We start from the raw sequence: 114,529 nt of genomic DNA on the forward strand, positions 1-114,529 counted from the left end.
GTTACTCCTTACTAATGCAAGCACTTGTTTCGCTTCCGAATCAAGCACTCACACTCATCGACTGTATTTTTTTAAAGATCGTTTCGCTGCTTCTGCATCACTTCGTTTCCGTGTGTGCTGCAGCGAGAGGCCGAACTATACCGGCGACACTCAAACCGGTCAACCCCTTTGCAAAAACAAAACCAAACAAGTTAGTAAGTCATTGATTTTAAAAAGCACCCCATTGTTTCTTTTTTGCAGCTTCATCATAAAACCACAGATCAATGCCGTTTTAGTATTCGCCCATCCACATAAAAACCTGAACATTCGATCAAAACGACCTCATTTATATATAGTCAGCGTGCTGCTTTGGGGTCTGCAAGCGATGCATTTAACTGATCCACACTGATTTCATTCTTACCACCATTGGGCATCCCAAACATGGCAGCCATTTCCTGTGCCTGATCTTTCGTAAGTACTAATAACTCAATACGACGATTTGATGCGGACTTAGGATTTTGCACATCATAAGGCGCACGGTCTGCCATACCGGCAACTTGCAGGATATTCTCTGCGGGCATGCCACCTTCTAAAAGCCCCACTCTGGCGGCCATCGCGCGATTGCTGGATAAGCTCCAGTTAGAGAACGCTGCGTAATTAGCATTCTTGTATTGCATTGAATCTGTATGCCCGATCACCAGAAGCTGGTGATCAATACGGGAAAAGATGGCGCCCATTTTGAGCAGCAATCGCCGAAAGCGCTCGCCAGGCACCTGACTGCCACGCTCAAACATGCCCTGTTTATCGGTATCGTGCAGCATGATGCGCAGGCCATAGGGGGTAATAATAGTTTGGATATTCTCAGACAGCCCCGCTTCTTTAAATAACTGCAGAAAGGTTTGTGCTAATTCCTGCATATCACGCGGGGTGTCGTATTGTTTTTTAGGTGAGGCATTATCTGAGTATTGCAGAGAAGCTTGTGCGCCACCGCCCTGCCCCTGTGCAGATTGAATGGCCCCCGATTGATTAGTGCCGATGATAGGCTCACGCGGGATCAGACTGCCCCTGGGATTACCCTGATGATCTATCAGTTCACGATTACCATTACTGGCCAGAGAGCGCCCTGCACCGTTACGCAGTACGCGCTCGAGACTTTCCTTATCGCGGGCAGATAAAACCCATAGCACCAGAAACAAACACATCAAAGCCAATACGAAATCGGCAAAGGCCACTTTCCAGGCTCCACCGTGCGCCTCGGCGCTTTGCTTGCGCGAAACCCGGCGGATAATGGTTTCTTCGTGCTTATTATGCTTATTACTCAATTAAGCAGTTCCCTCTAGCGTATTGATCCACGTTTCAAGCTGAGAGAAGCTAGGCTTAATATTCAGCTGCACCAAACGACGCCCGGCATCAATCGCCAACAAAGGTGGCTTGCCTGATACATGGGTCACCAGCACCACTTTTACGCATTCCAGATTAGATAATTCTTCTTTTACTAATTGATGCATCATATTGCACAGCGGATCAAGCACGCCGTAGCACATAAAAATCCCGATAAATGTCCCCACCATAGCCGCCCCCACACGCTCGCTGATTTCTGCGACTTCTGCGCCCTCGCTAATGGTGTGCATGGTCATCACAATCCCAAGCACCGCAGCCAAAATACCAAAACCCGGCATGCCTTCGGAGATTTTATGCAGCGATTTGGAAGGCTGATTCAGCTCTTCGTGAATCGCTTCCAATTCCTGCTCCAATACGCCTTCCAATTCATGCGCATTGATTTTTCCCATCGCCATCAAACGGAAGTTGTCCACAATAAAGGCAAGTAGCTTGGGTTGCTCTAAGACCAGAGGGTAACGCTGAAAGAGTGCACTTTCTCTTGGCGATTCAACATGCTGATCAAGTGCTTTTAAACCCTGCCCAGCTGTAATCAGCAACTCATACATTAATAATAGTAATTGGCGCTGAAAATCCGGCCCCTGCTTTTTACCCATGACCACACGACGGATTTGCCCCAGCATTTCTGCCAGCACATGCTTAGGGTTGCCCAGCACCAGCGCACCCACACCTGCACCAATAATGATAAGCAGCTCAACCGGCTGCCAGATCAGATGGAAAGTCCCCCCGATCATAAAGAAGCCACCAAACACACACATCATGACGATGCCGATACCTAAGAACAGCTGCATGCTTCATTCCAACTTTATATTAAGCCCCACCCAGGGCGATTTTCATTTTCTTAATTGCCGATTTATTAATCTGGCAAACCCGTGCTTCTGTTAAATCCAGCACCAAAGCAATTTCTTTCAGATTCAGCTCAAACTCGTAATACATCTGGATAACACGCTGCTCTTTTTCATCTAAGCCAGATAAAGCCCGCGCTAAGCTAAGACGATTAATTACCCCGTTTTCCGGCGATTCTGCACCGCCTGCTTCGTGCACACCCTCACTCAGTAAATCATCAAAGCTCGCCAAAACCTCGGCGTTTTCGGCCATTTGATAATCACGGTATTCTTTAGCTGAGATATCCAAACCTGCGATGGCATCCGCCTCGCTTGGCTCCCTGCCTAGTTTTTTCCTTAAGGCGCGGATCTCATCCCGAATACGATGTGCGCTTTGCCGCACCGAACGTGGCCGCCAATCCAGGCGCCTGAGCTCATCCAAAATAGCGCCACGCATCCGCAGCATGGCAAAGCCCACAAACTGATCATCGGGCGTGCCATAGCGGCGCAATGAATCGAGCAGGGCCATCAGGCCAATCTGCTCCATATCTTCACGATCCAGCACAGCCCCCGCCTGCGTTGCCAGCTGCCTGAGTACACGATTGAGCAGCGGCATATATTCCGCCAGCTGAGCGGCTTCTTGCCTGCGGTCTAAAGCGCTATGAACATAAGCGTCAGCAAGATCCACGATTTACTCAACAATCAATTTGCTGACCATCACATCAGAAAAAGGCTTATCTGATGCAACGCCTTTATAGGCAGCAGAAAACTCTTTATTTAAGAGCGCGTGATAATCCTCGATGGTCATTTTATTGGCCATATTCAGATTAAGATGAGACAAGACCTTAACTGCGGTGCTCTTTAAAAAAGGCAGATGATTTTTAATCTCGGCTTCTTTTTCCTTGCTGGTTCTAAACACCAGATCCACCGCAATATAATGGGTAGATAAAGAGCTGCCATCGTCATTACGCAACATGACAATAATCTTATCCACCGAGGCGAATTTATATTCAACCGGCTCGGCCCTGGCTACCTTAGGCGCACTGTCTTGCTTAAAGTAATAAGCCGCCCCGCCGCCCACTCCGGCAGCAATCAATAAACCTAAAACAATAAAAATAATATTCTTAGACATGTGATTTCCAGATCGGTTAAATGCGCGCCAGAATGGAGCCAAACTCGCTCGCTTCTTCGTCTAATTCCGCCAAAGCCTGACCGACCTCATCCGCTTCCTGCTGATGCTTTTTATTGGGCGAGCCATTGGCAGACGGATCTCTCACCTCCACCGCCACGCTGCTGTATTCCTTCTGGCTTAAATCAGCACGCATCTGCTCAGTAATTGCATGCAGCTGCCTGGTAACATCGCTATTACTGGCGTGCAATTGCACCGATAAAGCACCCGCCTCGTGCTTAATGCTGATTTCTAATGCGCCAAGCATAGGCGGGGATAATTTAATCACCGCACGCTCAATGCCATGCCCAAGCTGCACATCGAGGCGATCTTTCAGTGCGGTTTCTAAATGACGGGACCAGCTGGCGGGCTGAGCAGGCTCCAGCTTAATCGGTGCCCACTCTGAAGGCTTAGCTTGCGGCACGCTGCTTGCTGCCAGCGTATTTAATTCAAACGGCCGGGCAGGCTGATCTGGCATATCACCCGCCAACAATACCGCGGCTTTTAGCAGGGGAGCCTCTGTATCTTCAGCAACTGCAGTCTGAAGTATCGCTGCAGCTGGCGGCGTAGATGCCTGGCCCTGCTGCACCAGAGTAAAGTCTGCAGCGGGCGCTTGTGGCTCAGGCATTTTAGGAATGATGGGCGCAAAAAAAGCAGGCATGCTCAAAAGAGCAGCATCCGTGCCCGCCACCGCGGGCTGCTCAGCAGACACCGGCTCATTCTCAGGCTCAGCCTTAACCACGCCCTCCGTATCAGGCGTGGCGCAGCCCTGCATTTCACCACTAAATAACATCGCCAACAGCGGGTCAGGCGGCAGGGCATTAAGAACGGGAAGATTCAAATCCGCAGGGGCGGTCAGCGTGCTTGCGAGCAGATTCATAGTGCCTGCGCCGCATAAGCAAGGCTGGCATCACGCTGCCCGGCAAACTGCGCCAATTTATCTGCCAGCTCCAGGGTTGCCAGACGGCAGGCTTCCTGCATCGTGGCATAAGCGCTGCGCACATTTTGCAAGGCTTGCTGCTCTTGCTGATTCCAGGCATGGCCCGCCAGCAAGGCGGCAAACTGTGCGTCCAGGATCAGCAGCTGATCCCAATCCTGCTCAGCCAAAGCACCCTGCATTTCGGCCATTTTGGCACTGATTGCTTTAAGCCTTGGCATCACGCACACCCAGCCAACCACCACGCAAGGTGCCTAATAATTGTTCCACTTCGGTAACGCCTGCCACATCCAGCTGGCTGCTGGCACTATAAAGCCGGTAGACACAAAAATCGTATAAACGCGCCAGATTGGTGACCACTTCACCGCCCTGATCAAAATCGAGGGCGCTGGATAAGCCATTTAAAATATCGATGCACTTATTAATACTCTCGCCCTTTTGCTCAAAACGCTTGTGCTGCATATGCGCTTTGGCGCGGGCGAGTTCTTCCAAAAGACCATCGAATAACACCAAAACTAATTGCACGGGTGAGGCATTAGAAGTCTGCGCTTCCAAATTCACCGAGTGATAACTGCTATATGCTTCGTAATCCATTACAACCTCATTTTACCTGCATGTATCCGGGCCAAGCCGCGCGAGCACGCCCGGAACTCAACTACTAAATAAACGACATGCTGTCGAACATGCTGGATGTTTCACTCATTTGCGCCTGCAGCTGCTTAAGCTGGGTAAATTGCTTTAATGCTCGCTGATAAGCCTGATCGTATTGCTGGGAAATCTTTTCCGCCTGAACGCTTAATTCGCTGCCCGCCTTAGAAACCGATTCCTTGCGCGCTTTTAATAAGCCATTGCTGGCATTCAGCCATTTGCCAAGGTAATCATTATTTTCTTTAATCAGATCGGTACCCGTACTGGCGTTAAAAATCTTCTCCAGCCCTGCCGGGTTTTCGATCAGCGCTTTATCGAGCTTAGTGCGATCAAGCGACAGATTGCCGTCGCGATCGGTTTTTACGCCAAAATCCATCAGGCGCACGCCGTCAAAACTTTGCCTTACCAGACTGTTTAACTTATCCCGCAGCGCGCGAATGCCCGAATCGGAGGCAAATGCACCGCCTGGGTCCCGCTTACCACCGTCATTTTTATCGTTTTTGGCATTAGCCAGCATGGCCGTTAACGATTTCTTTGCCGCATTAAAACCATCAATAAAAGTTTGTAAATTAGCAGCCGTATCGTTATTGCTGGTGCTCACAGTAAGCTTTAAAGCTGGGTCACCACTTTTCATAGCGCGGTTTAAATTCACCGTTACACCTTCGATGCCGGTAAAAGTATTGGATGCCTGCTTAATCGGCACGCCCGTGTTTTCTTCCCCCAAAAACACCAGGGCATCTTGCGCCCTGGATAAAACCTTGGGAGCTTCAAGCGCTAAAGCCGCTTCAACCCCTGCGCCCGTTCCGGTCACTTGCAGAGTATTGGCCTCACCTGTCTGGCTGGACGTCAGCACCAGTTGTGACTGGCCATTTGCTGTAAGCACCATGGCACTGACTTTGCCCGAGCTGTCTTTGGATTGATTAATACTGCGCGCAAGTTCAGTGAGCGATAACTTACCGTCGGCATCCTTATCTGCACTGGCTAAATCAATGGCAATCGTCGTTGCACCCACTTTGATATTGAGCTTGTCGCCTGCGGCCACAGTCATGCCATCGAGGCGGGAAAAAGCCTGCTGCTCTGCGGTGGCCACTTGCTTAACAAATAAAGAGTAACTTCCAGGCTGCGCCTTGGCCCCTGCCGTTACTGTAGCTACTCCTTCCTGACTTAAGGCCGTGGCATAGGCCAGCACTGATTTTTTACCACTTAAACCACCCAGCGTCGTTTTAAAGTCCTGCAGCGTTTTTTGCAGCTGCACCAAGGCATCAGAACGGGCTTTATTCTGTTTGGTACGCACATCATTACGGCTTTGCGCCTGCTGTACTGCATAGCTGGCAATCTGGCTGGCCAGCTGCTGAGGATTAATTTCTGCCATGGCGTTTTTTCCGTAAAAGAAAATTAGTGGATACTAATTAAACAAGGCGACCAAGGCCTTCGCATTTAAAAATGTAAATAATCACAAGGCATCGACAAATATGTGCACCCAGAGGTTCTGATTCAATCCTGGAATCGTTGCGCCGGTGTTTTTTCATCCCCTGAGACAAGCCGAGCGAGGAATAAGCGGGGCGGGGAAGTCGTCAATTCGTGTTTGAGCGAAGCGAGTTGAATTGACGCCGCCTCGATTATCCGCAGCGAGGGAACCCCGCGAAGCGGGGCGCAGACGCCGGGGTCGCCTTCTTTAGCTTCCTTTCTTGGCGACGCAAGAAAGGAAGGCCCATGCGGGGGCTCCCGCACCAAAACCACCGTGCCGAAGGCACTAAACTCAAAGCGCAACATCACCCCCACCCCTTCTGCGCAAATACGCCTGTGTCGCCGTTTCATCCGACTGCTTTTGCAAAGCCCGCTCACGCAGTGTTTGCAGTGCAATACGCTCTGCAGCCCCTAATTTATCTATCACTTCACGGCGCGAAACGGCGGCTAATAAATCTTTACGTGCCACGGCCAGATCGGCATCGCCCAAAGCTAAGTCTTGCTTTTGCAGTGAGATGAGCTGCAGCAGCGAGTGCTTAAACGCGCCCGCATTCATCGCTAAAGCAGGGTGCGGTGCGGCGCTGCTTCCCAAATGCTGACAGAGCGATTCCATGCGGCTGATATTCTTTTGATAGCGCTGCGTCAGCTGGTGCTTATCGCGCACTACGGTTTCATGCTTATCCACATCACTTTGGCGTAAACGTAACATCAGCTCTAAGCGCTGCACGGCTTGAGGCGTACTCATTGCAATAGCGCCTTTAAATCGTCAAGTGAATCAGCCAGCGGCGCGGCTTCATGCACGCCCTGCTGTAAATAGGCTTCGATGCGTGGAAATAAGCGCACGGCACGGTCGGTTTCGGCATCCATACCGGGTACATAAGCCCCCAGCGGGATTAAATCGCGCACTTCGCGATAACGCGATAGCAGCGCCTTAATCTGCCGTGACACGGCGTTATGCTCGCTACTGCTGATCTGGCTCATGCAGCGGCTGACCGATTGGGCAATATCAATAGCAGGAAAGTGCCCACGCTCGGCCAGCAGGCGTGACAATACGATATGGCCATCCAAAATTGCCCGCGCAGTATCCACCACCGGGTCTTGCTGATCGTCCCCTTCGGCCAGCACGGTATAAATTGCCGTCATGCTTCCCAAGGGGTTTTCTCCATTGCCCGCGCTTTCCGCCAAGCCGGGCAACAGCCCAAATACCGATGGCGGATAACCACGGGTGGCAGGTGGCTCACCCAGAGCCAGCGCCACTTCGCGCTGTGCCATAGCGTATCGGGTCAAGGAATCCACCAGCAGTAAAACACGGTGCCCCTGATCACGATAATGGGCTGCAATGCTGTGGCACAGCTCGGTGGCATTCAGACGCATCAGAGGTGATTCATCGGCCGGGGCCACCACCAGCACCGCTTTTGCCAGGCCTTCTGCTCCCAGCGAGTGTTCTACAAATTCACGCACTTCACGACCACGCTCGCCGATCAGGCCAACAACAACAATATCGGCCGAGGTATTACGGGTAATCATGCCCAGCAGCACACTTTTACCCACGCCACTACCAGCAAACAGACCAACGCGCTGCCCCTTACCTAAAGACAGCAGACCATTGATGGCGCGCACGCCGATATCCAGCGGCTCGGCCACCGGTTGTTTACGCAGGGGGTTAATTTTGGGCGGTGCGGCGGCCAGCGGTTTATCTCCGCCCAAGGGGCCAAGATCGTCCATAGGTTCGCCCAGGCCATTCACAATCCGGCCCAGCCACGATTCACCAATCATCAGCGAGCTGGCCTGCGGTGCGGCCTGCACTCTGGCGCCGGTTTGCAAACCGACCGGCTTTTTGAAAGGCATTAAATAAGAAACTTCGCGCCGAAAGCCCACCATCTGCGCCTGTATCCATTCGCCTGATGAAGTTTCAATCAGGCAGCGCTGGCCCGTTTCTAAAGGGCAGCCAATGCTTTCCAATAAAATGCCCGACACGCCAATCAGGCGTCCGGTCATGGTGGCAACGGGAACGTCGTTCAAATCCAAGCGGCGCAGCGCGTCACCAATCACACTCATTCCTCAGCCTTTGCTGCGTCGTCAGTCAGCAACTGCTCTTTCAGCTGATCCATGCACAGGTCCAAGCGCTGCATACAACCTGCATCGGCCTCCATTTCTGCGCTATGAATACGGCACTCGCCCGGGGCAAGATGAGGATCGGCCACCAGCTGCCAGCGCGCGACCCGCTCCGGTGCCAGCTCAATCACGCGCTGGCATTCTTCAGCATTTAAATGCACGGCAACTGCGGTATTTGTTTGCGACGTTGCTGCCAGCGTTTCATCGACCAGGGCCAGCAATTGCACCGGCTGTAAAGTCAGCTCGCAGCGAATCACCTGCCTTGCTACCCTGGCCACCAAATCAACCACTTCCTGTCGCAAGGCGAGCTGGTAATCATCACTTGCCCGCTGCACCTGTTGCAGCAGCTGCTCAATCAGGGCGGCTTTTTCATCAAAACGCGCTGCCGCTGCCAGCCTTGCCTCAGCTTCGCCCTGAGCCAGCCCCGCCGCGTGGCCTTCGGCAAAACCTGCCGCCTCTCCACTGATTAAGCCCTCGGCGTGGCCATCGCTATGGCCGCTGTCCCAGCCCTGCTGATAGGCCTCGGCAGACAAAGGTGCAGCTTCACCGGCATGGCTGGACTGCGCTTGTAAACGCTGCAAAGAAGGAAAACGATGAGGGCGAACCGATTTCACTCGACCACCGCCTCAGGGAAAAGTTGTAAATCAATTTCGCCCGTGCTGGCTAATTCACGCACGATAGTCATGATTTCCTTGCGTACTTCCTCAACACGGCTCAGCGGCACAGGGCCGGAGCGGCGCATCATATCTTCGAAACTTTGTGCCTGACGGCGTGGCATGGTCTGGGTAATGGCATTACGCACTTCCGGCTCTGCGCCTTTCAGTGCAATAGCCCACTGCTCCAGTGCTACATCTTCCACAATCCGCATCAGGGCGGTTTCGGTCTGGCGCGACAAGATAAAGAAGTCGTACATACGGCTTTCGATCTCTGCTACCAGATCGGCATCATGGGCGCGCAGCAGCTCGATCATTTGCTGCTTATTGCCCGAATAGCGGTTAATGATGTCGGCGGTTTGCTGCATACCCGCAACTTCGGTGCTTTGGGTGTGCAGATTATCCAGGCAGCGATTCACCAGGTCTTCCAGCTCAAGCAATAATTCCCGGTCCACTTCTTTCAGGCGGGCAATACCAACCAGCACATGATCTTGCGTCGCTACCGGCAGCGCTTCAACCACCTGGCCCGCTAAATGCGGCGGCAGAAAAGCCAGAAAGACGGCCTGCATGCGTACATGCTCGTGTGCAATTCTATCAGCCAGCCACTGCGGGGAAACCCATTGCAAGCGCGCCATCTTGGGGCGGATTTCATCACCATAAATGCTGTTGAGCACGCTATTGGCAATATCGCCGCCTAAGGCCAGATCCAGAGAGCGCTGCAAAAAAGAGCGCGAGGCGCCATGCACGCCGCTTTGCTCGCGGTATTCATCAAAAAATTTCTGAATCGATACCTTTACCGTGTCGACCTTAATGCCACTCATGCGCGACATCACCTGCGTAACAGCCAGCAATTCCTCACGCCCCAGGCAGCGCAGCACATTGGCAGCAGGCTCTTCGCCCATGCTCAATAAAACAATGGCCGCCTGCTCCACCGGAGTCAGCACGGCTTCAGCCTGATTACTGCTTGCGTCCATCTTTTTGTACCCATTGTTTAACGACTTCGGCAACGCGTTCCGGCTCTTTGGCAGCCAGCTCTTTCAAATGATCAACCAGCACATCCACCGAAGAGCCCGCCGGAGGAAGATCATAGTTCTCCAGCAAAGGCACCACTGGCATAGGCTTGCCCTGTTGGGCTACAGATTTGGAATAGCCACCCGCAACAGCGGGCTCTGCCGCGTTTTCAGGCGTGATATCCAGCTCGGCAGGCGGAGCAGCCAGGCCCAGCGGCGCGGCAGGTTTTCCTATCCATTCTTTAAGCAGCTTAAAAGCGGGCCGCACCAGGAATAAAAACGCCAGCAGCAATCCCAGCACATAAGCCAATGAACCGACCGCATCGTAAATGGTGCTGCGTTCCTGCCACCAGGGTGTGGCAACCGGGCGGGCATTAAACGGCAGGGCAGAAACCATTAACTGATCGCCCCGCTCGCTGTTAATGCCCAAACCATTGCGTAAAATATTTTCAATATTGGCAATTTGCGCGGGCGTCCAGCCGGCTTTCACCGAAGGGGCAGCTGCATGGCTCAAGACCACGGCCACATTTAAACGACGCAATGTGCCACGGGCTTTTTTTGTGCTGGTAATACTCTTGTCGTAAGCGTACTGACGAGTCATCGCATTTTTCTTAAAGCGACTGTCATCAGTTTCAGGCTTGGCTGGATCCGCATTAACAGGGCGGTTACTTAAGGAGCCGGGAATACCAATCGCACTTTTCTCGCTGGTTTGTTCATCACGGCTGGCCTCACTGGTTATTTTGGGCGCCTCACCGTATTGCTCGCGTGTCTCTTCTACCTGATCGTTATCCACATCGGCGGTGACGCTCACCTTGAAGTTATCCGCACCTAACACAGGATCAAGCAAATCACGGATGCTGCTCAGGGTTTGTTCACGGTAGCGGCTGGCGCTGTCGTTTTCATTACCAGCAAAACCGCTGGCAGCTGTATCGAGGCGCGCAGATAAAAGACTGCCCGCTTCATCCACCAAAGTGACTTTTTGCGGGCTGAGGCTGGATACACTGCCAGCCACCAGATTAACAATCGCGGCAATTTGTTCCTGATTTAATTTCTGGCCAGGCTTTAAAGCAACCATCACCGAAGCAGAGCTTTTATCAATTCCCGAATCAACAAAAGAAGAAGATCTGGCTATCGATAAATGTACCCGTGCGCTGGCTATCGGATCTAATGCCAAAATACTTTGCACTAATTCACCCTCAAGCCCGCGGCGAAATCGTACATCCTGCACAAACTGGCTGACGCCTAATGGGTCATTTTTATCGAGCAATTCAAGCCCGGCGGGTAATTTAGCAACCACACCTTTAGCTGCCAATAGCATACGCACGCGGCCTAAATCACTGTTTTCAACCAAAACCTGGCCACTTTGCGGATGCAGGCGATATTTAATATGCTCGCTGTCCAATACCGCCATCATATCTGCTGCGGCAATTTTTTCTGTATTACCAAATACCGGTTTGTAATTTGAATCGTCATGCCACAAATACAGAATAAGCAAGACGCTGATTGCAATGGCTAAGACTGTAATGGGCAATACCATTTTTACAAGCGACTCAGGATTACGCTCATTATTTTTTAGACGTAATGTTTCAAAGCCGGCTTTTAATTGTGCGTACATATTTTCCTGCTGCCTTTACAAAGGCATTTTCATCAGATCATCAACTGCACCCATGACCTTATTGCGCACTTGCATCATCATTGAGAACGATAAGCCCGCCTCCTGGCTCATCAGCATTGCGCCGACTAAATCGTTACTGGCACCGCTATCCACCTCGGCCATTTTGGCCGCCGCCATTTGATCTTTGGCATCAACGCCACGAATGGCATCGGCCATGATCGCCATAAAACCGCCATTATTCTGGCCATGAGCATCAGGCGAATGCAGGCTGTTTCCTGAGATGGAAGCCATCTCGCCCAACATTTTTGTTTGCTCAGTTTTTAAGGCCGAAGCAATTGCATTCACCATTTAAACACCCCGTGTTGGCCAAGAAATTACGCCATTATTTTTTACAAACCACTTACAGGGCGCGGATTCTAACAGCAGTACACAGGCGTAGTTAGCTGTGAATTTTTACCATGTAAAACAGATACATGAACATATCATAAAATTCTAATGTTGAAGTACAATACGCGCGATTTGCCAAATCCCCTCTCCTCTAGGTTCTTTCCCTGATCGGTATATAGCTGCGTGTCCATAGCAAAAACAAAACGTGTAATTCACGAAAAAAATGCAATTCAAGTGCTGGATCACAGCAGCTTAGGCCGCCCTTTGCACCTTTTAGCGGGATTAAACGAGCGGCTGAAAATTGAAACAGAGCAATTCCTGAAAAGCGAATTCAACCGCCCCTACCGGGCCACGCTGGGCGTGACTCAAATCAGCCAGTCTGCCCGTAAAGCCAATCCTGTGAGCTGGATAGATTTGGGTGTTGGCCAACTAGCAGTAGAAATGTCGCGTTCATTTTTGCTGCGTACGCTGGATTATCGCTATGGTGCAAAAGCCCAGCCTGCTGCAATCAGTGAAGAAGATTTAAAAGGTGAAGAAACCAGCACCGAACAACGATTAAAAACCAATCTTGCCAATAAAATAGCCCGGCTGTTTTTAGCGTTTTTAAATCAGGAGGCCAGCGGGTGCAGTGGTCTGAGATCTGAAGCCGCATGGCAAATTGAAATCGAAATAATCGATCAGATTGACCAGCTGAAAACCAATCTCTGTTTAGTGCTGGACCACGCCCTGTTTGATTTACTGCTGAAATTAGTTGCAAAACCACGTGCCAGCAACAAAAGCCAGACCGCTTTTTTTGATCAGTTAAAAATAAAATGCCATGCGCATCTGGCAGAGAAATCGCTGACTTTAGATGATGTATTAAACCTAAAAATTGGCGAGATTATGCCAATTAACTTACAAGCTAAAGCCAATGTCTATATTGGCAAAAGCAAATTGTTTACCGCCAGCGTTGCCGAAAATAACGGCGCTTTATGCCTTACATCATTTGAAGATGCAGAATAACTCCATGAATATGAATGACGATTTTGATTTAGAAAACGCACTGCAGGAAATGGAATCAAAAACAGAAACTGCTGCACCGGCCAAGCGGGATCTCAACCCATTTTTAAGAAAAATCCCCGTTACGCTGACTTTAGAAGTAGGCGCGAGCGATATTTCCCTGGCCGAGCTGTTAGCCATCGAATACGGATCGGTTTTAGAGCTGAATAAGCTTGCGGGTGAGCCACTGGATATCAAAGTCAATGGCACCACCATCGGCAAGGCCGAAGTGGTCATTACCGGCGAGAGCTACGGCCTGCGCGTGGTTGAATTAGATCACCTTGATTTACAAACTCTGGCCTCATGAAGTTCTTTTGGCGATTAAGTGCCCTGCTGCTGGCATCTGCCCCGGCATGGGCCGAAGACTCACTCAAGATCTTATCCAATAGCGCGACGGTGGGTGATTTAACGGTTAAAACTCAGGTTTTAATCATTATGACGTTGCTGGGACTGATTCCCACGCTGGTTTTAATGATGACCTGCTTTACCCGCTTTGTGATTGTGTTATCTCTGCTGCGCCAGGCACTGGGCCTGCAGCAGGGCATGCCCAACCGGATTACCACCGGTATGGCACTGATTTTAACGCTGCTGGTGATGCGCCCCGTGGGGGTGGAAGTCTGGCAAACCGCCATGCTGCCCTACGATCAGGACAAAATCACCCTGCTGGCCGCGCTGCAAATCGCCGAAAAACCAATGTCCAAATTTATGCTGGCGCAGACCAATAAATCGGCACTGGCGCAAATATCACGCCTTGCTGGCGAAGGCCCGGTGGCTAAACCCAGCGATCACGCTTTTACCGTAAAACTGGCGGCCTTTGTACTGAGCGAGCTGAAAACCGCCTTCCAGATCGGTTGCATGCTGTTTATCCCCTTTCTGGTGGTTGATCTGGTGGTCTCCAGCGTTTTAATGGCGATGGGGATGATGATGCTGTCACCGCTGGTGATTTCATTGCCACTTAAACTGCTGCTGTTTGTGCTGGTAGATGGCTGGTCGCTAACGGTAAATACCCTCGTCACCAGCATACAGGCCTACTGATGATCACCCCCGATACCGCGGTTGATCTGGTCAACCAAAGCCTTTATGTAGTGGTGAAACTGGTGATTTTACTGGTGTTGCCAGGGCTGATTGTGGGTGTGCTGGTGAGCCTGTTTCAGGCCGCTACGCAGATTAACGAGCAAACCCTCAGCTTTTTACCCCGCCTGCTCGTCACCCTCGCCGTCATCGCCCTAGCCGGGCATTGGATCGTTGGGCAGCTAATGACGTTTTGCATCGAAATTTTTAATAATGCAGCGATGTTGGTGGGGTAGACGGTTGTTATCTGGCAGGGGCGGATGAAAAATCCAAAACTCTTTTTAGTGCCTTCGGCACATTGATTTAGGTGCGGGCGTCCCGCTGGACCTTCCTTTCTTGCGCGGCCAAGAAAGGAAGCGAAAGAAGGCCGCCCCAAACAGCACGAAGGCCCCTCGCTGCGGACAATCGAGGCGGCGTCAATTCAACTCGCTTCGCTCAAACACGAATTGACGACACCCCCGCCCCGCTTGTTCCTCGCTTCGGCGTGCTTCAGGTGGATAAAAGCCCCATGCTCAGAGCGTAAAAATATACCGGCATTTTCGGCTTGCATAGCAATGCAATCAAACACCAAGGAGTTTACCTCCTTCCCAGCACAAGAGACCCATGGACGCCCTGATTAAGGAACTACTCGCAATCCTACCCCTGCTCTGGTGGCCTTTTTGCCGCTATATGGCGGGGTTTAGTTTTGCGCCCTTAATAGGCGAGGCCATGGTGCCGGTGCGGGCGCGGATTGGTTTATCGCTGGTGCTGAGCGTAATCACCCTGCCCATTATGCAAAAAACCCAAATCAGTATTGATCCCTTCTCAATGCACTGGATTCTTGCCACCTTTGAGCAGGTGATTATCGGGCTGATTTTTGGCATGGCGTTTCAGATGGTCATGACCATTCTGTCCATCCTGGGATTTTTGATTTCATCGCAAATGGGCCTGAGTATGGCGGTCATGAATGACCCCATGAGCGGCAGCTCGTCAGACGTGATTTCCACCCTGCTGTATTTATTAGGCGCACTGCTGTTTTTTGCCATGGATGGACACTTGGTGATTGTGCAGATTATCTATGGCAGCTTTAAGCTTTGGCCGGTCGCCGATGGCATTCATTTTGTATCGCTCAGGATGCTGGCGCAAAGCCTGAGCTGGGTATTTGCCGCCGCGCTGCTCCTGGCTATTCCCAGTATTTTCTCTACTTTTATTGTGCAGCTGGGCTTAGGCTTACTGAACCGCGTGGCACCGGCGCTTAATTTATTCTCGCTGGGCTTTCCGCTGATTACCCTGTTTGGCCTTTTTACCCTTGGCCTGATGAGCCGTTTTATTCCCGGCCATTACAGCCAGCTCAGCGAAAAGATTTTGCAAATGATTGAGCAAATGCTGCATGGGGGCGTGCATGGCTGAAGCGTCCAATGGCGATAAAACAGAAAAAGCCAGCCCGCAGAAATTAAAAAATGCCAGAAAAGAAGGCCAGATTGTCCGCTCGCGCGAAGTGGCTTCTGCCGTAGGTTTACTTGCCAGCTTAAAAGTATTTTCCTTGCTGGCACCAGGCTATTTAAACGATTTTAATGCGCTGTTTAATCTGGCTTTCAGCTCATTAGATCAGCCCGGCAGTATGGACGAGGTATGGTCTAATTTATTTAGTGGCAGCTTTTTATTGCTACTCAAAATGCTGCTGCCCTTAGCCATTATTCCGCTGATGATTATCATTGCCTCGCTTTATCCGGGCGGCTGGATATTCTCTGGCAAGCAGCTGATGCCTAAGTTCGAGCGTATGAATCCGCTCTCTCATTTTGGGCGGATCTTCTCTGCCCAGCATGCCAGCGAGCAAATCAAAGCCATTATTAAGGTACTGATTCTGGGCGTCGTTTTGTTTTATGTCAGCCGGGACAGCTTGCCAAAATTCTTCAGCCTGCAAGAGCTGACCCTCACCGAAGCGCTCACAGGCGCGGCGCAATTATTATTTGATGCGCTGTTTAGCTTTTGCTTTGTGTTTATCTTATTTGCCGCCATTGATTTGCCATTGCAGATTTTCTTGTTTATGCGTAAACAAAAAATGAGTAAGCAAGAGCAAAAAGACGAATATAAAACCAGCGAAGGCCGGCCAGAGATTAAACAACGTATCCGGCAGATTCAGCAGCAATTAGCCCAGCGCAGCATTCGCAAAGCCATCCCCAATGCCGATGTGATTATCGTCAACCCGCGCCATTATGCGGTGGCTTTAAAGTACGACGAAAACCGAGCCCAGGCACCTTTTATTGTGGCCAAGGGCATGGATGAAATGGCGATGTATATCCGCCAGCTAGCCGAAATCCACAAAATAGACATTGTGCCAATTCCGCCCTTAGCCCGTGCTATTTACAAAACCACCCAGGTGAATCAGCAAATTCCTGCGCCTTTATTTAAAGCTGTGGCGCAGGTGCTGACCTATGTATTGCAGCTAAAAGCTTTTCGCAGTGGCGGCCGCCGTGTTGCGCCCCAATTACCCGATGATTTGGGCATTTCGCCAGAATTAGCAGAGATTAAAGACCCCGCATGAAATCACTTGCACCTTATTTAAGCGCCTTAAAGCAATTCAAACTGGCCGCGCCGCTATTCTTGCTGGCCATGCTGGCGATGATTATTCTGCCGATTCCGCCGCTGGTATTGGATCTTTTATTCACCTTTAATATTGTGCTGGCCATTATTGTGATGCTGGTGGCGGTATCGGTGAAGCGGCCGCTGGATTTCTCTGCCTTCCCAAGCATTATTCTGGCCACCACCCTGCTGCGGCTGACGCTGAATGTGGCCTCCACCCGTGTGGTCTTACTGCACGGCCATCAGGGCACAGAAGCTGCAGGTAAAGTGATCGAGTCCTTTGGTAAGGTAGTGATCGGCGGTAATTTTGTGGTGGGGATGGTGGTGTTTGTCATCCTGATGATCATTAACTTTATTGTGGTCACCAAGGGGGCGGAGCGCATTGCCGAAGTCTCAGCCCGCTTTACCCTGGATGCCATGCCCGGCAAGCAGATGGCGATCGATGCCGATCTGAATGCGGGGCTGATTAATCAGGAACAGGCCCAGAAGCGCCGCCGCGATATTGCCGCAGAAGCCGATTTTTATGGCTCGATGGATGGTGCATCCAAGTTTGTGCGCGGAGACGCCATTGCCGGTATTTTAATTCTGCTGATCAATCTGATTGGCGGGGTGGCCATTGGCGCGGCCATGCACGATTTAAGCATGGGTGAGGCTTTCCGTCTTTATGCACTGATGACCATCGGTGATGGTCTGGTAGCCCAGATCCCCGCCCTGCTGCTGTCGGCCGCAGCCGCCATTGTCGTGACCCGAGTCAGCGATTCCGGCGATATGCAGGAGCAAATTGGCGAGCAGCTGCTGGCATCCCCAACGGTGCTGATGAGCGCTGCGGGTATTATGTTTTTGCTGGCAATTATCCCCGGCATGCCGGTGGTGCCTTTTCTGGCCTTTGCTGCCCTGCTGGCTTATTGCGGCTGGAAAATGCATCTGAATGCAGAAAAGAATCCCAAGCCTGCTCAGGATTTAAAAGCCATCGAATCGGCACTGCTCAGCAGCGATGAGGCCGAGCTGGATTGGCAAGCCCTGCCTTATGTCGATGTGTTATCTATATCGCTGGGTTATAAATTAGTCAGCCTGATGGATAAGGAGCAAGGCGCGCCGCTGAGTAAACGCATCCGTGGCGTGCGCCAGACGCTCAGCGAAAACATGGGTATTTTGCTGCCCCATATCGCCATGCGGGATGATCTGCGCATCAAGCCTTCGCAATACACCATTCGCCTCAATGGCAGCGTGGTGGCACAGGCCGAGGTGTTTAGCGATCACCTGATGGCTATTCCATCGCCTGAGGTGTATGGCAATCTGGACGGCATTCCCGGCGTTGATCCTGCCTACGGCATGCCAGTCACCTGGATTGCCAGCGGCGACAAAGCCAATGCGCTGGGGCTGGGTTATCAGGTGATCGACTGCCCAAGCGTAATTGCCACCCACTTAAATAAAGTCATCCGCAGCCATCTGGCCGAGTTGTTCCGCCACGACGATGTCAGCGCCTTATCGGAGCGACTTACCGTGCTGGCACCCAAGCTTGCCAGCGCACTGAATACCGCACTGAATGCCAACCAGCTGCTGCGCGTTTACCGCTATTTGCTGGAAGAAAACGTCTCGCTCAAAGACATCGTGCCAATCGCCACCACGCTGGTCGACGCCGCCGACAACGCCAAAGACCCCATCATGCTGGCCGCCGAAGTACGCTGTACCTTAAAGCGCCAAATCGCCCAAGCCATTCTGGGCAATAAGAGCGAAATCAAAGCCTTTAACCTCAGCGCCGAGCTGGAAAACATGCTGTTAGGATCGCTCAGCCAGGCCCAGCAAAATGGCAAGGTGACCTTAGACAGCTTCCCGATTGATCCAAATGTACTCAGCCAGCTGCAAAGCAATATGCCGCTGGTACGTGAGCAGCTCAAACAGCAAAGCGCCCCGCCAATTCTGCTGGTGATGCCACAAATCCGCCCCCTGCTGGCCCGCTACGGCCGCTTGTTTTCACCAGGGCTGCATGTGCTTTCTTATAACGAGATTCCGGATAATTATGATGTGAGTTTGGTTGGAACCATGGGGTGATGGCGTTTCTAATCCCAAGTATTGAAACACGGCAAGGGAATACAAGCTCGCCGGCCAAAGCCATCAATGCCTGTTTTAGGGCCTCCGGCACGTTGATTTTAGAATGGCAGCCGCTGCGGAAGTTTGAGGTACTTGCTCCCCCCTTTGAAAAAGGGGGGAGGCTGCAGCGCTGAAACGACGGCTAAAGTTGTGGAGTGATTGTGCTTTGAAAACATTTCAGACACAGTCAAATGTTTTGCCTTTTTCCGTGAAATGCCGCTTTCTCTGCGCTCTCTGTATTTCAAGAATAAGTTTTCTGCTCAAGCATCCATCGCTTCCAATAAAACCAGTACTTCAGCAGCAAATTTGAATAAGGGCAACGAAAGCTGGGCTGCACTCAAGGTGGCGGCTTTGCTGGCGGGCATGCTGCGAAGACGCTGTTGCCCAGAGACACTAAAACGAACTAAGCGCAAACCAAGCCGCATCGCCACGGCTTTGAAGTGATATTCCAAAGCACCCAGCTCATCGTTCCAAAGCTCATCGGCCCACAGGCTAAGCGCCAGATTCTTTGCGCTCTGACTGAGTACCAGCTTAATTGCTCCCCATTTTGGCAAGACAATCTCCAGCAGCAGCTCAAGCGGCGCAGGGTATGCAGTGCGGCTTTCAGGGGAGTCTTCCTCAGCCAACCACAACCTTAATACGGGGCCGCCCCACAACCATAGCGGGATATTGGCCGATTCGGCAGGAGCTTGCTGGCTGAGCAATTGCGGGCTGAATAAACTGCCTGCGGCAAATTGCCCGCCATCTTGCGCCGCACGCATTGCAAGGTAAGAAATCGTCCCAAGTAATTGCACCCGCCAGGCATTAGCCAGCTCGGCAATTTGAGGCTTATGCCTGGAAAATCTGGGGTTATCCCGTAAAACCAGTGCATCCAGCAAGCCTTCATTTGTTGATACTTGTGGCCTGGGCTTAGTTTCCAGTGCGAGTAATAAGCGGGGCTGATTTTCCAGAACACGCAATAAAAGCGGCTTGTTTAAAGGCCAGTCTGCAGCCAGCTCCGGCAGACAAATATTAAGCTCTACCCCGGCGGCACTGCGTAAATGCAGCTCGCCACAAGGCTGGCGGGCAATAATATCCAGCAAGAGCAATTCATTACTTTTAAACTGGCTGGCCAGGGTTTCCTGCACCCGTGGTGTAAGGCCTGTGCTGCACACTCTTCCCAGCATTTTTAAGTCCCAAGCTAAAAAAAAACCAGCCACAAAAGCAGCTGGTTTATTGATCCGGAGAAAAACCGGATTATTGCATCAGAGACATCACCATTTGGCTCATAGAACCGCTTTGCTTCAGCATCGAAGTACCGGCTTGCATCAGCATCTGGTTAGAAGTCATTTTTGCTTGCTCAGTAGCGTAGTCAGTATCCATGATACGACCCTTAGCCATCTTGGTGTTGCTGTCCATATTGCCCAGGTTGTTATAAACGTGGTCAAGACGGTTGGCATTGGCACCAAGATCTGAGCGAACTGTACCTACTGCTTTCAGTGCGGTATCCAACAAGGTGATTTGCGCGTTAGCCGTGGTCATTTCTGCACCAGCTGAACCATCGGTATAGCCTTTAGAAGCCGCTTTCAGCGCATCATCCAGCGCTTTCATATTGGTCTTCATATCGACAGACATCTTTTCTGCAGCGCTGGAGCCGATTTGGAAATCAATGGCAGCTGCACCTAATTTGCCTGTAACGCCTAATAATTTATCGCCACCAAACGAAGTGTTGGTCACGATATTGTTCATTTCTTTACCCAGAGCATCAAACTCTGCCTGCATCGCTGCTTTGTCGTCTGTTGATGCGGTCGCATTCGCGCCTTCAGTAGCAAGGTCTTTCATACGCAATAAGATATTGCTTACTTCACCCAAAGCGCCTTCAGCAGTTTGCAACATGCTGATACCGTTTTGGGTGTTCTTCATCGCAGCCTGCATACCACGGCTTTGCGCGTCCATACGTGTGGCAATTTGCAAGCCAGCAGCGTCGTCCATTGCAGAATTGATGCGCAAACCTGTACCCAGACGAGTCATGGATGTGGTCAGAGCTGATTGGCTGGTGCCCAGGTTACGTTGGGTAGAAAGGGCTGCGGCGTTTGTGTGCAGGCTCAACATGGGGAAGAACTCCAAATGACAAAGTAACGGCACCCGCCATTGGGCGCCTCTGCCTATCCAAGGCGGCAAGCCCGTGGAAATTCTTAAGTAGTATATTAGTAAATATTTACATACAAGCTGTAGAGGGCGGAGGAGAACCCAAATCTTGAACCACGGAGGGGATAGAGAACACGGAGTTTCATGGAGAAAAACAAAGACAGAGTAAAAACACTTGGTTTGGTTTGAAATAATTTCAATGCACAAGCATGCATTTATTATCACAGCTCGTAGCACGAGGCTAAAATTTCCCCTTGAAGCACGCCGAACGAGGAATAATCAGATCGGGGTTGCGGCAAAGGGGTAGCGGGCTTGCTCCCGCGCAGCCTTTGTCACCGAGCTGATTATCCGCAGTGAGGGGCTTTCGTGCTTCGTGGGGTCGCCTTCTTTTGGTTCTTTTCTTGGCGAAGTGTATAGACCATAGACATGGGTAACACTTGTGCGGGGACATAGGTAACACTTTGGCGGTGTTTTTAACCGCTTGGGATGCCTACTTACCATGCCTTGGATGCCCATCAATATCATGTCTATTCGCTCAGAATTTGTACTCCTTACACTACAAGATCATTGTAATTTTAAAGCGCTTTGCCAGCGTTTCGGCATCTCAACTAAAACAGGCTACAAGTGGCGGCAGCGCTATCTGGATAACCCCCAAGAGGGCTTTCAAGATCGATCGCGCCGCCCCAAATCATCACCGGCACTGACTACAGCAGAAATCGAAACCCTCGTTGTAGATCTGCGCCAGAAGCACCCTGTTTGGGGCGGACGCAAACTCCATCGAAGGCTGTTGGAGCTGGGGCATGTAGATGTTCCTGCGCCAAGCACCATCACCAATATTCTGCATCGCCATGGCGTAATATCCGCTCAGGCCCGTGAACAAGCCCAGCACTGGCAGCGTTTCGAACATGATCAGCCGAATGCTTTATGGCAAATCGACTTCAAAGGTAACTTCAATACTGCCCAGCAAATGTGCTTTCCCCTGACGTTATTGGACGACCATTCTCGCTTTAATCTCACCTTAACCGCTTGTGGCAAAACCACTGCAGCCATTGTCCAGACGCACTTAACAGATGTGTTCCTTCGCTATGGCTTGCCTGCTCGTATCAACGCTGACAACGGTTCCCCATGGGGAAGCTCCAGTGATGCCAGCCATGGCATCAGCCAGCTCTCCATCTGGTTAATCCGTTTGGGCATCCACGTTAGCCATAGCCGTCCGGGACATCCGCAAACCAATGGCAAAGACGAGCGCTTTCATCGCACACTCAAAGCCGAAGTCTTAAATGGGCAGGCATTCCGCGATTTAGCCCATGTTCAGCATGCATTTAATGACTGGCGCACGGTTTATAACGAGCAGCGCCCGCATGAAGCCTTAGGGTTGGCCACACCGATTACCCGCTATAAACCGAGCTTAATTGCCATGCCTTCTGCTTTACCTGAAATTGAATACGGCCCCAACGATCAAGTCATTCCTGTGGGCTGGGGTGGCGAAGTAAAATTACAAAATTATAAATTTAAAGTGTCTAGTGCCTTACATCGTTTACCTATCGCACTGCGTGCAGATAGCCTAAACGATGGGGTATTCGACCTCTATTTTTGCCATCAGCGCTTCGGGCAAATCGATTTGAATGCCTTGCGGTTAAACGACTAAAATGTGTTACCCATGTGTCCGCACGTATGTTACCTATGTCTCCGGTCTATACAGCGAAGCAAGAAAAGAACGCCCCCGCGGTGGCTACCGCTCCTAAATCAACGTGCCGAAGGCACTAAAAAGACCTTTTTGACTATGCTTAGCCCCTTGATTTAATTAGTAGCTTTATCTTGTAACCCAAGCTACAAATGCATCACCACTTATCTCAACGCCAGCAAAGACAACACCCGATAACGACTCATCCCCATCAAGGCCGGGGCAATGTCACTAAAGAATCGGTAATCACTGCTTTGATTAAAACGCGCATTAAAATCGCCCACAAAGCTTTGCGCCCATTGCGATTCATTCATGGTGGAGAGCTGCTCAATCGCCAGCTTCGCCTCGCCCATGGCGCTGCTGATAGCGGCACGGGTTTGCTCCAGCTGCTCAAGTGCAATCACTACTTTTTGCAAACTCTGCCGCACGCTGGCGTGGTCATCAACAGCCCAGCTGTTGGGCGAGATGGCGACGGCTTCGCTTTCAATTTTTAAACGATTAGCCTGGCCGGCAGGAAAACGAATTCCCCCTCCCCGAATCGCCAGCTTATTTTGCAGTGGCGCTAAGGCGTCTTCAGCTACCGAAAAAGTGAGTGCGCCGCTTTGATCGGCTTCGGTACGGATACCCGATGGCGCAAGGGCGCGGTTAAACTGGCGCAATACATTTTCACTGCTGACCTCAGAGCCTACCGCCACCGAGGCGGGGCCGGTGCCGCGCACGCCGGTATAAAAAGTCAGCATTTCTGCCTGGCCGCTGCTTAAGGATTCCAGCTCCAGGCCACGAATACGGAAGACTTCTTTTGCATCCTGAGCCAAATGAAACTTTAAACGGCCATCCACACTGCCACCGGTGCGCTGGCTGCGATCAGCCCAAAGAGCAGAAAACCCAGCCACTTTAGCACCCAGATCGCCCGCATCTACCCTGCGCTGCCCCAGCTCCTGGCTTAATTTCAGCTTTAGGCTGGTGAGCTGATCGCTAAGCTCATCGACGTAATCCAGCGCCCGCTGCCCGGCCGTCAGTTGCTCATTCAGCTGAGTGCTGTAACGCCACACGCCAAGGCGCTCGCCTTTTTGCTCACGCACAGGTGCCAGCGCGCCTGATGCTGCTGGCGCGGCAGCAGAAACCGGTCTGCTGTTAATCCCAAGGCTGCTGCCTGATTTAAGACTGCTATCCAGCCTGGGCAACGGTACTGCCATACCCATTTATCCTTTTAAATCACTTCAAAATGCCCAAACGCCCACAACAGTATATAAGTCATGCTTGCCAGGCTGGAGCGCAACGACTTCATCTCTGCGCGTCCTGCTTCATTTAAATCGCGTCAAATAAAGTCAGGCTGCTGATCTTGCCATATGCCTTTTGCGAAGCTTGTAAAGCCAGCTTATAGCTATCCATCGAAATCATCGCTTCACCATAATCGAGGCTGCCTAATAAGCGTGCCGATTGCTGATTCGATAAGCTGACATTGGCGTGATTGTCTTCCATCATCTGCATATTATTTTGCGCGCCGCCCAGATTGGCGATCTTGCTGCCCACACTTCTGAGTGCCACATCAATCCCGTTAATACCCTGCTCTACTGCCGGGCGATAGCCTGTGGCGGGTGGATTTTGCAGCGCAGTAATGGCCAGATCAAGCTGGTTTAATAACGCCGCCATTTCTGGCAATGCCACATTTGAAGCCTGTGTTACGCCATTGCCCACCACCACTAACTGCTGATCACTATTGCCCAGAGCGGTATAGCGGCTGCCCGCTGCGGCTGTGTTATCCAGGCCCAAAGTAGCCGTAGAGCTGGCTGTGCCAGAGAAATAATAATGCCCTTCCTGATCCCTGGTATTGCTCGTGAAATACAGGCTGTCCCTCAGGCTGACCAGGCTGGCAGCGATGTCTTTTACATCTTCTTTAGAGACCGTATCGTCCGCGCCAAGGAGCAGCACACGCGCCTGCATCAGATCCTGCGTCATACCATCCAGATAAGATTCGTTCATAGATAAGCGCGAGCGCAGCGCGCCGATATTGCTGGTGTACTGGGTGATTGCGGCTTCTTCACGCTCTAACCGCAGCAAACGCACGCTGGAAATCGGGTCTTCTGAAGGAAGTAAATAACGCTTACCCGATGACATTTTTTGCAGCAGCTCGGCCATATTGCCCGAAGCCGATTGCAAAGATTCATTCATGGTTGTTTGTAACTGGGTACTGGCGATACGCATAAAAACTCCGTCAATCAAATATTGCGCCGCCCAGATCTGAGGACATCACGCACAACTGCTTAGCAACTAAACACTTCCGTCATCCCCGGGTGTTTTTATCAGGAATCCAGCAACGGGACTCCCGCCTGTGCGGCAAAGACGCCTGGCAATAAATTAGCCAAAAGAGGCCAGGGTGCTGTCGAACAGCTGATTAGCAATTGCAATCACCTTCATATTGGCCTGATACATTTTCTGGTACTCAATGATATTCATCGCTTCTTCATCACGATTTACGCCGCTGGTGCTTTTCCAATCCTGCTCGGATTGATTGCGCACCACCTTGGCCGTGGCAAGGGATGATTGGTTCTGCTGGCTTTCAGAGGCCAGACGACCTAATAGCTGGGCATAGGCGTCGCTCAGCGTCACAGTGCCAAGGCCCGCCACCGTAAGCGCCTGGCTTTGAATATCAATCAACTTTTGTAAATTGCCGCTGCCGCCAGGCTTGCTGGCTTCACTGGCAAAGGCCAAATCTTCCGCCACAATGCCGGGGCGCAGTTTGAGCATGCCTTGTGGATTGTTCGCATCAAATACAAACAGCGGCTTGCCCGGTTGACCTGTTAAATCAAAACCGGCAGCAAGCTGGCCGTTAATCCGCCCGGCAACTTCACTTGCCAGGGTGCGGATGGCGTCTTCCATGGGTTTTAAGCTGTTTTTCTCATATTCATTTAAGCCACCCAACTGGCTGCCGATACTTGCGCCGTTCAGTGTGAATTTTTCCTGAGCAAAAGACAATTTAATCAGCTGGCTGCCATCAAGCTGCGCTTCGGTACTCATCACCGATGCACTATCACCCACCACCAGGGGCTGGCCTGCGCGTAAGGTCACCGAGATGGATCCATCGTTTTGATTGACCACGCGCACATCCACCAGGCCGCTAAGCTGATCAATTTTGCGATCACGCTCATCCAGTAAGCCAGATGGATTTACGCCGGTAGCGGTGGCCGCAACAATTTCTTTATTCAGGCGGGCAATCGATCCGCCCAGGGAATTTACCTGCGCCACCAAAGCCGTACGCTGCTCGTTAACCGAGGCATGCTGGGCGCTTAATACGCGGTTTAAATTATTAAAACGCTGTGCCATTGCGCCCGCTTCGGTAATCACGCTCTGGCGCAGCGCCAGTGAGCTGGGCTCTACGCTGGCCGCGCCCAAAGCGGCATAAAATTTATCCAGCCCGCCACTAATGCTGCTGCCAGATGCGCTCATCACCTGTTCCAGCTGGGTTAAGTAACCCTGTTTAGCCGCGCTTTCGCCCATATTGGCCGATGCCTGCCACATTTGCAGGCTGCGATACTGATCATTAAAACGGCGAATCGATTGGATATCCACGCCCGAGCCCGCGCTATGCGGGTCGCCCGCCGATGGGGCAATGGCGGATAAAATCACGCCCTGACGCGAATAGCCAGGAGTCATTACATTAGAAATATTTTGGCTGGCGGCATTGAGCGCGGCTTGTGCAGCCAGCGCTCCGGCCAGCGCATTTTGCATCATGCGCATCGGGGGGCTTATTCAGGAGTAAAAAAAGTGTGGCAAATGCGCCGGCAACACGCAGCGCACTCTGTTCTAAGGCGACACGATTGGCGTTTTTATTAAGCAGAATATTTACTAATATGGCCGCTTACAGGCCAAGCCAGGTCATTTATCCGGCAGCAGCTGCGTCATAATGGCATTGGCTACGCCAAATACCCGTTGTTTGGCCAGCTCTGCAGCCACGGCCTGATCGGCAAAATCGAGCATATCGCTATTGATGGTATTTTTAAAAATACTGTCTTCACTGCTCATTTCGCGCGTGGCTTTACGCATTTGCTTGAGCATATCCTGGATAAAAAAGCTTTCGAACTGCACCGCCGCCGTTTCTGCTTTTTTACGATAAGCCGCATTCTCAGAGACAGGCGCTTGCAGGGGATCAGCCCCTGCTTCAAGCTGAATCGCCGGGCTGGAAACAGGATTCATCAAATCACCACCAGCTCGCCATCCAGAGCCCCCGCCTGATCCAGCGCCTGCAAGATCGCCATAATGTCGTCCGGCGACGCACCCGTGCTGTTTATCGTATCGATAATTGTTTTTAAGCTCGCCCCCGGTGGCCAGCGGAACATCTGGCCCGAGCCTTCGCGCACGTCCACTTTAGAGCGGGGCACGGTGGTGGTAGTGCCATTGCTAAACGCACCCGGCTGGCTGACTGCGGGCGCCTCGGAAATCACAATTCTTAGTGAGCCATGCGAAACAGCAGCGGCTCTCACCGTCACGCCCTGGCTGATCACCACTGTACCGGTACGGGAATTAAACACCACACGCGGCACTTCGGCGGCGGCTGTAATATTTAAGGACTCCAGCCTGGCAACAAAAGCCACCCGCTCGCTTGGGTCGCTTGGGGCAATAATCTCGATATTGGTGGCATTCTTGGTGCTGGCGATTTTGCCAAAGCTGCGGTTTACTGCAGCGACAATTTGCGTGGCATTTTGAAAACTAGGCCGCTTTAAACTGAGCGTGACCGTTGGCCGGGTGTCAAAATCACTCTCAATCTCGCGCTCTACACTAGCCCCGTTCGGAATCCGCCCTGAAGTCGGCGTATTCACGGTGACACTGGAGCCACTGCTGCCCTGCGCCGACAAACCCGTAATCACCACATTGCCCTGCGCCAGGGCATACACCTCGCCATCGGCGGCCTTGAGAGGCGTAAGCAGCAATACCCCACCACGCAAGCTTTTAGCATCGCCGAGTGATGAAACGGTGATATCTACCGTCTGCCCCTTGTGATAACCCGAAGGCAGAACCGCATTCACCACCACAGCGGCCACATTCTTAACCTTGGTTTCACCCGTCTGCTTAATGCCAAACTGGCGCAGCAAATTAGCCACCGACTGCCCGGCAAACTTCACCTGCGAGTTATCCCCCGTGCCATTCAAGCCCACAACCACGCCGTAACCCATCAGCTGATTCTCGCGAATCCCTTCCACACTGACCAAAGTACGCAATTCCTGAGCAGAGGCCGTTTGCAGCAACAGGCAGAGCCAAAACAGATGTTTAAACTTCATAGATTCCACTTCAAAACAACGATGTACAGCCCTTAGGGCTGGGGTAACCAGCCATACTTTGGCATTAGAGGCAACAGGCGGAGGGTTACACCCGCCATAAAAAACCCAGCACAAGAATAAATAAAACCCACACTGCATGCATGGGGCTTTTTGCCCCCCTGAAAACACGCCGAGCGAGGAACAAGCTGGGTGGGGCAATCGTCAATTCGTGTTTGAGCGAAGCGAGTTGAATTGACGCCACCTCGATTGTCCGCAGCGAGGGGCATTCGTGTTTTAGGGGCGGCCTTCTTTTGGTTCTTTTCTTGGCCGTCAAGAAAAGAACGCCCCCGCGGGGGCACCCGCACCAAAATTAATGTGCCGAAGGCACTAAAACTACTTACAAAGGGAGGGTAAAACACGCCCTCCCCACAAACTCAAAACGGCATCCACGGGCTGTTAAATAATCGCGTCAGCCAGCCCGCTGTATTCACATCATTGAGCACACCCTTGCCCGAATAGCTGATTCTGGCATTGGCAACACGCGGTGACATCACGCGGTTGTCGCTGTCGATATCATCGCTGCGCACATAGCCCACCAGGCGGATCGATTCTTCACCCTGATTGAGCGAGAGTTGTTTTTCACCACGAATCAGCAACAAGCCATTAGGCAGCACTTTTTCGACCACCACGGTGATTGCACCACTCAACATATTTTGCTGGGTGCTGGATGAAGACCCAGCAAAATCGCGCTTGGCTTGCACCCCCACATTGGTGGCATAGCTGGATGCGCCCAGAATCGTTGGCTTAATATCGACGCCACTGCTTTTATCAAAATTGGTACCGGCCTTTTTGCTGGCCTGCGTGGTTTCCTGCAACACCACCGTCAGCACATCCCCAGCACGAAACGCACGGCTGTCGGCCAGCCAGGAACTGGCCGTTTCGGCCGTAAACACGCCACCCGATTTAGCCTTGGCAGCAGGCGGAATCATCACCGGCACAGGCGGGTCCTGCTCTGGCGCTTCGGCCATGGGGTTGCTTACGCATGCGCTCAGCAGGCAGAGCAGCAGCATCAAAAAGACAGGTTTCATCTTACCGACTGCGCCAGGTATTGCATCATATTGTCGGCAGCTGAAAGCACTTTGGTATTCATCTCGTAAGTGCGCTGGGCGGAGATCATATCGACCATTTCTTCCACTACTTGCACATTGGAGCCTTCCAGCGAGCCTTGCCTAAGCTTACCAAGCGAGTTTTCTCCTGGGTTGCCTAAAGTGGGTGCACCGCTGGCAGCGGTTTCCTGAAATAAATTGCTGCCCAAAGCCAGTAAACCCGTTGGGTTTACAAAATTTGCCAGGGTAATCTGGCCCACTTCCTGCGGCGCGGCACTGCCAGCCATGGAGACCGAAACAAGGCCATTTTCAGCAATCGTCACCGAGGCAGCGTCTTTAGGAATCGTGATTTCAGGAGTAAGTGGCACGCCCTGCGCGTTGACAATCCGGCCTTCAGAATTGAGCTGCAACTGGCCAGCGCGGGTATAGCCCGTTTCACCATTGGCCATTTCCACCTGCAAAAAGCCACTGCCCATAATGGCGACATCCAGCGGCTGGCTGGATGTCATCACCGAGCCGGTGGTAAATACTTTTTGCGTACCGGCCAAACGAGTACCGTTACCCAGCTGCACGCCAGATGGCGAGGCATTATTCTGATCAACTTTAGCGCCTGGCTGGCGCTCTACCTGATAAAACAGATCTTCAAACACCATACGATCGCGCTTAAAACCAACCGTGTTCACGTTGGCCAGATTATTAGCGATCGCATTCAACTTAGCGTCTTGCGCCTGAATACCGGTCTTGCTGATCCACATTGCTGGATTCATAAAATAGTCCTTATCAGGGTGTTTTATTAATTCAATTAATACGTCGTAGGGCGGGTGAAACCCGCGTATTTTTCAGCATTGCTCGCGGGTTTCGCCCCATATGCGCTAAGCAAAGTCAAAAGACTTTTTTATTTGTGCCTTCAGCACGTTAATTTTGGTGCGGGCGTCCCGCTGGACCTTCCTTTCTTGCGCGGCCAAGAAAGGAAGCGAAGCCGCAACCACAAATGCACGAAGGCCCCTCACAGCGGACAGTGGCGTTGTGTCAACTCGCTTCGCTCAAACACGAATTGACGACTACCCCGCCCCGCTTGTTCCTCGCTTCGGCGTGCTTCAGGGGGACTTAAGCCCCGTGCCGAGAGCGTGGGCATAGAGTTTTAACTCACATGGAGTTTCACCCGCCTTACAACTCCCCATCACTACCCACGAATCAAACGATTCCCCGCATCGGCCATATCGTCGGCAGATTTAAACATTTTCATTTGCACTTCAAAGCTGCGAGTCAGCGTCATGGTGGCGATCATTTCTTCGACTGCCGATACATTGCTGCGCTCTAAATGGCCACCCAGAACTTGCACAGCGTCGTCCACCGGCAGGGGCTGGCCAGAGCGGCTAACCACTAAACCTGCCTCATTTTTTGTCAGCTCACTGGCAGTGGGGCGAACCAGTTTCAGCTTGCCAGCTTCTTGCAAAGCGCCTGTTTCACCCTGTGGCAGCACAGAAATCGTACCGTCGTCGCTAATCGAAACCTGAGCAAAAACGGGCAGAGTAATAGCACCGCCCTCCCCCAAAACCGCACGACCATTGATTGTGAGCGCGCCCTGACTATCCACATTTAAATTGCCGCCGCGGGTATAGGCTTCACCACCTGCGTATTCCACCGCCAGATAGCCGTCGCCTTTTAGTGCCACATCTAAGGAGCGGCCTGTCGCCGTGACGATTCCGGCACGATTATCCACCGCGCTGGCTTGCAGCTGCGCCATATGGCGGGCGTCGTAACCAAAGCCCGGCACGGCTTGTGCGCTGGCCAGCTCGATATCCGCCCTGAACCCCGTTGTTTCAGCATTGGCCAGGTTATTGGCGTGGATTTGCTGTGCACGCAGGGTGCGGTCTGCGCCGCTCATTACCGTGTAGATCAATGCATCCATAGTGCTTACAGCGCCTGCATCAGGGCTTGAATGACTTGATTTTCGGTAGAAATCACCTTGGTATTGGCCTGGTAATTACGCTGAGCCGTCATCAGATTAACCAGCTCACCGGTCATATCCACATTAGATTGCTCCAGTGCGCCAGCGGTCAGCTTGCCGGTCATGCCGCTGCCAGGCGCGGAATACAGCGCCGTACCTGTGCCTGCTGTTTCTGCCCAGCTGGTATTAGAGATTTGCTGTAAGGCGCTTTCATTCGGGAAGGTAGCCAGCGCCAGGGTGCCGGCGCTTTGTTTCTGGCCATTACTGTATTTAGCCATCACTTCACCGTTTTCTTCGATCACCACACCGGTGAGCGCGCCGGAGGCATAGCCATTGGCGCTGTTTACTGTGTTGGTTACTTCACCAGCAAAGCGCGATGTACCTGCGTAATCAAGGTTAATCGAGAGCGGCGAAGCATTAGCAGGTGTACCCAAAGCCAGCGTGACAGGTGCTGTCGGGCTGCTTAATTTACCGTTGGCATCAAAACTCAGGGTATTGGTGGCGGCAATCGTTGTGCCATCAAAGGAGTAATGTGCCGTTACCCCTGCTGGCCCTTTGACAAAATACTGGGTCAGATTGTGCTTGGTGCCCAGCGAGTCATACACGGTGGAAACCATAGAGGCATTAAACGAGGTGGCGTCGTCTTTATTAAACGTTGCAGTCGCCGGGGTTGGCCAGTCGGCCGATAAATTGCCGGTAAATTGCAGCTTATCGGTGGCCTTGGCTGGCACTTGCCCTACTGGCACTTTAATATCGCCAATAGCGCCCATCGCTGCTCCGCCACCATTACCAACAGGCGCATAGCCCTGAGCACGGCGGCCAAAGCTATCCACCATATAGCCGTCTTTGTCTTTATCAAAAATCCCTACACGGGTATAGGCCATGCCGCCACTCGGGTCTTTGGTAACAAAAAACCCGTTGCCCTGAATAGCAGCGTCCAGCGCGCGGCCGGTAGTCAGTAAACCACCGCCCTTAGCGATATTTTGCGTATGCGATGAGGTTTCTACCCCAATCGCCTGCGAGCCTGCATAGGCCGATGAAAAATTAGCCCGGCCCGATTTAAAGCCGTAAGTGCTTGAATTAGCAATATTATTACTAATACTGCCCAATTGATTATTAACGGCATTAATGCCTGACAGCGCAATTTCAAAACTCATAATTCAATCCTTTTTACGCAGAATGGCCTTTTAGCTTTGAAATCGCCGCCACTGGAAAATCGCCCAAACCTGCAATAGTCACCATGGGCAAACCATTACTTAAATTAACGCTCTTAATCACACCAAATACTTCTACAGCCGCTTTTTCCTGGCTATCTGTTTCTACCGAAAGCGAATAGGAACCTGGCTGTAAACCCAGTTTTTTTGGGTCAAAATTAAACGCCACATCCCCAACCGGCTTACTGCCCAAATCGACCACAGTACGCTGCTGATCAGCCCCGGTAATCACTAAAGACACTTTTTTAGCCGGGCTTTCTAAAGAAAACTGCCCTGATACTGCGTCTTTACCCAAGGTAATTGCGCCGCCATTAACCGCCACAGCAGAGCCCACATGATTACCCAGAGTCAGCACCTGCAAATCGCGCATCATTTGCGAATTCGCTTTTAATTCGCCCAACATCTTTTTGGAGTTATCCATTTGATTAAGCTGAACTAACTGATTCACAAACTGGCTGGGATCGGATGGCTCCAGCGGGTTTTGGTTTTTGATTTGCGCGACGAGCAAAGTCATAAAGAAATTACCGTCACCTTGCCCGGCAGCCGGTTCAAGCGGGTTTACTTGCTGCTGCGGGTTGGTATTTTGCTGAGCGGGAGAAAAGGCAATCGACATGGCTTGTGCTTATATTTGCAAGGCGGCTTTGGCCTTGAAGAAAATAAAATGCGGGCTTAAGCCTCGCCCATTTTTAATAAATCCTGCTGCATCGCCTTTACCCGCGATAAGACTTCCACATTGGTTTGAAAGGCGCGCGAAGCCGACATCATGTCGGTCATTTCAGCTACAGGGCTTACATTGGGGTAAAAAACATTGCCTTCGCTATCGGCCAGCGGGTGGCTGGGCTCGTGGGCTTTACGCAGCGGCTCGGTGCTTTCAACGACATCCAGAACCTGCACTTTGCCACCACTGAGTGCAGAAAAAACCGGCTTTCTGGCGTGATAGGTGGTGGCTTCATTACCCGAAGCGGATTCTGCATTGGCCAGATTGCTGGCAATGGTATTCAGGCGGGTGGTTTGTGCCGTCATTGCCGATCCGGCAATTTGCGCAATATTTCTAAAAGACATGGTTTATCCCGAGATCGCCTTGGCCAGCCCTTTTATCTTCATATTGACGAAGGCAAGGCTGATTTGAAAATCAGATACGTTTTGCGAAAACTCGGCCTGCTCAACACCCAGTTCAACCGTGTTTCCATCGCGGCTGGGATGATTTGGCGCGCGATACAGCAACTCATCGCTATCTCCCAGGCCGCCCGGCTCCCCCGCTTCTGTCGCCAAAGCGCTGTCTAAACGCTCACGAAAACTGAAATCACGAGCCTGAAAGCCCGGTGTGTTTTCATTTGCAATATTTGCAGCCAATACCTGTGTGCGCTCTGCACGCAACCGTAAGGCTTCAGGATGCATATTCAAAGCCTTATCGAAATGAACACCCATTGATATTTTCCCTTTACTTTTTTCCTGCTCAGAATACTTATCCACCTTTCATACGTGTAAAAGGCGAGCGCGGATGGTAAATATTCCCTTGGAAACCGTACAGGGTATAATTACCCGCTAATATTCTACTATGCTGATATTTAAGTGAAAAATGCACGGACAAAATTCCAAACTGTCATATTTTATCTAATTTTTTCAAATACTTATGTATATTCATCTGAAGTGAGAAATACTCAGTTAGAAGAAAATGTAAAAAATTTCGCACAAAATTACTTTGAAATGGCCGCCAAAAAGCAATTTAACCGTGAGATTTTTCTGACAGTCTCTATTATCCCTCCACGGGATATCAGCTTAATCCCCCCTTGCGAATCAACACCAAATCTGAAGGCCTTTCAGGGTGAAGATTCTGCATTGCTAAAAATCAACGTAAGCTGCACAACAGGCAAAAAATGGAATGTACTCTATCTGGCAAGGGCCATGTACCGGCCTGAAGCATCAGCTCCTCTGCGTGTATACACCAGCAAAGCTGCCAAACAAATTGTAAGCCAGCCCCAGGCGACAGGGTATCTCGTCAAAAAAGGGGATGTATTGGAGTTAATTGCGCGGGCAGAGCAAATAGAGATTCGCAGCAGCGTAATCGCTGAGGAAAGCGGCCGCTTGGGTGAAGTGATTTGGGTGAGGAACAAACGCAGTGGCAAAAAATTACGTGCCATTGTGAACTCTGAGCAAGAAGTCTCACCGCTCTGATTAGGGCCTTAAAGATCTGACTGCATCCACCACTTTAAGCAGCTTCTCCGCATAAGCGGGATCAGTGGCATAGCCACCTTTAGCCAACGCGCTGGCAAAAGCTTCGGCGCTGTTGCCTGTGCCCAGCGCCGGACGAAAGCGCTTGCTCTCGCTAAAAAATGCGGTGTAATCCTGAAAGGCGCTGCGGTAATCGACATAAGCGCGAAAATGATCCATCTTTTTAACCGACGCGCCATTTTCAAATTCAGTCGTCAGCACCGTGGCATGCTCACCACGCCAGCCTGCTGCCGCTTTAATCCCAAATAAATTAAATGCATTCTGCCCATTGGCTTTTGTAACCGGCGCCTTACCCCAGCCCGACTCCAAAGCCGCATGAGCCAGCAAAATATCACTCGCCACGCCCAGCTTTGCCGAAGCTTCCCGGGCATAGGGCTGCATTTGCTCAATAAAAGCGTGTTTGTCTGCATCCATTGCCCCGGAAGGCAGCGAATGGGTGGCATTTCTAAGCGCAAAGCCTTCCGGACTGAGCGGCATAGCCAGGCTGCTGCCCTCCTCAATAAAGTGATTCACTTCAGAACGGGTTTGTGCAAAGAGCGCTGAAAATGCAGATCCATCACCCTGAGGGCGGGGAGAATCTGAGCGTGGTGAAGGTAAATAGCCAATTTGATCAAACTGGATCATAAATATCCTGCTCACCAAACAAGACTCTTTGCATGATTTCTTGCTGGGATAATATAAATTCGCCGTTGCGCTGATTTAATTGCTTGGCCTGGCGTAATAATGTGCCTAACTGCTGCCATTTGGATAAGCAGGCTTGTTGCAAAGCAGCGGGAAATAAAGCCATCAAGGCTTCACAATCGGCGGCTTTACTGGTTTGAATCATTTGGCTGCGGCGCTCGCGGCGCACTTCTATAACGGCAAGCTGCCCGCTTATTTGCTCTAATACATGACTTAATTGTGCGGTCTGCTGCTGCACAGAGGCAGAAAACTGCTCATCAAGCAGAACTATTAAATCCTGATAGGCTTTTATATCGCTTTGCAAATCAGTGGCAAATTGCCGGATCAGGGTATTCAAGCAAGCCCGCCATGATATTTTTGCATCAGCCCTGCTACTTTATCTGCATCAAAATTAATCTCGCCACGCAACAAGGCATTACGGATTTCCTGCACCTTGGCCATATCAATCTCCGGCCCGGCTTGCAGTGCTTGTTTTGCTGCACCAAGAACAGAAGTTGCATCTGTTGCTTTAGCTGCAGATGGCTTAGCCACCGGGCTTGCAGGAGAAGAAGTGATAATGGCTTCGCTTAGCTTAGAGTTAATACGCATAGTTATTTTAATACCTGATCAGCACTCAATAGATAAGCGACACAAACGAAGAAAATCTTAAATCGAAGCCACATACAAAAAAGCCGCTATTCGATTGAATAGCGGCTTTTTTAAATTTTTGGTTGCGGGGACAGGACTCGAACCTGTGACCTTCGGGTTATGAGCCCGACGAGCTGCCAACTGCTCCACCCCGCGACGGGTATTTGCTGCAAATGCATAACTGGTTGCGGGGATAGGACTCGAACCTATGACCTTCGGGTTATGAGCCCGACGAGCTGCCAACTGCTCCACCCCGCGACGGGTATTTGCCAGAGTGCTGCTGGTTGCGGGGACAGGACTCGAACCTGTGACCTTCGGGTTATGAGCCCGACGAGCTGCCAACTGCTCCACCCCGCGACGGGTGCGTTACTTCAAAAGTAACTCTGACAATGCATTTCTGGTTGCGGGGACAGGACTCGAACCTGTGACCTTCGGGTTATGAGCCCGACGAGCTGCCAACTGCTCCACCCCGCGACAGAGGGGCGAACTATACAAGAGCTTGTCAGCTGTGTCAATACATAAGGAATACTAAAAACTAAAGACTAATAAATAAAATCTATTGAGCCCTGTAACACACAAATCACAGGGCCCTGTTAATCAACGACTTACTCAACCAAATCCTTATAGGCATACCAAGTGGCATGTCCAAGAAGAGGGAAAATCACCACCAGCCCTACTACCGTGATAAAGCCGACAGCCGTCAGCAAAACAATCAAAGCAGCCCACTGAATCATCACAACCCGGTTTTCAGATGTGACCCGCAGGCTGGTCATCATTGCCGTAATGCTGTCGACTTCTCTGTCTGCCAGCATGGGGATAGAAACAGCGGTCAGACCAAATACCAAAAAAGCCAGCAGAAAACCAGCCAGAGTCCAAGCCAGTGTGAACGGTAAAAACTCACCCGTTAAAGAGCTGATATAGCTGACCAGGCTCACATCCTGTCCGCCGTAAAACACGGCAAATAAAATGGCCGAGAAGCGCTCCCAAGCAATAGCCACCATGGCCAGAGCCAGGCCAAGAAAGCCAAGCTGCCCCAAATTAGCCAGCAAATCGCGAATTGACTGCACAAAAGAAGTTGGCCTGCCCTCCTCACGCTCAGAGGTAAGCTCGTAAATGCCCGCCGCACCTAATGGGGCCAGCAATAAAAAGCCTGTAATCGAGGTAGTAAACAAATAAGGATGATTTACAGCAAGAGAGAGAACCAAAGCGCCAATAAGAGTAACAAGCACGCCGTACATCAGGCTTGGCCCAGGATGGGCCCATAAATCCTGCCAGCCTTTTTGCAACCAGACCACCGGGCTGTTTGCTGCAACTTCTCGGGTTTTAGGGAGCGTGAAATGCTGATCCAGCACGTCCATATGAATACTCATGGTCTTCCTCCTGGGATGGTACAGATCTATTGTCAGGAGGAGGTTCGTATCTTCGAACTTTGCTCCGTCCCTGTGGTGGCTAAAAAGCCGCTGATCACAACAACCTGTGATCAATCTGATTTTTAGTACACATACAAAAGGACATAGCAACGTCCAGACAGACGGCAAAAAATCAGGTACGTGTAAGAATTTAAATATCGAAGCTGACTTGCATATATCGAAACTCCTGCTAGCTTGTATTGATAAAGATTAAATTTGCGACCGTCCCTGTCAGTCAAGAGGAAGGCGCTACACCCCGGGAGGTGAGTAATGCGAATACTTGCATTGGCTTTAATGCTGCCTGCTGCCGCACAAGCAGGAAGCATGAACTTCCAGCCAGCTCAATCTGCAATCGCCCACGACATCACAAATCTGCACACCTTGCTTATGTGGGTCATTCTGGTGATTTTTGTGCTGGTGTTTGGAGTGATGTTTTACTCAATATTAAAACACCGTAAATCTCTGGGCCACGCAGCCAAACCCTTCCATGAAAACACCACGGTTGAGATTCTCTGGACCATTATTCCAGCCCTTATTCTGGTTGCGATGGCCTGGCCTGCTGCGCGGGTAGTCATAGCGCAAAAAGACACACGGGATTCAGAAATCACCATTAAAGCCACGGGCTATCAATGGTTCTGGGGTTACAAATACCTGGACCATGGCGTGGATTTTAAAAGCCGCCTCACCACAGACCGTAAGCAAATTGATGAATACCAAGGCAAAGGCAGTGCGAAAGGCGAGCATTACCTTTTAGAAGTAGACGAGCCGCTGGTAGTGCCTGTAGGCAAAAAAGTACGCATCCTGACCACCAGCAACGATGTGATCCACTCCTGGGCGATGCCTGCATTTGGCGTAAAACAAGACGCTATTCCCGGCTTTATTCGCGACACATGGTTTAAAGCAGAAAACACCGGCACCTTTCGTGGCCAATGCTCGGAGCTTTGCGGCAAAGACCATGGTTTTATGCCCATCGTTGTAAAAGTCGTTACCGATAAAGAATTTCAGGATTGGGTAGGCAAGAAACAAGCCGAAGCCAAAGCCGCTGCCGACGATCCTAATAAAAAATGGACCAAAGATGAGCTGATCGCGCGTGGCCGGACGGTTTATGAAGGCAATTGCGTGGCCTGTCATAAAGCAGACGGTAAAGGTGCAGGCCCTTACCCATCGCTGGCCGGATCCAAAATCGCCACTGGCCCGATTGCAGGTCACCTGGCCATTGTATTGGCTGGCAAAAACGCAATGCCTGCCTGGAATGCGCTTTCAAACACCGAAATTGCGGCAGTCATCACTTACGAGCGCAATAGTTTTGGCAACACCGCAGGCGATGCCTTATTCCCCGCCGACGTTAAAGCCGCCAGAAAGTGAGAATAAACCCATGACTACTGCACACGACGCGCTCCATACCCCAGCCCACGATCACGCCCATGAGGAGCATCATGTTTCCTTTGTGCAGCGCTGGTTTTATGCCACCAATCACAAAGACATCGGTACGCTTTATCTGTGGTTTGCCTTCAGCATGTTTATTACCGGCGGCATTATGGCGCTGTGTATCCGTGCCGAGCTTTTTCAGCCAGGACTGCAATTCTGGCAACCGGAGTTCTTTAATCAGCTGACCACCCTACATGGCGTGATTATGGTGTTCGGCGCGATTATGCCTGCCTTTACCGGCCTTGCTAACTGGATGCTGCCGCTGATGATAGGCGCGCCGGATATGGCATTTGCCCGGATGAATAACTGGAGTTTCTGGCTGCTGCCGCCTGCTGCCGCACTATTAATGATTTCATTCTTTGTGCCTGGCGGCGCAGCAGCGGGCGGCTGGACGCTTTATCCGCCTTTGTCGATTCAGGCTGGCATGGGGATGGATCTGGCGATTTTTGCCATCCACCTTTTAGGGCTGTCATCCATTATGGGGTCAATCAATATTGTCACCACGGTGCTGAATATGCGGGCACCGGGAATGACGATGCTGAAAATGCCGCTGTTTGGCTGGACCATGCTGATTACGGCCTATCTATTAATTGCCGTGGCTCCGGTGCTGGCGGGCGCAGTCACGATGCTGCTGACCGACCGCCACTTTGATACGCATTTTTTTAAAGCGATTGGCGGCGGCGACCCGGTATTGTTCCAGCATATTTTCTGGTTTTTTGGGCATCCGGAGGTTTACATCATGGCCCTGCCCGCCTTTGGTGTGGTCAGCCAGATCATCCCCACCTTTGCCCGCAAACCGCTGTTTGGCTATGTATCCATGGTTTACGCCACCTGCTCGATCGCCATTCTGTCGTTTATGGTATGGGGCCACCATATGTTTGCAGTGGGCATGCCGGCCAGCACCCAGCTGTTTTTTATGTTCCTCACCATGCTGATTGCCGTGCCAACGGGGGTCAAAGTCTTTAACTGGATTGCCACTATGTGGCAGGGCAGTATGACTTTTGAAACCCCGATGCTATTTTCAATCGGCTTTGTTTGCCTGTTTACCATTGGTGGTTTTTCAGGGCTGATTCTGGCGATTGCCCCGGTCGATACCCAGATGCAAGACACCTATTATGTAGTGGCGCATTTCCACTATGTGCTGGTGGCCGGTGCCTTATTTACCCTGTTTGCCGCCACCTATTACTGGCTGCCTAAATGGACCGGCAATATGTATCACGAGGGACGGGGGCAGTTTCATTTCTGGTGGTCGATGATCTGGTTCAATGTGACCTTCTTCCCCATGCACTTTTTGGGCCTTGCCGGTATGCCGCGCCGTATTCCGGATTACGCCCTGCAATTCACCGACTTTAATGCCATGGCTACGGTAGGCGCATTCTGCTTTGGCCTGGGGCAGATTTTCTTCTTATTTAATGTGATTCACACCATTCGCGGTGGCGTGGGCAAAGCCCCAGCCAAACCATGGGAAGGCGCTAACACACTAGAGTGGGAAGTGCCCTCACCAGCACCACACCACACATGGGAAACCCCGCCTTCTTTAGAAATTGTCGAAAAAGGCCTGAAAGCCCAAGGCCTGCTGGAGGATCATCATGAGTAAAAATCTGCGCACCGCACTGATCACAGCCAGCATCGCCGCCGCCTTTTTTGTGGGGATTATTATCCGGCGCTGGCTGATGGACGTGTAGAGCCAAATCTGAAATCTGCGGGCACACGCAGCGCCTTCAAAGAGAGCACACCGGGACAAACCAAGCTTGCACCTGCACACGAATAAACTGGGCAGATCATCCTCTCAGGGCTTGGTTTTCTCCGCATAACTCCGTGTTTCAAGATTTGGGTTTTACATAAGTTACCCGAGTATAAAAAGGCCGCAATGCAAAGCACTCTCCAGCAAGCCAATCGCAAACTCGCTATACGGATGCTGGTAATTGCCTGCCTGATGTTTGGCTTTGGCTATGCGATGGTGCCATTTTATGGCGCGCTTTGTAAGGCAATGGGGATAGACCGGGCGAACAGCGATTTTGCCAATGTAAATGCCGCAGTGATCCGGGTGGAATTTGATACCAATGTGGCAGATCAGCTGCCTGCCACGCTGATGGCGCTTGATCCGGTGATGGCAGCTAAGCCCGGTGGCTTAATCAAGGCCAGGTTTCGTTTAAGCAATTTATCAAATCAGCCGCTCAAAGTGCGCGCCATTCCCAGCTTTGCCCCTGCCAGGGCAGCGGGCTTGCTGCAAAAACTGGAATGCTTTTGCTTTGATGCGCTGACTTTAGCGCCTAATGAGCAGCGGGATGTCACCGTAGTGTTATTGGTCGCCAATGAATTACCCGCAGAGCTTGGTGCCGCCACGCTCTCTTACACGCTGCACCCGGAATTGAAATCATGATTGCAGCACTTAAAACGGTACTGGCCGCCTTTTTTGGCGTACGCAGCCGAAAAAATGCCGAGAACGCCAAGCTGAAACCTCAGCAGATCATTGCAGCGGGTTTGTTTTTAGCACTGTGCCTGGCGCTGGGCGTATTTCTATTGGTGCGGGTATTGATTGCCAATACTTAGGGTGGGCTACGGCAAGAAACCGCCTCACCCACCCTACAATTGATGGAGCTGAAAATGAATGTAGAAAACGGAATTCACGACGCACACTACTATGTGCCAGCCCCGTCGCGCTGGCCCATCGTCGGCTCTGTCGCCTTATTCTGCATGGGGTTGGGCGCTGCTTTTGCCATGAATAGTGTGCCAGCCGGAGGCTGGATTTTGCTGCTGGGCTTTGCCATCTTAATCTGGATGATTTTTGGCTGGTTTGGTGATGTGGTTAAAGAATCACAAAGCGGCAGCTATGGTCAGCAGGTCGATTACTCATTTCGCTGGGGAATGAGCTGGTTTATTTTCTCTGAAGTGATGTTTTTTGCCGCCTTCTTTGGCGCGCTCTTTTACACCCGCACCATTTCTGTGCCTGAGCTGGGGTTTTTTTCTGATACCAATACCCTGCTTTGGTCAGGGTTTCATGAAAGCTGGCCCGCCCTGACCGGCCCCACAGCCGCACCTTATACCCCTATGGCGGCGATTGGCCTGCCCGCCATCAATACCGCACTGCTCCTTACCTCGGGTGCAACCCTCACTTGGGCGCATTGGGGATTGATGGAAAACAAGCGGGGCCAGCTCAAACTTGGCCTGCTGCTTACCGTCCTGCTTGGCAGCTTATTTTTAACGCTGCAAGCCATCGAATACCACCACGGCTGGACCGAGCTGGGCCTGAAAATGAGCTCCGGCGCTTACGGCGCCACCTTCTACATGCTCACCGGCTTTCACGGCATGCACGTACTGGTTGGCACCATCATGCTCTCTACCATGCTGGTGCGCTCCACAAAAGGCCACTTCAGCCCCGAACACCACTTCGGCTTCGAAGCTGCCGCCTGGTACTGGCACTTTGTGGACGTGGTGTGGCTGATCTTATTTGTGTTTGTTTACTGGTTATAAGAAGCAGCAAACAAGCAAACCAAAATCTTGAACCACAGAGGGCACAGAGAACACGGAGTTGCACGGAGGAAAACAAGCTCAGAGTTAAATCGTTTGGGTTTGGAATCCCCCTTGAGCATTTAAATTTATATCGCTGATCGTAGCACGGGGCTTTTACCCTCCCCTGAGACCAGCCGATCGGGGAACAAGCGGCATGGGGAAGTCGTCAATTCGTGTTTGAGCGAAGCGAGTTGAATTGACGCGCCATGCCGATTGTCCGCAGAGAGGGAACCCCGCGCAGCGGGGCGCAGACGCCGGGGCGGCCTTCTTTGGCTTCGTTTCTTGGCCGTTCAAGAAAGGAAGGCCCCTGCGGTGGCAACCGCTCCAAAATCAACGTGCCGTAGGCACTTAAAAAAGATTTTGATTAGAACAAAAAAACGGCGGGTTGCACCCGCCCTACAAGAGCCGTAAAAAAAACACTCATGCATTGGGATGTATCCACCCCATCCCATAAGCAATCAATAACAAAACAAATAAAGCAATCGACAAGCCCACCCTCAGAGTCAGAGCACGTACCACCTGCGTGGATCGCCCGCCGCGAACCAGCTGTAAGAGTGCCCGCCCGAGGGCGATGATGATAACCAGGAGCAGGATGATGGCAACAATTTTCATGGAAAACCCTCCGTCTACTCCCATCTTAGCGCAACGTCGCCGATATGCGCTCATCTGTTTGGCAATCCTTATCCTGATTACTTTTTGCATGGGCCTGTGGCAGCTCAGCCGTGCAAACAATAAACAATTGTTGATTGAACAACAGGCAAAACAAGAAGTACTCGCACCTCTGCAATGGGCCAGGGGCTCTCCCCCCTTATTTCGCCCACTCAGACTAACCGGCCAATGGCTGCCACAAGCCCAGATTCTCCTCGATCACCGGATTGAAGCCGGGCAGATCGGCTATCACGTCATCACCCCTTTTCAGCTGAGTGATCACAGCATCGTACTGGTCAACCGTGGCTGGTGGCCGGATACCCAGCCCCCCCAAGCCGGTTACAGCCCCATCGTCAGCACTCAGGCATGGCCGCGTTATATCGAGCTGGCCCAAACCCTGCCAGCAGATCACATTTTTCAGAATATCAATCCGGAGCGCTTTGCTGCATGGAGCAAGCTGCCCCAGCCCATTGCCTATGCGCTGATGCAAGAAAGTAAAAATGGTTTGATTGTGCAACACAGCCAGCCCGCTATCCCGCCAGAACGGCACCTTGCCTATACCGCCACATGGTGGGGAATGTGCTTAGCAGGCATTTTTCTTTGGAGACGTTTTAAAAGGGAGACAGAACTATGAAAGGACGCACCGTACTCATCGCTTGCTTTATGTTATCCCTGCTGCCCGTATTAGCCGCACAAGCCGTTTGGCAGTGGTGGAGACCGGTTGGCGGCAATAGCTTTGGCGAGCTGCTCGCCACCCCCATCGCAGCACCCGGCCCCTGGCGGTTAGCCGCTGCCGATGCCGCGTGCAGCGAGGTGCACAGCAAGCTGCTTTTTGCTGCCGGGCAACTGCGGCTGGCTCAGGGCGAAGCCAGCCAGCGGATTGTGCGTGCCAGCTTTTGCCCCTCTGATAACGCCGATATCGCCTACCTGCCCAGCCACGCCCCCGATAGCGGCCTCTACCTGATCGACCCCCACGGCAATGCCGTACTGCGCTATTCCAAAGAGCAACTCTCTAACGACGACGGCAGACGCAAGGCACTGAAAGAAATTGGGCAGGTTTTGAAAAATAATAAAGCGATGGGTTGAAGCCATATGCGCTAACCAAAAGCCCCTGCGCTGCGGACTATCGGGTCGGCGGCAGGCGGGATTGGCTCGCTGCCTCGCTCCCTGGCCGAAACCCCGCCCGCTTGTTCCTCGCTCCGGCGTGTTTCAAGGGGATTTGAAAACCCTATGCGAAGAGCGTAGTTATTGCGTTTTTCGCTGTTTGCTAATGAAAAAACATTTGGTTAGCCCGTATGGGGCGATACCCGCCGTGCTTTGCCAATAAATATTACGAAAATGGCGGGTTTCACCCGCCCTACAGGAGCCACTCAATGAAACCACTGCTCTGCCTTACCCTGATCTGGACTTTCTGTCTGGTGATGCTCGGTGCTTATGTGCGGCTTTCTGATGCGGGTTTGGGCTGCCCGGACTGGCCGGGCTGCTACGGGCAACTTGGCGCACCGGATGAAGCACATGAGATTGCCCGGGCCAGTGCAAACTTTGGCCGAGATATGAGTGGCGAAATAGAGCCTGCCAAAGGCTGGAAAGAAATGATCCACCGCTATTTTGCCGGCGGATTAGGGATATTAGTCTTAGCGGTTTGCTGCTTGCTCTGGCAAAAGCGTCAGCAGCTCAGCCGTATCAGTATTCTTTTGCCACTGGCCGTGATTATTTTTCAGGCTCTGCTGGGAATGTGGACAGTTACCATGAAGCTGATGCCCGTCGTCGTCACGGCGCACTTGCTGGGCGGCATGACGCTGCTGGCGATGCTAACCTGGCTGAGCGCTCGCGCCACTTTAGCGCCTCAGCTGCCCGGCCAGCTGCGTCCGCTCCTGATCATCAGCCTGATCGCCATCGTGCTGCAAATTGCCCTGGGCGGCTGGGTATCGACTAATTATGCGGCGCTGGCCTGCAATGGTTTCCCTTTATGTCAGGGCAGCCTTGCCGCGCCTGCTGGTTTAAGCGAAGCCATGCAGCCGATACGCGAACTAGGGCAGACGGCCGGAGGTGATGCGCTGACGATTCATCACTTAGCCGCCATCCACTGGCTGCACCGCCTGGGTGCAGTGCTGCTGCTGGCCTGCCTGAGTGTGCTGATCTGGCAGCTGCGCAAAGCCAGCCCCAAGTGGGCAGGGCTGATTGCTGCGGCGCTGCTGCTGCAAATCTCGCTGGGCATCAGCAATGTCTGGCTGGATTTACCACTGCCTCTGGCTGTGGCGCATAACGGCGGAGCGGCGATTTTGCTGATGCTGGTGGTTGCTGCATTAGCACAGGTTTTACCCATTCATCAGCAAGCAACAAGCAGCGTCTTTAACACCGCTTCCCCTAAACACTCAGGAGCCTGACCATGCGTACTCTCGCCCTTACCCGCTCCCATGCCCAGCTGGCTGAGCTGCTGAAACTTGGCAAGCCACGCGTCATTGCCTTGATTGTGTTCTGTGCCGTGGTGGGCATGCTGCTGGCCACGCCACAGCTGCCATCCATCACCCTGCTGCTGGCTGCCACAGCAGGAATTGGGCTGGTAGCCAGTGGCGCTGCTGCTTTTAACTGCCTGATCGAAGTAGAGCGCGATGGAAATATGCGCCGTACCCAGCAGCGCCCGCTGGTCAAAGGCTCGCTAAAACACAGTGACGCCCTGCTCTATGCCCTGATCACCACCGCAGTGGGGCTGTGGCTGCTGGCTGTTTTTGTAAATATGCTGACGATGTGGCTGACGCTGGCCACATTCTTTGGCTATGCGGTGATTTACACCCGCTTACTGAAAGCCGCCACACCGCAAAATATCGTGATTGGCGGGGCATCCGGTGCCATGCCACCGATATTGGGCTGGGCCGCCGTCACCGGCAGCGTGCCGCCCGAAGCGATGATTTTATTTTTGATTATTTACACATGGACGCCGCCGCATTTCTGGGCGCTGGCGCTCTACCGCCGCGATGAATATGCAAAGGCAGGCCTGCCGATGTTGCCCATCACCCATGGGCTGGCCTTTACCAGATTATCTATTCTGCTCTACGCCGCCATCCTGGCCGCAGTCACCGCCCTGCCTGTGGCATTAGGCATGAGCAGCTGGCTGTATGGAATCAGCGTGGCCGTGCTGAATACAGGTTTTTTATCGCGGGCATTTAAATTGTGGCAGGAAGAGGATGAAGCGAAAGGTGATGTAATTGCGCGGGAATTATTCAGATATTCGATTAAATATCTGGCGTATTTATTTGCGGCTTTATTGCAGGATCATTGGCTGATGGTGTTGGTGGCGTAAGGCACTGCCCCAGGTAATGCCCCGCTTAAACTCAATACCGCAGGAGCGGCTTCAGCCAGGCCACTCCTGCAAAAAACGTCTGACCTTAAACCGTCCAGCTCACCAGACCACTGTAAGCCGTTGCCAGTACGATCAGACCAAAGGCAATCCGGTAATAGGCAAAGCCAACAAAGGTATGAGTAGAAACAAACTTAATCAGCGCACGAATGGCAATAAAGGCAAAGATAAATGAGGCAATAAAGCCCACAGCGAATACACCACTGTCGCCAATATCTAACTCATGGCGGTGTTTAAGCAGGCTGTAAATTGAAGCCGCACCCAGCGTTGGAATCCCTAAAAAGAAAGAGAACTCGGTTGCGGCCTTGCGGGAAATGCCGAGGAACATGCCGCCAATAATGGTAGCGCCAGAGCGGCTGGTGCCGGGAATCAGGGCTAAACACTGGCAAAGCCCCACTTTTAAGGCATCTTTCAGGCTTAAATCATCCACCGTTTCAATGACCGGGGTTTTATTAACCTGGCGTTTTTCCGCCCAAAGAATAATCAAACCACCCACAATAAACGCCATCGCCACCGGCACTGGCTGGAATAAATGCGCCTTAATTGCTTTGCTGAACAGCAGGCCCAAAATAGCCGCAGGAATAAACGCAATCACAACCGCCAGCAATAAATTACGCTCGCCACCTGGCTTAACCGCGCCGGTTAAGGTGCTCACCAGCTTGGCACGGTATTCCCACACAACCGCCAGCATAGCGCCCAGCTGAATAAAAATTTCATAAACGTCGCGCTTTTCCTTGCTCATAAAATTGAGCAAATCACCCGTTAAAATCAAATGACCCGTGCTGGAAATTGGCAAAAACTCTGTAATACCCTCAACCATGCCCATAATGAGCGACTTAAACAGCAATACGATATCCATTGATAATCTGCCAATAGCCTGAAAAGAGAAGCGCATTATATCTGCGCAATCTTATTCACTGATTAAGATCTGATGTTTATTGCAAGGATTTACATTGGAGCCTGTTGGCTTATTTTTTGCAGGGCATGTAAAACCAATCGTGCTCTATGTGTGCCCGGTGTCTGCAGACCTTTTAAAACACCAAATCAAACCGGCAAATGAGCACGTAACCGGCTGGGCAGCCATGCCAGCAGAGGCTCAAAATCAGTCGCATCCATCAGGTTTTTTAGCGTGAGGCCAAGCTCGGTATCGCCCTCAATGCTTAAACGGCGCTGGAAAAACAACGTGTCCGGATCTTCCAGGCGGCGGGCCAGCACCAGGTAATCGGCAAGGCTGGCGCTGAAAGTGACATCCGCCGCACCGGTCCCCCGCTTAAAACAGCCATTCTGAAAAGAAAGCGTCAGGCCACGGCCAATATCCAGCACTTCTAAACGAATATTGCGCCCCGCCAGCCATGCAAAGTCTTCCTCCGGCCAAAGCTTGCTTTTAACCAGATTTAAACTGCTGGCCAGAGCGATAGCCACTGGGGCTTCGGGAAGTTTTAATAAAACAAACTGACGTAAGTGCTTCATACACATTCCTTTATGCCCGCTTCACCATGCCAATAACCATTCACAAGCCCCTGTGGATAAGCTGTTGAAAAGTCGTGGATAGCGTCGGGATAAGTACATTTTTCAGCATAAGCAGCGACCAGCTCTGCCGTGCCGGTGGATTGCGGACTAATGCGCAGATAATCAATGCCCATCTGCGCCATTTGTGGCAATTCGCTGTAGAGCGACTGGCAGGCGGAAGACTGAGTCTGAATACCGTTCAGGCGCAAAAACCCCTGCCCTTCACGGGTAGCAACTAACTGCCCGTCGGCATGGTCCAGGCAGCGAAACTCACAGGCATCTTTGCTCAGGCCGTAATAACGCGCGGTAAAGCAGCGGGCCGAAAACGCCAGTGGTAAATGGCCGTGCACAAAGACTTCGGTTTCGATGGCGCTGGTTTTCTCGGCCAGAATAGCGGCGATATCGGCCTTGCTGCTTTCTAAAGAAGGTACCCAGCGCATCGCGCCCTGAGCCGCAAACCAATCCAAAGCCGCGCCGTTATAAATATTAAGATGCGGCCCGGCCACAAAGCGCATGCCCAAATCCCGCGCCACTTTCACCGCGCCTAAATCATTGGCCTCGATACAGCCCCCTGCCTCGGCCAGCCTTTTTAAGCTGGAAAGATCGCTGGCGGATTCCAACAACGCCTGCGATGAAATCACCACCTCTTTACCCGCAGCACGCAGCTGCTCCGCCACTTCCAGCCAATCCGCACTACGCAACTCGTGGCGGCGCGAGCAAACCACCTCGCCCAGATAAATCACATCCACCGGCCAGCTTGCCGCCCCGGCATAAAAATCCAGCACCTGCTGCTTAGGCCAGTAATAAAGAATGGGGCCAAGAGAGAGTTTCATTGTTCTTCCTGTATAAAGCGTCGGGGCTTACCCCATATGCGCTAACTGCCTTGATTTTAAAATTCAAATGAAGCAAAAACTAAGCTATGGCTGCGCTACCTGCATAGGGCTTTACCCCCCTGAAAACGCGCCGAGCGAGGAACAAGCGGGGCGGGGTTTCGGCGAGGATGTTTGAGTGAGCCTGCAAGCGAGTCCCGCACGGGGGACTCCCGCACCAAAATACCGTGCCGAAGGCACTTAAAAACGTTTCAAAACCCCATGGACAAAACCTGCCCTCATCGCCACGGCCTGCTATAAGCCCCCAGCGTTTGCTGATGCCCTTCGGACACTTTATCCAGCGTGGCTTGCCAGGCAGGTTTAACTGAGTAACGCGGGTCGGCACAGGCATCGATCGCCATGCGTAAAGTTTTAGTCACCTCGGCCACATAAGAAGGGCTACGCTGGCGGCCTTCTACCTTGATGGCAGCCACGCCGATGCGCATCAGCTCGGGCAAAATGGATAGCGTATTCAGGCTGGTCGGCTCTTCCATGGCGTAATAGGTATCGCCATCGACTTCAAAGCGGCCCTTGCACAGCGTGGGATAACCAGCAGGCTCGCCTGCCTCAAAACGATCGATCAGTACGCCATTTAAACGCGCATCCATACGCTCGCCCTGTTTATCCCAGCGTACAAACTGTGCAGGAGAACATACGCCGTGGGTATTGGGCGACTGGCCCGTTACATAGCTGGATAAAATGCAGCGCCCTTCCGCCATCACACAGAGGCTGCCAAAACCGAAGACCTCGATTTCTACCTGAGTATTTTTAATCACATACTCAACCTGCGGCAGAGTCAGCACGCGCGGCAATACGGCCCGGCGCACGCCAAAACATTCGTGGGCTAAATTAATCGCTTCAAAATTAGTCGCCGAGCCTTGCACCGATAAATGCAGATGCAAATGGGGATGGGTGCGATGGGCATAATCCAGCAGGCCAAGATCGGCCAGAATCACTGCATCCGCGCCCAGATCGGCCGCCTTATCCACCGAAGCACGCCAGTCGGCAATTCGCCCAGGCTGAGCGTAGGTATTAATCGCGATTAATATTTCACGGTTTTTAGCATGAGCGTAGCGCACGCCCTCGCTGAGCTGCGCATCACTAAAATTGAGGCCAGCAAAATTTCTGGCATTGGTGGCATTTTTAAAACCGAGGTAAACCGCGTCGGCGCCCTGGTCAACGGCGGTTTTTAAGGCAGGCAGGCTGCCCGCCGGGCAAACAAGTTGGGGCAGGGCCATAAGCACCCCCGAAGTATAAACAGAGGCAGCTTACAGGCAGGTGACAACATGCTTTTTAAGCTAAATCAAACTAAGCCCAGAATAGCGCACAGAAAAAAGCGTGCGTCTGCAAAAATGCAGCTACGCACGCCCCAAACACCCACACACAGAGAGTCTTTTCACAAAGCCCACACGCTTTGCGACGACTTTTTAATCATAGTGCACTGCAATATATTTTGCCTTAACCGAGATCAATTTTGCTGAAATAAGCAAAAAATTCTTAGAAAACAATGAAAAACACCGTTTACTGCGTTTTGTAGGCATTTGCTTCGCACTACGCACCAAGCATAGTGCCATAATTCCCAATTGGCAGACACTGGACTAAGGTTCATGCTGCACGCTATTCCCGCCGGGGCACAATCCCGGCAACGAAAACCAACAAACAAGGATGCTCAAAATGCAAATTGCAATGATTGGCCTCGGTAAAATGGGCAGTAATATGGCACGCCGTTTGGCTGCTGGCGGAGCCACCGTATTTGGCTTTGACGTAAGCGCCGAAACACGTAACCAACTTGCCGCAGACCACGCCAATATCCGCAGTTTTGACTCCGTAGCCAGCCTGATTGCAGAATTACCAAGCCCGCGCGTGGTATGGATGATGCTGCCAGCCGGTGAAATCAGCGAAACCATGTTTGGTGAGCTGACTGCACTCCTGGCACCAGGTGATTTAATTATTGATGGCGCAAACGCCATGTATAAAGACTCACAACGCCATGCAAAAGAACTGAACGCCAAAGGCTTTAAGTTTATGGATGCGGGCGTATCTGGCGGCGTATGGGGCTTAGCTAACGGCTACACCATCATGATTGGCGGCGAAAAAGACGCATTCGCGATGGCAGAGCCATTCGTTAAAATCCTGGCTCCGGCATCGGATCGCGGCTGGATTCACGCTGGCCCGGCAGGCAGCGGCCACTACGTGAAGATGGTTCACAACGGTATTGAATACGGCATGATGCAAGCTTTTGCCGAAGGCTTTGCCCTCTTGGAAGCCAAAAAAGAGCTGAATCTTGATCTGGCTGAAGTGGCTGAAACATGGCGTCATGGCTCGGTAATCCGTTCATGGCTGCTCGACTTAACTGCCGACACACTGAAAAACGATACCAAGCTCGATGATATCAAGCCATTTGTTCCAGATTCTGGCGAAGGCCGCTGGACCGTGCTGGAAGCGGTAGAGCTGGGCGTTCCTGCACCAGTGATTGCAGCGTCGTTATTCCAGCGCTACACCACTCAGGGTAAAGGCGATTACGTCGCTAAATTGCTTTCCATGATGCGCAATGCCTTTGGCGGCCATCATGTAGCCAAGAAGTAAGTGACTTACTCAAAAAAACCCGTCTTTTTTAAGACGGGTTTTTTTTATAGATCGAGCAGCATAAAAATTTCACAAGAATGATGGCCCGTTGCCCCCATGGGCTCTGCAATTTGCCTGAAGCCCATTTTTTTATAGAGCGCCAGTGCAGCAGGAAGGCAGGCTGTCGTTTCTAAATAGCACTGCCGGTATCCCGCGTTACGCGCAAAATCACAAGCCATGATCAGCAAACGCTTCCCCAGCCCCAGGCCCCGGCAATCATCCAATAAATACATCTTTTGCAATTCACACACCGATGCATCTGCCCCTGCCAGCGGCGCAATTCCTGCCCCGCCTGATAAAGCACCCGACTCTTTTTGAATCACCCAATAAGCCGCACCAGCCTCTTGATAACAAGAGTAAAGCTGATCCAGATGCGGATCTGCCACGCCATAGCCGCGCTCTTCACTCAGGCCATGTTCGGCAGAAACCTGCCTGATCACCGCAGCAACTGCAGCATTATCCGTTTCTGCCATCAGGCGAATTTGATAGGCCTTTTGCGAACGGGCTGCGTTTAAAGCCTGCCGGTATAAATCTAAGCCCGCCTGCAGGCGCTGCTGCTCAGCCGAATCCAGCTGCTGTAAAACACATTCAATTTCTTCATCGTATTCAGCATGCACAGCACGTAAAACGTCCCGCCCGGCCAGGGACAAAACAGCCTGCTTGCTGCGCTTATCGCTGGCATGAGCCTGCCATTGAATCAGCCCCTCTTCCGCTAATTTTTGCAGTGTGCGGCTGATATTGGATTTATCGATACGCAAACGCTCAGCCAACTGTAAATTGGTCTGCATGGCCTGCTCCAGCTCGATCAGAATATGCGCCTCAACCGGGCTGAGATCGACCTTGCCGCATTTTTTGGAAAACACGCCCAGCTCGCGGACAATATCCCGTGATACGGCTCTTAATGATCTGGCATTCATAGTGGCTCAAATATAGTTGCGATTTACAACTATATTTCATTCTTTCAAAAAACACCACAAGCAGCTGATATTTTGCATCTCGCTTACCCCAATATATTTAAACAGCATAGCCACGTAAATTCATCACTCATCTCTCAATCAATAAGACCTCCGCCCAATGCCTAATCCAATTCGCACCGCCATTGCTGCGCTATTTATTGCAGGCTCGGCATTCAGCCATGCCAATAATCTGGTTTTAGAAGCCGGTGCGATGGACAGATCGGCCGATCCTTGCAGCAATTTTTATCAATATGCCAATGGCAACTGGCTGGCGAATCATCCTGTGCCTGCGGATCGTGCCCGCTATGGGGCTTATGATGAAGTTTTTGAGCGCAATCTCACGGCGCTTAAAAATATTATTGAAACTGCAGCTAAATCAAACAGTGCCAATCCTTCCGTACAAAAAGTGGGCGCATTTTATTTAAGCGGGATGGATGAGGCGCGTTTAGAGGCAGAAGGCGCTAAACCACTGGCAGAGCAATTAGCCCGGATCAGCGCAATTAAAACGCAGGCAGACCTTATTCAGGTATTAGCACAGCTGCATAAAGAAGGCATTAATCCGCTGTTTGATTTTAATGTAAGCCAGGATGCAAAAAATTCACTGCGCTATATTATGGATTTATCTCAGGGCGGCTTAGGTTTGCCCGATAGAGATTACTATTTAAAAACCGACAGCAAGCACCAAAAACTACGCCGGCAATATAAGGCACATTTGGTGCAAATATTTGGCCTGCTAGGCGATAGCCCGCAGGCTGCAGAAAAAAATGCCATTCGTGTGATTCGTTTAGAAACAGGCCTTGCCCGTGCATCAATGACAAAAGTTGAGCAACGTAATCCTGAAGCCACTTACCATTTGCTTAATTTAAATGGCCTGCAAAAAATCAGCCCGCACTTTGCATGGCAAGCTTATTTTGAAGCGATTGGTGTCAGCAAGCCCTCTGATATCAATGTTTCACAGCCAAAATTTTTTAGCCATATCAGTCAGGCAATGGGCTCAGTACCATCAGATGATTTAAAAACCTATTTGCGCTGGCACTTGGCGCATGCGCAGGCCAAATATCTTTCTTCTGATTTTGTAAACGCCGATTTTGCTTTTTACAGCCAGACACTGACTGGCGCAAAAGAATTAAGGCCTCGCTGGAAGCGGGTATTAAAAAGCCTGGACCAAAATCTGGGCGAAGCACTGGGTGAGCTCTATGTTGCAGAATACTTTAGCCCCGCAGCCAAAACCGAAGCGCTGGAAATGTTGGCAAACATTAAGCTGGCCATGGCAGAGCGAATTAAAAATTCAGATTGGATGAGTGCAGTAACTAAAGAGCAGGCATTAAAAAAACTGGATAAGGTTGTGGTCAAAATTGGCTACCCGGATATCTGGCGCGATTACAGCAGCCTGCAAATTACCAAAGAATCGTATGCGGCTAATATCCGCCGTGGCCATGAGTTTGAATTTAAACGGCAGCTGGCTAAACTGGGCAAAGAAATTGACAGAAATGAATGGGGAATGACGCCTTCTACAGTGAATGCCTATTACAACCCAGGCATGAATGAAATGGTTTTCCCTGCAGGTATATTGCAAGCGCCGCTATTTCACGTTAATGCCGACAGCGCCAGTAATTATGGCAATACCGGCGCCACTATCGGCCACGAACTCATTCATGCTTTTGACGATGAAGGCAGCCAGTTTGATGGTGATGGCAACTTAAAAAGCTGGTGGACTAAGGAAGACAGAAAGAACTTTACCCGGCGAGTTACACGAATAGAAAAACAATTTGATGAATTTAATCCGCTTGATAAGCTGCATATCAATGGCAAGCTCACTGCGGGTGAAAATATTGCCGATCTGGGCGGATTAACAATTGCCTTTCAGGCCTTAAAGAAATCTTTGGTCAGCAAGCCACAGGCAGAGAAAATAGATGGCCTTAGCCAGGAGCAACGCTTCTTTATTGCCAATGCACAAAGCTTCAGAAGTAATACCCGGCCTGAAGAATTACGCCTGCAAATACTCACCGACCCGCACGCGCCAGAAAAATACCGGGTGATTGCGCCAATTGCCAATATGCCAGCATTTGCAGCGGCTTTTTCATGCGATAAATCAGCATTAAGAAGTGAAGATAAGCGGGTAAATATTTGGTAGATTAAGATTAATTTCAGGATGGGCATAAAATGTGCCCATCCTGAGAAGATCCTCTAAGCTTTTAAGTTTTGCGCTACAAATCCATTCAGGCTGTTTAATTCACTTTTATTTAAAGATGGCAATTGCGCAATAATATGTGCCAGTACAGAGTGATCATTCAGGCCAAATTCTGAAGATTGAATCAGCACCGTGCCCTGCCCACTGAAATCAATCTGCTTTTCTTCTCCTGATAAAGTAATGCTTGTCATGGCACCTACCGCCGACAACACATTAGTTACATGCTCGTAATCATAGCGATATGAAGGGCTGGGGCAATCTGCCCAGCCTAAAATGGCCTGCTCATCCACGCGGCATGGCAAATCTAAAAAATGTACCGGGCCATTGCTTGAGGCAATTAATTTACCATTGCCCATTAAGGTCAGAAAACCCGGCATGGTGGATTCCTGGCAAATAATATTTTTGCTGAAGCCCAGCAAATGGCTGGCTTTAATGGTCATATTGGCGTCTTCAAGATCATAGCAAGCGATATCATTGCCATTATCTCCAAGAATCAATTGCCCCTGTCCTTTGGCAACAACAAAATGATTAATATAAAGCGGGGAATTAAATGATTGCTTAACCAGGATATCCAGCAGGCTTGAGCCCAGCGCATTAAATTGCAGCTGTCCATAAAATGCAATCATTTTACCCTTACGGATAAATATCTCATCAGCCACATCCACCACAAAGGCAAAGCGGTTCAGATTATCGTTTTTGGGTAAATTACCGGGATTATAAATAGTCATTATCTTTCACTCGCCTGAATATAAACCGTGCCCTGCCCCATAAACTTCACCTGATAGGATTCGCCCGAAGCCTGTCCGACAAAAGTTTTCCAATTTAAATCGGTCACAATGGCAGAAGTCAGATTTCCTTTGTGGCCGATATAGGCATTAGGATCAACAAACACCGGCTGCTCGGCTGTCACTGGCAGGGCAATCGCATTACCATCCGATAAAATCGCCATTTCACCCGTGCCTTGCAAGGTGGTGGTAAACAAACCCTGCCCGCTCACCGCGCCACGCACCATGCTCTGCACGCCGCCCTGATTACCCAAAAACATAGTGCCCACAGTAAGCCGTGCATCGTAGGCGAGCAGTATTTCGCTCTCTACATACACCATCTCATTATTGAGCTGAATAATGCTGACAAATAATCCATTGTGCCCGTAATAAACTTTTCCCGATCCTTTTGCCACCATCACGGCATTGCTTTCACTCGTTACCGTGCGCATCGCCAGGTCTTGCACTCCGCCACCGGCCAGAAAAGAGCGGGCGAAATTCAGCTTGCCCTGATAAGCAATCATTGAGCCTTTTTTGGCAAAAACTTCTTCATTATTCAGGGTGATTTCAATCAGTTTTTCATTGATTTGCGTGTAAGAAGGCATGGCTTAATCCTTAAATGGCAGGCTAGTTTTAACGCTCAGCAGGCTGGATATACACCACGCCCTGGCCGGTAAACTTAAATTGATAAGATTCACCCGATGCCTCGCCCACCATCGTCCGCCAGTTCACATCAAACACAAACTCTTGAGAGATATTGCCCTTGTAACCAATAAAGGCATCCGGATCTACAAACAAGGGGTAATTGGGCCCTACTTCCAGCGTAATCAGATTGCCACGCGAAATCACTGCGATATTGCCGCTGCCTTCTACCGTGGTGGTAAATAAGCCCTGGCCCGATGCTGCCCCGCGCAGGCCAGCAAATGTGGTATTGGTTTTAAGGCCCATGTCGTAAGCCAGCAGGCTGCTGCTTTCAATAAAGAGCTTTTCATTTGCCAAAGGAATCACGGCAATTTCGGCCGCATTGTGGGCAAAAAACACTTTGCCCGTGCCACTGGTTTGCATCAGCGACATGCCTTCGTTGCTCACCTTGCGCTTAAGTGCACCAAACAAACCTTCACCGCCCAGAATGGCTTTTTCAAACTTAACCGAGCCGGTGTAAGCCACCATTGCACCGGCAATCGCCAGTACTTTTTCATTCTGCAAATCCACCTCTAGCAGGCGATCCGAATTGATTCTGAAACTACTCACAACGCCTCTCCTCATGATGCATGATGACTGGCAGATGGATACCAGCGGCTATTTATCTGACATAATACTGGATAAAATCAGTGTATTTAGCAAGGATAATGCGGGCAGATAAACAGAATATATTTTGTGTTTCTTACATAAACACCCATGCATAACCAGGCTTACAGTGTTCTCTAATTATTTGAGGCAAAAAAAAACCTGCCTTAGCAGGTTTCAGTACAATCATCATTAATTTAAACCGAACTCCACTTCGTTCAGCCCCAGCTCATGGCAAATAGCAATCACCATTTTCTTTTCGCTTGCATCAAAATCACCATCGGCAATACCAATAGCACAGCAAACACGAACCATTAATTTTCCTGCATCTGTATTGCTTTTAATTTTAGCGATTGTTTTAAGCGCTTCTGCCTTGCCAATTTCATAATCAAAATCAAATTTCAGCGCTACTTTATTAAATGAATCGATCACATCAGCCTGATCAAATGCTTTTAATTCATCTGAATTATTAATATAGCCAAGCATTTTTCGTTTCTCATCTGCGCTAATCGTACCGTCACTACTTGCAACTAAAGCACAGCCCGCAATAACTGCATTTAAAAAATCTTTATTTTTAAATTTAGTTACTTCATTCGCCAGCATCGTGCTTGCATCCTGACCCATCTTTTTGATCGAATCTAATAAAGCCATGGTCTGTCTCCTGCTGTGTTTAAGTAAACGATGAGGATCTAAAATTGATGATACTCATGTTTAGGTCTGCGGCAGAAGAAATAGTTCATTTATCCCCAATAATGGTACAAATGATTGGGGGATAAATATTTATCCTGGATTTTTAATCAATTAAATACAGTTGCAGTGCAACAAATACATTGGCATTCTATTTATTGATTTTCTTGTTCTGCGCGCGCAGCCGCAGCGCGTAATTTATCTTTTTTACTCATGCGCACGCCTTTTACCCCACCTGTATTTACTACCGCAGGCAGGCTGGTCAGCCTGGCTTCAAAACCAGCCAGCACTTCGCGGTTCAGGCGGATATTCAGGCGATTTTCAATCAGACGAAAATGCGCTTCAGTAGCTGCACTGATCAGGCTGATTGCCGTGCCACTCGCGCCATTACGGCCGGTGCGGCCAATGCGGTGGGTGTAATCCACCGGCGAGCGTGGTAAATCGTAGTTCACCACAAACGGCAGGCCATCGATATCGATACCACGCCCAGCCAGATCGGTCGCCACCACCACTTGCAGGCGGCCCGATTTAAATTCGGCCAGCACCTGATTACGCCGACCCTGGCTAAATTCACCATGAAAAGGCGCAGCATTAATCCCTTTGGCGTACAGCGCATTGGCCAGCTGCTCGCTGGCCTGCTTGCTGGCCACAAACGCCAGTACCCGCTGGTCTTCATTACTTTGAATCAAATGCGCCAGCACATCCGTACGGCGCCCGGCATCCACAAAAATCGCCCGCTGCAGGATATCCGGCTGCGTGGTTTCGGTAGCGGCAATCATCACCCGCGTTGGATTATTTAAGATGCCCGTCGCCAGCGCGTTCACATCGTCTGGAAATGTCGCAGAGAAAAACAGGCTTTGGCGCTTAGCCGGCAGCAGCGCCAGGATGCGGTTAATTTCGGCAGCAAAGCCCATATCCAGCAAGCGATCGGCTTCGTCCAGCACCAAGGTATTAAAAAACTCCGGCCGGACCGCGTTCTTATCGATTAAATCCAGCAAACGGCCAGGTGTTGCCACCAGCACATCAGCACCACCGCGCAGCTGCATCATCTGCGGGTTAATCGCCACGCCACCAAATACCGTCGCCAGCCTGATGGGCTTCGTCATATTGTTCTTGCCCAAAGCCGCCAGCAAGCCCTTGATCTCTTCCCCAACCTGCACTGCCAGCTCACGCGTTGGCACCAAAATCAGCGCCTTGCTGCTGCCCTTCGTCATCAGATGCAGCAGTGGCAAAACATAGGCAGCCGTTTTACCCGACCCCGTCTGCGCCTGAGCCAGAACATCCCCTCCCCAAAGCACAGCAGGGATCACCTCCGCCTGTACAGGCGTCGGGGAAAGATAGGATTTTTTGCTGGCAGCAAGTGAAACGGCGGGTGACAGACCCAGAGCGGAAAAGGACATAGCGGGCCTTAGATAATATTTCTGACGGGAGCGAAGTATAAGCGAGAAGGAGGGTGCTGTCCCTGAGGATAGAACAAGATGCATAGCTGGATGGGCATGTTGGCCAAACGGCCATGCACATGCCGCTTTCAAGCAGGGCACTTTGCTGCTCATCAGCCCGAATGACGCTGGATATTCATAGCAGTAGCCACCAGCCTCAGCTAAAACTTAAAGAACGAACAAGACCGGAGCTTTCAGGGTGAAAATGGAATATTTACTGGCAATGCTTCTGACAAGCTGGCTGCTGCCTGCCACCGCAGCGGATCTAAAACTATGCCACCAGGATGTTGATGTTTATCCGTGGACATACGGTAAGAACCAAGGTTTAGATCGCTATGTTATCCAAACCGTCGCCAGCCGGCTGAAAATCACCATTGAATATCGCGCTCGTCCCTGGAAGCGCTGCCAGTATGAAGTCCGTAATGGCACTAGCGACGGCATGTTTCCAGCTTCGTTTACTCCCGAACGGCAACAATACGCGGTGTATCCTAGCCTCGCCACTGGAGAGCCAGACCCAAACTACCGCCTATCCCGTGATGAGTACCGCATTTACCGGCGCATGGGCTCAAGCCTCAACACGCAAAATCTCCGCTCAAACCTTAGCAGTTTGATCGGTATCCAAGCCGGCTTTAGCATCTATGCGGAGCTACATAATGCAGGTTATGCATTGGAAGACAGCTCAAAAGATGTGGGTGATCTGATGCGCAAACTAGATACGGGACTTGTTGATAGTGTCATCACAGTGCAAGGCCAAGCTCAATACGCTCTGAAAAATTTGCCTGACTTGGCTAGCCGCATCGAAGTCGATCCCGTTCCCTACAAAGTGATCAATCTGTATCTCCCCTTCAACAAAGCTTACTGCCAGAAACAAGCAGAACGCTGTCAGGCTATCTGGCAGGAAATCCGCAATGTAAGGGAAACAGCGGAATACCAGAATATGCTGAAGGCTCATGGCTTCTGAGCTGAAGACATGGGGATCTATGATTCGGTACTTCAAAAACAATACGCCGCCATTAAGGCGGCGTATATCCAAGCGTCAGGCCATCTTTTTTATTAAATCTGAATCTCTTCCACACGGTGGCAGGCCACCAAACGCCCTTCTACTGGCCGTAGTTGCGGTACTTCCTGGCGGCATTGGCCGGTAGCAAAGGGGCAGCGGGTGTTGAAGGCGCAGCCTGTTGGCGGGTTGAGAGGGGATGGCAGCTCGCCCAGCAGCTTCACTTTTGCACCACGATCTTCGGCACGGATAGCTGGCGTGGCCGACATCAGTGCGCGGGTATAGGGGTGCAGCGGGCGATCAAAGAGAACGTCTTTGCTGCCGTGCTCTACCGCACGGCCAAAATACATCACCATTACATCATCGGCTACGTGCTCTACCACGGACAGATTGTGGCTGATGAATACGTAAGCGATGCCCAGCTCGTCCTGCAGATCCATAAACAGATTCAGAATCTGCGCTTGGATCGATACATCCAGTGCCGAAGTCGGCTCGTCTGCCACCACCACGCTTGGGTTCAGCATCATGGCGCGCGCTACGGCAATACGCTGGCGCTGACCGCCGGAAAACATGTGCGGATAGCGGTGATAATGCTCAGGCCGCAGGCCAACACGCGCCATCATGGCGCGGACTTTTTCTTCGCGCTCTGCTGCGCTTAAAGACGTATTCAGCAGCAGAGGCTCAGCCAGCATGGTGCCGATCTGCTTGCGCGGATTGAGCGATGCATAGGGGTTTTGAAACACCATTTGCACCTTGGGGCGCAGTGCTTTGAGATCTGCTGCGCTTGCGCCCACCGTATCGATACCGGCAATCTGCAGCTGGCCGCTGGTCAGCTCTTCAATCAAGGTCAGCTGCCGCGCCAAAGTCGATTTACCACAGCCCGATTCGCCCACCACCGCCAGTGTTTTTTTGGCCTCCAGGCTAAAGCTGACGCCATTTAAGGCTTTCACTGTGGCGCTTGGTTTCATAAAGCCGCATGAAACATGATAGTGGCGGGTAATTTCGCTGGCGACCAGAATTGGCTTGTTGCTCATAATTGGGGTCTCCCAGCCGTATCAAGCGGTGTAATACAACGCACCGAGCTTGTGCCGGTAGTGATCAGTGCCGGACGATTTGTTTTACAGGATTCTTGTACATAGGGGCAGCGTGGGGAAAGCAAACATCCTACCGGCCTGTCGTACTGGCCAGGCACCACGCCAGGTAAAGTGGCCAGACGATGCGCGCCCTTACTGTGCTCTGGAATCGAGCTCAGCAATGCCTGGGTATATGGGTGGCGCGGGATATCAAAAATATCAGGTACCGGGCTGGTTTCAGCCACTTGCCCTGCATACATCACCACCACACGCTGCGCCACTTCGGCTATCACGGCCAGATCGTGGGTAATCAGGATCAGCGCCATATCATGCTGTTTTTGCAGGCTGACCAGCAGCTCCATAATCTGCGCCTGCACGGTAACATCCAGCGCAGTGGTTGGCTCGTCGGCGATCAGTAAGCGTGGCTTGCAGGCAATGGCCATGGCAATCATCACCCGCTGGCTCATCCCGCCGGATAATTGATGCGGATAGGCATCCAGACGTGATTTGGCGTCAGGAATCTCAACCATTTCCAGCAGCGCAATCGCCCGTGCTTTTGCCGCAGCACCACGCAGGCCTTCATGCTCGCGCAACGTTTCCATCAGCTGATAGCCCACGGTATAGGCCGGGTTCAGGCTGGAGAGTGCGTCCTGGAAAATCATAGCGATATCTTTGCCGATAATCTTACGCTTCTCGCCATCTTTCATATTCAGCAGGTCTTTGCCTTCAAAAGACAATTCATCTGCAGTAACGCGGCCAGGGGCGTCGATCAGGCCCATCAGGGCCAGCATGGTCACGCTTTTACCCGAGCCCGATTCGCCCACAATCCCAACGATCTCGCCACGGTTAATCGAAAAATCGACGCTTTCTACCGCCCGAAATGGCTTATCAACCGAACCAAACGCTACGGAGAGGTTTTTTATATCTAATAAACTCATCGTTTTCTCTTTATTAGAATCATTACATAAGCCAGCTGCCTGCAATCCCAGGCAAACCCAAATCTTGAACCACAGAGGACACTGATAACACGGAGAAAACCAAGGGAGGCTTTCTCCGTGTTCACGGTTTTGTCCTTCTCCGTGTCCTCTGTTTATGGTTTTTTTAAGCCAGCTTTTTCAGTTTTGGATCCAGCGCGTCGCGCAGGCCGTCGCCCATCAGGTTGAGTGCCAGTACGGTGATCAGAATCGTTACCCCCGGCATGGTCACTACCCACCATGCGCGCTCGATATAGTCGCGGGCGGAAGCCAGCATGGTGCCCCATTCAGGCAAAGGTGGCTGAGCGCCAAGGCCCAGAAAGCCCAGTGCCGCAGCGTCCAGAATGGCGGCAGAAAAACCCATTGTGGCTTGTACAATCAAGGGGGCCATGCAATTAGGCAGCACGGTGTTAAACATCAGACGCAGCTGGCCTGCACCGGATAATCTGGAGGCAATCACATAGTCTTTAGATAATTCACCCATGGCGGACGCCCGTGCAAGGCGCACATAAGAGGGCAGGCTCACCACGGCAATCGCCAGAATGGTATTGAGTAAGCCCGGCCCCAGCACCGCAACAATGGCTACAGCCAGCAGCAATGAAGGCAGCGCCATCATCACATCCATCGCCCGCATAATCGAAGTGCCGATAAAGTTGGGATAAAAAGCAGCGATCATACCCAGCACAATACCTGGCAGCAGCGACATCAGTACCGAGATCAGGCCAATCATCAGGCTTAAGCGTGCGCCATGCAGGAGGCGGCTTAAGATATCCCGGCCGACTTCATCGGTGCCCAAAATAAACTGCATCGATCCGCCAGTTTGCCAGGAAGGAGGCGCCAGGAAAAACTCGCGAAACTGCTCGGTTGGCGAATGCGGAGCCAGCCACGGGGCAAACAGTGCAGCAAGCACCAGCAGCAAAAAGAAAATAAATGAAGCCAGAGCCCCGCGGTTGGCGCTAAAACTTTGCCAGAATTCTTTAAGGGGGGATGGATAGCTGTAAAGCGGCTCAGCAGCGGCCAGGGTTGTAGCGTTTGTCATACTTACCTCGCGTGGCGAATACGTGGATTGATAACGCCGTACAGCACATCAACCAGCAGGTTCACAATAATAATCAGTGTGGCGATCAATAAAATACCGCCCTGCACCACCGGATAATCACGCCGTGAAATCGAATCAATCAGCCATTTACCAATGCCTGGCCATGAAAAAATACTCTCGGTCAGCACAGCACCGGCCAGCATGGTACCCACTTGCAAACCAATCACTGTCACCACGGTCATCAAAGCATTACGCAGTGCATGCACCAGCACGATGCGGGTTTTAGACAAGCCCTTGGCGCGGGCGGTACGGATATATTCTTCACGCAGCACTTCCAGCATGGATGAGCGCGTCATCCGTGCAATCACCGCCATCGGGATGGTGCCCAGCACAATGGTCGGTAAAATCAGGTGCATAAAGGCCGATTTAAACGCGCCTGCTTCACCAGAAATCAGCGTATCAATCAGCATCAGCCCTGTAACACGGGTGATGTCGAATTCCAGATCAATGCGGCCAGAAACCGGTGTCCAGCCCAGCTGCACTGAAAACAGCATAATCAGCTGCAAACCCAGCCAGAAAACCGGCATGGAATACCCGGTAAGGGCTGCGCCCATCACGGTGTGGTCAATCCAGCTGCCACGGCGGATTGCAGCAATCATGCCGATAATCAATCCAAATACCGAAGCCAGCAACATGGCACAGATCGAAAGCTCTAATGTGGCTGGAAACAAGGCCCAGAAGTCTTTAATCACCGGCTCATGCGAGACCAGTGACTGCCCCAAATCACCTTGCAAAACCTTCAGCAGATAATTCCAGTACTGCATATAAAGCGGCTGATCCAGCCCCAGACGAACGAGCGCCTGGCGATAAAATTCAGGGTCTAAACGGCGCTCACCCACCATCACCAGTACCGGGTCGCCCGGAATCATATGGATCAGGGCGAACGCTAAAACAGTGATGCCTAAGAATGTAGGAATCGTGACGCTTAAGCGGCGCAAAATAAAACTAAACATGGATATTTCCCCATACGGCTACTGCCGTTTGCATATCAACACCGCACAGAGCAAGAAACACACCCTGCAAATGCAATTTTCATAAGTTCACTACAAAACGCTTACGCAAAAACGGCCGCCCGAATCGCAGCGGCCGCTCTTCTCAGACCAGGAAAATTACTTCAGGCTCACACCCACAAAAGAGTTCAGACCAAACGGGCTGATCTTGTAGCCCAGAACTTCTTTACGCATCGGCTGATACACAGTCGAATGAGCAATCGTTGTCCATGGCAGCTCACGCTTAAAGATATCCTGTGCTTTTTCGTACAGCTTGGTGCGCTCGCCCTGATTATTTAATGAACGTGCTTTTACAACCAGGCCATCAAACTCTTTATCGCACCACTTAGCGTAGTTATTCCCTTCAACAGAGCCGCAAGCCAGATTCACGCCCAGCCAGTTATCAGGATCGCCATTGTCGCCTGTCCAGCCCACCAGCATGGCGTCGTGCTCACCTGCTTTACCACGCTTCAGGTACTCGCCCCACTCGTAAGTGGTGATCTTGCCCTTGATACCGATTTTTTCCCAATCAGACTGAATCATTTCAGCCATCAGTTTTGCATTCGGGTTGTATGGGCGTTGTACTGGCATCGCCCAAAGCGTGATCTCCGTACCTTCGGCAATCCCGGCTTTTTTCAGCAGAGCCTTAGCTTTAACCGGATCGTATGTTTGATCTTTCAGCTTTTTATTGTAAGACCACTGAGTAGGTGGCATTGGGTTAGTGGCAGACTGGCCGGCTCCCTGGTAAACCGCTTCGATAATGGCTTTTTTGTTAATTGCCATATCCAGAGCCTGGCGTACATCCCGCTTATCTAGTGGCTTATGTTGTACGTTGTAAGCCAGGTAGCCCAGATTGAAACCAGCTTGCGATGGCACAGTCAGCTCGGCATTTGCACTCATCGCTTTCAAATCAGCCGGGCGTGGGTAAACCATCACATGGCATTCACCCTTTTGCAGTTTCTGGTAACGCACAGAAGCATCAGGCGTAATTGCAAAAATCAGCTTGCTCAGTTTTACATCGCCTTTCTTCCAATATTGCTCATTGGCATCAAAGCGGATATTGCTGTCTTTTTGATAGCTTTTGAAAATAAACGGGCCAGTACCAATTGGCATGGTATTCAATTGCGAAGTCTTGCCGCTCTTTAGCAGGCTGTCAGCGTATTCAGCCGAATAGATCGAAGCAAAAGACATGGCGATATTTTGCAGGAACGCTGCATCAACCGTTTTAAGCTTTAAACGGATGGTATAAGCATCTACTTTTTCGATACCCACGATATTGGTATCAAGGCCCATATCGGCAACATATGGGAAATCAGATGGTGCAGCCTTATTAAATGGCAGGTTTTTATCTGTCATACGCTGAAAAGTGAATGCCACATCATCGGCATTAAAATCACGCGTTGGCTTAAAGAATGGAGTGGTGTGGAATTTAACGCCTTTACGCAGATTAAATGTATAGGTCAGGCCATCGGCTGACACTTCCCATTTTTCTGCAAGGCCAGGCTCAATCTGGGTAGAGCCTTGTTTGAATTGAACCAAACGATTAAAGACAGTTTCGGCAGAAGCATCGAAATCAGTACCAGCGGTATAGCGTACCGGATCAAAACCGGCAGGGCTGCCTTCAGAGCAGAAAATCAGAGTTTTGCCTGCGGCCATCGCCGTACCAGCATTCAGTGCACACGCCGTAGCGAGAATATATCCGAGCTGTTTTAATCGCATTAGTGATTCCCCACCTTACTAAGTTAATAGAGAAAACTCATAAGAGCCTTAAAAGTGCTGTGTATCAGTAAACCTCACGTTAGGGCCTAGTCCTACTAGAGATATCCCCAACACTTTGCTGATCTGCTTCTTTATTTTTGCGCCCACTCCGGCCGCCATGACAGCATATGCCTTAGCAAAAAAACGATATAAATCATACATCAAAGCAATTAAACCCTAGCCTCGCCCTCAGCAAGCGGTTTCACATACACCATAAGCTCAGGAGAAATAATTATTTAGCATAAAATGCTTAATTTTTTAAAAACAGCGCATTTACCGCAAAGTTTGTCAGTTTGGCCGAAAGAATAAATAAGCATTTATTCTTAAAATTGAAGGCGAAATAAGTACTTCATACTGAGATAACACAAAATTTACTTACAAAAACATACAAAATATCAAAAATATTCATTTCATTTTTACAACATGCGCGTAAACAATCGGCTTCACACGCTGAAAAAAAAGCGATCCCTGCAGGGATCGCTTGATATCAGGCTAATTTATTTAAACCGCATATATACGTTTACGACGCAAGGCCAAACCTAATACCCCCAGCCCCATCAATGCATAGGTTTCTGGCTCCGGAACAGGTGTAACCGTGGCTAAACTGGTATTCACTTTAAAATCCAGCGCAGCCCCTGGAATAAAATCAGCTTGAGCAACAATGCCGTACGGATCATTGCCCAGGATGCCAGCGTAGTTTTTATCCAGCACAGCAAAAGTAAAGCTGGTGCCAGAGCCAAACTCATCCCGGCTATCCGTAAACTCCACATCAAACTGCAGCTGTTTGCCAAAAATCAGCCCCTGAGTAAACTGATTTAACAAGCGGTTATCAAACTTGAGCGATGTATTTAAATCGCCCTGCACATTAAAAGTATTATCCGCATCAATCAGCCCCAGGCTGCTGCCGCGATACTGGCTGAGCAAAGCCCCCACAAATGGAGAGTCGCTCAGGCCATTTAAGCCAAACGCAATAAAACCGTCTTTCCCGTCAATGCTGCTGGTATCCAGATTAATGTGGTACGCAGCGGCAGAAGCCATACTGCTGCAAGCAAGGAAAAGCCCGGCCAGAGCCAGTTTAAGAGTGTTTTTCATTATTTGAAGTCCTTAGTCGCCAGAATCTGTGCGTTAAAACGAATTGCCACGCGTGCGGGATTATTGAATTTAAGCGGCAAGACCAGTGCCGCGCCTGTAGTGATATTGGCCGTGATAACGCCATCTTCAGCACCTGCCAGGCTCACACCAGAAGGCAGGTCTTTAATTTGCACCCGAACAGGGCCGCTCACCACGTTTTGCGCGGCCAGAGTCAGGCTGCCATTAAAGGTTTTGCTGGCAGCGCTATACACCAAACCCGATTTTTGTTGGGTAAAACGATCGCTCACATCAAACCATGGCTGTGGCAGTTTGATTCTTGCGACTTCCGGTTCATGGTCAGAAGCCTGATCTGCAAACTCGGCATTCACATGCACCACATCATATTCTGTGCGGGCGGCCAAAGCCGGGGACGCCAGGATATGATCCAGCACCTGGCTGTTGCCTTCAAACACATAGGTATAACGCTCGTTTTCTGGCAGGGCCTCGACCAGATCAACCAAACCAACAGCCTTCAGTCTGGCCACCGTGGTGGAGAACTGGTAATCATTGATATCACCCAGCACCACGACATTGGCATTACGATCCAGCGCATTTATCTGCCCTACAAAATCAGCCACAATTTGCGCCTGCTTATTGCGCTGAACTTCTGAAGTACGGTTTGCAGGCTGGAAGCGGCCACTTAATGGCTGATCGCCCCCTTTAGAATTAAAGTGGTTTGCAATCACAAACAGCTTCTGACCATTAAAGGAAAACTCACCGGCCAGTGGTTTACGGCTGGCATTAAAAGCCGGATCAAGCGGCAGAATGCGGCCCGGGCTGGCTGTCAGGCATGCTTGTTCCGGGCATGCCACCACATCAACGGCCTTGGTGGATGTGCCACCAGCGCGGTCAATAAAGCTGACGCGGGCGGGGTTAAATAAGAACACCTGACGAATATTGCCGCCTGGCTCGCCACCATCCTGGCCATCAACCGGATTAATCTGGCGATACTGATAAGCCGGGCCGCCCGCACTTTGGATAGCCGCGATCAGCTTTGCCAGTGTCTGGGATGGATCAACCGTGCCATCGCTGGTGGCACCGTTATTATCCTGAATTTCCATCAGGCCAAGAATATCGGGCGATTGCAGGTTTTGCACAATCTGTGCCGCAAGACGGGCAAATTTGGCATCTCCCTCTTTGGCATCCAGGTTTTCTACATTGAACGATGCAATGGCCAGCTCATCGGCAGCCTGTTTGCGCGTCACTTCTGGCTGCAGATTACCGCTTACCGCTGCCGACAAATCGCTCAGAACAAGATTGAAATTAGCAAAATTGTAATCAACAACGCCTACAGCCCTGGTGAACAAGTCACCCACATTCACTACCGGCGGCTTCACAGAGCCAGTCACCAGCATAATGCGCTCAGGGTTGAAATCGGTTTCTGTGACCACAACACCACCACGCGGCGAACGCGGGCCAGCATCACGGCCATAATTGGGCACTACAAAGGCTTCACCATACTGATTGGTCGGGCCGGTCACCACCGCTCCATCAATCTGTACGCGCATCCCTTCCAGGCTTTCATAAAAATCGAGGCCATTGGCCAAATCCAGCGAGGCTGCCAGCTCTGCATCGCTGACATTCCCCTGCCACAAGCGCTGATTGGGTACATTTGCCGCTAAAATCACCGGCTCTGGCAAGGCATTGCCCGATGACACTTTGCTTACGCCACCTGCGGCCACTTTGATTTGCGTGGTTGTCAGATTATTCGTGCCACCCGTGCCGCCAGGACGGAACTCACTGACCACACCCGAAACCAGTACCGCATCACCCACTACTACACTGGGCGCGCTGCCAACAAAGACAAAGATACCTTCAGACGTCAAAGGATCATTATCTGGCTGGATATCCTGGATATAAAAACCATTACTACGTACAAGAGTGACCACGCCTGGCACACTGCTTACCTGACGGTTTTCCATTGCCGAGCGATGAGCACGGCCTTGAATATCATGGATGCGCTGTGCGCTTGGTGTTGGTGTTGGTGTTGGCGTTGGCGTTGGCGTTGGCGTTGGCGTTGGCGTTGGCGTTGGTGAAACGCCACCGCAAGTCTTAATCAGCGTTGCCGTATTACGCGGAGCAGGCGTCGTAACAATAAAGTCAGCGCCATTATTATTACTGTCAGTACAACCATCATTTTTACGTAATGCAGCCGTTGTATTGCTTAATACTGCGGTTGGGCTGGTTTCAGCATTATTTGCCGCACCAAAGCCCACATAATCAACCACATCGGCAAAACTGCTGCACTCCGTACCGCAACCCAATACCGCATTATTTTTAACCAGAGCTACTTTGCCCGATGTGCCACTCATGGCAAGCGTGCCAATTGCATCAGGCGTTGGTAAGCTTATGCTGCCCCCCGTGCCCGCGGCCTGCTGGATCAGATAGTACTGCCCTGCAAGCAAGACGCCATTGATGGGCGTTTTTTGCCAAGTGCCACCCGCGGCAGAAGTGTATTGCACACTCCATCCGGACAAATCTGCAGGCTGATCGCCTGCATTAAAAAGCTCAATAAAATCATTTTTTAAAGTGGCTCCACTATTTCCGCCACCGCCGTACACCTGGCTAATCACCACCGCAGAATGGGCGGGAGCAGCCATACCCCAGGCCATCAGGCACAGCGCCATCAATTTTTTCAGCTTGCAGCTTTCTTTAAGCTTATTGTTCATTGCAACCCCTGCTTATAAATATGGTTTAGCCGGTGCTTCCGGCGTGGGATCAGACCATATAGATAAACAGTGAATGCATGGTGTCAGTTAAATGACAGATTTAATACAGTAGATAATGCTGATACTCAAAAGAAAACAACGAGTCCGGTACGTTTGCTCTGCGAAACATTTCATACATGCAAAGCAAAAAAATAGCGCAAGCCAAGGCCTGCGCTGATCTGAACAGGCGCTAGTTTTCCAAAGCGCCTCCTCCGTTACCGGCCCGGCATTAAACCGCGGGCATCGCAAAACCAAATGCAGCTTCAAAACGAGCCGCCAGCTCTTCACGGCTGATGGCATGATTTTGCCCGCCCTTAGTGGCAATCTTAATAGTGCCTAATAATGAAGCCAGCCGCCCCGTAGCGGGCCAATCCCAGCCTTGGCTGATTCCATACAAAAGCCCTGAGCGATAAGCATCACCGCATCCTGTTGGATCTAAAACTTCTTTGGCAGCAACAGCAGGAATATCATGGCACACACCATCGGCATAGATTCTGGAGCCATCCCCTCCCAGCGTAACAATCAAAACTTTCACCGCCTTTTGCAGTGCCTCCAGGCTCAGCCCCGTGGTATTGAGCACCATTTCCAGCTCGTAATCATTCAGCGTCAGAAAGTCTGCCAGTGAAATCATGCGCAATAGCTCATCCCTGCTAAACATCGGCAGGCCCTGGCCAGGGTCAAAAATAAAGGGGATGCCCGCCTCTGCCAATTGCTCGCAATGCTCCTGCATGCCCTGCTTGCCATCAGGCGAGATAATGGCCAGGCTGACCGGCACTTGCGCATCGCTCACCCGGTTTAAGTGTGAAAAACTCATTGCACCAGGATGAAATGCATTGATCTGGTTATCATCCAGATCCGTGGTTAAGAAGCACTGGCCGGTAAAAGTGTTTTCAACTTCGCGAATATTGTTGCGGCGAATGCCCAGCGTATCGAGGCGCTCTGCATAGGGTGCAAAATCACAGCCAGCGGTGGCCATAATCTGCGGGTCGCCCCCAAGCATTTTCAGGCTATAGGCGATATTGCCCGCACACCCGCCGAATTCACGGCGCATTTCCGGCACCATAAAGGACACCGAAAGCATATGAATTTTTTCTGGAAGGATATGATTTTTAAAACGATCAGGAAAAACCATGATGGTGTCGTAAGCCATAGAACCGCAGATCAATACAGACATCGTTTCATACCTCGCCCAAGGTTAAGCTGGCAATTATAGATTGAAGAAAGCCATTAAAAAGTCCATGCATTATGAATACAACATATTTATATAAAATAAATAATAGATTCGTTGGGCAGGAAATACCCGCCGGATAAAAACAACACAGAAACAAGCCCTGCAACAAGCTTATATTCCGCCGCAAAAATTATGACGACCATCTACACCCTTACAGAAAAAGAAGTAAGGCATTTTCGTACATAAATTAACTATATTTGTTCACACTGTAAAAATGGGCCAAAGTTTCACAATATCAGTGTTGGTCAGCCATCCCGACCCTTATTTGGAGAAATAGCGATGAGAAAGAAACTGATTACCAGTGCAATGATAATCGCTGGTGTATTAAGCACTTCGCCCGTTTTTGCTGCAGAAAAAGTAAAACTGGAATTTTGGACCATGAATATGGCACCCAAATTCAACCGCTATTTTACAGACCTTACCACTCAGTTTAATCAGAAGAATCCAAATCTGGAGGCAGTCTGGGTTGATATGAACTGGGATCAGATCCAGCCCAAACTGATCGCAGCCATTGCCGCAGGCAACCCGCCCGCCTTAGTTAATTTTAATGTGCCATGGGTACACGATTTTGCCCGCCAGGGTAATATCCTTGCACTGGATGAATATCTGGGCGCAGATAAAAATCTATATCAGGCCAATGCGCTGAATGATGTCACTTATAAAGGGAAAATCTATGCTTTCCCCTGGTATAACTCTGTTTCTGTAATTGCATACAATAAAGAACTATTCAGTAAAGCAGGCATTAAAGCACCACCAAAAAACTTTGATGAATTACTGGCCCAGGCCAAAACAATTAGTGAAAAAACAAAAACACCTGCTTTTGCACCAAAATTATCAGCAGAAAGTGGCGGCAGTTTTATTAACTGGTTTTACTATGCGGGCCTGCCTGTGATTGAAAATGGCAAAGCTGTTTTCAATTCGCCAAAACACATTGCTTTATTACAGAAATTTGCTGATTTATATAAAGCAGGCGCAATGCCTAAAGATGTATTCAAAATGGAATTCGAGCAAGAAATTGCTTCGTATAATACGCAAAGAATTGCCATGATGACCACGGCTCCGCAGGCATTAAAACGTACCCAGACGGACAGCAAGGCCATCTACGCCAAAACAGATATTGCGCCCTTCCCGATTGCAGAGGGCAAAATGGCTTTTGGCGGGTGGATGATGGATTACGTGATTCCAACAGGAACAAAATCACCAGCCGACGCCGCCAAACTGGGTAAATTTGTAACCAGCGATGCAGCACAGCTGGCTTTCTCTAAAGAAACCGGCACAACTTTCCCTTCTACTAAGCTGGCAGCAACGGATAGCTACTTTATGTCGGGGGCAAAAAGCAGTGATCCTGTCGAAAAATCACGGGCTATTGCAGCGCTCTCCATCGGCAACGCCAAAACGCTGACACTGGAGCCCGGCATTTTGCCAGATGAAACCACCATGCAGCGTACATTGCAAAATGAAATACAAGCCGCTATTACTGGCCGCAAATCAGCCAAGGCCGCACTGGATGCTGCGGTCAAAAACTGGAATGAGCGTTTAAAAAAATAAGCATTTAAGCGTGATGGGGCTTACGCCCCGCTAAAGCCTCTAAAATCGCCAGTTCGTCGTCACTATGATTACGAAATGGCGATTTTTTTATACCACCGCTGGCATCCAGCAGATGTGCCCGATGGTGGCTGGCCTTTACCCGAAAGCGTTTGGCCTGCTGGTGCATCGGGCTTAAATCGACTTCGCCATAGCAGAGGCAAAAGTAGGTGCTCTGCTCGCTGGCCTCAGCATAAAGCCCAGTACCACGTATCCCCGCTGTTACCGTTGGAGTAATAATCTGCTTATGCCCTTTAGAAAACACCGCCAGTAAAGCGCCGCTCAGCAAGCGTAATCCACTCAGCACCGCCCCTTTTTGCTCCAGCTGCAAGGTAGTATTGGCGCGCAGCAAATACACATCGCCCTCTGCCCTTACCACCAGTTTTGAATTTGTACCGGTACGTAAATGATCTCCTGCGGCAATCGGGTCGCCCACTTTTAATGGCTGATCATTTCGCCACGCCTGCCCTTCAAGCAGCTTCACTTCTCCTGCCCCCCCCGCAGCCCACGCAGGTATAGCCGCTGTGGCAAGTAAGCTGCTCACCAACATTAAAAACTGCCTGCGCTGTAAACAGATATGTTTCATTCACTTACCCCTTGAGTATGGCTTTAACCATAGTCAACCAGCCTGAATGTGATAACGTGTTTTTTTGCGCGCAAGAAAAAAGCCGCAGCTTCTTCCTGATTCAGGAAAAAGACTGCGGCCTGATGCATTACGGCTTAGCGCCGTAAGCCATGGCTTAATTCAATACACTGATCCGCTCTGCATTAGGCACGGCAAGCAAAGGATTTTTCTTCAGGTAGTTTTCCAGGGCATCCACATCTTGCGGGCCGCCCAGCACGTTTTTACCATTTACAAATTCCAGGTAGCCATCACCGCCTGTGGCCATAAAGTTATTTACAGTCACGCGGTAGCTGGCTTTAGGATCGATAGCCACGCCATTGAGCTTAATGCTGGCGATATCAATCTTGCTGCCATCAGGCTTGCTCTTATCCCATGTGTAGCTGAAGCCTGCTGACACCTGCATGATTTTGACTGCAGCACCATTCCATTGCTGCTCCAGCACTTTATCAATTTGCTCACCCGTCAGCGTCATCGTTACCAGCGTGTTACCAAAAGGCTGCACGGTAAACAGCTGGCCGTAAGTGACCTTGCCAGCCGCGTCAGGTGTTAACTCAGCACGCACGCCACCCGGGTTCATAAAGGAGATTTGCGATGCGCCAGTGCTCTTATCTGCCGTTGCATCAAGCTGGGCATCGGCAATCACACGGCCCAGTGGCATCTCACCTGCTTTTGTCGCCGTTTTAGTCAGCGCACCTGCAATGGTTCCGGCTACACGGTCTTTAAGCGGGGAAACCAGCTTCTGGAATTTTTCGATCAAAGAGGTTTGGGCTGCGTCTTTTGGCACATCGCGCGTTACCGCCAGATTATTGGCGCTCATCTTCGTGACATTGCGGGTTTTTGGATCAATCGTCAGATCGATATCTGTCACCATACCGCCGTATTGGTAGGCGCTGGTCACCAGCTTATCGTTGATTTTGCAATTGTAGGGCTGATGGGTGTGGCCAGAAATTACCACATCGATGGCCTTATCCAGCTTGTTCACGATATCGACAATCGGGCCGGAAATACCATTACATTCATTGTATTTTTTATCAGTGGTAATACCACCTTCATGCAGCAAGACCACGATGGTTTCAATGCCCTGCTTTTGCAGCTCAGGCACCAGCTTATTGGCGGTTTCTACTTCGTCTTTAAAATCTAAACCCGCAATACCAGACGGCGTAACAATGCCTGGCGTGCCTTTTAAAGTCATTCCGATAAAGCCAACTTTTACGCCATTAAATTCTTTGATCAGGTAAGCAGGGAAAAGTGTTTTACCTGTTTTACTGTCTTGCACATTGGCGGCCAGAAACTTAAATTTAGCGCCATCAAACTTACCATCGGCACAACCCACTTTGTCTGCGTGGCAGCCACCATTTTGCATGCGCAGTAATTCTGCACTGCCATCGTCAAATTCGTGATTACCTACCGCATTGAATTCCAGACCCAGCGCATTCATCGATTCAATGGTTGGCTCGTCGTGGTAAAGCGCCGAAATCATCGGGCTGGCACCAATCAGATCACCGGCTGAAACCACCACATTATTTGGGTTTTTGGCTTTAAGGTTTTTAACCCAGGTCGCCAGATATTCAGCACCACCCACGGTTGTTTTGATGGTTTTGGCCGGGTCTTTAGGATCAGGGGAAGTGAGGGTAATGCCCTCTGTGGCTTCGATATTGCCATGAAAATCGTTAATCGCAATCAGCTTAACGTCAACCGGAGCAGCGACGGCTTCAGGGGCCGCCACATCAGAGTCATTACATGCAGTAAGCGCCAGCGCAATGCTGGCTACAAGCAGGCCATTACGTAAATTCATGGGAATACCCTCGGCAGAAAGCAAAAAGTCAGTAAGGCTAAAGATGTTTAATGACAAAGCTATAACAGATAGATGACTAAGCCATGACATAAGCAGCCTTACTCTGCTTTTTCCCCAAGGGTTTTACTGCGCAGGCACCAACAGCGCCATTTGCGCCTCAGTTAAATAACACCACTGCCCTTCTGCTAAATCCATTTCAGCCAGCTTTAAGCCACCAATTTCGGAACGGCGTAAACCGGCGCAGTGGTTGCCTGCTGCGGCAAGCATGCGTTTTACCTGGTGATACTTGCCCTGCTCCAGCACGATTTCCAGCTCGTTCTCACCCAACTTTTTGCAATGCACTGCAGCAAGCGGCGCAGGCTCGTCGTTCAGCTGCACACCGGCCATTAAGAGTGAAATCAGCTCTTCTGTTACAGGCTCGGCGGTCATCGCCACATATACCTTGGGCACATGACGCTTGGGGGACGATTGCGCGTGGATAAAAGCACCGTCATCCGACATCAGCAAAAGGCCGGTAGTATCGTGATCCAAGCGCCCAACCGGCTGCACTTCGCGCCAGTTAAATTGCTCGGGAAGAAGGGTGAGCACACCGGGATGGTGGCTGGGTTTGCGTGAACATTCAAAATTGGCCGGTTTATTCAGCGCAATATACACATGCTCACGATAGGGCCAGCTTTCACCAAAGATGGTCAGCTCAAGGCCCGTAGTTTCAAAAGCGAGCTTAAAGTTGCTCACGATTTCACCGTTTACGGCTACTTCACCGTCGGCAATCATCTCGCGACAACCCTTGCGCGTACCAAAGCCCTGCGATTGCAGGATGCGATCTAATGTTAATTTGCTCATGGACGAATTTTACCGGATACAAGCAGTCAGCCAAACAGTAAGTGCATAAAAAAACCGCACTTAAACACCAAGCGCGGTTTTTTAATAGTAAATACAGACCTGAAATTAAAGGCCAAACCCCTCAACTTTCATTGCTGCTTTTGCTGCTTCAGTTCCCCAAATCGTATGCCCGGCCACGGTTGGATGTACGCTGTCCGCAAATAAATAAGTCACATCAGCATTAGGAGCAACCAGCGTTTTCGCATTACAAATCAATGCAGTCACACCCGTTGCCCCAACGCTGTTACATGCCATCTGATCCACATTCGATAGCTTAAATGCTGCAGGCTGAGCGATGGCCGTATTAACCAGTGTTGCAGTATCAAAAATCACCAGTTTTTTATCTGTTACAGCCTTAGCCAAAGCCTGTTTCACTGCATCGTTATACCCTTTCGATACACCTGTTGCTAATGCAGCAAATGCCGTGCCTTTAAATTGAGGAGTCACACCCAGATCCGGCATATTTGAATACAGAATATGCGTAGCCCCGGCTGCAAGTAATTCACTTACACGATCTGCGATTGCTTTGGTGTTTTTAGCCACTTCTGCATTGGCTGCAATCTGAATGCCTGCAAGATCGCCATATGCACCCGCCTTTGCAGCCGCAAAGAAGGCGAGGAAGTCATTTGGCCCGCCTTGCAACAGAACAAGCTGGCTGGAATTAAAGCTGGTGCGCGCAGCTTTATATTTAGCAATCTGAGATTTAATAGATAAGGCTGTGGCCGATTGGTAAGTTACCCCAGGGGCAACAGTCACGACGCCATCAACAATCTTCTGGCCCTGTGCATTTACAGTCAGCTCGGTCTCTATACGAGCGCCGCCTTCTGCATAGGCATTGCCACCCAGAGAATAAACAACGCCCATCACGCCCGGAGTACCGACTGGCTTACCTGCAGCATCCAGCCCGCTGAAGCTGACCTGGCGATTAGCCGTCATATTCAGGCCATAAGCAGCAGCAACCACATCTGTCCAAACTGCGCCTGGAGTGGGCTGATCAGGCTTGCCTTCTGCTTTCAGAAGAGGCTTGGTTGTAAAACGCAGGCCCAGCGCCTGATCATTCGTCAGATCAGCATCGGCTGTAGTCGGGTTATACGTGCCCACATCGCTCAGGCTGTCGCCAAAAGAAATCACTTCTTTAATATTGCGGGTATCCGCCGGGGTACTTGCATCTCCGCCACCGCCACACGCGGCGAGCAAGGAGGTCAGTAGCAGAACAGCAAAGGGGCGGCTTGCCCGTGGCAGTGAAGAATTCATGTAAATCTCCCGTCTTGTTTTGATTAGCACAAGCCAAAGCCCGATGCTTTTTGTAGTAAACCCACTTGATGCTACGAATCAAACATGTGTTTGACAAGCCAAACTAGCCCAGGATTATCCCTAAGTCAGATCAAGCCTGTTCAAATTACTGCATAACCAGGGGCAATTGTAAGAAAATAGCAATATCATTGTGCATCAGCACAATATTCACAGAATGGGCTCCGGCAGCCACTTTATGCTGAATAAAAAGACTTATTCTTCTCCTTGATCATTTACTGACCCGGCTTAAAAACTTGCGTATCCTGACAAAAATCTACAAATAGATTCAGCTCTCCTCTGCCCCTGCCTGGCGGTATTGATGTTTTTAAACGACAAACAAGCAAAACTCGTCTACTCAAAGTAGCCGCAGATTAAATAAATACAATTTTTATGCTGATTTAAATCGATATACGCCCACCAGCCTAAGTAAACGCCAATGATTGAATTGCTCTCCTTATTTATCGTTTCTTTAATTGCCAACACGCTTTCTGCGCTGGCCGGTGGCGGTGCGGGGCTGCTGCAATTACCTATTCTGCTGTTTTTAGGCCTGGCGTTTCCCGTGGCACTGGCAACACATAAAGTAGCCAGTGTGGCGCTGGGGCTGGGCGCTACTTTCAAGCATTTAAAAGCAGGGACACTAAACTGGCGTTTTTCTGCCTTAGTGCTGGCCAGCGGCTTACCTGGCGTGCTTGTTGGCACCCTGCTGGTCTTGCATATTCCTGAGCAATTAACGCTATTCATCCTGGCAATTCTGACCAGTGGCCTAGGCCTGTATTCACTATTGTCCCCGGCTCTTGGCCAGCAGCAGCGAAGCCGCCACCGCAGCGGCTCAAAGCTCTGGCTGGGCGTAGCAGGTTTATTTTTTATTGGCGTGCTGAATGGCTCTTTTACCTCAGGCACTGGCCTGTTTGTCACGCTGTGGCTGGTTCACTGGTTTGGCATGGATTACAAACAGGCCGTGGCTTACACCATGGTATTGGTGGGGCTGTTCTGGAACAGTGCCGGCGCCGTTTCGCTGGCCCTGCAAGCTGGCGTTTACTGGCCGTGGATTCCAGTATTGCTGCTGGCCTCTGCCCTGGGCGGCTATCTGGGCGCACACTGGGGATTAAAGCAGGGTAATCAGATGATTAAACGCTGCTTTGAAAGTGTCACTATTCTGACAGGAATATCACTACTGATTAAAGCTCTGCATTAAGATACTGGCATTGCACAACCGCCTGACTCACTAAAAGAATTGGCCATGCTTCCCTCCACGTTTATTCCTGAATACAAACATCTGCCAGCCAGTGCAAACAGCCTTTGCCTGGCTTTTATCGGCGATCAGCTTCTGGTGTTTCCCGACGGCCGCCTGCCAGAGCACCACGAATTGCCTGCCCATGATTGCGCCGAAATTTCAGTACAAATAGGCAGTGTGGCAGGCCTGGCCTGTGTGCTGGTTGCATGGCATAAAGACACACCCTATGCAGCAGATCTGCAAACCATTGGCCTGCGTGCGGCTTGGGGCTTAATTGAAGACAGCCATTATTGGATTGCGGCAAGGGCACAGCAATTGCTGACCTTTGACAGGCAGCATCGCTTTTGTGGCTGCTGCGGCACAGCCACCGTTCGTATGAGCAAAGAGACCGCCAGAGAATGCCCGGCCTGCCTGCACCGTGCTTATCCCAGAGTTTCGCCTGCAATTATGGTGCTGATTAAGAAAGACCGGCAGCTGCTGCTGGCCCGCTCTCCGCATTTTCGCCCAGGCGTTTACAGCGCGCTGGCCGGCTTTGTAGAGGCCGGTGAAAGCTGCGAAGAGGCTATTTTTCGCGAAATTTATGAAGAGGTAGGGGTAAAAGTCTCCAACCTGAGCTGGTTTGGCAGCCAAAGTCATCCTTTCCCGCACTCTTTGATGCTCGCTTTTATCGCAGATTATGTTTCGGGGGGGATCACACCGCAGGAAGAAGAGATCGAAGATGCGCAGTGGTTTGGCCTTGAAAACCTGCCTGAGCTGCCGGGAAAATCCAGTATTGCTTATCACCTGATCCAGGCGGGTTTAGCAAAAATAGCCCAAGAATAACAAGCCAGGCTCAGGCAGACTCAAATCATAAACCACAGCACAGGATAAAGTGTTTCAAGACAGAAAGCTGTTTTTATAAGCACAAACAGGCAGAAGGCAATCTCAGAATGCATCGTAGCGCAAGCAGCTCCTCATTTCGCCTTGGCGTTATTCTGGCCATTTTTGCCGCGACTGGCTTTTCGTGCAAAGCCATTTTTGCCAAGCTGGCTTACCGCCACGGCACAGACGCCATTACGCTTGTCTGCTTACGCATGTTGTTTGTACTACTGATTTTGGCCAGCTACAGCCTGTGGCGCAGCAAGGCACGGCTCGCCGGGCGCGATTATCTGGCGCTGATTGGTTTAGGGCTTTTAGGCTATTACCTCTCCAGCGTGCTCGATTTTATTGGCCTGACCACTGTCAGCGCCAGCCTGGAGCGGCTGATTCTCGGCCTTTATCCCACACTCACCGTATTGTTTTCGGTTGTGCTCACCGGCACGGTGATGACCCGGCGGATGAAGCAAGCATTGCCACTCACCTACCTCGGTATCGCGCTTGTGATTGCACCTGGCTTAGCTCAGGCCAATGCAGACTGGGTGGGCATCGGTTTTATTATGGCCAGCACCACCTGCTATGCCTTATATATGAGCCTGAGCCCGGTTATGATTTCCCGGATAGGCGCGATGCGTTTTACCGAGCTGGGGCTTACCGTATCGAGTATTGCCGTGCTCTGCCATTTTTTAATCACTCATCCGCTTAATGCGCTTATTCAGCCGCTGCCGGTTTATAGCCTTGCTGCCGCAATGGCCGTTTTTGCAACCATATTGCCGATTTATGCCACAGCCGCCGCCATGAGCCGCATTGGGGCCAGCCGCACCGCCATCATCGGCAGTCTTGGCCCCATGCTGTCTATTTTAATGAGCATTGGTATTCTGGATGAGCGCCTCACGGCCATTCAATGGCTGGGTGCAGCCCTTGTCATGCTGGGGGTGTGGGTTGTGAGCAGAAAGTCTTAAACACAAGCAAACGAGAGGAAGCCTGCTATGCCTGAAACGATTTACTATCATTTTAGCGACTTAGAAAACATCGACCCGGCCCCATTTATTGCAGAACAAATACATCTTAAACAATTTAACAACAGCACGCCTGATGAGCGCCGTGAGCTGATTCCGGCGCTTTTTGCAAAAGCAAAAGATGTGAATATATATCCGCCGCTGTATTTATCACGCGGCTGGGAAGTTGAACTAGGCCGCAAAGTAATGATCAATCTGGGGGTCAGTATTTTAGGTGGCGCCCCCATTACGATAGGGGAGCACAGCTTAATCGGCCCTCACGTTCAGATTATCAGTGTAAATCACCCAGTCGATCCCACCGAACGCCAAAGATATGCCTTTACCGCAAAGCCCGTCAGCATTGGCGCTAATGTCTGGATAGGCGCAGGGGCTATTATTTGCCCCGGTGTCAGCATTGGTGATCACAGCGTGGTGGGTGCAGGAGCCGTAGTAACTCGTGATGTGCCACGCTGCACTTTTGTAGCCGGGAACCCTGCCCGTGAAATCCGCAAGCTGGAAGAGCCCGACCTCAGTACACTTTATTTGGATAGCCCATGAAACTCTGGAATGCACTCTGCTCTGTTTTTACCCGTGAACCCGCTGCGCCTGCCTGTGATCCGGCCCTGCTGACGGCATTAGCAGACAGTGCCAATCCGCGCATTAAACTCGCCAGCCGTTATCTGGCCCGCCTGCAAAATGCCTATGCAATTGCCCACTCATGGAGCGGACGCATCGTAATGCAATTGCCCGCGCCGGTAGAGCTGTCCAGCCAAAGCTGGAGCCAGGAAGCCCATACCCACGCGGCTTTTGGTACAGCAGAAAGTGTGCAGGAAACCATCAGCCGCTCCGAAGAAGTCAGAAACTGGTTTGCGCAAAACCCGCTGGCCGATCACGCTTACGCTGTTCTGATTATGCAAAGCCAGTTACAGCAACGCTATGGCATGGAAGTCTGCGGCGACAACATCAGGCAGGATGTGGCCCAGCAAGTACTCGTTTGCCGCGGCCAGCAAATCAGCCAGGTAGCGGGCAGCATGACGGATTTACAAGAAAAACTCATCAGCCGCCTGCTCAGGCTGCTGGCCAGCCACGCAGCATGGCATATCGAAGCCAGAGAGCAATTTAAGCGCCAGCTGGAAACCGAGCTGAATGAAGTCCGCATGAGCTGGCGTTATTGCAAACCCGCCGAACCGCGCTATGCCGTACTCACACAAGAAGTAGAAAAACTATCTGCAGAATTTAGCGCCTGCCGCAGCGCACTGGAGCCAGATGCCCTGCTCGCCCTGCTTGAAACCTCGCTGACCGATGCCAACAGCCATCTTAAGCTGGAAATCCAGGTCTTAAAACTCGATAAAATGGGCGTACAAAGCCAGGCTGAAGATGCAGCAGAAATCACACTCTGCCATGTATTGGCAGAACGCGGCCAGTGGCTGGACCGCTGCATCCTGCCGGTTAAAATCTTACGAAGCGATGTAATCCAGCCCAAAGACTTCAGCCAGCGGCTGGATGAGGTGCTGTTTTAAGCCGCAGCCTCTGAAGCCAAAAGGTTCTGCATACACATAAGCCCAATCTGAACACCGAGCAAAACAACAGACCTGGCACCTCAATGCCCTGCCTTGTTTGCAAACCAATCAGTGAGAAAATCAATCAGCGCCCGCAGCTTGGCCGGCTGTGGCAAACGCTGAGGGTAAACCAGATACAGCGATTGCGCAGGCAGGCTGTATTCGGGCAAAAGCGCTTGCAACTGCCCGCTGGCTAAATCTCCGGCAATTAAGTAATAAGGCAGGCAGGCAGCCCCGGCCCCGTCCAGGGCCAGATTTCTGAGCAAACCATAATCGCTGATTCTGAGCTCTGCCCTGACATCCACCGCGTGTAATTCCTTGCCCCGGTTAAATACCCAGTGGCAAGTGTCGCGAAAATGAGAGTTAGCAAGGCAGGGCCAGGCCAGTAAATCAGCTGGTGACACCAGCACTGGTGAGCGGGCAATACAAGCCGGGGAAGCAACAAGGCAAAGCTGCGCCGAAACCAGGGGCCTGGACACCAGCCGCTCATGCCCCAAATAACCGGATCGCACCGCCAGATCATAGCCATCGGCCTCTAAATCCCGCGGCTCGCGGCTGACATCCAGCTCGACCTCCAACATCGGATATTGTTCGCGCAGCGCCATTAAAATCTGCGACATAAACACCCCGCCAAAACTGGTTGGCACAGTGATACGCAATAAGCCTGCCACCTCTTCACGTATAGCCTGCACGGCCTGCTGAGCGGCCGAAACCTGCGCTTGCCATGATTGGCAATGTGCCAGATAAACCTTGCCCGCCTCAGTGAGATTGAGTTTGCGTGTAGTGCGAAAGAAAAGATCCACACCCAACAGATTTTCCAGTTGCGATACCTGCTTGCTGGCATAGGATTTAGAACAGCCCAAAATTTCTGCCGCCAGCGTAAAGCTGCCTTGCTCTGCCACACAGGCAAAGGTATTGGCCCAAATGACTTGCTGACTGATTGTTTCCATCATGGCAACACTCGTTTGATTATTGGGCTAATTATCATCGACAAAAGATTGTTTATGCTAGTGGCTGTACACAATCAACGCTAATCAAAGGCACAGGGCCTGTTTAGCAAACCCAACTTCAAAGAGAAAAACTATGAAAATCCTCGTTATCGGTGCCAATGGCACAATCGGCAAAGCAGTTGTTGCAGAACTGGCAGCACGCCATGAAATCATCACCGCCGGCAGAAGCAGCGGCGAATACAGAGTTGATCTGAAAGACGCCGCCAGCATTACGGCTCTGTTTAAAGAAGTTGGCAAGGTAGATGCGGTGATCTCCGCAGCAGGAAATGTACACTTTGCCCCGCTGGCCGAATTTAGCGCCGACCATTACGCAATCGGCATCAACGACAAACTGATGGGGCAAGTGAACCTGGCGCTGGCCGCGCAAAGCGTATTAAATGACGGTGGCTCGATCACATTAACCAGTGGTATTTTAAGCAGCGATCCGATTCGCTTTGGCAGCAGCGCCAGCATGGTCAACGCCGCCATCGACGGCTTTGTCCGCGCCGCCGCCATCGAATTACCGCGCGGCCTGCGCATCAACAGCATCAGCCCAACCGTATTACAAGAAGCCCTTGAAAGCTACGGGCCCTACTTCCGCGGCTTTGACGCCGTACCCGCCGCAAAAGTAGCGCTGGCCTACAGCAAAAGCGTAGAAGGCGCACAGACCGGGCAGGTTTATACGGTGAATAACTGACACCACGGATGTCCTTCAAAACACGGAGTTGCACAGAGAAAAGGCCTTCGTGCTTTTGAGGTTGCGGTTTCGCTTCCTTTCTTGGCCGTTCAAGAAAGGAAGGCCCCCTCGGTGGCTACCGCTCCTAAATCAACGTACTGAAGGCACAATCTTTTCGATTAGCTAACTAACAAAGGGCATCACTTGCTGTTTATTTCAGAGCAGCAACTTGTGATCAAACAAACGCCCCGTCACACCTCTTCCACACTATATCGCCCGCCGCCCTGAATCTCAGAAGCCACCAGCCTTGCAACAGCCGCCGCCACATCTTCTGGCTGGCGTAATAAGCCCTGCTCTTTGCGGGCAATAAAGCGGCCTACATCGGGGAATTCCTCTGTGGTGCGCGAGCGGATTTCAGCCTGCATGGCGGTATCCATCACGCCGGGGTCAAAATTAATACAGACCACCGGGTGCGCCGCCGTACTTTGCTCTGCCGCCAGCGCACGGATAAAGTGCTCTAAACCTGCTTTACTGGCGCAATATAATGACCAGCTGCCATAGCCACGAATCGCTGCGCCGGATGAAACCTGCAGCACAGTTTTACGTGCAGGCAGATCGCCAAAATGGCGGATAAACGCAGCAATAATGCGGATCGCTGCATTGAAATTCACGCTCAGATTGGTGGCAATCGCCTCATCACTGAGCCTAGCAACCGGGGCCAGCGGGCTGAGCATGCCGGCATTATTGATCAGCAGCACTTCTTCCCAGTCCTGGCTGGCCAGCTGAGCAAAATACCCGTCAACCAGACTGGCCGCATTGCCTACCGCAAGATCAACGCTGATATGCCCTGCAAGCTGGCCACTGCGCGAAAACTCACACACCTGCCAGCCCTTAGCCTGATACAAGCTGACCAGCGCCGCGCCCAAGCCAGCGGATCCGCCGGTGATACAGAGTAATTTCATGTTTATCCTTTGGATCTGTTAAAAACAATGCAGCCCCGCATTTCATGCAATACAGGTGAAACCCGCGTATTTATTCAATAATACTGGCGGGCTTCTCCTGCCATTCAGGGCGGGATGGTTGAAATAATTCCTCACTCACCACTCTGCATTCAAGCGGGCCAATTTCCTGACCGGCCTGAACAAGCAGCGGTGCTTTTACACTGACCGCCGTATAGATTCCTTTGGCGGCTTGTCTGGCTTCAATCACCGTTTCACCTGCTTTTAGCAGCGTAACCCAGCCGGTTTTTTCATCCACAGAGGCAACATCTGGCTGGCTGCTGTAATAGCTGATCACTCCTTTGCTATTGCTGGCAGGCGCTGGGATAAAAAACGGCTCGTCATCCAGGGTTTTGTTTGCCATCGTCAGTGCAGCCAGATCTGGCATAGGCAAAACGGCCTGTTGCTGAGGGCTGAACACAACGTCATCTGCATTTAAAGCACCAAGCTGGGGCCGTGACAGCGAGCCAAGCTGCTCAGGGCTCATGGCGATCAGGCGTTGGGGAGGCAGAGCGGCCAGCTGTGGCGGGCTCAATACCGGCAGTAATTTTAATGCCGCCAGCTGAGCTTCTGTCATTGCCGCAATCACTGCAGGGGGTAAAGAGAGCAGTTGCTCCGCATTAAACAGCGCCAGCTCGGCCACGGGAATACGGGCAAACTGTGCTGGCGATACTTTCTGCAGGCCTAAAAGCGTAGGGAAATTTAAGCGTTTCACCGAAACCAGCTTAGCATCCCCTCCCTGCCCGGCTTCGGCTTTGCTTATTTCCACCTCAATTTGCAGTATCGCGCCATCACTTTGCTGCACATCCAGAATATAGCTGCCTGCTTGCTGAAAGCGAGTCAGCATCGCCCTGATTGTGCCTGCCTCAAGCACAAATAGCTCCGCCCCACGCTCGCGAATCACGGCTTTATCTGCACTTTGTAGTGCAATAATCGCCTTTACCGGCTGCAACAGCAAAATAGTCTGGCGGTTGCTGATATCAATGCTCACCCCACCGGTATCCGCGTTTTTCTCAGGCACAACGCCGCTCAGGCCGCTGTAAACCAGCACCGATTTGGGGGATGGCCGTTGAATGGCCTCGCTTAAAACAGGCTTATAGGATTTGGAAGCAAGCTGATAATGCGCACAACTCCGACTTTTCATCCCCCCCCCATACAGGGGAATCGCGTAGCGCAGCACAACATTGCCCTGGGCGTAATCCTGCTCCAGAGTATGGGTAGCCGTCAGACTCCATTCATCCTTGGCAATCCCCAGGTTATACAGACGACTGGATTCGCTGCCGTTATAACCTCCGCTGAGGCGCATGCAGTTGGCAAAATACTGGCTGTATTGCACTAATGATTGCCGCTCTTTTTCCCCCCACTGCGCCCCTGCTGCATCCTGAGCACGCTGATAGCCCAAACCAAAATCAAGCTTGGAAAAATAATTGGGTGCAAGGCTGATATTGTAAACAGCCCCCTGACGCCGTGTGCCGGACATGCGCGGGTCAAAATACAGCTCGCTGCTGCTCTCCTGCGCGAGGCCTTTGTTTTTCAGGCTTGGGTCGGCGGCATAGACTGTGACCCCCAGCTCTGATAACACACGGCCCCTGTCCCAGCTCTTTTTTAGATTTAACAGATAATTATTCTGCCGCATCTCCAGCTCATCACTGCCATATGTAAACTGAAACTGCTTCTGCGCCTGCTGCTGCCCTGCAGAAAGTCTTAAACGCAAATGATCCGGCGTGCTGAAAACACCCGTGAGCAATGCTTCCTGAAAGCCCTCGCTCACCACCAGATTAGCGCCCAAAGCAAAATAATCGCTCAGCGCAAAGCCCGCATCCAGATTCAAAGCCGTTTGATTCGATTCCGAATAAGCAATGCTTGCAGTAAGACGCTCAGTTGCCGTCTTAAATCCCAAGGTTGCCCCATCGGTTCCCCAATTAATTTTGCCCAAACCACTATCCTGAGCGTCGGGTAAATCAGGCAAATTTGCGGCGTGCAAAGCCGTACAGCTTAGAAAATTGAGGAGAAATATTTTTTTATACGATAGAAACGAAGTCACATACTTCCTGAATCAGTCTGCAGAAAGGCAATCTATGAATCTAATGAAAGCCTTCCTCAATGTCTTGGTAAAAATACGATCATCTTAAATGAAACAGTCCCCCTTTCAATAAAAAAGCCCCCATAAAAGGAGGCTTTAGCCGCTGCACCTGAGCCTAAAATACAGCCAGCATTTTTTCCATAGCACTTACATCCACTTTTTGATCACTTTGCAAATGCTTTACCACTCTGGCGGGGTTGCCCGTTACCACGCAAAAAGGCGGTACATCCTCGCTGACAACAGCCTGTGTGCCAATCACAGCGCCCTCACCAATTGTTACGCCTTTCAGAATCGTTGCGCCCGCACCAATCCACACGCCATTACCAATACGCACTGGAGCCGAGCGAATTCTTGCCGCCTCACCAGGCTGCCCGCGCCCAAGTAAAGGATGGCCACTGCTATCCATAATGGTGACCATAGGGCCAAAAATGACGTCATTGCCAATTTCTACCCGCTGATAAGCCAAAATTGCCGCGCCCTGCAGCACAACCCGGTCGCCAATTTTTATTTGCCCAACAGGGCCGTCATTAATCTGCACCGTACTGAGCTTAACCGGCAAATTATGAAATGCAGGGATATGGCCAGATTCGATATAACACTGGCTGCCAATCGTAATGCTGCCCGCAAACAGAGCTTCATCAATTTGCTGCTCTGCCAGATCCGCATCCAGCAGCTCTTTATCAATCACCCTTGTATAAGACAAACGGGGAGTGCCTGAAAAGTGCGTATTCAGGCCTATCTTAACCTGATGCCCGATTAGTTTTTCCGGCACATTGTCGGCGGGACTGCCTGCTAATTCTGGCGGAATAAGATAAATATTCTGATATTCGCAAGGCATTTTATGCCCCCTCGGTTTCAAGCAATTGGGCGCGTTTAGTTTTTTTAATCGCATAATCGCGATGAATTTTAATGACTTTATTTAATGAGTATTTTTCATCATTTAAATCTTTGCCATAAAAGCTGGTTGACCACAGCTGATACTTTTGATGAATACGTAAAGCGGCGATTTCTGATTGCTCTTTTTGATCATCCACTTCTTTTTTATGCGGCCAGTGGAATGAAACGGCTTCGCGCTCCATTGAAAACTGATTGTTATTCAGATGTAAACGCACGCCTAAATCAACATCTTCCCCGCCCCAGCTATTAAATGATTCATCAAATAAACCGGCTTTCAAAAGCTGCGCGCGCTCGGCTGATGCATGGCAAGTCCAGAAGATATCAAAGGGCGCAGGCCAGTTGCTGATGTTGTCCCCAAGCTCATCATATTGCTGCTGGCGAACATCATGCGCTCCCAGCAGGGCCAGACGATTGATGGTGGCATCAGGCGTTTGATAATCAATCTGTGCGGACATTTCTTCCAGCAGGCTGTTATCCACTTCAAAGCCATAAACATAGCCAATGATCACCACAGGAAATTCAGACTGGCTGTGCACCTGAGCGTGTACTTCCAGTGTTTTACTGCCCAGCAGCACGCCGGTATCAATAAATACAATATATTGGCCTTCGGCAATCGCCGTGCCGATATTGCGTGCCTTACCCGCCCGGAAGCCTTTGTCTTCCTGCCAGAAGTATTTGATATTCAGCTGCTCAGCAAACGCCCTGACCACCTCTTCGCTATTATCCGAGCCGCCATCATCAACCACAATCACCTCAAATAATTGCTTGTCCAGCGTTTGCAAAACCAGAGATTCAAGGGTGTAGCGTAATAAATCGGCCCGATTATAAGTGGGAATGACAACACTGATCTGTAGCTTAGACATGCTCTTTCCTTTGACTTCAAGTTGATCAAAAACCCAGCCTGAATACACTTTGAATAATCAAGCCGTGAGACTTCGTATGACTGTTGAGCAAAGCGATGGCCGCGAAGCAACTACATCAGCGGCTCATGATGTAAAATTTAATTTCAAACATCAACAATTAAATGACAATTTAAAGTAAGTATTCTATGTTTATTTACTTTATATTGCTTTCAAACAACTGTAAATAGTATGCCAATGTAGTTTTGTAACAGATTTTTTTGTAGTAACTCGTATTTTTACTACAATGGAATATTCCGAAGGAATGCACATGGAGCAAAGGCTGCTTTTTGCTTACAGAACGGCAGCCGCCCTGAGAGAGCTAAAATAAACAGAAAAGGAGTGGCGGCCTGAGCAGGCAGCATAAGAAAGGACGATCTGCAGAATAAAGCCAGGGCGAACACCCCGGCTCAAAGCACAACTTAAAACTTATGAATCTAAAACCTGCGCCAGAAGCTTGGTTAAAAAATTTTTCATAGCAAGAACGCGCTGGCTTGCTTTTAAATCACGGTGATAAACCAGCCAAAGCTCGCGCGAAGGGACAACAGACGGGGCATCCAGCTTGACCAGTGTTTCATCAATATCGCCCACATATTCAGGCAACAGGGTGATTCCCAGCCCGCACCGCACCGCCACATACTGAGTATGCAGCGTATTGCCTTTAATCAGCGGGGCACGGTTTTGGGTAATCTGCTTTAACCATTTCACCATTGGCAAATAAGCCCAGCAATCGCTTAATTCAATAATGGGCAATGCCTGCCACGGGTCTTGATTTGGCCCCAAATCTGCCAATAAAGACTTTAAACAATAGGGAGCAAAATGCACATAACCCACAAAATGCGTGATGTAATCCTGATTATTATCGACCACAATTGAGTCACCATAACGCAAGGCCACATCCGCCTCCCGCCGGGCCAAATTAGCCGGTAATGCCCCCACTAACAGCTCTACCTGCATTTTTGGATAAAGCGTCAGAAACTCCGGCATATGCGGCATGATTAAATAGCTGGCTAATGATTCAGCCGCAGCCAGCCTGATTAAGCCGCTGACCTGATCAATAGATTGCAATTGGTCGCTGTTTCTTTCCACGGTGAACATGGCATTTTCAACCTCGGTCACCCTTGCCAGAATGCTCACCCCCTGATCGGTAAGCAGATAACCAATTTGCTGCCGCAAAAACAGCTTAACCCCCAGGCGGTTTTCCAAAGCTGAAATATGCCGGGACACTGTTGATGCGCTGCTACCCAGCTTAAGCGCTGCTGCGCTAAGGCCGCCTTCACGCGCCACAGCCAGAAAATACTTTAAGTCATTCCAATCCAAATCAGTATTTTTCATTTTTAGAAAACTGTTTTCCATTCAGGGCTAAATACATCTCAAGGATCAGCAACAATAATGACGGCAATTTCAAGCCAAAGCAGTGCACACCATGCCACATTTGCTGACGTATCTACAACTCACACTGACTGTCTTCTTCTGGGGAGCAGTATTTCATATCGGCAAATATACAGTGCAATTTTTATCCCCCATGGTGGTTGGCAGCTGGCGGTTTATCATTGCAGGCTTAATGCTTTTTGCGTTTGTTTCTTTGCGTGAGAAATGGGATATTCAAGCGTTGCGCAATAATATTCGCCCATTATTATTTATGTCTGTGATTGGCATTATGGGCGTCAATTTTTCTTTATTTTATGGATTACAACTGACCTCGGCCATTAATGCCGGCTTAATTATGGCGCTCAGCCCCATTCTTACCGCTCTGCTCACCGCTTTTTTTCAAAAAGAATCACTGAACAGCCAGCAAATACTGGCCATGGGATTAAGTTTTTTTGGCGTAGCAATTGTTGTCAGTGGCGGCTCGATGCAAGCCATTCGCGATTTACATTTTGCCCTCGGCGATGCTCTGGTTCTTATTGCCAGCTTTAGCTGGGCTTTATATTCAGTGATTCCAAAACGCTTTGTCCGTGGCGTATCCCCCCTGCACACCACCACCGTCACCATTATGATGGGGGCAGCCTTTATGACGGCCGTTTCGGCCAGCATCAGCAACGATTTTTACACGCTTCCCGCATGGAATGTTTTGCTGGCTATTGCAGCCATGGCCTTCTTTTGTACCGCACTGGCCTTTGTGTGGTGGAATGAGGGCCTGCGCAAGATTGGCCCGGCTCAGGGGGCCATCTTTATGAATCTGGCACCAATATTTGCAACATTAATTGCCATCGCGCTTGGCCAGTCGCCCAGCCTGCCGCAATTTATTGGCATGATCCTGATCATCAGCGGCGTGGTTTATAACTCGCGTAAACCCGGTACGCCCAAATTACTTAGCCGCCCGGCGTATCAGCGCTCATCGATTCCTTCAGCTTTGCCTGCAAACGTGGCACCGCAAACTGAATAAATGCTTCGTATTTTTTAGGCATGGGCTGCCGGTAAGGAAACACCAGAAAATACGGCTTAGGCGTAGCCAGCCAATCCGGTAATACTGGCTGCATTAAACCCTGGCGCAAATAGGGTGCCGCAATAATATTATCCAGGAGGCCCACGCCATAGCCCGCCTCCACCGCGCTGGCAATCGCCCCAAAGGTATTGCACACCAGCGTAGGCCGCAGCTCTACCCTGACTACTTCGCCGTTTTTCTCCAGCTGCCAGCCCATCTGCTCGTGCAGGCTTTCGTGGCAAAACACCTGATGTTGCTGCAAATCACAGGGATGCTGCAATTTGGCCGCTCTGGCCAAATACTGCGGCGATGCATAAAGGCGTTTTTGCGTAAAACCCAAGGGGCGCGCCACCATGCTGTCATCCAGCACCGTGCGTGAATGCAGGCAAAAATCGATCCCCTCATCTGCCATATCCTGCAGCTTATTTTGCGCAGTCATATGTACCTGCACCCCAGGATATTGAATGGCAAACTCGGCCAGAACCGGTGCCAGTACATACTGCCCTATGCCACTTGGGCTGCTGATCAGCAAAGGCCCGGCCAGCTGGTCCTGCATACTGCTGACTTCTGCTTTCAAGCCTTCCATGAGTACCCGCAACTGAGCCGCCCGCATGGCCAGTGTTTGCCCAACCTCAGTCAGCGTTACCCTTCTGGTGGTCCGTAAAACCAGCACGGCACCTAAATCAGCCTCCAGCCGCTTAATATTTTGGCTTACATAGCTTTTAGCACAACCCAATTCATCAGCCGCTGCAGTAAAGCTTCTCAGCCGGGCAAGCGCATCAAACACCAGGAGCGCATCAGACGAAGGCATTGTTTTCATAGAGGAACAGTTTGTCCAGTTATCATGGGTTTATCCAGATAATGAATCAAAATACACTCCAATTACAAATTTAAAAAGCAAATTGGAGATACTATGAAAGCACTAATCAGCAAACTGCTAGTTAAGCCAATGGCATTCTGTGATGCCCGCCATCATGGGCATGGGTTCCATGCAAAAGCAGAAACAGATGAAGGCCTTGAACACCGCCTGCGCAAAGCAGCGATGATTGCAGCCGCCAGAATGGAAGAATGGCGATGTCGATGCAGAGAGCGAATTTAATCCCGCCAGTACAATTTATGGGAATGAAAACAATGAATATAAAAAGGGCAAGCCTGGAAGACTTAACTGATATCTGCATTCTGGCCGATGAAATTGCCACACAACACCATCAGCAGCAGCCAGAAATATTTGCCCCGGCATCAGGCATGATTCGGGACAGAGACTTATGGGCATCCTGCATTACGGCAGAAAACGGGGTGATGTTTATCGCCAGATATTCCGGCCAAATCGCTGGATTTGTAAGCGCTCAAATCACTGACACCTCAGCGATCACGCTTTTACAGCCCCGGATTATTTGCAGAATTGGCACTATTCTTGTCTCTCAGGCACAGCAAAGACAAGGCCTGGGTAAAGAGCTGATTAATGCCGTAGAAAAATGGGCAGCAAGCAAAAAAGCCCGTGAAATACGCTTAGAAGTCTTTAATTTTAATCAGCAGGCCATTGATTTTTATGAAGCTCAGCATTTTCAGCCGCAATCTCAAATTATGACAAAGAGATTGAATCATGAATAAACAACTGTATCGGGGTAAGTGTTTGCCAGCAGCATCGCCAGCCAACACTCACCTCAATCTGCGCCAAGGGCTTTGGCCACGAACTTATTGAACCAACGGTGTTTTCGCGGCTAAAGCCACTCCAATAAAAAAACGCCTTCTTTTGCCCGCTTTATTAACAGAGCCGTATTAACGTTTTTTCACCTTAGCCATCGATTACGCCGTAAAAAACCGCTCACCCATTTCATCCAAACCCAGCTCTGCCAGCACGGCAGCCAGGCGCTCGGCGGGTTTGCGGCGGGGCAGGTTTTTATACTGGGCGATAATTAATTCGTTTTTCATCGAATGCTCCCAGCCGACCAGCTCAGTTACCGTCACCTGATAGCCGTGCGCTTCTAATTGCAGGCAACGCAGCACATTGGTGATCTGGCTGCCAAATTCACGGGTATGAATCGGATGACGCCAGATTTCTGCCAGTGGATTCTTCAGTGATTTAGCCTTGTTTTTACGCAGCACGGTTGCCACTTCGGCCTGGCAGCAGGGCACCAGCACCATAAATTTGGCTTTCTTTTTAAGCGCAAAAGCAATGGCATCGTCGGTGGCGGTATTACAGGCGTGCAGCGCAGTCACCACATCAATGGTTTCTGGCAAGAGATCAGAATTCGTTGATTCTGCCACCGATAAATTCAGAAAAGACATGCCGGGGAAGTTAAGGCGCTGTGCCAATTCTTGCGATTTTTTAACCAGCTCATCGCGCGTTTCAATGCCATAAATATGGCCGGAACCCGGCTTATCTTTAAAGAATAAATCGTAAAGAATAAAGCCCAGATAAGACTTACCCGCGCCGTGGTCAACCAGCGTAACTTCGGGATGATCCGCCTGCACTTCTTTTAAGAGCGGCTCAATAAACTGGTAGAGGTGATAAACCTGCTTGAGCTTTCGGCGGCTGTCCTGATTGAGCTTGCCGTCGCGGGTCAGGATATGCAGCTCTTTGAGCAGTTCGACCGACTGGCCGGGCTTGATTTCGTGATGTTCTGTCATAGTCTTGTCCAAAAGCTGTGCTTGCAGCAAGGCGTGATTCTACCTGCTCCCTGGCGATATAGATTGCCCTTTCCCATTGCAGAGTATAAATCCTGCCGGACAATGACGTTTCACCCCCTTATGCAAGCAATAAAAGCCCCCATTAAAGCAACCGCTCAGAGGTTGGCAAGTGCAATAGAAGAAAGTAAATGCTAAAAACAATTAAACAGTAAGTTTGCAGTCATCGTCATGTGATATTTCTGCAATAAAATAAGAAATACTTATGCCTTTGAACTATTTAGCGGCATTCCATTCTGAGTAATGCCACATGAAAACCCATGTGTTTTTTACACTCTGTATATAAAGCATTAAAAAAACAAAGCAATTAATTATTCAAGGAAAAATGATGAAATCACTACCGTTTATTCGCCCTATCGCCCTGGCTCTAACGCTGGCTTGTTCACTTAGCTATGCAGCAGACGACCACGGCGGCACAGTCAAGCCAGAGCCTTATGCCGTCGGCAAAACCATGAGCAAGGCGATTCAAGCCAGCATCACTCCCGATGCTGCGCTGGATATCTTAAAAAATGGCAATCAACGCTTTGCAGCCGGAAAATCAATCAAACGTAATTATAAAAAACAAATCATGCAAACCGGCCTGGGCCAGTATCCCTTTGCCAGCGTTGTAGCCTGTATCGATTCGCGCTCTGCTCCAGAGCAAGTTTTTGATCAGGGCATTGGTGATTTATTCGTAGCCCGCGTGGCAGGCAATGTAATCAACAGCGATATTCTTGGCAGCCTGGAATACGCAGCCAAAGCCGCTGGCTCCAAAGTAATTGTGGTACTGGGCCACACTCAGTGCGGAGCAGTAAAAGGCGCATGTGATGCGGTGCAACTAGGCAATCTCACTGGCCTCTTAGATAAAATTAAACCTGCCGTAGAAGCCACCAAAACCTCTGGCGAGCGCAGCTCCAAAAACCACGAATTTGTGCAGGATGTGGCGCATGAAAATGTAAATAACAGTGTGCAGAAAATCCGTGAAATGAGCCCCCTGTTAAAAGAAATGGAAGAAAAAGGGCAAATCAAAATTGTAGGTGCAATGTATGACGTAGGCACTGGTAAAGTCACTTGGTAATCTCAAGCTACTGATATCTCATTGATTTAAAAGAAACGGGGATGCCTGCAGAGGCTCCCCGTTACTATTTAAGCTTTCACATCAGTAAAAACAACAAAAGCAAAAGCCATTGTTTCGGCCTGCCGTTCAGAGGCAGCATTTACATATCCTTATGAAAAACAAGCATTTTTTTGATGCGGCGGGGCTAAATCTGCGACAATGCGCGATTAGTATTGCTCATCAAAGCCATGAATCCCGCTCCTACTGCTATTTCTGTTCTGCCCGCTGGTGTTTTCCCCCGCAAACCCGCCCCCTTCCTGCCTATGAGTCGTGCCGAGATGGACGTACTTGGCTGGGACGAGTGCGACATTATTCTGATTACGGGCGACGCCTATATCGATCACCCCAGCTTTGGTATGGCCCTGATTGGCCGCCTGCTGGAAGCGCAGGGGCTGCGGGTTGGGATTATTTGTCAGCCAGACTGGTTGTCCGCTGACGAATTCAAAACGCTGGGTAAGCCAAGGCTGTTTTTTGGCGTGACTGCGGGCAATATGGATTCAATGATCAACCGCTACACCGCCGATAAAAAGCCCCGCTCCGACGATGCTTATACCGCAGGTGGCATAGGTGGCAAACGGCCTGACCGCGCGGTTACCGTTTATTCCCAGCGCTGCCGCGAGGCCTATCCCGGCGTGCAGATTATGATTGGCGGGATTGAAGCCAGCTTGCGCCGGATCGCTCAGTACGATTACTGGAGCGATAAAGTTCGCCAGTCGGCGCTGATTTATTCCAAGGCCGATATTCTGTTGTTTGGTAATGCCGAACGCGCCCTGGTTGAAGTTGCCCAGCGCGCCGCAGCGGGCGAAAAGCTCAAAGATATGCGGGATATTCGCGGCACCGCCTTTATGACGCCGCAGGGCTGGCTGCCCGAAGGCTGGGTGGAGCTCGATTCCACCACGGTCGATACCCCAGGGCGCATCGATAAGCATATCGATCCTTACGAAATGCTGCCGGAAAAAACAGAAAAAGATATCACTCCACCCAGCGACACCAAGGCGATTCGCATCATCAGCAAGGCCGAGCGCATCGCCGCCAAGCAAGCCGACCGCCAGCACACGGTAATCCGTATTCCGGCCTATGAAGCCGTGGCTTTTGATCCGGTGCTCTACGCCCACGCCAGCCGCACCCTGCATCTGGAATCCAACCCCGGCAATGCACGGGCGATGGTGCAGCAACACGGCTCGCGCGATGTGTGGATTAACCCGCCGCCCATTCCGCTTAGCACGCCAGAAATGGACTATATTTTTGGCCAGCATTTTGCGCGTAACCCGCATCCAAGCTATGGCAAAGCGCATATTCCGGCCTGGGAGATGATTCGCTTCTCCATCAATATCATGCGTGGCTGTTTTGGCGGCTGTACCTTCTGCTCGATTACCGAGCACGAAGGGCGGATTATCCAGAGCCGCTCGGAAGAATCCATCCTGCAGGAAATCGTGGACATCCGCGATAAAACCAAGGGCTTTACCGGGCAGATTTCCGATCTGGGCGGCCCTACCGCCAATATGTATCGCTTGTCGTGCAAAGACCCGAAAATCGAATCATCCTGCAGGCGCTTAAGCTGCGTTTACCCCGGCATTTGCGAAAACCTCAATACCGATCACGCGCCGCTGATTCAGTTGTACAAAAAAGCCCGCAAGATTGATGGCGTAAAGCGCATCACCATTGGCTCTGGCGTGCGCTACGATATTGCGGTGGAGTCCCCTGAATATGTGAAAGAGCTGGCCACCCACCACGTTTCAGGCTATTTGAAAATCGCGCCGGAACACACCGAAGAAGGGCCTTTATCCAAGATGATGAAGCCTGGCATCGGCACGTTTGAGCGTTTTCGCGAGATGTTTGATTATTACTCCGAGCAGGCGGGCAAAAAGCAGAGCCTGATCCCCTACTTTATTGCCGCCCACCCCGGCACCAGCGATGAAGATATGCTCAACCTTGCTTTGTGGCTGAAGAAAAACGACTTCCAGCCCGATCAGGTGCAGGCCTTTACGCCAACACCGATGGCGATGGCGACCACCATGTGGCACACCCGCCGTAATCCGCTCAGAAAGCTGGCCAGAAGCTCGGAAAAAGTAGATGTGATCCGTGACGGACATCGCCGTAAGGTACACAAGGCCTTCTTGCGCTACCACGATTCAGATAACTGGCCTATCCTGCGCGAAGCCTTAATCGCCATGGGCCGTGCAGACCTGATTGGTAACACACCAAGACATCTGATTCCTGCACAGCAGCCTGGCGAGAAATTTGTACACGAAAAAAACAATGTCGTGGTTCGCCGCAGTGATAAACCTAAGGGCAAAAAAACCTTTGGCCGCAGCCGTGATGCGGCGGCGCAGGGCACTAAAAAACGGTAAAGAAACCCCTGTATACAGAGCATAAAAGCCGCCCACGGTAAAAACCCAATCAGACGCTTTAATTTGAAAGGGGGTTTTCTGTGAGCTTTGTGTCTGCAGAAATATATGCCAGAGAGAAATATATGAACTTAGAAAGCCGTATTACCGAGCTGGAAATCAAGCTGGCGCTGCAAGATGAGCTATTAGAAGAATTAAACCGCATCGTAGCCACTCAGCAGCAGCAGATGGATCAGGTAGTGAATGAATTACGCTGGCTGCAACAGCAAGAACCCAGCGGCCCGGCGCAGAAATCCTTATTTGATGAAGTACCACCGCATTATTAATTTCAGCGAATAAAAAAAGGGCATATGAAGCAAAGTTAGCGCTTCATATGCCCTTTTTTATGCTTCAGACATTTAAGCAGGCTTTAAGTAATGCACCAGCAGCTCGCCAAACAGCACACTAAAACCATCCCAGAAAATCTGAATCCCGATGCACATCAAAATAAATGCAGACAGACGCAGAAAAATAATCGACCCCGTGCTGCCCAATAGCTTAAGCAGGCGCTCTGCATGGCGGTAGCACAGATACAAAGAATAAGAAGTAATCGCCACAGCGGTCAGGCTGGCTAAAGGCATAGAAAACTTCTGCAGACCCGGGCCGTTAAAGCCGGCTCCCAGAGCGATCGCTACGGTAATCGAGCCAGGTCCTACCGTAATTGGAAAGGTTAGCGGATAAAAGGCACGCTCACGTAATTCTTCGTTACTGGGGCGGGTGGCCCCTACCTGCAGCATGCCTGCAGACTTATGGCTGTCATCGCCCGAGCTCATCAGTTGCCAGCCCGCCGTCGCCACCAGCAAACCACCGCCGATACGCACAATAGGCAGCGACACACCAAAAAACTCCAGCACATAGCTGCCAATAAACATGCTGATCAGCAGCAAAATAAAACTATAAATCCCCACCCGCCGCGCCAGAATCGTCCGCTCCTGCGAGTTGTAATCCGCCGTCATGGTTAAGAAGATAGGAGCGTGACCCGGCGGATTTAAAATGGGCATTAAAGCGCCAAAAACCAACAGCATATTGCCAAAAAATACGGTTAAGGTTTGCAGCATCTGGATTAAAACCTTGCAATAAACAGCAATGAAAATGGCATTTTAAACGAAGAAAAATATAAAAAATGCCAAAGTATTATGGTTACTTTACCAATTCAAACTGAATCACATAAAAATGATCCTGCCCCGGATAAATTTCTTTAATAAGCTGCTTCAATTCTGGCAAGCCCATATTCTCCTGTGCGGCATGCAAGGGGGTTAAATCCGCCCAATCGGTCTGCGTTACCGACAAAACCTGCACACGACAAAACCAGAGCCCTTCTTCCAAAGTGCTGACTTCCAGAATATCACCGGCCTGCACATTCGCTTCGCTGGAATCACGAATGGTGATGGTTTTGCGTTCTGCGAGAATATCGTCAACAAAACGCTTAAAAAAAGTAATCTTCTGCATACCATTCTTCCCGGGAAATATTACTACACGCTATAAGCAAGAATAAAAACACTCGGCCAGGCCGTCATCTAAAGAAAAAAACATCAAACCACTTTTCGATCAAAGGCTTATAAACAGTCACTTTTGCAATGCCATGTAGATAATCACACAAAAGTGTAGTTGTACTACTTAAATTTACTCTATAAAATTCGTAGTAATACTACATACATAAGAGATACACCATGATCAGCCTGCTAGCCAGCCTTTATCACTTTTTCTTTTCCGCATCACACAATATTGCCATCAACACCCGTGTAAACCGCATCGCCACGATTGATGGCTCAGAAAAAATTGACGGGCTGGTCATGAAAGTTGAGGGTGGCCGCGCTCGCGTATGCTGGAGCAAGGGCGAAAAAACCCAGGAAGACTTAAGAAACCTGGTCACCATTGTCGACTGATCAAAGCAGCACAACAATGGACAAATCAAAAAAGGCTGACCGGGATCAGCCTTTTTTTATGAAACTGCTTTAACCCGCTTCGCCATCCAGATGGCCAGCAAGCCAAATACACAGCTTAAATAGCCTACCCAATCAAAATTAATAATTCTGCCACTGCTGCTTTGCGTCATGATCGTACCTGCCAAAAGTGCGGCCACACCCGAGGCAAAATTTTGCGTTGCTGAATTAAACGCCATTAAACGCCCGCGCATTTGCGGTGCGGTGGCCCCTGTAACCATTGCCGTTGCAGGAATAAACCGCCCGCTTACAAAAACAAAAAATAGTGTGGAAAACAACAGCTGCCATGCCAGCGCTAAAGCAAATGTTTGCGTAACCAAAATCAGCGGCACAAAACTTGCAATCACCAGATAGCCAAGAATACGTGTGGGCGAATAGCGATCAATCAATCCGCCTATAAACGGCCTTGAAAATAAAGTAGCCACGCCCCCCAATAAATACATATAAACCAGCTCATGCGTCGTTAAGCCGGAATTACTGACCATGGTGGATGCGATATAGGGAATCACGCAAAAACCCGATAAAGTCAGCAGGGCAGTTACACCGCAAGCCCACCAGTGATTAATATCAGCAAATAACTCTTTATATCCGGCAAGCAAACCCTGGGGTTCCTTTGTTAAATGGCCTTTAACGGCGGGCAGTAAATACCAGACACCGATCCATACCAGAACACACATCGCCGACAGCGCCACAAAAGGCATGCGCCAGTTAGAGTGTGCAGCAATAAATAAGCCCAGCGGCACGCCCGCCACTGCGGATATAGAAAAGCCCAGCATCACCCAGCTCATTGCCCAGCCCCGGCGCTCTGGCGGAATTAAATCCCCCACGATGGCAAAAATAATCGAGCCAATCACTCCGCCAAAAATACCTGCCAGGCCACGGGCCGCTAATAAACTATAAAAACCTGTCGCCGCCGAGCATGCCATCGTTGCCAGCACCAAGCCTGCGTAACACACCAGCAAAGCCTGCCGCCGGTCAAAGCGATCTGCTAAAGATGCCGCCAATAATGAGGCCACGCCTGCTGCCAGCGAATACGCTGAAACTAAAAACCCAAACCGTGCCGTATCAATATGCATCTCGCGCATTAAATCGGGAGCAAGCGGCATCAGAATCATAAAATCTGCGATAGAGGTAAACATCACCAGCATTAAGACCAGAAGCATGGCCTGTGTACGGCGTTCCGGATTAAGCGATTTCAGCATGCAAAGCTTCCTAAAAATAGAGCGGAGTACTGGCCGGCCATTCCAGCAGGCAGGTTTCAGCCTGAATGGGAAAAAAATACTTTGAAGGGCTTGCTGCCCCTCAAGAAAAACCAAAACTCAGCCGATAAGTAATAAACAACTTTTGAGCACCTGGCCATGAACCCGCTCTCTCTGCTGAATAATCGCACAATCCCGAATCCTTATACGTCTTCCGCAGAAAGCAGCATCGCCCGCACGCAGGCCATTAAACCTGAAACCACAGTACAAAAAAGCAGCGATGCGCTGGCAAGCCGTGCCGAAAATTTAGGCAAAGCCACCACCGATTTAGCACAAAATCTAATGCAAGGTTTTGCCCAACAGCTTTTTGGCGACGCAGCCAAAGGCATGACTTTTCAGTTTGATCAGGCCGAGTTAAGCAGCTCATCCAACTTTGCCGCTGCAGCTCAGCAAAGCGCTGAAGGTGCCGCAGCGGGCTTCAGACTGGAAGACGCCAGCCACTTTAATGGTAAGGGTAAGCTATTTACCGCTGATGGCCGCCAGTTTGATTTTGAGATTGACGTTCGTTATCAATCTATTATTGAAGGGGCCAGCGCCAGCAGCATCCAGCCTGCCGCCGAAACTAAACCCACAAATACCCCCGCAGGCAATCTGAACACACAATTTGCAGACACCGCAGAAAACCTGTTGAAACGCTTAAGCAGCAAGCCTGAGCGCCAGCCATTTCAATTGCTCAAGCAGGGAGAAGATGGCAAATCACTGCTGAAGCTGCTGGGCGATATGAGCTTGCAACTGCTCAACCTGCCCGGCGGGCCACGCTATCTGGATTTAGGCCAGGACGCTGCAAAGCAAGGCTTTCAGGAACAGGCTTAATACAAAGCTATTGCAAAAACTGATCCCAGCCTGGCTTGCTGCCAAAGCGCCCGGCCAGAAAATCTAAAAGGCTGCGCAAAATATTGGGCATATGCCGTCTTGAGGTATACAGCCCATAAATCCCCAGCTCATCAGACTGATAATCCGGCAGTAAATGAACCAGCTCACCCGATTCTATATAGGGTGCTGCGCTGAAAGTGGGCTGATGCGCAATACCCGCCCCAGCCAGAGCCGCTTGTAAAATTACATTTGCATCATTCGCGCTAATCGCCCCGGTCACATTCACCAAAAAAGGCTCGCCATTTTTAGTAAAGCGCCAGCCATTTCTGCCAAAAAAAGCATGGCTTAAGCATTGATGCTGCAATAAGTCTTCCGGATGCAGGGGAGTGCCGTGCTTTGCCAGGTAGGCCGGTGTGGCACACACAACAGACCTGCAAATGCTTAATTTTCTGGCGATCAGATTGGGATCAACATCGTTGGTAATCCGAATCGCTAAATCAATCCGCTCCTCGACCAGATTGATGCTTCTGTCGCCCACAATCAGCTCGACCTGGGTATCCGGGTACTGTGTAACAAAAGCCGCTGCAGCAGCCGCTAAATGCGATTGAGCAAAGGAATTGCTGCTCGCCACACGAATCAAACCATGTGGCGCCGCGTTCAGATTATGCGTGATTCCCTGCACATCATCAGCCAGCTCCAGCATTTGCCTGCATCGCGGCAAAGCATCCTGCCCTGCGCTGCTCAGGCCTGTGCTGCGGGTGGAGCGGTGCAATAATCTCACCCCCAGCCACGCTTCCAGCTCAGCCAGATAGCGGGAAACCATGGCCCGCGACATATCCAGTTTATCTGCAGCAGCCGTCAAGCTTCCCTGATCCACTACCTCAATAAACACCCGCATTGCGGTCAGCCTGTCCATCATCCTGGTAACAGCATGTGCTGCTCCTTTTGCAGATTGATCATCTGCTCGAATTATGCAACAAACTAACGCCTGATTTGGGCTTTTTCTGTGCCCGGTATACAACTAATCTAGCGTCCATTGCAAAACCAAACACATTCAAGGAAACAAATCATGCTTAAACCTGCTGCTGTTTTATCCACACTTGCTCTGTCTTTTGGCCTGATCGCCGCTGCTCAGGCCGCTGAAGCGCCTTTAAAACTTGAAGTTTATGCAAATCCTGATCCAAGCACCTTTGGTGTGGCCTCTACTCTGGTAACAGGTAAGACCGAAGCCATCCTGATTGATGCACAATTTACCCTCGCTGATGCCCACCGTGTTGTTGCCAATATTCTGGCCAGCGGCAAGAAACTAACCACTGTGTATATCAGCCACGGTGACCCTGATTATTACTTCGGCCTTGAAGTGATCACACAGGCTTTCCCTGGCGTAAAAATTGTAGCCAGCGCCCCCACAGTGGCTCACATCAAGCAAACACTGCCAAAGAAAATGGCTTACTGGGGCCCGATCTTAGGAACAAACGCTCCTAAGCACCCGGTTGTTCCTGCGCTGTTATCAGGCAACACACTGACTGTGGATGGTGAAAAATTAGAAGTAGTTGGTCTGGATGACGATAATGCAGAGCACAGTTTTGTATGGATTCCATCGATCAAAACCATCGCTGGCGGCGTATCTGTATTTGGTAACTTCCACCTGTGGACTGCGGACGATGCATCTGTATCCAAGCGCGCACAATGGCTGAAAGTGATTGATAAAATGGAAAGCCTGAAGCCTGAAGTGGTTGTTCCAGGCCACTTTAAAGCCGGTACAACGTTCACTGTTGAGCATCTGCAATACAACCGTGACTACCTGAAAGCCTACGATCTTGAGCTGGCAAAAGCCAAAGACTCTGCAGCGCTGATTGCGGCCATGAAAAAACGCTATCCGGATGCCGGCCTTGGCATGGCGCTGGAAATTGGCGCAAAGGTCAACAAAGGCGAAATGAAGTGGTAAGTACTCACCTGATGTAAAACAAAAGCCCGGAAATCTTCCGGGCTTTTTTATTTAATGATGCGCCAAAGGGCTTACTTCCCTGGGCTTTGCCGCAATCACAGCAGAATGCACGGCATCATCCTGCAGGCCATGCCAGAACACATGTGCAGCGACCGCATGGCTGTGATCATTAATTTGCTGCCATGCACGCACCGCATCACTGGCAAGCTCAAACATCACAATAGAATGATGCTCTTCCAGCGCCTGCGCCACCGTAATCATGCCCGCATCACTCAAATAATCGATCAAAGCCCCCCGTGATTTAGTCGTTCGCTCATCCGTTGTATCGTAAGTCAGAAACAAAACTGCATCGCTTAACTGTGCAGATGCAACACGAATAAAATCAACCCGGGACAAAATACTCACCTTCCCACGCGGACTCTCGTTCTTCATGATAAAACTCCTTCGCCTTAAGCATGGCCTTACTGTGTTCTAGCAGATAAAAATCTGCACACTGGCAAAGAAAGTGCATACTACTGCTAGCTTAAATGAGATAACGCAGTGCAACAAAGCGGAGTATTGTTTATGCGTAAGCAAACTATTTATTGGGGAAAGCCATGGCGCGTACAGCATTAATTATTAGTGGGGGTGCACCCAACTCCACCCTGATCGCAGGGGCCTTAGAAGCCTTTCACGAACTTGGGGTAAAGGTGGATGTTATCTCTACAGCGGGGGCCGGGGCACTGCTTGGCCTGATGTATATTGCTCCGAAGAACGGCGATGTTGTAAGCACACTGCGCGGCCTGAAAGAAATGGGCGTGGCAGATTTTATCTATCGCGCTTTCCCGGTGAACTTTAAAGTTTTTCATAAGCCTGGCCCCATGGCCGGGGCCTACCGCCAGGCGCTGGCGGCCAATCCATTACTGCAAATGATGCAGCAATGGCCAGCCAGCAATCCCTGGGCGCAAACATTAAAAGACGGAGCTGCTCTGGCCTTAGCCAGCGCCAGCCCCAGTGATTTAAGCAGCGATTCACTGGGCCTCTGTGCTCATGTACCCTTTGCCGAACAAATAATTGATTTTGAAGCACTGAAAAACAGCGATGCCCATTTCTGGCTTAATGCCTATAACCTGAGCCAGCATCAAATGGAAAACTGGCCGCGCAGGCAAATTGATTTAAAGCATTTACAAGCCGCATTGTCTTTTCCCTATCTTTATCCGCCTACCGAAATCAATGGCGATTTTTATATCGAAGGCGCAGCAATTGACTGCCTTAACTTTAAAGACCTGCGCAAAAATCACCCTGAATTAGAAGAAATCATTGTTTTTGATTTGCTGGGTGCGGAAAAATTACTCCGCAAACCCAAAGATTTATATGATGCATGGGTGATGTCTATCATTACCCCGCTGGTAGAAATTGCCCGGGACGATATTAAATTATTTGAAGCCCTGCATAGCGACGGCATTACCCTGCATAAAGTACCCTTAATTGATGCTATTGCAGAAAAAGATCTGCCGGATGTATTTGACTGGTCCAGAAGCAATATGGACAGGCTCTATCAGACAGGATATCTGGCCGCAAAAAATTACGCTGCCGCTAAACTGGCACACTTAATGAATTAATATTTACTGGAAGTATTTAAATTAATAACTGTTCTTTTATTTAAATTAAGTTGCTTTACTTTAGGGAAAAGCAACTGATCGAAAAGGCGGCGTTGCAAACCACTTGCCAGCGCCGCCTGTAATGCTTTTTCAATCTGATTTCTGAGCTGGGGATAGCGCGGGGAAACATAAAAAACAAAATCGCGCTCGTAACTTAACAGCAAATCAGGCTCAATCTCTAAATCCGGATGTGCAGCCAAATCATCCAGAATCTCTATCGCACCACGCGGAAAATAATCGACATCCCGGTTACCTGCCGCCAAAAGCTTAAACAAGACTTGCCAATCACCAATTTGCTCATACACAGGCAATTGGTTTTCTTTCCAGACCATCACATCAAACCAGCCCTGAGCCATACCAGCGCGTTTATTCATAGCCTGCAAATCTGCCAGTGTTTTCACTCTGGAATAGGCTGCAGATTGCCCTTTTTTAATCAGCAATAAACGCTGGCCAATCAGGCCAAAGCTTAAAGGAATATCAACGCGTAAGAAACGCTTATCCCGCTCTGCTGTTTGTAAAAACCAGTGTACAGATAAATCACCGCCCTCTAATAGCTTATTGACACGAGCCACAGGCATTTCCGGCTCTGAAATGACATTGACCTTATGCCCTTCTGCCTGTAATGATTCCTGTAATAAACGATGATAATACTGCTGCTGTTGATCACGCCGGTTCATTAAATGAAGATCAATCACTTCCGCATGTGCAAAGCTGACCAGAAATAAAAAGATACATGGCTTATACATAATCTTAGCCTTTAGCTGTCCTTGATTCATAATAGATGAATATTAAATAAAGCCAATAATCCTTTTAGCTGGCTATTAAGAAAATAAAGATAAAGAAAAGCCCAATCAAGCCTAATGTGCTAGTTCTGAATCAACGGTGGCATGCTAATGAACTACTTAATACGATTCATGCGCTCACTCAGCTACCCTGCCCGATTCGCCGTAATGGGCCTTGTAATCGCAATTGGCATTTGTTTTCTGGGCTACTCACTTTATAAAGTGACCGAAACCAACCATCTTTTCTCTGCCCGCGAGCAGCAAGGCATGGCCTATATTCAGCCATGGCTGAGTTTGCAAACCAGCCTGCAAACTCTGCGGGCAGCCAAAGCAGCAGGGCAGCCAGGCAATGACAGCGCGTGGATTGGTGAGTTTGAAAAAACACTGGGTAGTGCGGAGCAAAGCCAGTTAGCTCAGGATTTAAGCTTTGATAAGCAAAGAAGCGCTTTACGCCAGGGATGGGAAGAATTTCGCAAACAAAATGCTACAGATCCCAAAAGCGCTGAGCAAAGCTACGCCACAATATCCAGCCTGATTACCCAACATATATCTGACGCTTGCGATCAATCCAACCTCACCCTTGATCCGGATATTGACACCTATTACCTGATGGATAGCGTTTGCTTTCGCTTACCTGCCTATCAGGATTTACTGGGTGAACATATGGCGCGAGGAGCCATTACCCTCAAAACAGAAAATGCCGACCAGGCCACCCGCCTTATCGAACTAAGGCCGCTTGCCCAGCAAAACCTTAGCTTGATTACCGGAAATCTAATTCGTGTTGGCAGTTACAACGCAGAAATGAATAAGCGTTTTGATGATCATTTAAATACCATGAGCAGCCAGTACAACAAGCTGCAAAGCCAGCTTAGCCCGGAGGCATTAGAAAATCTGAACGCTGAAACATTGCCGGCTCTGTTACAGCAACACTCGCAGGGCAGCAATGCTCAGGCAGAGCTGAATAAAGACCTGCAAGCGGCGCTCAATAAGCTTTTGCAAATACGGGTTGATGGCCTCACCAGCCAGCGCAACAATTATGTGGGCGCGGCGATTGCCGCACTGATACTCACCATTTTGCTCGGCTGGGCATTTTATCGGGCACTCAGTATGCAGCTTGGCAGCGATCCCAATACGGTTGTCGCCCTGGTCAAGCTGATTGCTGCGGGTAATCTGGCCGTGCCGATTCCACCTTCAGATCAGGGCAGCCTGCTGCAAGCCATTGATAGCATGCAAAGCGATTTGCGAAGCATGGTGGCCGAAACGCAAATCGCCACTACATTATTGGGCGATATCGCTATTGAATACGCCAAAACAGTGGCCAGCATTGCCGATATGGCGGTGCGGCAAAGTGAAACAACTCAAATGGTTTCCAGTGCGGTGGAACAGTTATCCACCAGCATCGCGGAGAGTGCATCTTATGCCACCAATGCACTGGAGCTTGGGACAAAATCTGAAGCTCAGGCAATTCAAAGCGTAGCAGAAGTGGACTCGGCATTTGGCCAGATGCAGCAAATTGCCGACAGCATTAACACCGTATCCAGCAGCATTAATCACCTGAGTACCGAATCCACGCGCATATCATCATTGGTGGGCGTGATCCGTGAAATTGCCGACCAAACCAATTTGCTTGCGCTTAACGCTGCTATTGAAGCCGCAAGGGCAGGAGAGCAAGGACGGGGCTTTGCCGTTGTTGCAGATGAAGTACGCAAGCTGGCCGAAAGAACTTCCAGCTCTTCAGCTGAAATTGTTGGTGTTCTCGGCAAGGTTCAGCACGCCACACAAGATGCCGTCAGCAGCATGAACCACAGCGTGGCCGAGGTAGAACGAAACAGCAATATGTCGCAAAAAATCAGCGCGTCAGTAAACACCATGCGCGAGCAAATGAGTGGTGTGGTTGGGCAATTACGCTCAATCAGCGATACCCTGGTAGAGCAGCGCACCGCCAGCGAACATGTGGCGATGCACGTTGAGGCGATTGCCAGGGAAGCAGATGGCAGCCGCGCCTACACCGAAAAAGGCCTGCACGCCTCTGAAGAGCTGCAACATGTAGCATCTCGTTTGCAAGAGAGCGTCAGCAAATTAAAGATTTAAGCAGGCGATGGAGTTGCTTTGTATTCACCACCGCTTTTGCAAAGCGCGGAACGCTCTGATAAACGCTCAGGCACTTTTACGCTGAAATATCCATACCCCGGCTTTTAACTCAGGCGGCAGAACCAGCTTGCTGAGTACGGCGTCTTCCTGCCAGTCAAACGCCGTTTGTGCTTCATAATCGGCCCAATTGCTGGTAATAAAGCGTGAATGGCTGCCCAATACGATATAAGTTTCTACGCTGCGGGTGCGAAAGATCTGTTTTTCAAAACGATTTCCCGATGGCGGCCAAGAGCAAATCACCACCTGTGGATTAAATCGGGCAATGGCGGCGGCAGCATCCAGGCGCTGTACAGATTCGGGATATTGCAGCACTTTTCCCCAGCTAAAATCGTCGCTGGCGGTGATATCCACGCCTTCATCACTTAAAAACCGGCTGAGCGTGCCGTCTCCTGCCGCAATTTCCAAGCAACTGCGCTGGCCGATGATCCGGGCTAATCCTGCAATCAGCCCTCGGCTGTAAAAACAATAAATCCCACGTTTTTCTACCAGCGGCATCAAAAGCCGCTTTTGCCATAAAAGCGGCCAGATGCACTTAAATGCCCGCATCGACACCGGTTTTCTGACTAAATCATGCTCAAATAATAATTTTTGCGCCAGAAAACCATTAAAGAAATTAAACCTTACTTTGCCCTGATATACGCCTGTAGCAGCAGAAAAAGCATATTGGCGCAGGGCGAGTTCCGTCATACGCTGGCGAATTTGAGCACGGACAAAATCTGCAAAAGCACGGCCATTTCGCTCGCCCGATAAAAACCTCGCATCGGGTTTCATTCTCTGTGAAGAGCGTTCAACCAATTGCTTCAGCTCAGCCGGATTGCGCCGCGCAAAAACCGCCGCCAGCTCATCACGCACCAACAGCCAATCCTGTGGGCAAGCCTCGCTTAAAGCTGCCAAACCCGGCCCGCTCTGCAGCCACTGCCACTGCTGCTCAGGGGTTTTATCATTCAAAGCGATACTCCTGAGAAAACCCAAATCTTAAACCACAGAGAACACCGTGACACGAAGTGGCACGGAGAAAACCTTGTTCATAATTTTCTGCTTAGCCCTTCGTATTCTCCCTTTTCACCGGGGTGCAGATTTGGATTTTGCCTGAGGCTCATTTCGACTGGTGGTGTACAAGCATAAAAAAATGCAAACCAGCGGACCAGTTTGCACGAAGAGAGAGTCTTGCAAGCCAGCCTGCAAGCAGGCTGGCGTAATCTTACTTACCGCCAAGTGTTTCCAATACTTCCCACTTGCCACCTTTTACTTTGTAGACCGTCAGGCTGCCGTCTTGCAAATCGCCTTTATCGTCAAAGCTGATATTGCTTGATGTCACACCACTGTGCTTGATTTTAGCCAGCACAGGCAGGTATTTAGCAGGGCTGGCCGAGCCAGCTGCCTGCATTGCGGCCAGCATCAGGCGGGTAGAGTCGTAGCCGTACGGAGTGTAAATTTCCAGCTCGCCGTACTTGGCTTTATAACGGGCGGCAAAATCTTTACCGCCTGGCATTAAATCTAATGGCTGGCCTGCAAGCGCAGCAATCGTGCCTTCAGCATCCGGGCCAGCTAATTTCAGGAAGGTATCTGAGCGGGTCATTTCACCTGAAACAATGGGAGCTGCAATAGCTAAACGTTTCTTTTGACGGGCCATCGGGCCGGATTGTGCATCGGTGCCACCGTAGAAGATCACGTCTGGCTTAGCACCCTTGATGGAGGTCAGAATCGAAGTGAAATCGGTTTCTTTATCGCTGGTAAATTCACGTTTAACGATTTCAGCGCCTGCGGCTTTGGCTGCTTTTTCAAATTCATCAGCGAGGCCCTGGCCGTAAGCAGAGCGGTCATCAATGATGGCAATCTTCTTAGCGCCAAGTTTTTCTACTGTATATTTACCAATGACCGAGCCAAGCTGAGAGTCAGAAGTCAGCGAGCGGAATGTGGTTTTAAAGCCTTGAGCGGTATAAGCAGGCGCGGTGGCCATGGCAATTTGCGGCAGGCCCGCATCGGAGTAAATCTTAGAAGCCGGAATGGCACAGCCAGAATTAAAGTGGCCGATAATCCCTGCAACCTTTGCATCTACAAATTTCTCAGCAACCTGAGTCGCTGTTTTTGGATCGGCCATATCGTCTTCGGCCACCAGCTCAAATTTAACAGCCTTACCATCCAGAGTCGGTTTTGTTTCGTTTACATCGTCAATGGCCAGCTGCACACCATTTTGGTAGCCCTTGCCGTAATGCGCTTGTGGCCCTGTAAGCGGTGCAGCAAAACCAATTTTGACGACCGAAGAATCACCAGCAGCAGCTACAGCGGGCGCTGGGGCAGATGCAGCGGTGTTGCTTTCTGGCTTTTGGCCACAAGCTGTCAGCGCTAAAGCAAGGGCCGCAGATAAAGCTGCCGATTTCTGAACGAATTGCATAAACAAAACTCCCCTCGAATGTGTTTATGCAATGTGATCGTGTTCATTTTTTACAGCAATCGGGGGTTTCCTGAACAGGGTTTTGCTTGGTCCATGCAAAAGATGCCAGCAAAAAGCAAGTTAAGCCGCAACACCGCTTAAAATGCAAGCTACAGCGACTATATGCGGTGAAAAAACCCCACATAAGCCGCCTGCTTTTTATTTTTGTAACTGCTTCAGCTGCTCAATACTTGGGGCAAAAAATGCAGCCCCCGTCACAGCACGAGTAAAATTGAGCATATGGTCAACTCTGCCATCTGATGTGGGGGCCACCATTCTGGTCAGCATTTTTTCAAACACAACAGGTGTTTTACAGTAAGAAATAAAATACAGCCCTTTGTCGCCACCTGGTGAGCCATAGGGCATTGAATGCCTGAGCATCGCCAGCTCTTCGCCGTCTTCTTCAATAATCACCCGGCTGATATGCGCTGTATGCGGCCTGTCTTCATCCGGTAATTCTTCATTCGTGTCTTTAGTGCGTCCAATCACAGCTTCCTGCTGGCGCACCGGGAGTTTTTTCCATTGCTCCATACGGTGCACATAGCGCTGCAAATGAATATAACTGCCGCCCGCCCAATCACCATCAGCCAGGAGGGCCACTTCTGCCCGCTCTTCACCAACCGGGTTTTCAGTACCATCCACAAAGCCGGTTAAATCACGGGCATCCCGGTAGCGAAAACCATGCACGGTTTCGATCACATCCAGCCATTCTGACATTTCAGCACTCAGCTGATCAGCAAACTCGTGCAGCAAATCATAGCGCTCACCGCGCAAATGAAGCAGTACATCAACCTCACTGGCCGGAGCGGGGTGAATGGCGCCTGATATGGAAGGAAAATCACGCAGCAAAGCCGGCTTACTGCTGTAAAGCTCCGGCCAGACATGAGGGCCAAAAGCAATCACTCCGCTGGCTTGCGGGTCTTCACCCTGTAAATGAATAATCCGGTCTGAAACACTGGCCAGAAGCGCTTTTAAGCGTGCATCAGCACGCCTGCCCAAACGCCGCCGGAATAAAGTAAATAGCGCGTGCCCGTTGGCGGGAGGAAGAATTCCACTTTGTGGAGTCATGCTTTAATCCTTAAGCAAAAATCTCAGACATCAGGCGGAGCATTCCGCCTTAAAAACACTCAATATTGTTAAAACCCAGCCATGCAAGCCATCACCCTATGCAGTTTTCTTTGCCCTGGGCAAAGCCCCATATTTCGGGCAGCCACTGCTGAAAATCTGCAAAACCATGATCGCCCCCTTTGATGATCGTTTGACGACAAGCAGAGTAATAGTTCACTCCGGCCTGATAATCCAGCACCTCATCACCCGTCTGAGTCAGCAGCCAGTACCGGTTTGGCTGGCTTGGCTGACGCTCAAACTCTTTGAGCTGGTCCGCAAAACGAATATCGATGATATGTATTTCACCGGTTTGATAATTACGCTGCGGGCCTAAATATTCATTAATTCTTTCATAAGGTCTTACCGCAGGATTAATCAATACCGCCTTGCACGCAAAGGTTTCTGCGGCCCATGTAGCAAAAAATCCACCCAAAGAGCTGCCAACCACACAAACATCTTCGTTTGCTAAATGAAAAAACAAACCCTGAAGCATCACCCCCGCAGCATTGGGATCCATAGGCAGCTGCGGGCAATGAAAATAATCCTGCAAGCCCTGCTCACTCATCCATGCGGCCATTTCCTGCGCTTTTTGGGATAGGGGGCTGGATAAAAATCCATGCAGATAAATAATGTGCGGGCGGTATGACATTGTTTAAGGCCGTAATAAGGTAGAGCCTTGCGTTTTACGCAGCGCTAAATCCTGATGAGCCTGTGCGGCATCGGCTAATGCGTAGCTCTGGCCAACTTCCGGCTTCAGTAAGCCACGACGCACGGCATGGAAATAATCTGCTGCTGTATTCACCAGTTCGGCTCTTGTTGAGGTGTAATGTCCCAGTGTAGGACGTGTAAAGAAAAGCGAACCTTTTTGAGCCAGAATGGCGGGCTCAAAAGCAGGTACAGGCCCGGATGCATTTCCAAAACTCACCAGCATGCCGCGTACGGCCAGGCAATCCAGTGATCCAGCAAAAGTATCCGCCCCTACTCCGTCATACACCACAGAAACGCCCTTGCCACCTGTTATTTCACGCACTTGCTCAGAAAAGTGCTCGTAACCAATAATATGATCGCAATAGGCGCCCGCAATCTTTGCTTTTTCTTCAGAACCCACCGTACCAATCACAGTCGCGCCCAGCTCCCGCGCCCACTGGCAGGCCAGCTGCCCTACCCCACCGGCAGCAGCATGAAATAAAATGGTTTGCCCTACATGCACAGGAAAAGTTTTCTTAAGCAAATATTGTGCAGTCATTCCCCGCAGCAGAGTTCCTGCTGCAATCTCATCACTCACCCCGGCCGGAACAAACACCAGTTTTTCTGCAGGCATCACCCGGTGCGCGGCGTAAGCCCCCGGCGCGCCGCCTGCATAAGCTACCCTGTCACCAGGCTTAAATTCAGTCACACCCGCACCAATCGCCTCGACCACACCGCACGCTTCAACACCTAAACCAGAAGGCAGGCTGAGCGGATATAAGCCCGAGCGATGATAAGTATCAATAAAATTAACGCCAATTGCAGTTTGTTTCAGCAAGACCTCCCCTGCCTGAGGCGCTGCTACTGAGGAAGTTTCAAGCTGCATAACGCTGCTATCACCATGCTGATGGATACGAATCACCTGAGTTTGCATCACTTTTCCTTTGAGTAGAGAAAGCTGACAAAATAATCCAGCTAAAAACAAACAAGCAAAAGACAAACCATAGCGCGAGTGCAAGCTTACCGCACCGGAATTAATTGAAATTACGCAGGCCAAATGCAAATTAATAAGCAGACCCACGGCAAGAACCTTAAAAAGTGTAAAAAGCCCATCATCACGTAAAAGCCCTCCCGGGCAGGCCAAAAACCTGGCCTTACCATGGTAAAATTGCCAGCTTTGTATTAAGCCCAGATTGGATACGCTTATGACCCGCCACCAGAGTCTTTATTCAGAACTACACAACCAGCTCAAACAGCGCATTCTGATTTTAGACGGCGGCATGGGTACGATGATTCAGGCTTACGATTTGCAAGAAGCCGATTACCGCGGGGAGCGCTTTGCCGGCTGGCACTGTGATGTAAAGGGCAATAACGATCTGCTGGTGCTGAGCCAGCCACAGATTATCAGCGAAATCCATCAGGCCTATCTGGATGCGGGCGCGGATATTATCGAGACCAATAGCTTTAACGGCACCTCGATCGCCATGGCCGATTACGAGATGGAAAGCCTGGTTTGGGAGCTTAATTTTGCCGCTGCCAGGCTGGTAAAAGATTTATGCGTGGCGCAAACCGCAAAAACCCCCAACAAGCCGCGCTACTGCGCCGGGGTATTAGGCCCAACCAACCGCACCTGCTCGATCAGCCCCGATGTAAACGATCCGGGCTATCGCAATGTCACCTTTGATGCGCTGGTTGAAAGCTATCTGGAGGCGATTGATGGCCTGGTGAAAGGCGGAGCCGATATCCTGCTGGTGGAAACGATTTTCGACACGCTGAACGCCAAAGCTGCTGTGTTCGCGATTAAACAGTATTTCCGCAAAAATAATATCGCCAAAGAAGATCAGCTGCCGGTTATGGTTTCCGGCACGATTACCGATCAATCCGGCCGCACCTTAACCGGCCAGACCACCGAAGCGTTTTACAACAGCCTGCGCCACGCCGACGCCATCAGCTACGGGCTGAACTGCGCGCTGGGGCCGGATTTGTTACGTCAGTATGTGGAAGAAATGAGCCGCATTTCTGAAAGCTTTGTTTCAGTCCATGCCAATGCGGGCTTACCAAATGCTTTTGGTGGCTACGATTTAGACCCGGCCATGATGGCCGAATCGATCAAAGAATGGGCCGAATCGGGCCTGATCAATATTGTGGGCGGCTGCTGCGGCACCACGCCAGCACACATCGCCGCTATGTATGCGGCAGTCAAAGATCTGCCGCCACGCGCCCTGCCTGAGATCGAGGCCAAATGCCGCCTCTCTGGCCTCGAGCCATTTAATATTGGCGACAACGATTTATTTGTAAACGTGGGTGAGCGCACCAACGTCACCGGCTCCAAAGCCTTTGCCCGCTTAATTTTAAACGGCGATTACGCGCAAGCCTTAGTGGTGGCGCGTCAGCAGGTAGAAAACGGCGCACAAGTCATCGACATCAATATGGACGAGGGCATGCTGGACGCCCATAAGGCCATGGTCACCTTCCTGAACCTGATCGCCGCCGAGCCGGATATCTCGCGCGTGCCAATCATGATCGACTCCTCCAAGTGGGATGTAATCGAAGCCGGCTTGAAGTGCGTGCAGGGCAAGTGCATTGTTAACTCGATCTCGATGAAAGAAGGCGTTGAAGCCTTTAAACACCACGCCCGCTTAGTTAAAGACTACGGTGCAGCCGTGATTGTGATGGCTTTCGATGAGGTGGGTCAGGCCGATACCTATGCACGCAAAGTAGAAATCTGCGAAAAGAGCTACCGCATTCTGGTCGATGAAGTAGGCATGGACCCGGCCGACATTATTTTCGACCCGAATATCTTTGCCGTGGCCACGGGCATTGAAGAACACGCCCGCTACGGCCTCGACTTTATCGAAGCCACCGGCTGGATTCACCAGAACCTGCCCCATGCCAAGGTGAGCGGCGGCGTATCAAATGTGTCCTTCTCCTTCCGTGGCAATAATAAGGTGCGCGAAGCCATCCACGCCGTTTTCCTCTATCACGCCATTAAAAAAGGCATGACCATGGGGATTGTGAACGCGGGTGCACTGGAAGTTTATGAAGAAGTACCACGCGAATTACGAGATTTAATCGAAGACGTCGTGCTGATGTTGCCCGCTGGCACCAGTGCCGGCGCGCCGCTCACCGATGGTAATCTGGATGTGACCGAGCGCCTGATCGACATTGCCGAGCGCTTTAAAGGCGACGCCAGCCAAGGGAAAACCGAGGATCTGGGTTGGCGCAATGGCACGCTGCAAGAGCGCATTACCCACGCACTGGTACGCGGCAACACCACCTTTATTCTGGAAGACACCGAGGAAGCACGCCTCGCCTG

At 50.6% G+C, this 114,529-nt stretch carries 115 protein-coding genes, 4 tRNA genes and 1 pseudogene (1 of these 120 cut by a window edge); 42 read left to right on the plus strand and 78 right to left on the minus strand.

Annotation, left to right across the window (positions count from 1 at the left end):
• Window positions 1-206 (plus strand): hypothetical protein (locus HA050_RS21955; RefSeq protein ID WP_205836422.1); only part of this gene is annotated, 206 nt, incomplete at its 5' end.
• 129 nt (window positions 207-335) lie between these two features.
• On the opposite strand, the gene HA050_RS12160 is transcribed toward HA050_RS21955, so the two are convergent.
• The 14 genes from HA050_RS12160 to fliE form a co-directional block, all read right to left on the minus strand.
• On the minus strand, window positions 336-1,301 hold the full coding sequence (locus HA050_RS12160) for a flagellar motor protein MotB (RefSeq protein ID WP_166826436.1): 966 nt from the start codon (window positions 1,299-1,301) through the stop codon (window positions 336-338).
• Window positions 1,302-2,168 (minus strand): flagellar motor stator protein MotA, encoded by an 867-nt coding sequence (motA, locus tag HA050_RS12165; RefSeq protein WP_099400235.1) that lies wholly within the window; start codon window positions 2,166-2,168, stop codon window positions 1,302-1,304. It abuts the gene before it with no gap.
• Window positions 2,169-2,187: 19 nt separating this feature from the next.
• Window positions 2,188-2,889 carry an RNA polymerase sigma factor FliA gene (gene fliA, locus HA050_RS12170; protein ID WP_308418898.1) on the minus strand — a complete coding sequence of 234 codons (702 nt, stop codon included), beginning with the start codon at window positions 2,887-2,889 and terminating at the stop codon, window positions 2,188-2,190.
• 3 nt (window positions 2,890-2,892) lie between these two features.
• The gene (locus tag HA050_RS12175) at window positions 2,893-3,333 is read right to left on the minus strand and encodes a flagellar basal body-associated FliL family protein (protein ID WP_166826439.1); all 441 of its coding nucleotides are present in this window, start codon (window positions 3,331-3,333) and stop codon (window positions 2,893-2,895) included.
• A gap of 16 nt (window positions 3,334-3,349) precedes the next feature.
• Window positions 3,350-4,249, minus strand: coding sequence for a flagellar hook-length control protein FliK (locus tag HA050_RS12180; RefSeq protein WP_166826441.1), 900 nt, complete (start codon window positions 4,247-4,249; stop codon window positions 3,350-3,352).
• Entirely contained in the window at window positions 4,246-4,527 is a 282-nt protein-coding gene (locus HA050_RS12185) for a hypothetical protein (protein ID WP_166826443.1), read from the minus strand. Before HA050_RS12185 ends, HA050_RS12180 begins: the two co-directional genes overlap by 4 nt.
• On the minus strand, window positions 4,514-4,900 hold the full coding sequence (fliS, locus tag HA050_RS12190; protein WP_166826445.1) for a flagellar export chaperone FliS: 387 nt from the start codon (window positions 4,898-4,900) through the stop codon (window positions 4,514-4,516). The genes HA050_RS12185 and fliS overlap by 14 nt, the downstream gene beginning before the upstream one ends.
• A 64-nt stretch (window positions 4,901-4,964) precedes the next feature.
• A complete protein-coding gene (fliD, locus tag HA050_RS12195) occupies window positions 4,965-6,326 on the minus strand; it encodes a flagellar filament capping protein FliD (RefSeq protein WP_166826447.1) in 1,362 nt (453 codons plus the stop codon).
• A 387-nt stretch (window positions 6,327-6,713) separates the two neighbouring features.
• On the minus strand, window positions 6,714-7,166 hold the full coding sequence (locus HA050_RS12200; RefSeq protein WP_166826449.1) for a flagellar FliJ family protein: 453 nt from the start codon (window positions 7,164-7,166) through the stop codon (window positions 6,714-6,716).
• The gene (gene fliI / locus HA050_RS12205; protein ID WP_205836423.1) at window positions 7,163-8,479 is read right to left on the minus strand and encodes a flagellar protein export ATPase FliI; all 1,317 of its coding nucleotides are present in this window, start codon (window positions 8,477-8,479) and stop codon (window positions 7,163-7,165) included. Before fliI ends, HA050_RS12200 begins: the two co-directional genes overlap by 4 nt.
• Complete coding sequence (fliH, locus tag HA050_RS12210; protein ID WP_166826451.1) at window positions 8,476-9,150, minus strand: flagellar assembly protein FliH; 675 nt, start codon at window positions 9,148-9,150, stop codon at window positions 8,476-8,478. The genes fliI and fliH overlap by 4 nt, the downstream gene beginning before the upstream one ends.
• Window positions 9,147-10,163 (minus strand): flagellar motor switch protein FliG, encoded by a 1,017-nt coding sequence (locus tag HA050_RS12215; protein WP_166826453.1) that lies wholly within the window; start codon window positions 10,161-10,163, stop codon window positions 9,147-9,149. The genes fliH and HA050_RS12215 overlap by 4 nt, the downstream gene beginning before the upstream one ends.
• A complete protein-coding gene (fliF, locus tag HA050_RS12220) occupies window positions 10,147-11,814 on the minus strand; it encodes a flagellar basal-body MS-ring/collar protein FliF (RefSeq protein WP_166826455.1) in 1,668 nt (555 codons plus the stop codon). Before fliF ends, HA050_RS12215 begins: the two co-directional genes overlap by 17 nt.
• Window positions 11,815-11,829: 15 nt before the next feature.
• Entirely contained in the window at window positions 11,830-12,162 is a 333-nt protein-coding gene (gene fliE, locus HA050_RS12225; RefSeq protein ID WP_172476517.1) for a flagellar hook-basal body complex protein FliE, read from the minus strand.
• A gap of 222 nt (window positions 12,163-12,384) precedes the next feature.
• Between fliE and HA050_RS12230 the strand changes: the two genes are divergently transcribed.
• From HA050_RS12230 to flhA, 7 genes are all read left to right on the plus strand, one after another.
• On the plus strand, window positions 12,385-13,203 hold the full coding sequence (locus HA050_RS12230) for a FliM/FliN family flagellar motor switch protein (RefSeq protein WP_166826457.1): 819 nt from the start codon (window positions 12,385-12,387) through the stop codon (window positions 13,201-13,203).
• Window positions 13,204-13,207: 4 nt separating this feature from the next.
• The gene (fliN, locus tag HA050_RS12235; protein ID WP_166826459.1) at window positions 13,208-13,546 is read left to right on the plus strand and encodes a flagellar motor switch protein FliN; all 339 of its coding nucleotides are present in this window, start codon (window positions 13,208-13,210) and stop codon (window positions 13,544-13,546) included.
• Window positions 13,543-14,274, plus strand: coding sequence for a flagellar type III secretion system pore protein FliP (fliP, locus tag HA050_RS12240; protein ID WP_046353563.1), 732 nt, complete (start codon window positions 13,543-13,545; stop codon window positions 14,272-14,274). Before fliN ends, fliP begins: the two co-directional genes overlap by 4 nt.
• On the plus strand, window positions 14,274-14,546 hold the full coding sequence (locus HA050_RS12245) for a flagellar biosynthetic protein FliQ (RefSeq protein WP_046353564.1): 273 nt from the start codon (window positions 14,274-14,276) through the stop codon (window positions 14,544-14,546). The genes fliP and HA050_RS12245 overlap by 1 nt, the downstream gene beginning before the upstream one ends.
• A 367-nt stretch (window positions 14,547-14,913) precedes the next feature.
• Window positions 14,914-15,699 carry a flagellar biosynthetic protein FliR gene (fliR, locus tag HA050_RS12250; RefSeq protein WP_166826461.1) on the plus strand — a complete coding sequence of 262 codons (786 nt, stop codon included), beginning with the start codon at window positions 14,914-14,916 and terminating at the stop codon, window positions 15,697-15,699.
• Window positions 15,692-16,834 carry a flagellar biosynthesis protein FlhB gene (flhB, locus tag HA050_RS12255; protein WP_166826464.1) on the plus strand — a complete coding sequence of 381 codons (1,143 nt, stop codon included), beginning with the start codon at window positions 15,692-15,694 and terminating at the stop codon, window positions 16,832-16,834. Before fliR ends, flhB begins: the two co-directional genes overlap by 8 nt.
• Window positions 16,831-18,924, plus strand: a complete 2,094-nt coding sequence (gene flhA / locus HA050_RS12260) for a flagellar biosynthesis protein FlhA (protein ID WP_166826466.1) — start codon at window positions 16,831-16,833, stop codon at window positions 18,922-18,924. Before flhB ends, flhA begins: the two co-directional genes overlap by 4 nt.
• A 299-nt stretch (window positions 18,925-19,223) precedes the next feature.
• On the opposite strand, the gene HA050_RS12265 is transcribed toward flhA, so the two are convergent.
• A complete protein-coding gene (locus tag HA050_RS12265; protein ID WP_166826469.1) occupies window positions 19,224-20,129 on the minus strand; it encodes a hypothetical protein in 906 nt (301 codons plus the stop codon).
• Window positions 20,130-20,199: 70 nt separating this feature from the next.
• Window positions 20,200-21,054 (minus strand): flagellin N-terminal helical domain-containing protein, encoded by an 855-nt coding sequence (locus HA050_RS12270; protein WP_166826471.1) that lies wholly within the window; start codon window positions 21,052-21,054, stop codon window positions 20,200-20,202.
• Between the two features lie 535 nt (window positions 21,055-21,589).
• Between HA050_RS12270 and HA050_RS12275 the strand changes: the two genes are divergently transcribed.
• Complete coding sequence (locus HA050_RS12275) at window positions 21,590-22,738, plus strand: IS481 family transposase (RefSeq protein ID WP_166826474.1); 1,149 nt, start codon at window positions 21,590-21,592, stop codon at window positions 22,736-22,738.
• Between the two features lie 200 nt (window positions 22,739-22,938).
• On the opposite strand, the gene HA050_RS12280 is transcribed toward HA050_RS12275, so the two are convergent.
• The 12 genes from HA050_RS12280 to flgB form a co-directional block, all read right to left on the minus strand.
• Entirely contained in the window at window positions 22,939-23,970 is a 1,032-nt protein-coding gene (locus HA050_RS12280; protein WP_166826476.1) for a hypothetical protein, read from the minus strand.
• 112 nt (window positions 23,971-24,082) lie between these two features.
• The gene (locus HA050_RS12285; protein WP_166826479.1) at window positions 24,083-24,979 is read right to left on the minus strand and encodes a flagellin N-terminal helical domain-containing protein; all 897 of its coding nucleotides are present in this window, start codon (window positions 24,977-24,979) and stop codon (window positions 24,083-24,085) included.
• A 153-nt stretch (window positions 24,980-25,132) separates the two neighbouring features.
• On the minus strand, window positions 25,133-26,512 hold the full coding sequence (gene flgK / locus HA050_RS12290; RefSeq protein WP_166826481.1) for a flagellar hook-associated protein FlgK: 1,380 nt from the start codon (window positions 26,510-26,512) through the stop codon (window positions 25,133-25,135).
• Between the two features lie 138 nt (window positions 26,513-26,650).
• Entirely contained in the window at window positions 26,651-26,968 is a 318-nt protein-coding gene (locus HA050_RS12295; RefSeq protein WP_166826484.1) for a rod-binding protein, read from the minus strand.
• Entirely contained in the window at window positions 26,968-28,050 is a 1,083-nt protein-coding gene (locus HA050_RS12300; protein WP_166826487.1) for a flagellar basal body P-ring protein FlgI, read from the minus strand. The genes HA050_RS12295 and HA050_RS12300 overlap by 1 nt, the downstream gene beginning before the upstream one ends.
• Before the next feature lie 413 nt (window positions 28,051-28,463).
• On the minus strand, window positions 28,464-29,117 hold the full coding sequence (gene flgH, locus HA050_RS12305; protein ID WP_166826490.1) for a flagellar basal body L-ring protein FlgH: 654 nt from the start codon (window positions 29,115-29,117) through the stop codon (window positions 28,464-28,466).
• On the minus strand, window positions 29,114-29,902 hold the full coding sequence (gene flgG, locus HA050_RS12310; protein ID WP_166826493.1) for a flagellar basal-body rod protein FlgG: 789 nt from the start codon (window positions 29,900-29,902) through the stop codon (window positions 29,114-29,116). Before flgG ends, flgH begins: the two co-directional genes overlap by 4 nt.
• 416 nt (window positions 29,903-30,318) lie before the next feature.
• A complete protein-coding gene (locus HA050_RS12315; RefSeq protein WP_166826496.1) occupies window positions 30,319-31,047 on the minus strand; it encodes a flagellar basal body rod protein FlgF in 729 nt (242 codons plus the stop codon).
• 5 nt (window positions 31,048-31,052) lie between these two features.
• Entirely contained in the window at window positions 31,053-32,243 is a 1,191-nt protein-coding gene (locus tag HA050_RS12320; RefSeq protein ID WP_166826499.1) for a flagellar hook protein FlgE, read from the minus strand.
• A 13-nt stretch (window positions 32,244-32,256) separates the two neighbouring features.
• Entirely contained in the window at window positions 32,257-32,913 is a 657-nt protein-coding gene (locus HA050_RS12325) for a flagellar hook capping FlgD N-terminal domain-containing protein (RefSeq protein ID WP_166826501.1), read from the minus strand.
• A gap of 56 nt (window positions 32,914-32,969) precedes the next feature.
• On the minus strand, window positions 32,970-33,362 hold the full coding sequence (gene flgC / locus HA050_RS12330) for a flagellar basal body rod protein FlgC (RefSeq protein WP_166826504.1): 393 nt from the start codon (window positions 33,360-33,362) through the stop codon (window positions 32,970-32,972).
• A gap of 3 nt (window positions 33,363-33,365) precedes the next feature.
• Window positions 33,366-33,728, minus strand: a complete 363-nt coding sequence (gene flgB / locus HA050_RS12335) for a flagellar basal body rod protein FlgB (protein WP_166826507.1) — start codon at window positions 33,726-33,728, stop codon at window positions 33,366-33,368.
• Between the two features lie 279 nt (window positions 33,729-34,007).
• On the opposite strand from flgB, the gene HA050_RS12340 reads away from it, so the two are divergent.
• On the plus strand, window positions 34,008-34,475 hold the full coding sequence (locus tag HA050_RS12340; RefSeq protein ID WP_166826510.1) for a flagella basal body P-ring formation protein FlgA: 468 nt from the start codon (window positions 34,008-34,010) through the stop codon (window positions 34,473-34,475).
• Here HA050_RS12340 and HA050_RS12345 read toward each other — a convergent pair whose 3' ends face one another.
• The 8 genes from HA050_RS12345 to HA050_RS12380 form a co-directional block, all read right to left on the minus strand.
• Window positions 34,476-35,156: a glycoside hydrolase family 73 protein gene (locus HA050_RS12345; protein ID WP_166826513.1), complete on the minus strand. Its 681-nt coding sequence runs from the start codon at window positions 35,154-35,156 to the stop codon at window positions 34,476-34,478.
• Window positions 35,143-35,550, minus strand: coding sequence for a flagellar export chaperone FlgN (flgN, locus tag HA050_RS12350; RefSeq protein WP_166826516.1), 408 nt, complete (start codon window positions 35,548-35,550; stop codon window positions 35,143-35,145). Before flgN ends, HA050_RS12345 begins: the two co-directional genes overlap by 14 nt.
• Window positions 35,547-35,801 carry a flagellar biosynthesis anti-sigma factor FlgM gene (gene flgM, locus HA050_RS12355; RefSeq protein ID WP_166826519.1) on the minus strand — a complete coding sequence of 85 codons (255 nt, stop codon included), beginning with the start codon at window positions 35,799-35,801 and terminating at the stop codon, window positions 35,547-35,549. Before flgM ends, flgN begins: the two co-directional genes overlap by 4 nt.
• A gap of 119 nt (window positions 35,802-35,920) precedes the next feature.
• Window positions 35,921-35,996, minus strand: a tRNA-Met gene (locus HA050_RS12360).
• Between the two features lie 26 nt (window positions 35,997-36,022).
• Window positions 36,023-36,098 (minus strand) — tRNA-Met (locus tag HA050_RS12365).
• Between the two features lie 23 nt (window positions 36,099-36,121).
• A tRNA-Met gene (locus HA050_RS12370) sits at window positions 36,122-36,197 on the minus strand.
• A gap of 41 nt (window positions 36,198-36,238) precedes the next feature.
• Window positions 36,239-36,314: transfer RNA gene (locus tag HA050_RS12375), tRNA-Met, on the minus strand.
• A gap of 131 nt (window positions 36,315-36,445) precedes the next feature.
• Entirely contained in the window at window positions 36,446-37,210 is a 765-nt protein-coding gene (locus HA050_RS12380) for a DUF2189 domain-containing protein (protein ID WP_166826521.1), read from the minus strand.
• A gap of 309 nt (window positions 37,211-37,519) precedes the next feature.
• Between HA050_RS12380 and coxB the strand changes: the two genes are divergently transcribed.
• The 6 genes from coxB (at window position 37,520) to HA050_RS12405 (ending at window position 42,151) form a co-directional block, all read left to right on the plus strand.
• Entirely contained in the window at window positions 37,520-38,614 is a 1,095-nt protein-coding gene (coxB, locus tag HA050_RS12385) for a cytochrome c oxidase subunit II (RefSeq protein WP_205836424.1), read from the plus strand.
• 10 nt (window positions 38,615-38,624) lie between these two features.
• Window positions 38,625-40,274 carry a cytochrome c oxidase subunit I gene (gene ctaD / locus HA050_RS12390; RefSeq protein ID WP_166826524.1) on the plus strand — a complete coding sequence of 550 codons (1,650 nt, stop codon included), beginning with the start codon at window positions 38,625-38,627 and terminating at the stop codon, window positions 40,272-40,274.
• Window positions 40,267-40,362: a cytochrome oxidase small assembly protein gene (locus HA050_RS22125; protein ID WP_218586923.1), complete on the plus strand. Its 96-nt coding sequence runs from the start codon at window positions 40,267-40,269 to the stop codon at window positions 40,360-40,362. The genes ctaD and HA050_RS22125 overlap by 8 nt, the downstream gene beginning before the upstream one ends.
• A gap of 185 nt (window positions 40,363-40,547) precedes the next feature.
• A complete protein-coding gene (locus tag HA050_RS12395) occupies window positions 40,548-41,060 on the plus strand; it encodes a cytochrome c oxidase assembly protein (protein ID WP_166826527.1) in 513 nt (170 codons plus the stop codon).
• A complete protein-coding gene (locus HA050_RS12400) occupies window positions 41,057-41,230 on the plus strand; it encodes a DUF2970 domain-containing protein (protein WP_166826529.1) in 174 nt (57 codons plus the stop codon). The genes HA050_RS12395 and HA050_RS12400 overlap by 4 nt, the downstream gene beginning before the upstream one ends.
• Before the next feature lie 54 nt (window positions 41,231-41,284).
• Window positions 41,285-42,151 (plus strand): cytochrome c oxidase subunit 3, encoded by an 867-nt coding sequence (locus tag HA050_RS12405; protein ID WP_166826532.1) that lies wholly within the window; start codon window positions 41,285-41,287, stop codon window positions 42,149-42,151.
• A 459-nt stretch (window positions 42,152-42,610) separates the two neighbouring features.
• Here HA050_RS12405 and HA050_RS12410 read toward each other — a convergent pair whose 3' ends face one another.
• Window positions 42,611-42,802 carry a twin transmembrane helix small protein gene (locus HA050_RS12410; protein WP_099398448.1) on the minus strand — a complete coding sequence of 64 codons (192 nt, stop codon included), beginning with the start codon at window positions 42,800-42,802 and terminating at the stop codon, window positions 42,611-42,613.
• 58 nt (window positions 42,803-42,860) lie between these two features.
• Between HA050_RS12410 and HA050_RS12415 the strand changes: the two genes are divergently transcribed.
• From HA050_RS12415 to cyoE, 4 genes are all read left to right on the plus strand, one after another.
• On the plus strand, window positions 42,861-43,472 hold the full coding sequence (locus HA050_RS12415; RefSeq protein ID WP_166826535.1) for an SURF1 family protein: 612 nt from the start codon (window positions 42,861-42,863) through the stop codon (window positions 43,470-43,472).
• Window positions 43,469-43,924 (plus strand): hypothetical protein, encoded by a 456-nt coding sequence (locus HA050_RS12420; RefSeq protein WP_166826538.1) that lies wholly within the window; start codon window positions 43,469-43,471, stop codon window positions 43,922-43,924. The genes HA050_RS12415 and HA050_RS12420 overlap by 4 nt, the downstream gene beginning before the upstream one ends.
• Before the next feature lie 287 nt (window positions 43,925-44,211).
• The gene (locus HA050_RS12425; RefSeq protein ID WP_240929061.1) at window positions 44,212-45,225 is read left to right on the plus strand and encodes a COX15/CtaA family protein; all 1,014 of its coding nucleotides are present in this window, start codon (window positions 44,212-44,214) and stop codon (window positions 45,223-45,225) included.
• A gap of 2 nt (window positions 45,226-45,227) precedes the next feature.
• Complete coding sequence (gene cyoE, locus HA050_RS12430; protein ID WP_166826544.1) at window positions 45,228-46,139, plus strand: heme o synthase; 912 nt, start codon at window positions 45,228-45,230, stop codon at window positions 46,137-46,139.
• 85 nt (window positions 46,140-46,224) lie between these two features.
• Here the strand turns inward: cyoE and HA050_RS12435 are convergent, their stop codons facing one another.
• From HA050_RS12435 to ubiU, 4 genes are all read right to left on the minus strand, one after another.
• Complete coding sequence (locus HA050_RS12435; RefSeq protein ID WP_099398449.1) at window positions 46,225-47,055, minus strand: undecaprenyl-diphosphate phosphatase; 831 nt, start codon at window positions 47,053-47,055, stop codon at window positions 46,225-46,227.
• Window positions 47,056-47,240: 185 nt separating this feature from the next.
• Window positions 47,241-47,666 (minus strand): ubiquinone anaerobic biosynthesis accessory factor UbiT, encoded by a 426-nt coding sequence (ubiT, locus tag HA050_RS12440; protein ID WP_166826546.1) that lies wholly within the window; start codon window positions 47,664-47,666, stop codon window positions 47,241-47,243.
• Window positions 47,663-48,538 carry a U32 family peptidase gene (locus HA050_RS12445; protein WP_166826549.1) on the minus strand — a complete coding sequence of 292 codons (876 nt, stop codon included), beginning with the start codon at window positions 48,536-48,538 and terminating at the stop codon, window positions 47,663-47,665. The genes ubiT and HA050_RS12445 overlap by 4 nt, the downstream gene beginning before the upstream one ends.
• 275 nt (window positions 48,539-48,813) lie before the next feature.
• Window positions 48,814-49,812, minus strand: coding sequence for a ubiquinone anaerobic biosynthesis protein UbiU (ubiU, locus tag HA050_RS12450; RefSeq protein ID WP_166826551.1), 999 nt, complete (start codon window positions 49,810-49,812; stop codon window positions 48,814-48,816).
• Window positions 49,813-50,236: 424 nt separating this feature from the next.
• Here ubiU and gnd point away from each other — a divergent pair.
• Window positions 50,237-51,160 (plus strand): annotated as a pseudogene (gene gnd / locus HA050_RS12455) (phosphogluconate dehydrogenase (NAD(+)-dependent, decarboxylating)); the annotation flags it as partial.
• A 44-nt stretch (window positions 51,161-51,204) separates the two neighbouring features.
• Here the strand turns inward: gnd and HA050_RS12460 are convergent.
• Window positions 51,205-52,116: a bifunctional helix-turn-helix transcriptional regulator/GNAT family N-acetyltransferase gene (locus HA050_RS12460; protein WP_166826557.1), complete on the minus strand. Its 912-nt coding sequence runs from the start codon at window positions 52,114-52,116 to the stop codon at window positions 51,205-51,207.
• Window positions 52,117-52,273: 157 nt separating this feature from the next.
• Here HA050_RS12460 and HA050_RS12465 point away from each other — a divergent pair, with 157 nt between their 5' ends.
• Complete coding sequence (locus HA050_RS12465) at window positions 52,274-54,289, plus strand: M13 family metallopeptidase (protein WP_166826560.1); 2,016 nt, start codon at window positions 52,274-52,276, stop codon at window positions 54,287-54,289.
• A gap of 53 nt (window positions 54,290-54,342) precedes the next feature.
• On the opposite strand, the gene HA050_RS12470 is transcribed toward HA050_RS12465, so the two are convergent.
• The 5 genes from HA050_RS12470 to HA050_RS12490 all read right to left on the minus strand — a co-directional run bounded on the left by HA050_RS12470 (window position 54,343) and on the right by HA050_RS12490 (window position 58,484).
• Window positions 54,343-55,074, minus strand: coding sequence for an AIM24 family protein (locus HA050_RS12470; RefSeq protein ID WP_166826563.1), 732 nt, complete (start codon window positions 55,072-55,074; stop codon window positions 54,343-54,345).
• Window positions 55,074-55,715: an AIM24 family protein gene (locus HA050_RS12475; RefSeq protein WP_166826566.1), complete on the minus strand. Its 642-nt coding sequence runs from the start codon at window positions 55,713-55,715 to the stop codon at window positions 55,074-55,076. The genes HA050_RS12470 and HA050_RS12475 overlap by 1 nt, the downstream gene beginning before the upstream one ends.
• Window positions 55,716-55,743: 28 nt before the next feature.
• Entirely contained in the window at window positions 55,744-56,361 is a 618-nt protein-coding gene (locus tag HA050_RS12480; protein ID WP_308418899.1) for an AIM24 family protein, read from the minus strand.
• Between the two features lie 228 nt (window positions 56,362-56,589).
• The gene (locus HA050_RS12485; RefSeq protein WP_166826572.1) at window positions 56,590-57,048 is read right to left on the minus strand and encodes a tellurite resistance TerB family protein; all 459 of its coding nucleotides are present in this window, start codon (window positions 57,046-57,048) and stop codon (window positions 56,590-56,592) included.
• 191 nt (window positions 57,049-57,239) lie between these two features.
• Entirely contained in the window at window positions 57,240-58,484 is a 1,245-nt protein-coding gene (locus tag HA050_RS12490) for a DEAD/DEAH box helicase (RefSeq protein ID WP_166826575.1), read from the minus strand.
• A gap of 244 nt (window positions 58,485-58,728) precedes the next feature.
• Between HA050_RS12490 and HA050_RS12495 the strand changes: the two genes are divergently transcribed.
• Complete coding sequence (locus HA050_RS12495; protein WP_166826578.1) at window positions 58,729-59,484, plus strand: substrate-binding periplasmic protein; 756 nt, start codon at window positions 58,729-58,731, stop codon at window positions 59,482-59,484.
• 92 nt (window positions 59,485-59,576) lie between these two features.
• Here HA050_RS12495 and HA050_RS12500 read toward each other — a convergent pair whose 3' ends face one another.
• The 8 genes from HA050_RS12500 to HA050_RS12535 form a co-directional block, all read right to left on the minus strand.
• Window positions 59,577-60,554, minus strand: a complete 978-nt coding sequence (locus HA050_RS12500) for a peptide ABC transporter ATP-binding protein (RefSeq protein ID WP_166826581.1) — start codon at window positions 60,552-60,554, stop codon at window positions 59,577-59,579.
• Window positions 60,551-61,531: an oligopeptide/dipeptide ABC transporter ATP-binding protein gene (locus HA050_RS12505; RefSeq protein WP_166826584.1), complete on the minus strand. Its 981-nt coding sequence runs from the start codon at window positions 61,529-61,531 to the stop codon at window positions 60,551-60,553. Before HA050_RS12505 ends, HA050_RS12500 begins: the two co-directional genes overlap by 4 nt.
• 163 nt (window positions 61,532-61,694) lie before the next feature.
• Window positions 61,695-62,606: an ABC transporter permease subunit gene (locus tag HA050_RS12510; RefSeq protein ID WP_166826588.1), complete on the minus strand. Its 912-nt coding sequence runs from the start codon at window positions 62,604-62,606 to the stop codon at window positions 61,695-61,697.
• 2 nt (window positions 62,607-62,608) lie between these two features.
• A complete protein-coding gene (locus HA050_RS12515; RefSeq protein WP_166826591.1) occupies window positions 62,609-63,619 on the minus strand; it encodes an ABC transporter permease subunit in 1,011 nt (336 codons plus the stop codon).
• A 156-nt stretch (window positions 63,620-63,775) separates the two neighbouring features.
• Window positions 63,776-65,374, minus strand: coding sequence for an ABC transporter substrate-binding protein (locus HA050_RS12520; RefSeq protein WP_166826594.1), 1,599 nt, complete (start codon window positions 65,372-65,374; stop codon window positions 63,776-63,778).
• A gap of 540 nt (window positions 65,375-65,914) precedes the next feature.
• Window positions 65,915-66,505: an NF038129 family PEP-CTERM protein gene (locus HA050_RS12525; protein ID WP_166826596.1), complete on the minus strand. Its 591-nt coding sequence runs from the start codon at window positions 66,503-66,505 to the stop codon at window positions 65,915-65,917.
• Entirely contained in the window at window positions 66,505-69,213 is a 2,709-nt protein-coding gene (locus tag HA050_RS22365) for a DUF8508 domain-containing protein (protein WP_166826599.1), read from the minus strand. The genes HA050_RS12525 and HA050_RS22365 overlap by 1 nt, the downstream gene beginning before the upstream one ends.
• A 268-nt stretch (window positions 69,214-69,481) precedes the next feature.
• A complete protein-coding gene (locus HA050_RS12535) occupies window positions 69,482-70,426 on the minus strand; it encodes a carbohydrate kinase family protein (RefSeq protein ID WP_166826602.1) in 945 nt (314 codons plus the stop codon).
• Between the two features lie 336 nt (window positions 70,427-70,762).
• Here HA050_RS12535 and HA050_RS12540 point away from each other — a divergent pair, with 336 nt between their 5' ends.
• On the plus strand, window positions 70,763-72,031 hold the full coding sequence (locus HA050_RS12540; RefSeq protein WP_240929063.1) for an ABC transporter substrate-binding protein: 1,269 nt from the start codon (window positions 70,763-70,765) through the stop codon (window positions 72,029-72,031).
• 4 nt (window positions 72,032-72,035) lie between these two features.
• Here HA050_RS12540 and HA050_RS12545 read toward each other — a convergent pair whose 3' ends face one another.
• The 4 genes from HA050_RS12545 to HA050_RS12560 form a co-directional block, all read right to left on the minus strand.
• A complete protein-coding gene (locus tag HA050_RS12545; RefSeq protein ID WP_166826605.1) occupies window positions 72,036-72,653 on the minus strand; it encodes a FecR domain-containing protein in 618 nt (205 codons plus the stop codon).
• A gap of 154 nt (window positions 72,654-72,807) precedes the next feature.
• Complete coding sequence (locus tag HA050_RS12550; protein ID WP_166826608.1) at window positions 72,808-74,487, minus strand: bifunctional metallophosphatase/5'-nucleotidase; 1,680 nt, start codon at window positions 74,485-74,487, stop codon at window positions 72,808-72,810.
• 123 nt (window positions 74,488-74,610) lie between these two features.
• A complete protein-coding gene (locus HA050_RS12555) occupies window positions 74,611-75,330 on the minus strand; it encodes a pseudouridine synthase (protein ID WP_166826611.1) in 720 nt (239 codons plus the stop codon).
• 105 nt (window positions 75,331-75,435) lie between these two features.
• Complete coding sequence (locus tag HA050_RS12560) at window positions 75,436-76,623, minus strand: SGNH/GDSL hydrolase family protein (RefSeq protein WP_166826614.1); 1,188 nt, start codon at window positions 76,621-76,623, stop codon at window positions 75,436-75,438.
• A gap of 475 nt (window positions 76,624-77,098) precedes the next feature.
• Here HA050_RS12560 and HA050_RS12565 point away from each other — a divergent pair, with 475 nt between their 5' ends.
• From HA050_RS12565 to HA050_RS12585, 5 genes are all read left to right on the plus strand, one after another.
• Window positions 77,099-77,857, plus strand: a complete 759-nt coding sequence (locus HA050_RS12565; RefSeq protein ID WP_166826616.1) for a sulfite exporter TauE/SafE family protein — start codon at window positions 77,099-77,101, stop codon at window positions 77,855-77,857.
• 45 nt (window positions 77,858-77,902) lie between these two features.
• On the plus strand, window positions 77,903-78,718 hold the full coding sequence (nudC, locus tag HA050_RS12570; RefSeq protein WP_166826619.1) for an NAD(+) diphosphatase: 816 nt from the start codon (window positions 77,903-77,905) through the stop codon (window positions 78,716-78,718).
• 107 nt (window positions 78,719-78,825) lie between these two features.
• Window positions 78,826-79,713 carry a DMT family transporter gene (locus HA050_RS12575; RefSeq protein WP_166826622.1) on the plus strand — a complete coding sequence of 296 codons (888 nt, stop codon included), beginning with the start codon at window positions 78,826-78,828 and terminating at the stop codon, window positions 79,711-79,713.
• 27 nt (window positions 79,714-79,740) lie between these two features.
• Window positions 79,741-80,307 (plus strand): sugar O-acetyltransferase, encoded by a 567-nt coding sequence (locus tag HA050_RS22370; RefSeq protein ID WP_166826625.1) that lies wholly within the window; start codon window positions 79,741-79,743, stop codon window positions 80,305-80,307.
• Window positions 80,304-81,269, plus strand: a complete 966-nt coding sequence (locus HA050_RS12585; protein ID WP_166826628.1) for a hypothetical protein — start codon at window positions 80,304-80,306, stop codon at window positions 81,267-81,269. The genes HA050_RS22370 and HA050_RS12585 overlap by 4 nt, the downstream gene beginning before the upstream one ends.
• Before the next feature lie 80 nt (window positions 81,270-81,349).
• On the opposite strand, the gene HA050_RS12590 is transcribed toward HA050_RS12585, so the two are convergent.
• Window positions 81,350-82,261, minus strand: a complete 912-nt coding sequence (locus HA050_RS12590; protein WP_166826631.1) for a LysR family transcriptional regulator — start codon at window positions 82,259-82,261, stop codon at window positions 81,350-81,352.
• Between the two features lie 130 nt (window positions 82,262-82,391).
• Here HA050_RS12590 and HA050_RS12595 point away from each other — a divergent pair, with 130 nt between their 5' ends.
• On the plus strand, window positions 82,392-82,994 hold the full coding sequence (locus HA050_RS12595; protein ID WP_166826634.1) for a short chain dehydrogenase: 603 nt from the start codon (window positions 82,392-82,394) through the stop codon (window positions 82,992-82,994).
• Window positions 82,995-83,224: 230 nt separating this feature from the next.
• Here HA050_RS12595 and HA050_RS12600 read toward each other — a convergent pair whose 3' ends face one another.
• The 5 genes from HA050_RS12600 to HA050_RS12620 all read right to left on the minus strand — a co-directional run bounded on the left by HA050_RS12600 (window position 83,225) and on the right by HA050_RS12620 (window position 89,185).
• Window positions 83,225-83,935: an SDR family NAD(P)-dependent oxidoreductase gene (locus HA050_RS12600; RefSeq protein ID WP_166826637.1), complete on the minus strand. Its 711-nt coding sequence runs from the start codon at window positions 83,933-83,935 to the stop codon at window positions 83,225-83,227.
• Window positions 83,936-84,005: 70 nt separating this feature from the next.
• Window positions 84,006-85,955, minus strand: a complete 1,950-nt coding sequence (locus HA050_RS12605) for an Ig-like domain-containing protein (RefSeq protein WP_166826639.1) — start codon at window positions 85,953-85,955, stop codon at window positions 84,006-84,008.
• A gap of 214 nt (window positions 85,956-86,169) precedes the next feature.
• Window positions 86,170-86,892: an acyltransferase gene (locus tag HA050_RS22375; RefSeq protein WP_277344403.1), complete on the minus strand. Its 723-nt coding sequence runs from the start codon at window positions 86,890-86,892 to the stop codon at window positions 86,170-86,172.
• A gap of 1 nt (window position 86,893) precedes the next feature.
• Window positions 86,894-87,814: a glycosyltransferase gene (locus tag HA050_RS12615; protein ID WP_166826642.1), complete on the minus strand. Its 921-nt coding sequence runs from the start codon at window positions 87,812-87,814 to the stop codon at window positions 86,894-86,896.
• Window positions 87,815-88,279: 465 nt separating this feature from the next.
• Complete coding sequence (locus tag HA050_RS12620) at window positions 88,280-89,185, minus strand: LysR family transcriptional regulator (RefSeq protein ID WP_165928697.1); 906 nt, start codon at window positions 89,183-89,185, stop codon at window positions 88,280-88,282.
• Between the two features lie 91 nt (window positions 89,186-89,276).
• Between HA050_RS12620 and HA050_RS12625 the strand changes: the two genes are divergently transcribed.
• A complete protein-coding gene (locus tag HA050_RS12625; protein ID WP_166826645.1) occupies window positions 89,277-90,239 on the plus strand; it encodes a DMT family transporter in 963 nt (320 codons plus the stop codon).
• Here HA050_RS12625 and HA050_RS12630 read toward each other — a convergent pair.
• On the minus strand, window positions 90,166-91,098 hold the full coding sequence (locus HA050_RS12630; protein ID WP_166826648.1) for a LysR family transcriptional regulator: 933 nt from the start codon (window positions 91,096-91,098) through the stop codon (window positions 90,166-90,168). The two genes, HA050_RS12625 and HA050_RS12630, sit on opposite strands and share 74 nt — an antisense overlap.
• A 93-nt stretch (window positions 91,099-91,191) precedes the next feature.
• Here HA050_RS12630 and HA050_RS12635 point away from each other — a divergent pair, with 93 nt between their 5' ends.
• Together HA050_RS12635 and HA050_RS12640 are read left to right on the plus strand one after the other, a co-directional pair.
• Window positions 91,192-91,377 carry a hypothetical protein gene (locus tag HA050_RS12635; RefSeq protein ID WP_166826651.1) on the plus strand — a complete coding sequence of 62 codons (186 nt, stop codon included), beginning with the start codon at window positions 91,192-91,194 and terminating at the stop codon, window positions 91,375-91,377.
• A 32-nt stretch (window positions 91,378-91,409) separates the two neighbouring features.
• Window positions 91,410-91,889 carry a GNAT family N-acetyltransferase gene (locus tag HA050_RS12640; protein WP_166826654.1) on the plus strand — a complete coding sequence of 160 codons (480 nt, stop codon included), beginning with the start codon at window positions 91,410-91,412 and terminating at the stop codon, window positions 91,887-91,889.
• A gap of 195 nt (window positions 91,890-92,084) precedes the next feature.
• On the opposite strand, the gene HA050_RS12645 is transcribed toward HA050_RS12640, so the two are convergent.
• The gene (locus HA050_RS12645; protein ID WP_166826657.1) at window positions 92,085-92,909 is read right to left on the minus strand and encodes a class I SAM-dependent methyltransferase; all 825 of its coding nucleotides are present in this window, start codon (window positions 92,907-92,909) and stop codon (window positions 92,085-92,087) included.
• A gap of 385 nt (window positions 92,910-93,294) precedes the next feature.
• Between HA050_RS12645 and HA050_RS12650 the strand changes: the two genes are divergently transcribed.
• The 3 genes from HA050_RS12650 to HA050_RS12660 all read left to right on the plus strand — a co-directional run bounded on the left by HA050_RS12650 (window position 93,295) and on the right by HA050_RS12660 (window position 96,736).
• Window positions 93,295-94,023 (plus strand): carbonic anhydrase family protein, encoded by a 729-nt coding sequence (locus HA050_RS12650; RefSeq protein WP_205836425.1) that lies wholly within the window; start codon window positions 93,295-93,297, stop codon window positions 94,021-94,023.
• 227 nt (window positions 94,024-94,250) lie between these two features.
• On the plus strand, window positions 94,251-96,413 hold the full coding sequence (locus HA050_RS12655; RefSeq protein WP_166826663.1) for a YgiQ family radical SAM protein: 2,163 nt from the start codon (window positions 94,251-94,253) through the stop codon (window positions 96,411-96,413).
• 80 nt (window positions 96,414-96,493) lie between these two features.
• Window positions 96,494-96,736 carry a SlyX family protein gene (locus HA050_RS12660; protein ID WP_308418900.1) on the plus strand — a complete coding sequence of 81 codons (243 nt, stop codon included), beginning with the start codon at window positions 96,494-96,496 and terminating at the stop codon, window positions 96,734-96,736.
• A 72-nt stretch (window positions 96,737-96,808) separates the two neighbouring features.
• Here the strand turns inward: HA050_RS12660 and HA050_RS12665 are convergent, their stop codons facing one another.
• Together HA050_RS12665 and yqfB are read right to left on the minus strand one after the other, a co-directional pair.
• The gene (locus HA050_RS12665; protein WP_233702956.1) at window positions 96,809-97,507 is read right to left on the minus strand and encodes a MarC family protein; all 699 of its coding nucleotides are present in this window, start codon (window positions 97,505-97,507) and stop codon (window positions 96,809-96,811) included.
• Window positions 97,508-97,589: 82 nt separating this feature from the next.
• Entirely contained in the window at window positions 97,590-97,898 is a 309-nt protein-coding gene (gene yqfB / locus HA050_RS12670) for a N(4)-acetylcytidine aminohydrolase (RefSeq protein WP_115228411.1), read from the minus strand.
• A 221-nt stretch (window positions 97,899-98,119) separates the two neighbouring features.
• Between yqfB and HA050_RS12675 the strand changes: the two genes are divergently transcribed.
• Window positions 98,120-98,335 (plus strand): hypothetical protein, encoded by a 216-nt coding sequence (locus HA050_RS12675; RefSeq protein WP_166826666.1) that lies wholly within the window; start codon window positions 98,120-98,122, stop codon window positions 98,333-98,335.
• Between the two features lie 56 nt (window positions 98,336-98,391).
• Here the strand turns inward: HA050_RS12675 and HA050_RS12680 are convergent, their stop codons facing one another.
• Window positions 98,392-99,594 (minus strand): MFS transporter, encoded by a 1,203-nt coding sequence (locus HA050_RS12680; protein WP_166826669.1) that lies wholly within the window; start codon window positions 99,592-99,594, stop codon window positions 98,392-98,394.
• A gap of 156 nt (window positions 99,595-99,750) precedes the next feature.
• Between HA050_RS12680 and HA050_RS12685 the strand changes: the two genes are divergently transcribed.
• Window positions 99,751-100,464 carry a hypothetical protein gene (locus HA050_RS12685; RefSeq protein WP_166826671.1) on the plus strand — a complete coding sequence of 238 codons (714 nt, stop codon included), beginning with the start codon at window positions 99,751-99,753 and terminating at the stop codon, window positions 100,462-100,464.
• 7 nt (window positions 100,465-100,471) lie between these two features.
• Here the strand turns inward: HA050_RS12685 and HA050_RS12690 are convergent, their stop codons facing one another.
• Complete coding sequence (locus HA050_RS12690; protein ID WP_277344404.1) at window positions 100,472-101,362, minus strand: LysR family transcriptional regulator; 891 nt, start codon at window positions 101,360-101,362, stop codon at window positions 100,472-100,474.
• 171 nt (window positions 101,363-101,533) lie between these two features.
• Between HA050_RS12690 and HA050_RS12695 the strand changes: the two genes are divergently transcribed.
• The gene (locus HA050_RS12695; protein ID WP_166826675.1) at window positions 101,534-102,412 is read left to right on the plus strand and encodes an MBL fold metallo-hydrolase; all 879 of its coding nucleotides are present in this window, start codon (window positions 101,534-101,536) and stop codon (window positions 102,410-102,412) included.
• Window positions 102,413-102,463: 51 nt separating this feature from the next.
• Here the strand turns inward: HA050_RS12695 and HA050_RS12700 are convergent, their stop codons facing one another.
• The gene (locus tag HA050_RS12700) at window positions 102,464-102,844 is read right to left on the minus strand and encodes a hypothetical protein (RefSeq protein ID WP_099398940.1); all 381 of its coding nucleotides are present in this window, start codon (window positions 102,842-102,844) and stop codon (window positions 102,464-102,466) included.
• Window positions 102,845-103,008: 164 nt separating this feature from the next.
• Here HA050_RS12700 and HA050_RS12705 point away from each other — a divergent pair, with 164 nt between their 5' ends.
• Entirely contained in the window at window positions 103,009-104,013 is a 1,005-nt protein-coding gene (locus HA050_RS12705) for a patatin-like phospholipase family protein (protein WP_166826677.1), read from the plus strand.
• Here HA050_RS12705 and HA050_RS12710 read toward each other — a convergent pair.
• Window positions 104,010-104,798 (minus strand): transporter substrate-binding domain-containing protein, encoded by a 789-nt coding sequence (locus HA050_RS12710; RefSeq protein ID WP_166826678.1) that lies wholly within the window; start codon window positions 104,796-104,798, stop codon window positions 104,010-104,012. The genes HA050_RS12705 and HA050_RS12710 overlap by 4 nt on opposite strands.
• A gap of 147 nt (window positions 104,799-104,945) precedes the next feature.
• On the opposite strand from HA050_RS12710, the gene HA050_RS22380 reads away from it, so the two are divergent.
• Window positions 104,946-106,925, plus strand: a complete 1,980-nt coding sequence (locus tag HA050_RS22380; protein ID WP_277344406.1) for a methyl-accepting chemotaxis protein — start codon at window positions 104,946-104,948, stop codon at window positions 106,923-106,925.
• Between the two features lie 66 nt (window positions 106,926-106,991).
• Here HA050_RS22380 and HA050_RS12720 read toward each other — a convergent pair whose 3' ends face one another.
• The 5 genes from HA050_RS12720 to HA050_RS12740 all read right to left on the minus strand — a co-directional run bounded on the left by HA050_RS12720 (window position 106,992) and on the right by HA050_RS12740 (window position 112,147).
• On the minus strand, window positions 106,992-107,933 hold the full coding sequence (locus HA050_RS12720) for an SAM-dependent methyltransferase (protein WP_166826680.1): 942 nt from the start codon (window positions 107,931-107,933) through the stop codon (window positions 106,992-106,994).
• Window positions 107,934-108,186: 253 nt separating this feature from the next.
• Window positions 108,187-109,380 carry a branched-chain amino acid ABC transporter substrate-binding protein gene (locus HA050_RS12725; RefSeq protein ID WP_166826682.1) on the minus strand — a complete coding sequence of 398 codons (1,194 nt, stop codon included), beginning with the start codon at window positions 109,378-109,380 and terminating at the stop codon, window positions 108,187-108,189.
• A gap of 198 nt (window positions 109,381-109,578) precedes the next feature.
• The gene (locus HA050_RS12730) at window positions 109,579-110,487 is read right to left on the minus strand and encodes a Dyp-type peroxidase (protein WP_166826684.1); all 909 of its coding nucleotides are present in this window, start codon (window positions 110,485-110,487) and stop codon (window positions 109,579-109,581) included.
• Between the two features lie 91 nt (window positions 110,488-110,578).
• Window positions 110,579-111,175, minus strand: coding sequence for a YqiA/YcfP family alpha/beta fold hydrolase (locus tag HA050_RS12735; protein ID WP_166826686.1), 597 nt, complete (start codon window positions 111,173-111,175; stop codon window positions 110,579-110,581).
• A 3-nt stretch (window positions 111,176-111,178) separates the two neighbouring features.
• The gene (locus tag HA050_RS12740) at window positions 111,179-112,147 is read right to left on the minus strand and encodes a quinone oxidoreductase family protein (RefSeq protein ID WP_166826688.1); all 969 of its coding nucleotides are present in this window, start codon (window positions 112,145-112,147) and stop codon (window positions 111,179-111,181) included.
• Window positions 112,148-112,418: 271 nt separating this feature from the next.
• Between HA050_RS12740 and metH the strand changes: the two genes are divergently transcribed.
• Window positions 112,419-114,529, plus strand: partial view of a methionine synthase gene (metH, locus tag HA050_RS12745; RefSeq protein WP_166826690.1) — the 5' portion only. The gene runs 1,639 nt beyond the window's last position; the window shows 2,111 of its 3,750 coding nt (coding positions 1-2,111); it begins with the start codon at window positions 112,419-112,421; its stop codon lies beyond the right edge, outside the window.

The organism is Iodobacter violaceini, assembly GCF_011601265.1.
Taxonomy (GTDB): Bacteria; Pseudomonadota; Gammaproteobacteria; order Burkholderiales; family Chitinibacteraceae; genus Iodobacter; species Iodobacter violaceini.

Bases quoted from the DNA above. Each gene is read 5' to 3' on its own strand.
- motA (WP_099400235.1), bottom strand. From the start codon at position 2,168: ATGCAGCTGTTCTTAGGTATCGGCATCGTCATGATGTGTGTGTTTGGT.
- HA050_RS12175 (WP_166826439.1), bottom strand. From the start codon at position 3,333: ATGTCTAAGAATATTATTTTTATTGTTTTAGGTTTATTGATTGCTGCC.
- HA050_RS12180 (WP_166826441.1), bottom strand. From the start codon at position 4,249: ATGAATCTGCTCGCAAGCACGCTGACCGCCCCTGCGGATTTGAATCTT.
- HA050_RS12185 (WP_166826443.1), bottom strand. From the start codon at position 4,527: ATGCCAAGGCTTAAAGCAATCAGTGCCAAAATGGCCGAAATGCAGGGT.
- fliS (WP_166826445.1), bottom strand. From the start codon at position 4,900: ATGGATTACGAAGCATATAGCAGTTATCACTCGGTGAATTTGGAAGCG.
- fliD (WP_166826447.1), bottom strand. From the start codon at position 6,326: ATGGCAGAAATTAATCCTCAGCAGCTGGCCAGCCAGATTGCCAGCTAT.
- HA050_RS12200 (WP_166826449.1), bottom strand. From the start codon at position 7,166: ATGAGTACGCCTCAAGCCGTGCAGCGCTTAGAGCTGATGTTACGTTTA.
- fliI (WP_205836423.1), bottom strand. From the start codon at position 8,479: ATGAGTGTGATTGGTGACGCGCTGCGCCGCTTGGATTTGAACGACGTT.
- HA050_RS12215 (WP_166826453.1), bottom strand. From the start codon at position 10,163: ATGGACGCAAGCAGTAATCAGGCTGAAGCCGTGCTGACTCCGGTGGAG.
- fliF (WP_166826455.1), bottom strand. From the start codon at position 11,814: ATGTACGCACAATTAAAAGCCGGCTTTGAAACATTACGTCTAAAAAAT.
- fliE (WP_172476517.1), bottom strand. From the start codon at position 12,162: ATGGTGAATGCAATTGCTTCGGCCTTAAAAACTGAGCAAACAAAAATG.
- fliN (WP_166826459.1), top strand. From the start codon at position 13,208: ATGAATATGAATGACGATTTTGATTTAGAAAACGCACTGCAGGAAATG.
- fliP (WP_046353563.1), top strand. From the start codon at position 13,543: ATGAAGTTCTTTTGGCGATTAAGTGCCCTGCTGCTGGCATCTGCCCCG.
- HA050_RS12245 (WP_046353564.1), top strand. From the start codon at position 14,274: ATGATCACCCCCGATACCGCGGTTGATCTGGTCAACCAAAGCCTTTAT.
- fliR (WP_166826461.1), top strand. From the start codon at position 14,914: ATGGACGCCCTGATTAAGGAACTACTCGCAATCCTACCCCTGCTCTGG.
- flhB (WP_166826464.1), top strand. From the start codon at position 15,692: ATGGCTGAAGCGTCCAATGGCGATAAAACAGAAAAAGCCAGCCCGCAG.
- flhA (WP_166826466.1), top strand. From the start codon at position 16,831: ATGAAATCACTTGCACCTTATTTAAGCGCCTTAAAGCAATTCAAACTG.
- HA050_RS12265 (WP_166826469.1), bottom strand. From the start codon at position 20,129: ATGCTGGGAAGAGTGTGCAGCACAGGCCTTACACCACGGGTGCAGGAA.
- HA050_RS12270 (WP_166826471.1), bottom strand. From the start codon at position 21,054: ATGTTGAGCCTGCACACAAACGCCGCAGCCCTTTCTACCCAACGTAAC.
- HA050_RS12275 (WP_166826474.1), top strand. From the start codon at position 21,590: ATGCCTTGGATGCCCATCAATATCATGTCTATTCGCTCAGAATTTGTA.
- HA050_RS12280 (WP_166826476.1), bottom strand. From the start codon at position 23,970: ATGGCAGTACCGTTGCCCAGGCTGGATAGCAGTCTTAAATCAGGCAGC.
- HA050_RS12285 (WP_166826479.1), bottom strand. From the start codon at position 24,979: ATGCGTATCGCCAGTACCCAGTTACAAACAACCATGAATGAATCTTTG.
- flgK (WP_166826481.1), bottom strand. From the start codon at position 26,512: ATGCGCATGATGCAAAATGCGCTGGCCGGAGCGCTGGCTGCACAAGCC.
- HA050_RS12295 (WP_166826484.1), bottom strand. From the start codon at position 26,968: ATGAATCCTGTTTCCAGCCCGGCGATTCAGCTTGAAGCAGGGGCTGAT.
- HA050_RS12300 (WP_166826487.1), bottom strand. From the start codon at position 28,050: ATGAAGTTTAAACATCTGTTTTGGCTCTGCCTGTTGCTGCAAACGGCC.
- flgH (WP_166826490.1), bottom strand. From the start codon at position 29,117: ATGAAACCTGTCTTTTTGATGCTGCTGCTCTGCCTGCTGAGCGCATGC.
- flgG (WP_166826493.1), bottom strand. From the start codon at position 29,902: ATGAATCCAGCAATGTGGATCAGCAAGACCGGTATTCAGGCGCAAGAC.
- HA050_RS12315 (WP_166826496.1), bottom strand. From the start codon at position 31,047: ATGGATGCATTGATCTACACGGTAATGAGCGGCGCAGACCGCACCCTG.
- HA050_RS12320 (WP_166826499.1), bottom strand. From the start codon at position 32,243: ATGAGTTTTGAAATTGCGCTGTCAGGCATTAATGCCGTTAATAATCAA.
- HA050_RS12325 (WP_166826501.1), bottom strand. From the start codon at position 32,913: ATGTCGATTGCCTTTTCTCCCGCTCAGCAAAATACCAACCCGCAGCAG.
- flgC (WP_166826504.1), bottom strand. From the start codon at position 33,362: ATGTCTTTTAGAAATATTGCGCAAATTGCCGGATCGGCAATGACGGCA.
- flgB (WP_166826507.1), bottom strand. From the start codon at position 33,728: ATGGGTGTTCATTTCGATAAGGCTTTGAATATGCATCCTGAAGCCTTA.
- HA050_RS12340 (WP_166826510.1), top strand. From the start codon at position 34,008: ATGGCCGCCAAAAAGCAATTTAACCGTGAGATTTTTCTGACAGTCTCT.
- HA050_RS12345 (WP_166826513.1), bottom strand. From the start codon at position 35,156: ATGATCCAGTTTGATCAAATTGGCTATTTACCTTCACCACGCTCAGAT.
- flgM (WP_166826519.1), bottom strand. From the start codon at position 35,801: ATGCGTATTAACTCTAAGCTAAGCGAAGCCATTATCACTTCTTCTCCT.
- HA050_RS12380 (WP_166826521.1), bottom strand. From the start codon at position 37,210: ATGAGTATTCATATGGACGTGCTGGATCAGCATTTCACGCTCCCTAAA.
- coxB (WP_205836424.1), top strand. From the start codon at position 37,520: ATGCGAATACTTGCATTGGCTTTAATGCTGCCTGCTGCCGCACAAGCA.
- ctaD (WP_166826524.1), top strand. From the start codon at position 38,625: ATGACTACTGCACACGACGCGCTCCATACCCCAGCCCACGATCACGCC.
- HA050_RS22125 (WP_218586923.1), top strand. From the start codon at position 40,267: ATGAGTAAAAATCTGCGCACCGCACTGATCACAGCCAGCATCGCCGCC.
- HA050_RS12395 (WP_166826527.1), top strand. From the start codon at position 40,548: ATGCAAAGCACTCTCCAGCAAGCCAATCGCAAACTCGCTATACGGATG.
- HA050_RS12400 (WP_166826529.1), top strand. From the start codon at position 41,057: ATGATTGCAGCACTTAAAACGGTACTGGCCGCCTTTTTTGGCGTACGC.
- HA050_RS12405 (WP_166826532.1), top strand. From the start codon at position 41,285: ATGAATGTAGAAAACGGAATTCACGACGCACACTACTATGTGCCAGCC.
- HA050_RS12410 (WP_099398448.1), bottom strand. From the start codon at position 42,802: ATGAAAATTGTTGCCATCATCCTGCTCCTGGTTATCATCATCGCCCTC.
- HA050_RS12420 (WP_166826538.1), top strand. From the start codon at position 43,469: ATGAAAGGACGCACCGTACTCATCGCTTGCTTTATGTTATCCCTGCTG.
- HA050_RS12425 (WP_240929061.1), top strand. From the start codon at position 44,212: ATGAAACCACTGCTCTGCCTTACCCTGATCTGGACTTTCTGTCTGGTG.
- cyoE (WP_166826544.1), top strand. From the start codon at position 45,228: ATGCGTACTCTCGCCCTTACCCGCTCCCATGCCCAGCTGGCTGAGCTG.
- HA050_RS12435 (WP_099398449.1), bottom strand. From the start codon at position 47,055: ATGGATATCGTATTGCTGTTTAAGTCGCTCATTATGGGCATGGTTGAG.
- ubiT (WP_166826546.1), bottom strand. From the start codon at position 47,666: ATGAAGCACTTACGTCAGTTTGTTTTATTAAAACTTCCCGAAGCCCCA.
- HA050_RS12445 (WP_166826549.1), bottom strand. From the start codon at position 48,538: ATGAAACTCTCTCTTGGCCCCATTCTTTATTACTGGCCTAAGCAGCAG.
- ubiU (WP_166826551.1), bottom strand. From the start codon at position 49,812: ATGGCCCTGCCCCAACTTGTTTGCCCGGCGGGCAGCCTGCCTGCCTTA.
- HA050_RS12460 (WP_166826557.1), bottom strand. From the start codon at position 52,116: ATGAATGCCAGATCATTAAGAGCCGTATCACGGGATATTGTCCGCGAG.
- HA050_RS12465 (WP_166826560.1), top strand. From the start codon at position 52,274: ATGCCTAATCCAATTCGCACCGCCATTGCTGCGCTATTTATTGCAGGC.
- HA050_RS12470 (WP_166826563.1), bottom strand. From the start codon at position 55,074: ATGACTATTTATAATCCCGGTAATTTACCCAAAAACGATAATCTGAAC.
- HA050_RS12475 (WP_166826566.1), bottom strand. From the start codon at position 55,715: ATGCCTTCTTACACGCAAATCAATGAAAAACTGATTGAAATCACCCTG.
- HA050_RS12485 (WP_166826572.1), bottom strand. From the start codon at position 57,048: ATGGCTTTATTAGATTCGATCAAAAAGATGGGTCAGGATGCAAGCACG.
- HA050_RS12490 (WP_166826575.1), bottom strand. From the start codon at position 58,484: ATGTCCTTTTCCGCTCTGGGTCTGTCACCCGCCGTTTCACTTGCTGCC.
- HA050_RS12495 (WP_166826578.1), top strand. From the start codon at position 58,729: ATGGAATATTTACTGGCAATGCTTCTGACAAGCTGGCTGCTGCCTGCC.
- HA050_RS12500 (WP_166826581.1), bottom strand. From the start codon at position 60,554: ATGAGCAACAAGCCAATTCTGGTCGCCAGCGAAATTACCCGCCACTAT.
- HA050_RS12505 (WP_166826584.1), bottom strand. From the start codon at position 61,531: ATGAGTTTATTAGATATAAAAAACCTCTCCGTAGCGTTTGGTTCGGTT.
- HA050_RS12510 (WP_166826588.1), bottom strand. From the start codon at position 62,606: ATGACAAACGCTACAACCCTGGCCGCTGCTGAGCCGCTTTACAGCTAT.
- HA050_RS12515 (WP_166826591.1), bottom strand. From the start codon at position 63,619: ATGTTTAGTTTTATTTTGCGCCGCTTAAGCGTCACGATTCCTACATTC.
- HA050_RS12520 (WP_166826594.1), bottom strand. From the start codon at position 65,374: ATGCGATTAAAACAGCTCGGATATATTCTCGCTACGGCGTGTGCACTG.
- HA050_RS12525 (WP_166826596.1), bottom strand. From the start codon at position 66,505: ATGAAAAACACTCTTAAACTGGCTCTGGCCGGGCTTTTCCTTGCTTGC.
- HA050_RS22365 (WP_166826599.1), bottom strand. From the start codon at position 69,213: ATGAACAATAAGCTTAAAGAAAGCTGCAAGCTGAAAAAATTGATGGCG.
- HA050_RS12535 (WP_166826602.1), bottom strand. From the start codon at position 70,426: ATGTCTGTATTGATCTGCGGTTCTATGGCTTACGACACCATCATGGTT.
- HA050_RS12540 (WP_240929063.1), top strand. From the start codon at position 70,763: ATGAGAAAGAAACTGATTACCAGTGCAATGATAATCGCTGGTGTATTA.
- HA050_RS12545 (WP_166826605.1), bottom strand. From the start codon at position 72,653: ATGAAACATATCTGTTTACAGCGCAGGCAGTTTTTAATGTTGGTGAGC.
- HA050_RS12550 (WP_166826608.1), bottom strand. From the start codon at position 74,487: ATGAATTTACGTAATGGCCTGCTTGTAGCCAGCATTGCGCTGGCGCTT.
- HA050_RS12555 (WP_166826611.1), bottom strand. From the start codon at position 75,330: ATGAGCAAATTAACATTAGATCGCATCCTGCAATCGCAGGGCTTTGGT.
- HA050_RS12560 (WP_166826614.1), bottom strand. From the start codon at position 76,623: ATGAATTCTTCACTGCCACGGGCAAGCCGCCCCTTTGCTGTTCTGCTA.
- HA050_RS12565 (WP_166826616.1), top strand. From the start codon at position 77,099: ATGATTGAATTGCTCTCCTTATTTATCGTTTCTTTAATTGCCAACACG.
- nudC (WP_166826619.1), top strand. From the start codon at position 77,903: ATGCTTCCCTCCACGTTTATTCCTGAATACAAACATCTGCCAGCCAGT.
- HA050_RS12575 (WP_166826622.1), top strand. From the start codon at position 78,826: ATGCATCGTAGCGCAAGCAGCTCCTCATTTCGCCTTGGCGTTATTCTG.
- HA050_RS22370 (WP_166826625.1), top strand. From the start codon at position 79,741: ATGCCTGAAACGATTTACTATCATTTTAGCGACTTAGAAAACATCGAC.
- HA050_RS12585 (WP_166826628.1), top strand. From the start codon at position 80,304: ATGAAACTCTGGAATGCACTCTGCTCTGTTTTTACCCGTGAACCCGCT.
- HA050_RS12590 (WP_166826631.1), bottom strand. From the start codon at position 82,261: ATGATGGAAACAATCAGTCAGCAAGTCATTTGGGCCAATACCTTTGCC.
- HA050_RS12595 (WP_166826634.1), top strand. From the start codon at position 82,392: ATGAAAATCCTCGTTATCGGTGCCAATGGCACAATCGGCAAAGCAGTT.
- HA050_RS12600 (WP_166826637.1), bottom strand. From the start codon at position 83,935: ATGAAATTACTCTGTATCACCGGCGGATCCGCTGGCTTGGGCGCGGCG.
- HA050_RS22375 (WP_277344403.1), bottom strand. From the start codon at position 86,892: ATGCCTTGCGAATATCAGAATATTTATCTTATTCCGCCAGAATTAGCA.
- HA050_RS12615 (WP_166826642.1), bottom strand. From the start codon at position 87,814: ATGTCTAAGCTACAGATCAGTGTTGTCATTCCCACTTATAATCGGGCC.
- HA050_RS12620 (WP_165928697.1), bottom strand. From the start codon at position 89,185: ATGAAAAATACTGATTTGGATTGGAATGACTTAAAGTATTTTCTGGCT.
- HA050_RS12625 (WP_166826645.1), top strand. From the start codon at position 89,277: ATGCCACATTTGCTGACGTATCTACAACTCACACTGACTGTCTTCTTC.
- HA050_RS12630 (WP_166826648.1), bottom strand. From the start codon at position 91,098: ATGAAAACAATGCCTTCGTCTGATGCGCTCCTGGTGTTTGATGCGCTT.
- HA050_RS12635 (WP_166826651.1), top strand. From the start codon at position 91,192: ATGAAAGCACTAATCAGCAAACTGCTAGTTAAGCCAATGGCATTCTGT.
- HA050_RS12640 (WP_166826654.1), top strand. From the start codon at position 91,410: ATGAATATAAAAAGGGCAAGCCTGGAAGACTTAACTGATATCTGCATT.
- HA050_RS12645 (WP_166826657.1), bottom strand. From the start codon at position 92,909: ATGACAGAACATCACGAAATCAAGCCCGGCCAGTCGGTCGAACTGCTC.
- HA050_RS12650 (WP_205836425.1), top strand. From the start codon at position 93,295: ATGAAATCACTACCGTTTATTCGCCCTATCGCCCTGGCTCTAACGCTG.
- HA050_RS12655 (WP_166826663.1), top strand. From the start codon at position 94,251: ATGAATCCCGCTCCTACTGCTATTTCTGTTCTGCCCGCTGGTGTTTTC.
- HA050_RS12665 (WP_233702956.1), bottom strand. From the start codon at position 97,507: ATGCTGCAAACCTTAACCGTATTTTTTGGCAATATGCTGTTGGTTTTT.
- yqfB (WP_115228411.1), bottom strand. From the start codon at position 97,898: ATGCAGAAGATTACTTTTTTTAAGCGTTTTGTTGACGATATTCTCGCA.
- HA050_RS12675 (WP_166826666.1), top strand. From the start codon at position 98,120: ATGATCAGCCTGCTAGCCAGCCTTTATCACTTTTTCTTTTCCGCATCA.
- HA050_RS12680 (WP_166826669.1), bottom strand. From the start codon at position 99,594: ATGCTGAAATCGCTTAATCCGGAACGCCGTACACAGGCCATGCTTCTG.
- HA050_RS12685 (WP_166826671.1), top strand. From the start codon at position 99,751: ATGAACCCGCTCTCTCTGCTGAATAATCGCACAATCCCGAATCCTTAT.
- HA050_RS12690 (WP_277344404.1), bottom strand. From the start codon at position 101,362: ATGCGGGTGTTTATTGAGGTAGTGGATCAGGGAAGCTTGACGGCTGCT.
- HA050_RS12695 (WP_166826675.1), top strand. From the start codon at position 101,534: ATGCTTAAACCTGCTGCTGTTTTATCCACACTTGCTCTGTCTTTTGGC.
- HA050_RS12700 (WP_099398940.1), bottom strand. From the start codon at position 102,844: ATGAAGAACGAGAGTCCGCGTGGGAAGGTGAGTATTTTGTCCCGGGTT.
- HA050_RS12705 (WP_166826677.1), top strand. From the start codon at position 103,009: ATGGCGCGTACAGCATTAATTATTAGTGGGGGTGCACCCAACTCCACC.
- HA050_RS12710 (WP_166826678.1), bottom strand. From the start codon at position 104,798: ATGTATAAGCCATGTATCTTTTTATTTCTGGTCAGCTTTGCACATGCG.
- HA050_RS22380 (WP_277344406.1), top strand. From the start codon at position 104,946: ATGAACTACTTAATACGATTCATGCGCTCACTCAGCTACCCTGCCCGA.
- HA050_RS12725 (WP_166826682.1), bottom strand. From the start codon at position 109,380: ATGCAATTCGTTCAGAAATCGGCAGCTTTATCTGCGGCCCTTGCTTTA.
- HA050_RS12730 (WP_166826684.1), bottom strand. From the start codon at position 110,487: ATGACTCCACAAAGTGGAATTCTTCCTCCCGCCAACGGGCACGCGCTA.
- HA050_RS12735 (WP_166826686.1), bottom strand. From the start codon at position 111,175: ATGTCATACCGCCCGCACATTATTTATCTGCATGGATTTTTATCCAGC.
- HA050_RS12740 (WP_166826688.1), bottom strand. From the start codon at position 112,147: ATGCAAACTCAGGTGATTCGTATCCATCAGCATGGTGATAGCAGCGTT.